Here is a 113016-nt window from a genome sequence, read left to right as displayed (position 1 = left end):
ACCGTGAGGTCCAGATCCTCGAAGAGCGTGCGGTGACCGTGGCCGCCGGCGAGGCCGGAGGCGACAAGGGTGGCGGTCATGCTTCTCCTGGCTCGAGTGCGCTTCCCTGGGGCGGGTCACCGCCACACTGTCACAGATCCCCCGGGGCACCGCCCCCGGGCCCCGACTCCCAGACCTGCGGCGCGCTTCCTTCCTTGCCCTGACAGGGGGAGAGTCATAGCGTCGCCAGGGTCAGGTGCGCGGCTCCGCGCGGCGCACACGGCGCTCCAGAGAGGGAAGGCAGAGCACTGATGACTGAACCGGTGAAGTACACGCCCGACATCGAGCATTCGGTCGACCGCGAGGAGGACCTGACCCGCGAGATCCTGGCCCAGATGGGCGCGGCACAGCGCCGCGCGGCGGGAGAGCACAAGCACGCCCACCGCGACGCCCACGCCAAAAGCCACGCCGTCCTCAAGGCCACGCTGGAGGTGCACGAGGGCCTGGCTCCCGAGCTGGCGAAGGGCATCTTCGCCCGTCCGGGCACCTACGAGGCGGTGGCGCGGCTCTCCTCCGCACCCGGGGACATCCACACCGACCGCACTCCCGCCCCGCGGGGCTGGGCCTTGAAGGTGCTGGGGGTGGAGGGCAAGCGGCTGCTGCCGGATCTGGACAGCCACAATCAGGACTTCCTCATGGTGAACTTCCCGACGCTCGCCTTCGGCACCGTGGCCCGCTACAAGGAGATGCTGAGCCTGCTGGAGAAGAACTCCCAGTCCCCCGAGCTGCTGCAGCGCCTGACGACGGGCGCCGCGCGCGTGGTCCGGGGTGCGGTGGAGACCGTCGGGGGGACCCCCAGCGCCACCCTGGAGGGCCTGGGGCGGGACAACGCCCACGTCCTCGGCGAGACGTACTTCACCCAGGGCGCCCTGCGCTACGGGGACCACGTCGCGAAGATCTCGCTGGCCCCGGCGTCCGAGAACGTGCGCACCCTGACCGGTCAGGACATGAAGGTGGAGGACTTCTCCTCGATCAGCGAGATCGTCGCCGACTTCTTCTCGCGTGAGAGCGCAGAATACGTCCTGCGGGCGCAGCTGGCGACCGACCCGGAGCGCATGCCGGTGGAGGACGCCTCCGTCCTGTGGGACGAGGAGGAGGCCCCGCACCAGCCCGTCGCCACCCTGCGCATCGAGGCGCAGGAGAGCTACAGCCATCCCCGCCGCGTCTACGGCGACGACGCCCTCACCTTCAACCCCTGGAACGGCGTGGTCGAGCACCAGCCGTTGGGCTCCATCATGCGCGTCCGCAAGCGCGCCTATGAGCAGTCCACTCGCTTCCGCCACGAGTTCAACGACCGCCCGGCCCCCGAGCCGTCGTCGCTCGACGACATCCCGGGCTGATCCCGGCCCCACCCCTCACCATTCACCCCAAAGGATTCTCGAAGGAGGACCTCATGACTGACCGCCCCGACCCCCGACTGCAGGACGAGAGCCGCCTCGACGCCGTCAAGCGCGCCGTCGAGGACGTCGCCCAGGACGCCCCCACGCTGGCCAAGATCGCCCTCGAGGCGATGATCCGTGAGCACAACCCGGACCTGTCCGGCACCGCCGACTCCGCCGGCCGCGTGGGGATGCGCTCGGGCAAGGTCTCGGAGCTGACCGCGATCGCCCGCCTCAAGCCGGGCGGCGCCGAACGGCTGCAGCGCATCTTCGACCTGACCCGCGGCAACATGGACGGCGCCCAGCGCGTGTCCACGCTGCACGACATGCGCTTCGTCTTCTTCGACGACAACACCCGCATCCTCTTCGCCACGGCCTACGACGGCGACTGGGACGCGTACATCAACGACTTCGCCACCAAGATCCCCGAGCTGATGGACCTCCTCTTCCAGAACGTGGAGGGGTGGCCGGGCATCGACAGCCCGACCGTGAAGGACTTCATCGCCGACCACCAGATCACCGCCTCCGGGTGGTTCGTGGCGAACCCGCAGGTCACCGTGGTGGACACGCGTCGACTGCAGCGCACCGAGGACGCGGTGAACACCTTCCTGGACCAGATGGCCGGGCGCACCGACCTGGACGAGGACACCGCGGCCGCCCTGAAGCAGCTCACCGACACGATCTCCACCCCCGAGGCGGTGGACTACTGAGATGGGCGTGCTCAAGGACCTGAAGGAACGTTTCGATCGGGAGCGGGTCGAGCTGGACCTGGACGACATCCAGGGCCTGGTGCTGCGGTCGCGGCCTGAGCCCTACGTCGGCGCCCACGCCATGCTGACCGTGGAGGAGGCCGAAGGCGGTCGGGACTTCGTCCGTCGCCTGGCCGAGTACGTGACCTCCGCGCAGGACTGGGCCGACGACCTGCAGTCCTGGACCGGCGTGGCGATCAGCTATGCCGGCCTGCGCGCCCTGGGGCTGCCCGAGGACTCCCTGTCCAGCTTCCCGCTGCCCTACCAGCAGGGGATGGCCGCCCGCGCTCAGCAGCTCATGGACACCGGGCCGAACGCCCCGGAGCACTGGGACGAGGCGTTCACCCAGGACGCCTGCCACATCGCGCTGACGATCTACGCGGCCGACGCCGACGCCCTGGACGCCGCCTTGGACCAGGCGGAGAAGGTGCTGGAGCACTCCACCGGAGTGACCCTGGTGGCCACCCACCGGTTCGGGGTCGACGAGCTGAACAAGAACCCCTTCGGCTTCCGGGACTCCATCTCGCAGCCGACGGTGGCCGGCAGCGGGGTGCGGCCTCAGCCGGGCCAGGAGCGCTCCATCTCCGCCGGCGAGTTCATCCTGGGCGAGAACAGCGAGACCGGCTCCCCGCTGGCCGTGCCGCAGCCGGATGTGCTGGGCCGCAACGGGACCTACGTGGTGCTGCGCAAGTTCGCCAGTCGGGTGGGCGCCTTCAACGAGTACCTGGCCTCGCAGAGCCCGGACCCGGAGGAGCAGCACCGGATCGCCGCGAAGATGTTCGGCCGGTGGCGCAGCGGCGCCCCGCTGGTGCTCTCCCCGGACCACGACGACGAGGAGCTGGGCAACGACCCGGAGCGGCGCAACGACTTCACCTTCGAGGACGACCCGAAGGGCCTGATGTGCCCGCACTCCAGCCACATGCGTCGCCTCAACCCGCGGGACAGCGACCTGTCGATCATGACGGACGTGAACATCAAGCGGATCATCCGGCGCTCCTCGACCTACGGTCCCGGGTGGTCGCCGGAGGTGACCTCGGCCGACGACGCGAAGGAGGACCGCGGGATCTACTTCATCTTCATCAGCGCCCGGGCCTTCGACACGATCGAGTTCATGCAGCAGGAGTGGATCAACGGAGGCAACTTCGTCGACCTCGGCTCCGAGCGGGACCCGATCGTCGGTCTGCACGAGGACGACCCGACGCAGGGACGGTTCACCATCCCCGCCGAGCCGGCCCGCAAGCGCATCGACGGCATCACCACCTTCAACCGGATGGCCGGGGGCGAGTACCTCTTCATGCCCTCGCTCAGCGCCCTGCGGTGGATCGGTGAGGCGGGCTGGACCTCCGAGCAGTCGGACGCCGAGGCGTGATGCAGCCCCCGTCCCCGGGCGGCCCCGCAGGCGCCCAGCCGTAACAGGTGAACCTCGACTGGCTGCGGGGCGGCCCGGGCCGCGGCCACGTGGCTGAGCTCCCTGCCCGGGGACGAGGACGGCGTCCGGGGCAGGGGCGGCTGGCGCGCCGACCCGGGCGAGCAGCCCGGCGCGGACGACCACGCCGTCCTGCTGCTCACCTCGGCCGGTGAAGACGTGGCGGACGGGTTGGAGGACGCCGCCGACGACGTCCACGCGGCGATGGCCGCCGTCGAGGGCCTCACCCTGCGGTGGACTCCCCTGTCCCGTGACCCGTCCCGCTGAGGCGCGTCCGCCCCGTCAGTAGGCTGGAGTGATGGCGACGGTACTTCTCGTGCGGCACGGCCGCACCACGGCCAACGCGACCGGACTGCTGGCGGGCCGCACCCCCGGGGTCAGCCTGGACGACCACGGACGGGAGCAGGCGGCCCGCACCGGGGATCGGGTCGCGGCCGTGCCCGTGGCCGCGGTGGTGGCCAGTCCCCTGGAGCGGTGCGCGCAGACGGCCCGCGCACTCCTCGATCGCCAGTCGGGGGCGGTGCCCTCGCTGGTCGACGACGACCTCACCGAGTGCGACTACGGCCAGTGGCAGGGGCGCGCGCTCAGCGACCTGGCCACCGAGCCCCTGTGGGCGACGGTGCAGACCCAGCCGTCCGCCGTCGTCTTCCCCGGTGGGGAGTCCATGGCGGGCATGCAGGCCCGCGCGGTGGCGGCGATCCGCCGGCACGACGCCGCGGTCGAGGCCGAGCACGGGCCCGGGGCGGTGTGGGTGGCGGTGAGCCACGGGGACGTCATCAAGTCGATCCTGGCCGATGCGCTCGGCACGCACCTGGATCTGTTCCAGCGGATCGAGGTGGGACCCGCCTCCGTGTCCATCGTGAGCTACGGCCCGAACCGCCCGCGGGTCTGGGCGATGAACACCGACGCCGGGGACCTGTCCTGGCTGGCGACCCTCGGCCCGTCCGACGACGCCCCGGTGGGCGGCGGCGCAGGCACGGGCGCCGGTGCAGTGGACGAGCAGACGCCTAGGATCGTGGCATGACTGATGCACCTGCCCCCGCCCATGAGTTCGACTGGCCGGATCGGGTCGTGATCGGGACGCTCGGGCGTCCCGGCGCCCGCACGTTCTACCTGCAGGTGCGCACCGGGCCCCGGCTGGTGAGCCTGGCGCTGGAGAAGCAGCAGTCGGCCCTGATGGCGGAGATGATCGACGAGATCCTCGACGATCTCATGGCGCTGGAGGGCAACCCGCACAGCGTCCCGGCCAGCACGCCCGTGGAACTCGTGGACAACGATCCGCTGGACCCGGTGCAGGAGTGGTTCCGGGTGGGGGCCATCGGCCTGGGCTGGGACCCCACCACCGCGCAGGTGCTCATCGACGCGCACCCGCTCTCTGACGACGACGCCGACCCGGCGCCCGAGGCGGACGCCGAGGCCGTGCGCGTGCGGATGCCCGTCGGCGCCGCCCGGGCGTTCGCGCGGCGCACCCGGGAGGTCGTGGACGCCGGGCGACCGATCTGCTCGGACTGCGGCCAGCCCATCGACCCCGACGGCCACGACTGCACCCTCCCCGACTCCTGATGAGCGCCGCGGACGTGCCCGCCCGTGAGCTGATGGCCGAGGAGCTGACGCTCACCGGCCGCATCACGACGGCGTCCAACGCCACGTTCCTCGGCGCGATCGGTGACACCCCGGTGGTCTACAAGCCGGTGGCCGGCGAGGCCCCGCTCTGGGACTTCCCCGCCGCAACCCTGGCCCGCCGCGAGGTGGCCGCGCACCTGGTGTCCGAGGCACTGGGGTGGGATATCGTGCCGCGCACGTGGCTGCGCGACGGCCCCTTCGGCGAGGGCATGGTGCAGCTCTGGCAGGAGCAGGATCCTGGGCAGGACGCCGTGGACCTGTTCCCGGCGGACGAGGTGCCGGCCTCGGGATGGCTCACGATCCTGGAGGGTGAGGACGAGGACGGGAACCGGCTGGTCCTGGCCCATGAGGACTCGGCGGCGTTGCGCCGCATGGCGGTGTTCGACGTGATCGTCAACAACGCCGACCGCAAGGGCGCCCACATCCTCGCCATGCCCGGCGGGCACCGCCACGGCGTGGACCACGGGCTCACCTTCCATGTGGCGGACAAGCTGCGGACCGTGCTGTGGGGCTGGTTGGGCGAGGTGCTGAGCGAGGAGGAGCGCGACGGCGTCGGCCGGGTTCTCGAGGGACTTGCTGGCGAGCTGGGGCGGGGGCTGGCGGGGTTGCTCAGTGCCGAGGAGATCAGCGCCCTCGCGGAGCGTTGCGCCGCCTTGTTCGACGACGGGCGTTTCCCGGCCCCGAGCGGGCTGACGCCGGCCGTGCCCTGGCCGCTCTTCTGACGGGCCTGAGGCGTCAGCGCGTCCGGCTGATCGTGAAGTCCAGCGAGTTCTCGCCGGCGCCGCCGAGGATCGGCCCGGAGACGGGGAAGGGCAGGTCCTGGAACGCGTTGCCTGACACGGAGATCTCGCAGCTGCGCAGGGTGGTGCCTGTGGAGCACGTCGAGGTCCACGTCCGCGTCTGGCAGCCGACGAGGGCCGCAGCGGTCAGGCCGAGGCCCAGGAGCGAGGTGGTGACTCGTGTGCGCACGACGCCCACCCGATCGGAGATCCCAGCGGGCGTCCAGCGCGGCCGCAGGGACGGCGGGTGCACTCAGTCCACGAGCCCCGCCGCGGCACCGGCCGCGCGGTAATCCGCGGCGAGCGAGTCCAGGGTGGCGTGAGCGTTGAGCCCGCTGGGGTTCGGCGCCACGAACAGCCGCGTGCCCGGCCACGGCGTCTGCTGCTCCCCCAGCGCCGCCTTCGGGCGTCCGAACGCCTGCCGGTAGGCCGTCACACCCAACACGGCGACGACGGCCGGCGCGTGCGCGGCCACAAGCGCGGCCAGGCGGGCGGGGGCGGCGGCGAGCTCCTCCGCGGTGAGCTCGTCGGCGCGGGCGGTGGCCCGCGGGACGAGGTTGGAGATCCCAATGCCGCGGGCGTGCAGCTCGGCGAGGTCCTCGGCCTTGTAGCCGTCGGAGGCGTCGATCAGGTGCCGGGTGAGCCCGGCACGGTGCAGGGCTGGGTAGAAGCGGTTGCCGCGGCGGGCGAAGTGCGCACCGGTGGCGGCGGTCCACAGGCCGGGGTTGATGCCGATGAACAGCAGCCGCAGCGGGTCCGGCAGCAGGTCGGGGACGGTGCGGTCGCGGAACTGCTGAAGCTCAGCCTGAGTGAAGCGCATGTCAGTAGTGATACCTCGACTGGAGGATGATCAGGTTCTCGCCGTCGACGAGGTAGACGAGCCTGTGCTCCTCCGTGATGCGCCGGGACCATGCCCCGGCCGCGCCGTACTTCAGCTGCTCGGGCTTGCCGATCCCCTCGAAGGGATCACGCAGGGCGGCATCGATGAGGGTGTTGATCCGTTGGAGGACCTTGCGGTCCGTGGTCTGCCAGTGCGTGTAGTCCTCCCAGGCGGAGCGGTCCCACACGAGGCGCACTCAGGCGTCCCCGTCCAGGCGGTCCAGTGCGTGCTCCTCCATGCTCCCTGCGCGGGCGCGCTCGTAGGCGTCCAGCAGCCGGCGGGCGTTGGCCGGGGAGCGGAACAGGTAGGCGGTCTCCTGCCAGGCGGCGTACTCGTCCGCGGGCATGAGGACGGCGTTGCCCTTGCGGGAGACGATCTCCACGGCCTCGCGGTCCGCGTTCACTCGCTCGATGAGCGGGAACAGGGTCTTGCGGGCTTCACTGGCACTGATGGACATGGGGGCCTCCTCAGGCGCGTGGTGGTACCTGCTTATGGTACCAGTCGGTGAGGTGGAACTCAGGAGGCACCCTGCGGGATGCAGAGGACCATCGAGAGGGCGTGTCAGATGGTCTGTGTAAGCCGTACCGAGAGGAACGGTAAGAATCATGACCATGATCGACGAGAAGAACCCAGGCGAGCCCTCGGGCCAGGACCTGGTCGAGCAGCTGAAAGCCTCAGGGCAGCTTGATTCCCTATTCGCGCAGATCGACGCGGGCGGCGTCGAGCTCACCGGTGACGGCGGGTTCGTGCCCGCGCTGGTCAAGGCCGCGCTCGAGCGGGGCCTGCAGGCCGAGCTGACCAGCCATCTGGGCTACGAGAAGGGCTCGAGCGAGGCGCTGAAGCACGCCAACTCCCGCAACGGGACCACCCCGAAGACCGTGGAGTCCGAGGTCGGGCCGATCGAGCTGGACGTCCCGCGAGACCGGGGCGGGTCGTTCACCCCGCGCCTGGTGCCCAAGGGCCAGCGGCGCCTCGGGGGCCTGGATGACATGATCATCAGCCTCTATGCCGGCGGAATGACGATCCGGGACATCCAGCACCACCTGGCCTCCACGATCGGCACGGACCTGTCGCACGAGACGATCTCCAACATCACCGACGCCGTGAGCGAAGAGGTCCTGGCGTGGCAGTCGCGGCCGCTGGAGGAGTTCTATCCGGTGATCTATCTCGACGCAATCCGGATCAAGATCCGAGAGAACAGCCAGGTCCTCAACCGTGCCGCCTACATCGCCGTCGGCGTGGACCTCGAGGGCATCAAGCACGTGCTGGGGATCTGGGTCCAGGACACCGAGGGCTCGGCGTTCTGGGCCCACGTCTGCGCCGATCTCGCCAACCGGGGCGTGCAGGACGTGCTGATCGTGTGCTGCGACGGGCTCAAGGGCCTGCCGGAGGCGATCGAGGCGACGTGGCCGGACTCGATGGTCCAGACCTGCGTGGTTCACCTGATCCGGGCCGCGATGCGGTTCGTGGCCTACCAGGACCGCAAGAAGGTCGCCGCCGCGCTGAAGCCGATCTACACCGCCCCCAACGAAGAGACCGCGAGGAAGGCGCTGGCCGAGTTCGAGGCCTCCGAGCTCGGCACGAAGTACCCGTCTGCAGCCGCGACCTGGGCGAACTCCTGGGAGCGGTTCATCCCGTTCCTGCAGTTCCCACCCATGCTCCGCAAGGTCATCTACACAACCAACAGCATCGAGTCGCTGAACTTCCAGCTACGGAAGGTGACCAAGAACCGCGGCCACTTCCCCTCGACCGAGGCGGCGGTGAAGCTGCTCTGGCTGGCGATCTGCAACATCGAAGACAAACGCGCCGCCGAACGCGCTCGGGACCGGGGCAAACCCGCCGGCCAGCGCAAAGCCCAGGGCCGGCTCGTCGAAGGCCAGGCCGTCACGAACTGGAAGCAGGCCCTCGCCCAGCTCGCCGCGGCCTACCCCGACCGGATCAACCCCTACCTGTGACCACCCCGCTTACACAGACAAGTTGACACGCCCCATCGAGACGGCCGAACCCTGTTCGCCAGAACATCGCCGCTGAAGTCCCATCGGTCCTACTCTGGCTGGAATCCCGTGCCGCACAAAGGACTCCCGATGACTGGAATACCGTTCTTGCTCGTCTTCATCCTGGCCATCGCCCTGATGATCGTCATGATCTCCAGATGGAAGATCCACCCCTTCCTCTCGATCATGGTCGTCGACAAGCGCTCCGCAAGGCCCTGGCCCGTCGCACCGGGGCGTCACCCGTGGCGATGACCGTGGCCCTGGCGGCAGGTCTGTACACCTCGCACGTCTTCATTCCGCCGACCCCGGGGCCCATCGCAGCCGCCCAGAACCTCGGCATCGGTGACCACCTCCTGTTGGTGATCGGCCTCGGCGTCCTCGTCTCGATCCCCGCACTCCTCGTCGCGTACCTGTACGCCCTCTACATCGGCAAGCGGGTGAGCTCCCCCGAGGAGACCGGCACGGAGGATGCGGATGAGCTCGAGGCCGCCTACGACGCGCTTCGCCGGTCCTACGGGCGGATGCCTGGGACCGCTGCGTCCTTCGCGCCCATCATCGCCCCCATCCTGCTCATGGCTCTCGGCTCGCTCGCATCCGTCCTGAAGTGGACCGGCCCCGCGGGTGACTTCGCCCGATTCCTCGGCACGCCGATGATCGCGCTCGCCGTCGGAACCCTCTGCGCAGTCGGCGTGCTGTTCAGCGTGCGCCGTGGCGAGACGTTCTACGACCTGACAGAGGAGACCCTCCGGGTTGTCGGCCCCATTCTGTTCATCACGGCGGCCGGCGGTGTGCTGGGGCGCGTCATCGCCGCCACCGACCTCGTCACCTTCATCGAGAGCAACGCTGCGCAGTTGTCGGTCATCGGACTGTTCTTCCCCTTCCTCGTCTCGGCCGTCCTGAAGACCGCGCAGGGCTCCTCCACCGTGGCCCTCACGACCACGTCGGCCATGGTCTTCCCGATGATGCCTGCATTGGGCTTCGAGACCCCGGTGGCCAGCGCGCTCGTGGTCATGGCCATCGCGGCCGGCGCCATGACCGTCTCCCACGCCAACGACTCGTACTTCTGGGTGGTCACCAACTTCAGCGGCATGACGCCCTCGCAGGGTTACCGCACCCAGACGATGGTCACGCTCCTGATGGGACTCACCTCCATCGTGTTCATCTGGATCCTCGGCCTCGTCCTCGTCTGACCCCGTCACCTGACCTAGGAGATCCACGCGTGCAGCGCATCATCGTCATCCCAGACTCGTTCAAGGGGGCCCTGTCGTCGCGGGAGGCGGGCTCCGCGATCGCGACGGGTCTCGCGTCGGTCACCGACGCCGAGGTCCTCGTGGTGCCCATCGCCGACGGCGGGGAGGGCACCGTCGAGGCCTTCGTGGCTGCCGCAGGGGGCACCTTGCGATCCGCGACCGTCTGCGGGGTGTTCTACGGCGAACGCGTGCCTGTCCACTACGGACTGATCGAGCCGGACGTGGCGGTGGTCGATACAGCCTCATGTGCCGGGCTCCCGCTCGCCTCCGGACGCGAGGACACGGGACGGGCCACGACGTTCGGGGTCGGCGAGCAGATCCTCGACGCGGTGTCCGCTGGCGCGCGCAGAGTCATCGTCGGGGCCGGCGGGAGCGCCACGACGGACGGCGGCACGGGCGCTGCCGCGGCCCTCGGCGTCCGGTTCCTCGACGCCGCAGGTGAGGAGTTCGTCCCGACCGGCGACACCCTCACCCGGATTGCGCGGATCGACTCCACCCCGGCACGAGACCGGCTCCGCGACGTCGACGTGGAGGTGATGTGTGACATCAGCAACCCCCTCACGGGATCGCAGGGTGCAGCCCACGTGTTCGGCCCCCAGAAGGGGGCGGATCCTGCATCAGTGGCGAGCCTGGACACCGGGCTGGTCCATCTCGCGGGCATCGTCGAGCGAGACCTCGGGGTCGCGATCGATGCGCTTCCCGGTTCGGGGGCGGCGGGAGGTCTGGCCGGTGGCCTGCACGCCTTCATCGGGGCCACCTTGAAGCCGGGCATCGACGTCGTCCTCGAGACGGCGGGTTTCCACGACCTCGTGAAGACCGCTGACCTCGTCATCACCGGGGAGGGGCGCATAGACGGCCAGTCTTTGGCCGGGAAAGTGCCGGTCGGCGTGGCCCAGGCCGTGCGCGCAGCCGGCCGTGCGATCCCGGTGATCGTCCTCGCCGGCTCCGTGGGACAGGACGCGGACACCCTCTACGACGAGGGCATCACCGCGATCGTGCCCATTGGCCGCGGGCCCCAGGACCTGGCGACAGCGATCCGCCGTACGGCAGAGGACCTGACGGCGACCGCCCGCGACCTCGGGCGGCTGGTGATGGCCTGCTCCCCCACCGGGCTCACACGTTGAGGAGGGTGAGGACGGGCAGGGCCTCGTCCTTGCCCACGAGGACTCGGCGGCGCTGCGCCGGATGGCAGTGTTCGACGTGATCGTGAACAACGCCGACCGCAGGGAACGCGCAGATCCTCGCCATGCCCGGCGGTCATCGGTGCGGCGTGGGCCACGGGCTCACGTTCCATGTGGAGGACAAGCTGCGGACGGTGCTGTGGGGATGGCTGGGCAAGGCGCTGAGCGAGGAGGAGCGCGACGGCGTCGCCCGGTAGTCGCGGGGCTCGACGGTGAGCTGGGGCGGGGCTGGCTGAGTTGCTGGGTGCCGCGGAAGTCGAAAGCCCTTGCCGAACGCTGTGCCCAGTTGCTCGACGACGGACGGTTCCCTGCCCCGAGCGGCCTGACGCCAGCGGAGCCCTGGCCTCTTTTTTGCGACCCGCAATCGTCGAACCTGGCGCCCACCCGCTGGCCTGACGTGCACTGAAAAGCAAATGGGGAACCGCGTAACGAACACAATGCGATTAACGACCAACTCGTGAATCCTCCGACCGAGAGATTAGTTGACCACGCCCCGCCCGGCATTCGTCACACCGTAGGTAGTTGGCGGCGCAAGAATGGGACTCGCAGGTAGGGCGACTGCCCACCACGCACTACGCCGCAACGATGGCCCGCATGCCGCCGCTTATCGTAATGAAAATGCAGATCCCGGGTGCCCCCATCTCAACCCTTCAGATCATCGGGCGCAAATCCTTTGAGCCCCAAGACCCAAGAAGGTGTTTTAACGTCCGGCTCAGAATCAGGACCGAAGGCGCGTTCTGCAAGGCGGTCTCGTACTTGCGGCCACGGGCACTTGGACATCTCTCCACCTTCAACACTGAGCTGCACAATATCGCCCATTCGCCTAATGACTGCATGTTGCACTTCAGGGTCCTCGTCCCGTGCCAGCTCAGTTACGTCCCGCCAACCAGTATCTCCAAAACGTACAACTTCTCCCCTCGGCGACGTGATCGTTGCCAACCAATTCGTTGTCGAAATTTCCGCGGTGAACTCACTTTCATCTGCCTGCTCACCTTCTCGGAGAATTCGACGTGACGCGCCTCGAAGGGCTAGCCGAACTGAGCTCTTCGACTCGACGCCGTCAGCTACAGCGCCGAGCATTTTCCTCTCATGCAAGTGACCAGCGACAATAACTTCATGGACACCCCGAATAATTTCACCCCACTGCGCTCCCGACCCTAGAGACTCCGTATCGGTTCGTTCGAGGTAGTTTACAAATTCTCCCAAATTATCCCCGCACAGCATGAGGCCCTCGGCGAGAGCACTAAGGTCGTCGAGATTAACCTCTTCTACTTTGGGACGCCTACTACGGAACCGTCGAACCTCCGAATCGGCACGCCAATCGTAATATGAATGAACCGCTCGGTCACGGTCACTGTTAAGTTGGCTAGCCTGTTTCAAAACCTGACTCGGGATTGCACCCGACGGAAGAGGATCATCAAGCGGAATCCCGAGATTTGTAGCAAGCTTTTTTACAAGAGTACACTTTGCATCAAGTGAGCGATCACCCACAAGCAACTGCACCCTGCTTTCGGAAATGGGCTTCAGCAAGCAGATCAGCACCTGCACTAGCCACTCATCCAAGCGCGCTTGAGCGATAGCAATAAGGCCAATTCTATTAGCTAGATCGTCTTGATTTTCCACATCGCTCCTTATCGAATACACAAATTAGGCCCCGTCACACGTTGAACCGGAACTCCACCGAGTTCCGGCACATACCAACCTATGGATCGACAGGTGGCGCGTCCGCCGCGGTCGCCCTGCAGCCGCGGGGGCAGGAGTGCAAACCGTTTCAAGCCCTACCCTATGGCTGCCAGCTGATGGGCCCCACTTGAGACACGCGGGTAATGGAGGGCCCTGAAGCATGTATGTCGACCTTAGTACCCTAGAGCTATGTTTCGAATGCCGTCCTGGCGCGGTGGACGACGGGCCACCGGGGGCCATCCGCACGATGCGACCACGTCCTTCAGCTCGCCCGAACCGAACCCGGATCACGCATGGAAGACACTCGCATTGATGAACGAGTGGATTCGCCACTCGGATACGAAGGCTGGCGTAACACTGGCCTTCACTGGGGTGATGGCAACGACGACGTTCAACCTCGCAAGCGACTTTACTCCTTGGACTGCGTTGTGCGACACTCTCGTTGTCATCGCCTGCTTCTTGCTTCTCCTTACCGGCGCTATGTGCGGATGGACGCTGACACCGAGAGTGAAGGACAAGGATGCAGATGGGGACGCGATCAACAGGCTATTCTTCGCCAGCATCGATCGAAATTTCAGGGGCAAGCGACAGGAGTACAGCGAGGTTCTCAATACACTGACCGCTGATCCTGTCGAGCTGACGAAAGATCTCGCTGACCAGATACATGTCAATGCTCGGATTGCCACGACAAAAGCAACCGCCGCAAAGTGGGCCATCCGGTGCGCTCTCGCTGCAGGAGCCGCGATCGCAGTCCTGGCTCTCGTTGTCGGCATCACGAACAGCTAGGACGCAAATGGACGGCAACTACAGACCGTATGACTGGACGGCCAGTTCGGCCCGAATCAAAGCGATCCTGGATCAGCCGGCGGGAGCGTACGAGGAGGTAGACGGGCTCCCTGACCGGGACAAGCTCACGTTCTCCAACGGCTTCTATGGCATGTGCTCGGCGATTTTCATTGACATCCGAGACTCGTCCGGCCTGACATCGAGGCACACGAGGCCCGTTCTTGCGAAGATCTACCGGTTGTTCATCTCGGAAATGGTCGCAGTCCTAAATTCCGACTCCTATGTGCGCGAGGTAAATATCGTCGGCGACTGCGTGTGGGCCTCCTACAAGACGACGCAGGTCAACCACATCGACGACGTGTTCGCCATCGCAGCGCAGGCGAATACGCTCCTGAAGCTCCTCAACCACCACTATGAAAAGGCAGGGATCACCCAGCTCAACATCGGCATTGGCGTCGAGTACGGCCGGGTCCTCATGATCAAGGCGGGGTACAGCGGCAGCACGATCAACGACGTCGTGTATATGGGCGACGTCGTCAACAGGGCAGCCCATCTGGCGCATCTGGCGGGGCGCGGTTGGGGATCGAGCCCGATCGTCGTCGGCGACGTCTTCTACTCGAACCTGAACGAGAACAACCAAGGCCTACTCCGACCGCAGTGGACGTCTGGCAGCGGAACCGTGTACCAGGGAGATCCCATCATCCCGCCGATGGACGAGTGGATCAGCTCTCTACGTTGACATCCGGCATCAGACCGACCACCAGAACGTCGACCCGTAGATCCGATAGCCCATGTCGGAGGTCCCCAGGTCAGTCCACATGTTCCGCTTCGGATCACCCCCGAGCTTCGAGCTCTCATTCAGTCTGCTGTAGACGTCGGCTGTGATGTATGTCGGGTAGCGAGGATCGAGCGCGGCCAGCTTTGCCGCATTGTTTGCCGCGTTCCCAACCCACACCAAGTCATTGCTGCCTCGGATGCCTGTTCGGGCGACGAAAAGCTTCGAGGTATCGATGCCAACCCGCTGCTTGAGCACGAAGGTGCTCTTCGGGTACTTCTCGGCGATCTTCGCTGCCACGATTTTCTTCGATGCCCAGTTGATCTGCAGCCCGCACTTCGCGGCGTCGGTGTTCTTCGAGTCACCGATGAACACACCCATGACACGGTCCCCGTCGTAGGCAGTGATGATGCCGCCCCGTGCTCGAATGATCTTCGCTGCACAATAGAGATAGCTCTTGTAGACCTCCGCAGCGAACCAGTCCCTGTGACCCTTGACCATCTTCGTCGACGACGCAAGATCCGCGTAGAGGACGGTTGCGTCGAGCTCGACCGCAAGGTTCTTCAGCGGCAGGTCATCGGCGTCGGGCACTTTCTGGCCCGCGCGACGCTCCCACTGCTGGTCGACGGTCTTCTGGACGTACGCGTCCAGTTCATCTTTCAGACTCATGTCGAGCCTCCTCCCCCGCGCCCACTCTAACCGTTCGTTTGATCAGCTTGGTCGATGGGCAGCGTGAAAGGGTCGCAACAATAGGCCTGTTCGCGACCTGTCACTTACGCCAGAGGTTATACGTTGAACCGGAACTCCACCACGTCGCCGTCCTTCATCACGTAGTCCTTGCCCTCCATGCGCACCTTGCCGGCAGCCTTGGCATCAGCCATAGAGCCGGCGGCGACCAGATCATCGAAGCTCACGATCTCCGCCTTGATGAAGCCGCGCTGGAAGTCGGTGTGGATCACGCCGGCGGCCTCCGGAGCGGTCGCGCCGACGGGGATGGTCCACGCGCGCGTCTCCTTCGGACCCGCCGTCAGGTACGTCTGCAGGCCGAGGGTGGAGAAGCCCACGCGAGCCAGCTGGTCCAGCCCGGACTCGTCCTGCCCGGCCATCTCCAGCATCTCGGCGGCCTCCTCCGCGGAGAGCTCCACGAGGTCGGACTCGAGCTTGGCGTCCAGGAACACGGCGTCGGCGGGGGCCACCAGATCGCGCAGCTCCTGCTGCTTGGCCTCGTCCCCCAGCACACCCTCGTCGGAGTTGAACACGTAGATGAACGGCTTGGCGGTGAGCAGGCTCAGCTCCCGCAGCCGGTCCATGTCCAGCTTGTCCTTGTCCTTCGCGGCGAAGATCGTCTCGCCCCGCTCCAGCACCGCGAGCGCGGCCTTGAGCGCCTCGAGGTCGGCGGGCTCCTTCTTCTTGCCCTTGACTTCCTTCTCGACGCGCGGGATCGCCTTCTCCACGGTCTGCATGTCCGCGATGATCAGCTCGGTGTTGATGGTCTCCATGTCCGAGGCCGGGTCCACCTTGCCGTCCACGTGGACGACGTCGCCGTCGTCGAACGCGCGCACCACCTGGGCGATCGCGTGGGCCTCGCGGATGTTCGCCAGGAACTGATTGCCCAGGCCCTCCCCCTCGGAGGCGCCCTTCACGATGCCGGCGATGTCCACGAAGGACACCGTGGCCGGCAGGATGCGCTCGGAGCCGAAGATCTCGGCCAGCTGGGGCAGCCGCTCGTCCGGCAGGTTCACCACGCCCACGTTCGGCTCGATCGTCGCGAACGGGTAGTTCGCCGCGAGCACGGTCTGGCGCGTCAGCGCGTTGAACAGGGTCGACTTGCCCACGTTGGGCAGTCCCACGAATCCGATAGTCAAAGCCACAGTCCGGCAGTCTACCGGCGGGCCCACCGCGGCGGAGGCGTCCCGCACCGGCCCCGTTCCGTGGGCAGAACCGGCAGCCCCGCCCGCTCCGTGGGCAGAAAGCGCGCTCTCCCCTGTTCCGGGGGCAGAACCGGCAGGGTTTTCGCTTCCGGGGGCAGAAACCTTCGCTCTCCTGCCCACGGAACCCAGAGGCCCGGCGGCCACGGGGCCCGGCAGCCCCAGCCCCCCGCCCCCACGCGCCCACGGAACCCAGAGACCCGCAGCACCCAGCACGCATCCCCGCCCAGATGACCGATCCGTAGTGTGGACGGGCCGCCCAGACCCCGACGAGAGGAAGCACACCTGTGTCTGCCGACCAGAGGACGACAGCCGAGACCGCAGGGCCACCGGGTCCACCCCACGCCAAGGTCCGCGGCACCGTGCGCCTGCGCTCCAACGACTACTGGGACAAGCCGGCCGTGGACCCGCGCTACTTCACCGACCCGGAGGGCCATGACGTGGCCGTCGCGGTGGCCGGCATCTGACTGGCCCGGGAGATCGTCTCCCAGCCGGCGATGGCAGAGTGGGCCGGCCGGGAGCTCGCCCCGGGCGTGGAGGCGCAGACCGATGAGGAGATCGCCGACTACGTGCGCCGCACCCACAACACCGTGTACCACCCGGTGGGCTCGGTGCGCATGGGCGCCGACGACGACGCCATGAGCCCCCTGGACGCCCGCCTGCGCGTCAAGGGCGTGACGGGTCTGCGCGTGGCCGACGCCTCCGTGATGCCCGAGCACGTGACCGTGAACCCCCAACATCACGTGCTTCACGATCGGCGAGAAGGCGGCACAGCTGATCCTGGCCGACCGCGCCTGACCACCACGCGGAAGCGGCGGGCCCCCGGTGGGGGCCCGCCGCATCTGCGTTCGGGGGAACGGGCCGCGCGCCGGTCACGCCGGCCACGGCTCCGTCAGAGGGCGATCACTCGCCGGAGGCCTCGGCGGCGGAGCCCTCCACGTCCTCACCCTCTACGGCCTCGCCCTCCACCTGGGCGGCGGAGCCGGTGTGCTTGACCTGGATCTTGCGCGGCTTGGCCTGCTCGGCCACCGGGATGGTCAGCAGCAGCACGCCGTCGCTGTAGTCGGCCTCGATCTTGTCCAGGGCCAGGCCCTGGCCGAGGTTGAGCTGGCGGGCGAAGGTGCCGGCCGGACGCTCCTTGGTGAGCCAGCGACGGTCCTCCCCGGCGGGGGCCTCCTTGCGCTCGGCGCGGACGGTGAGCGTGCGCTCCTCGACGTCCACGTCGATCGAGCTCGGGTCCACGCCCGGCAGCTCCACCTCGGCGACGAACACGTCGCCCTCGCGGTAGAGGTTCATGGGCATGGAGGCGGCGCCGGAGGTGCGGGCGAAGCCGGTCATCAGGCGCTCCATCTCGCGGAACGGATCAATGGGACGAGCCATGGTCGATCACTCCTCATGCAGGGCGGGCCGCTCCGGTTGAGCGGCGACTGTCCTGTGCAACGCCGTCCCCCCACGGGGTATTCCACGGAGTTGAGTCAGTCCCGCTCAACCCTGTCCAGGGCGGTCCGGAACGCGGCCTCCGCCGTCTCGCCGTACGGCACGAACAGCACCTCGTCCACGGTGCCGCCCACCTCGTCCGCCATCGCGTGGCAGGTCTCGACGGCGATCCGCGCCGCGTCCTCCATGGGCCAGCCGTAGATCCCCGCGGAGATCGCCGGGAACGCGACCGTCCGGGCGCCGAGCCCGGCCGCCACTCTCAGGGACTCGCGGTAGCACGAGGCGAGGGTGTCGGACTTGTCGATCGTCTTGGCCCACACCGGGCCCACCGTGTGGATGACCCAGCGCGCGGGCAGGCGCCCCGCCGTCGTCGCCACGGCCTGCCCGGCGGGCAGCCCCTCCGGCAGGTCGGTCTCGCGCAGGCGGCGGCATTCGGCCAGGATCTCGGGGCCGCCGCGCCGGTGGATGGCGCCGTCCACGCCTCCACCGCCGAGCAGGGTGGAGTTGGCGGCGTTGACGACGGCGTCCGCGTGCGTGGCCGTGATGTCCCCGGGGGCGATGGTCAGCTGCATGTGCTCACGCTAGGCACGGGTGGGCGCCGTCGGACAGGGCCGGTAGCCTCGGCCCCATGAGCACCCCGACGCCCACCGGACCGACCCCCACGCCTCCCGGCGGCGAGCTGCTGCCGCTGATCAGCCTCGCGGTGGAGCACGTGTTCGACACGCTCGGCCGGCAGTCCGTGTTCGCCCCCACGATCCTCGCCGTCACCGCCGACGGCCAGCGCGGCATGTGGGAGCACCCGGACCTCGAGCCCGAGCAGGCGGCCGCCACGGTCGCGAAGATCAGCCCGCGCCCCACGCGGGCGGTGGCCGTGTTCGACGGCGAGATCGAGACGGCCGACGGGCCCCGCCCGGCCGTCGCGGTGGAGGCCTTCGACGCCGCCGCCCTGGCCTCGACCCGCATGGTCTTCCCGTATCTGCCCGGCGTGGCCGCGGCGGGCATCGCCGCCCGCGTGGACGGCGACCCGCAGGTCGTGGCCAACGGCCCCAACCCGCTCTTCGGCTGAGCCGACCACCACGACGACGGCGCGCCGCGGCCTAACGTGTCCATGCGGCCTGCGAGGGTGGGGGCATGGAGACCCTCAGCCTGCTGCTCGCCCTCATCCTCGGACTCGTGCTGGGCGCCCTGGTGGGCGCGTGGCTCATGTGGCGCCGGGCGGCCGGCGGCGGTGAGGAGGCCCGCCGGGCCCAGGCCGAGCTGGCCGCGCTGCGCACCGAGCACCAGGGGGCGCGAGAGGAGCTCGCGGCCGCCCGGGCGGAGCAACGGGCGCTCACGGCCGCGCGCGCCGAGGACGCCGAACGCCAGCGCGCGGAGTCCCAGGTGATGTCCACGCTCGCCCCGCTGGGCCAGCGGCTGGCGGCGCTCCAGGAGCAGGTGAGCGTGCTGGAACGGGATCGGGCGTCCCAGTTCGGCCGGCTCGGGGAGCAGCTCCGCGCCGCCGCGGCCACGGACCGTGACCTGCTGAACCAGACCACGTCGCTCATGGCCACGCTCAAGTCCACCTCCGCGCGGGGCCACTGGGGCGAGGCGCAGCTGCGGCGGGTTGTCGAGGCGGCGGGCATGCTCCACCACGTGGATTTCACGGAGCAGGCCACGCTGTCCGGCAAGGACGGCGAGCGCCTCCGCCCGGACCTCGTGGTGTCCCTGCCCGGCGGCAAGGCCATGGCCGTGGACGCCAAGGCCCCCATCGGGGACGCGCTGGCCGCCGAGGCCCTCGCGGACGAGCCCGGCGAGGAGGCGTACGAGCGGCGCCAGGCGCTGGCCGCCCAGCACGCCGCGGCCGTGCGCCGCCACGTGGACCAGCTCTCCGCGAAGTCCTACTGGGCCGGCCTCGAGCACTCCCCCGAGCTGGTCCTGTGCTTCCTGCCCGCCGAGTCGCTCCTGGCCGCGGCCCTGGATGCGGACCCCGGGCTGCTGGACCACGCGTTCTCGCGGAACGTCGCGCTCGTCGCCCCCGTCTCCCTCCTGACCGCCCTGAAGTCCGTGGCCTATGCCTGGCGGCAGGACACCCTGGCCGAGAACGCCCACACCGTGGTGGCCAGCGCGAAGGACCTCTACGAGCGCCTCGGCACGCTCGGCACCCACCTGGACCGCATGGGCGGCTCCCTCAAGACCACCGTGGACCGCTACAACCAGCTCGTCGGCAACGTCGAATCGCGCGTGCTCCCCGCCGCCCGGCGCCTCCGCGACGCCGACCCGGGCCTGGCCCCCACACCGGACATCCGCACGCTCGAGTCCGCGCCCCGGCCCCTGGCCGCCCCGGAACTGGTCGCGGGCGTGGAGGAGGACGAGCTGCGCCGTCGTCGGGCGGAGTCGGCGCGGGAGGCGTGAACGGGGCCGCACGGGGGCCGGGCGGGTGGGCCGTCGCCGAGATGGGGTCGCCTTCTGGTGATCCAGATCACTTGATACGGTGAAACTCACAGAGAATTGCCAGGCCGCGCCGAGGGCCTGACTTGATGAGGAGGCCCCGTGGAGTCCCGATCGACCCCCCCGCCGAGCAACGTCAACGAGCACGTCTCCCGCTTCAACCCCCGAGCGGCCGCCCAGGAGTTCGAACACGAGCTCTCCCCGGGCATGCGTGACGAGCCGCTGACCGGCGGCGAGAACGTCAAGCGCATCATCGGCCTCGTGGCCGGCCCCTGCTCGCCGTCGCCCTGTTCCTGCTGATGCCGGGCGACCTCGGCGTCTGGCCCCGCCTCGTCGCCGCCACCGCCGTGCTCATGGCCGTGTGGTGGATGACCGAGGCCCTGCCCATCCCCGCCACCGCCCTGCTGCCGCTCGTCGTCTTCCCGCTCGGCGTGCCCGCCGAGGAGTCCGACGGCGGCATCACCTTCGACGCCGTCGGCGCGAGCTACGGCAACAACATCATCTTCCTGTTCATGGGCGGCTTCATGCTCGCCCTGGCCATGCAGCGCTGGAACCTGCACCGGCGCATCGCGCTCGGCGTCCTGACGTTCATGGGCGCCAGGACCGTGAACCTCGTCCTGGGCTTCATGATCGCCACCGGGTTCATCTCCATGTGGGTGTCCAACACCGCCACCGCCGTGATGATGCTCCCCATCGGCGTGTCCATCCTCGTGCTCGTCCAGCGCTACGGCACGGACGACGCCCTGACCGCGGACGAGACAGCAGACCGGGCCGACCGCCCCGACGCGCCCGCGTCCGGCGAGGCCCCCACGCAGGCCGAGATCCGCTCCCTCACGAAGACGAACTTCGGCACCGCGCTCATGCTCGGCATCGCCTACGCCGCGTCCATCGGCTCGCTCGGCACCATCATCGGCACCCCGCCCAACACCCTGCTCGCGGGCCACATGGCCGCCGAGCACGGCGTGGAGATCGGCTTCGGCCAGTGGATGCTGGTCGGCGTGCCGATCGCCGTCGTGCTGCTCTTCGCGTGCTGGTTCCTGCTCACCCGCGTGCTGTTCCGCCCGGAGATCGACGAGGTCCCCGGCGGCCGCGACCTGATCGCCACCGAGCTGGCCCGCCTCGGCCGCATGAGCGCCCCCGAGGCCAAGGTCCTCGCCGTCTTCGTCCTCGCCGCGCTGGCCTGGATCACCGTGCCGCTGATCTCCGAATACGTCCTGGACCTGGAGTCCCCGCTGCTCTCGGACGCGGCCATCGCCATCGTCGTCGGACTCATCCTGTTCCTCCTGCCGGCCGGTGGCGGGGCCGGGCGCGGCGTGCGCCTGCTCGACTGGGAGGCCGCGAAGGAGCTGCCGTGGGGCGTGCTCCTGCTATTCGGCGGCGGCCTGGCCCTGTCCGGTCAGTTCTCCAAGTCGGGCCTGTCCACGTGGCTCGGTGAGCAGGTCAAGGGCCTCGGCGACATCCCCGTGTGGGTGCTCGTGGTGATCGCCGCCGTCGGCATCCTGCTGCTGACCGAGATGACCTCGAACACGGCCACCGCGGCCACGTTCCTGCCCGTCGCCTCCGGCGTGGCCCTGGGCACCGGCGTCGCCCCGCTCATGCTGGCCGCGCCCGTCGCCCTCGCCGCGACCTGCGCGTTCATGCTGCCCGTGGCCACCCCGCCGAACGCCATCGCGTACGGCTCCGGCTACGTGACCATCGGCCAGATGGTGAAGGGCGGCGTGTGGCTGAACATCATCGCCGTCGTGCTGATCTCCATCGCGTCGATGACCCTGCTCGTCTGGGTCTTCGGGCTCTGAGTCCCTGACCACCCGCCGGCCCGGAACGCCGAGGCCCGGGCACGCCGAGGCCCGCAGACGCGCCGCTACGCCGGCGTCGTGACGGCGAGTCTGCGGGCCTCAGCGAGGAGACGAGGGGCGCGCTCAGGCCTCGGTGTCGCGGCGACGTCCGCCGAGCGAGCGGGACTCGTCGCCCACCCGCTTGAGTTCGGCGCGCAGCTCCTTGGGCAGGGAGAAGATGATGTCCTCCTCGGCGGTCACCACCTCGTCCACCTGCCCGTAGCCGTACTCGGCCAGCAGCGCGAGCACCTCCTGGACCAGCACCTCGGGCACGGACGCGCCCGAGGACAGGCCCACGGTGGCCACGCCCTCGAACCAGGACTCGTCCACCTGGTTGGCGAAGTCCACGCGCTCGGCGCGGGAGGCCCCGTACTCCGCGGCGACCTCCTTGAGGCGCACCGAGTTCGAGGAGTTCGCCGAGCCCACGATGATCACCAGGTCGCACTCCGGCGAGATCGACTTGATGGCCGCCTGCCGGTTGGAGGTGGCGTAGCAGATGTCGTCCGAGGGCGGGTCCTGCAGGTTCGGGAACCGCTCGCGCAGCACGGAGACGATCTCGAGGGTCTCGTCCACGGAGAGCGTGGTCTGGGAGAGCCAGATCAGGTTGTCCGGGTCCTCCACCTGGACGGTGCGGGCCTCGGCGACGTCGTTGATCACCGTGGTGTGCTCGGGCGCCTCGCCGAACGTGCCCTCGACCTCCTCGTGACCGTCGTGGCCGATCAACAGGATCCGCTTGTCCTGCTTGGCGAAGCGCACGGCCTCGCGGTGCACCTTGGTCACCAGCGGGCACGTGGCGTCGATGGTGCGCAGGTTGCGCTGGGCGGCCTCCTCGACGACGGCCGGGGACACGCCGTGCGCGGAGAACACGGTCAGGGCGCCCTCGGGCACCTCGTCCAGCTCGTCGACGAACACCACGCCGCGCTCGGTCAGGGTGTCCACGACGTGCCGGTTGTGGACGATCTCCTTGCGCACGTACACGGGGGCGCCGTGGTGCTCGAGGGCCTTCTCGACGGCGACGACGGCGCGGTCCACACCGGCGCAGTAGCCACGGGGGGCGGCCAGCAGCACGCGCTTCTCACCGGACACGGGCGCGGCCGCCTCCACCTCCTCACGGGAACGACGGACGCGCGGGACCTGCGGCATCCCGAGGCCGACGGCGGACGGACGGGCGGAGACGGAGGGAGCGGACATGCCGTCCATGCTATCGGCCGGGACGCCGACCGGGCCCGGGCTTCGCCGCGGGCTCAGCGCGACGTGACATCGGCGGCGGTGTGGGAGCGGCCCGCCGCGGGGGAACCGCCGGCCCGGCCGGCACGGACCCGGTCACGCCGGGCGACCCACAGCTCCGCCAGGGCCAGCAGCAGGCCCGCGGCCAGCACGATCCAGCCCAGGGTGGTCAGGATCTGGGGGTAGGGGGCGACGGCGGCCGCGAACGCCGGGCCCGCGGCGTCCTCCATCTGCTGGACGAACGCGGCCACCCCCGGGGAGGCCCCCTCGGGCGCCGTGAGGTGGACCGCGTCCGGACCCAGACGGGCGCCGCCGATCAGCCCGCCGGCCAGGGCGACCGCACCCGCCACGGCCACGGCGAGGCCCCGCCGCCGTCGGGGGGCGAGCAGCAGGGCGCCCACGAGCGCCAGCACGGAGGCCGCGGCGGCCCAGCGCCAGTGCGTGGAGGCGTCCACCCAGCGGTGCACGGTGGCCCGATCCGTGCCGGCCAGGGCGTCGATGCGCGCATCCATGCGCAGCGCGGTGCTGTCCCGCAGATCCGCGGCGCGGTCGTACAGGGGCGCCAGCAGGGTGTCCGCGGCCCAGTCGCCGACGTCCGCGCCCACGATCGTCTCCAGCAGCGTCTGCCCGGGCAGGTCGAACCGGTCCTCGCGCAGGTCACGTTCGATGTCGCCCAGGGCGGCGGTGATCCCGGACTGCGCGACGGGACCGAACGGGATGGTCACGTCCGCGCCCGAGCCGGGCTCGTCCGCGCCCTGCGGGTCCTCGAGCTGGGCGAGCCAGGCGCGCCGGGCCTCGTCGGCGGTGTCGGACCAGCCCTGCACCACCTGCGGGTTGTCCGCCACGCGCTGGGCCAGCGGGCGCAGCAGGTCCTCGGCCGTCTGGGCCAGCGGGCCCGGCACCTGCTCGGGGACGGCGTCGTGCACGACGTCGTCGATCACCCCCGGCACGGCGGCGCGGACCTCGGGGTCCACCGCGACCTGCTCCGTCACCCCGCGCAGCAGCTCCGGGCGGTGCGTCGCCTCGTCGACGAGGGCGCCGGCCGTCGCGAGCACCGCCAGCAGGCCCGCCAGGGCTGCGACGAGGAGGCTGAGGGTGGTGCGCATGAGGTCCTTTCCGTTCCGTTCCGACCCCGTCGAGCGTACCGATCCTGGTCGGAGGTTCCCCGGTCTGAGCGCCCGACCGGGGCGGCGGCGGCCCCGGGGGGACACCGGGGCACCGTCTTGCGCGTCCGGCGAGGGCGGTACGGTGGGCCCGTGCCCGGGCGGACCGGGCGCGAACAGGAGGGACCCGGATGGACCAGCCCGTGACCGAGGGCGCCTCGGCGGCGCCGGACGTGCCCGTCTCGGCACCCGCCCGCGCGGGCGAGACCTCCGCTGAGCGGCCGTGGCCCCTGCGCCGGCTCTCCGAGAACCTCAAGGCCCACATCGAGCGCGCCCCCGCCACGTGGATCGAGGGCCAGCTGATCGAGTTCAAGAACAACCGCGGCAACGTCTACATGACCATGCGGGACCTCGAGGAGGAGGTCTCCCTGCCGCTCACCGCCTGGCGGAACGTCGCCATGACCCTGGACGGGAGCGTCCAGCAGGGCTCCCGCGTGGTGGCGCGCGTGAAGCCGAACTTCTGGCTCAAGGCCGGGCGCCTGTCCATGAACGTGCAGGAGATGCGCCCGGTCGGCCTCGGCGACCTGCTGGCCCGCGTGGAGCTGCTGCGCCGGGCCCTCGCCGAGGAGGGGCTGACCTCCCCCGCGCGCAAACGGCCCCTGCCCCTGCTCCCCCACCGGATCGGGCTCATCACCGGCCGCGACTCGGACGCGAAGAAGGACGTGCTGCGCAACACCCTGCTGCGCTGGCCCGCCGCCGAGTTCGAGATCCGTGAGGTCGCCGTGCAGGGCGCCGAGGCCCCGCGGCAGGTGGCCGCCGCGCTCGCCGAGCTCGACGCCGACCCGGCCGTGGACGTCATCGTCATCGCCCGCGGCGGCGGCGCGCTCGAGGAGGTCGTGCTCCCCTTCTCGGACGAGGCACTGGTGCGCGCCGTGGCGGCGGCGCGCACGCCCGTCGTGTCGGCGATCGGCCACGAGGCGGACCGCCCGGTCCTCGACGACGTCGCCGATCTGCGCGCCTCCACGCCCACGGACGCGGCCAAGCGGATCGTCCCGGACGCGGCCCAGGAGGCCGCGGGACTCGCCGACGCGCGCCTGCGGCTGGCCGCGGCCGTCGAGCGTCGCGTGCGCGCCGAGGCCGAGGGGCTCGCGGCCCTGCGCTCCCGGCCCGTGCTGGCCCGCCCGCACGTGATGGTGGACACGCGGCAGGAGGAGACGGACCGGTGGCGCGAGCGCGGCCGGTCCGCCCTCGGCCATCGGCTCGTCCGGGAGGAGGACGCCCTCACGCAGCTGCGCGCCCGCGTGCGCGCCCTGTCCCCGCAGCGCACCCTGGACCGCGGCTACGCGGTGGTCCAGCACGCCGGACAGGTCGTGCGCGAGGCGGACCAGGTCGCCACGGACGACCGACTCGACATCCTCGTGGCGGCCGGGCGGATCGCCGCGGACGTCGTCGCGACGCATCGGACCACCCCGACCCCATCCCACGAGAGGACACGACAGGCATGAGTGAGCAGGGCATGGAGCAGACGCAGGATGCGGGCCGCCCGAGCGGCGTGGAGGGCTTCACCTCCGCGGACGTCTCGGACGTGGCCCGGATGAGCTACGAGCAGGCGCGCGCCGAGCTGGTGGAGACCGTGGGGAGGCTGGAGGCCGGTGGCGCCGGCCTCGAGGAGTCCCTGGCCCTGTGGGAGCGCGGGGAGGCGCTGGCCGACCGCTGCCAGGCCTGGCTCGACGGCGCCCGCGCCCGCCTCGACCAGGTGCGCGGCGAGGCCGCCCCCGACGCCGACTGATCCCGCCCCCCACTTTCGTTCGGGAAACGGCGGCCTCCGCGGCGCTTTCGTTCGAGAAACGGCGGCCTCCGCGGCGCTTTCGTTCGAGAAACGGCGGGGGCGGGGGCCAACGGCCCCCGCCCCACGCGGCTTGCTCCCGACGTCGGTCAGGCGGTCTGATCCTCGTGCTTGCCCTCGCCCAGCTCCTCCACGAGCTTGGCGTTGAAGGCGTCGAGGTCGTCCGGGGTGCGCGAGGTGGTCAGCCCGCTGTCCACGACGACCTCCTCGTCCACCCACTGGGCGCCCGCGTTCTTCAGGTCAGACTCCAGGGACGCGTAGCTGGTCAGACGGCGGCCGTCCACGACGCCGGCCTCGATCAGGGTCCACGGGGCGTGGCAGATGGCCGCCACCGGCTTGTGCTGCTCGAAGAAGGCACGCACGAATGCCTGGGCGTCCGTGTCGATGCGCAGGGCGTCCGCGTTCAGGGTGCCGCCCGGCATCACGAGGCCGTGGAAGTCCTCGGCCTTGGCGTCCTTCACCGTGGTGTTCACCTCGAAGGACTCGCCGTGCTCCCAGTCGGACTTCATCGCGGTGATGGTGCCGGACTTCGGGGAGACGAGCACGGGGGTCGCACCCGCGGCGATCACGGCCTCCCACGGGGAGGTCAGCTCGACCTGCTCGACACCGTCGGTCGCGAGGAACGCGACGGTCTTGCCGGACAGCGGGGCGTTCTGGACAGCGTTCTCAGTCATGAGTGCACCTTTCGGATCGGGTCCGGCGCGCCTCTGCGGCGCCCGGTGTTCCTCCATCCACTCACCGCGGCCCCGGGCTTGGCAAGGTCCGACCACCACTGCCCCGCCCACCGCGACGACGGCGGCGCTCAGCCCGCCAGCAGGCGACGGCGGGCCGCCGCGACGTCGAAGTCGGCCTCCGGCCAGTCCAGCCCCATCCCCTGCAGGGTCTCGATGATCAGCTGCTGCACCGCCAGCCGCGCGAACCACTTGCGGTCCGCCGGCACGATGAACCACGGCGCGTCCTCGGTGTCCGTCCGCTCGATCGCGATCCGGTACGCGTCCATGTATTGGTCCCAGTACGCGCGGTTGTCGAGGTCGCTCTCGCTGAACTTCCAGTGCTTCGTGGGGTTGTCCAGGCGGGCCAGCAGGCGCTCGGCCTGCTCCTCCGGCGAGATCCGCAGCATCACCTTGACGATCCGCGTCCCGGCGGCGCGCACGGCCGCCTCGAACTCGCGGATGGCCCCGTAACGCTCCTCCACCTCGGCCAGCGGGGAGAGCCCGCGCACGCGGTGCACGAGCACGTCCTCGTAGTGCGAGCGGTCGAACGCGGAGACGAGGCCGGGCCGCGGCAGGTGCGGTCGGATGCGCCACAGGAAGTCGTGGGCGCGCTCCTCCGGGGTCGGCGCCTTGAACGCGTGCAGGTGGACGCCCTGCGGGTCCATCGCCCCGATCACGTGGCGCATGATCCCGCCCTTGCCGGCGGTGTCCATGCCCTGCAGGATCACCAGCAGGGACGGCACCTCCCCCACGGGCGCGTCGCGCACCGATTGGGCGAACAGCAGCTCCTGCAGGTCGGCGAGCGCCCCGCCGCGCGCGGCCAGGTCCTTCTTGCCCTTCGCCTTGTCCCCGCCGTAGCCGAGCGTCGCGGCGGCGTCGACGTCGGCCGGGCCCCGGACCTCGTCTCCACGGCGGGCGGCGAACAGCTCCCGCGCGGGGGCGTCGAAGACGCCGTGGGCGTCGGTGGCGCGGGCGGGTTGTCCCGCCTCGGCGGCCGGGGTGTCAGCCATGGCGCTCCCTCCAGTCCTCGAGGAAGTCCTCGAGACGGTCCAGGGCCTCGCTCAGGTCCTTCACGCTGGGCAGCGTGACGAGCCGGAAGTGGTCGCTGTGTGGGTAGTTGAACGCCCCGCCGTGCGAGACGAGGATCTTCTTCGCCCGCAGCAGCTCGATGACGAACGCCTCGTCGTCGTCGATCGCGTAGACCTCCGGGTCCAGCCGCGGGAACAGGTAGAGGGCGCCGTGGGCCGGCTGCACGGACACGCCGGGGATGGCGTTCAGGCGGTCCTGGGCGAGGTTGCGCTGCTCGAGCAGCCGACCGCCGGGCAGGACGAGGTCGTTGATGGACTGGTAGCCGCCCAGTGCCACCTGGATGGCGTGCTGCGCGGGCACGTTGGCGCACATCCGCATGTTGGCCAGCAGGGTCAGGCCCTCGAGGAAGTCGGCGGCCCGGTGCTTCGGCCCGGACACGGCCACCCATCCGGAGCGGTAGCCCGCCACCCGGTACGCCTTGGACAGGCCGGAGAACGTCAGGGTGAGCACGTCGTCGGACAGGCCGGCGGCGTTGATGTGGCGGGCGCCGTCGTAGGTGATCTTCTCGTAGATCTCGTCCGCCATGAGGACGAGGTGGTGGCGGCGGGCCACGTCCACGATGCCCTGCAGCACGGCGCGGGAGTAGACCGCGCCGGTGGGGTTGTTCGGGTTGATCAGGACGATGCCCTTGGTGCGCTCCGTGACGAGGGACTCGATGTGCTCGAGGTCGGGCTCCCAGCCCTCCTCCTCGACGCAGCGGTAGTGCACCGCCCGGCCCCCGGCCAGGGTGGTGGCGCCGGTCCACAGCGGGTAGTCGGGCGAGGGGACGAGGATCTCGTCGCCGTCGTCGACCAGGGCCTGCAGGACCATCGTGATCATCTCGGAGACGCCGTTGCCGATGAACACGTCGTCCACGCCGATGTCCCGGATGCCCCGGGACTCGTAGTACTGCGAGACGGCGGTGCGCGCCGAGTAGATGCCCTTGGAGTCCGAGTAGCCCTGCGCGTGCGGCAGGTGCTGGTGCATCGCCGCCAGGACGGCGTCCGGCGCCTCGAAGCCGAACGGGGCCGGGTTGCCGATGTTCAGCTTCATGATCCGGTGGCCCGCGGCCTCCATCCGCTGCGCCTCCTCCAGGATGGGGCCGCGCACGTCGTAGCGGACGTTCAGCAGCTTGGCGGACTGGCGGAACTGGCGGGGATGCGGGGTCGGCATGCCCCCCATCATGGCACCCCCCGGGCGGTGTGCGTCACAGTCGAGCTCGTGCGACGCGGGCCGGCGCCCCTCCCTCGCGCGGGCTCAGAACCAGGAGCCGCGGGGGACGAACCAGTCCTCGGGCGCGTCCTCCAGGCCCTGGTCCACCAGCCAGTACTGCGCGGCCTCGGCGACCGGAAGCGGGTCGGCGCCCGTGGTGAGCCGTTCGAGCTCCCGCAGGCCGTCGCCGTCGAGGGCGGACATCACCTCGGCGATGCGCCGTTCGGCGTCGTCGTCCAGCGTCGCGGCGGAGCCGACGGCGGTCAGCCGCCCCTCCGGGAGCACGCGGCCGTCGTCCTCGAGCGGGACGAGCGTGTTCGCGTCGATCTCCGGATCCGTGCCGGTCAGCAGCGCGACCTGGGCCTCGTCCGCGACGACGGCGGCGGTCGGGTCCTCGGTGTCGGCCAGCCAGGTCTCGGGGCGGCAGCCGGCGAGCCGGTCCAGGCGGGCGCGCAGGGCCGTGGCCGCGTCCGGGTCCGCCGCGGCGGTCAGGGGCGGGGGTGCGACGGCGGTGAGCGACTCGCACCAGCCGTTGAGGTCCGTGATCGACTCGAGCTCGAGCCGGGCCGCGGTGGTCTGGGTGACGACCGCGGTCAGGCGCAGCACGCCCGCCGACGAGGACAGCACCGCCGGGGCCTCGTCCTGCGGTGTCCCCGCCGCGGCCGTCTGCCCGGCGAGCAGCGTCCCCAGGACGCGCCCGGCCGCCGGGGCGTCGGCCGCGGGGTCGCCGACGGGCAGCGCGGTGGGGCTCGGGGCGGCGGTCGAGGCGGTGGCCGAGGGGGTGGCCGAGGGGGTGGGCACAGCGTCCGTGGACGTGCCGGCCTCCGTCCCGGTCGGCGTCGACGACGGCGACGGCGGGGACGGCAGCGCCGCTGCGGGGTCGGCGGCGACGGCCAGGGCCAGGGTGTCCACGACGGCGACCGTGTCCCCGCCGGCGGCGGACCACGCGGGCTGCTCCACGGCGACGCCGTCCTCGTCCGCCACGGCGTGGCCGTGCAGGCGCAGGTGACGGGACAGGACCGCCGCGACGGCGGCCTCGAGGCCCTCGCCGCCGTGCACGACCGTGATCGGCGCGCCTGACGCGGAGGGCGTCGGCGGGGCGTCCGCCTGCCGCCCACACGCCCCCAGGGCCAGCGACAGCACGAGGGCCGAGGCGGCGAGGGCCGCGGGGCGGCGGTGGGCGGGGCGGCTCACGCCGCCACCCCGGCACGGGCGAGCGCCTCGGTGACCCAGGAGGCGGTGCGCAGCCCGCTGAGCTCCGCGAGGTCGAACCAGCGCGCGTCCGTCGAGGATCCGCCGACCTCAGGGCGCAGGACGCCGCCCGTGATGCGGGCGGTGTAGAGGACCTGCACGGTGAGCAGCGGCAGCGGCTCGCCCCGCAGGCGCTTCTCCACCGGGATCGTCCCGGTCGTGACGCCCAGCAGGCCCGTGAGCTCGGCGGTGTGGCCGGTCTCCTCCCAGACCTCGCGCAGGCACGCCTCCTCCGGGCTCTCGCCGAGCTCGATGCCGCCACCGGGCAGCGTCCACTGCAGGAACTCGGGCCCCTGCCACGAGCTGAGCAGGACGCGGCCGCCGTCCACGATCAGGGCGTAGGCGCCGGCGCGCGTCTGGAACGGGCCGGCGGGGTGTGCTCCGGCGGCGTCCGGGGCGGCGGGGGTGGTGCTCATGGCTGCGGGCTCCTGGCGGCGGTGGGACGGCCCGCGGCGGGCGACGCTGCGGGCCCGGCCAGTCTACGAGCACCGCCCACCGCGAACAGCGGCACGGTCCACCGACCCGCGCCCTAGGCTGGAGGACCACCCGTCCCACCCCCGGAAGGAGCAGCGCCCGTGGACACCCCGCAGGACCCGCCCCACCGGGACGACCCCTCCGGCGGCCCCGTGGAGCCGGCCGTCGACGCCGCCCTGGACCGGGTGCGCGCCCTGCTCCGGCAGGCCCGCGGCACCGCGGCGCCCGACGCCCCGACCGCCCTGGACGCCCGAGGCTGGTGGGAGCTCTCCCTCGAGGCCGCGCTGCGCGACGAGCCCCGGGAGTCCGCCCGCCTCGCCGACTCCGGTCTCGCCGCGCTCGGGCCCGGCCAGGACGACGTCCGCCTCGCCCTGCTGCGGGCGCTCGCCGTCGCCGCGGGCCAGGTCGGGGACGAGGCCGCCCTGACCCGCTGGGTGGAGGCCCGGGCGGCGCTGCTGCGCCACCTCGGCCGGCCCCGGCAGGCCGGGCTCGAGTCCCAGCTCGGCGGCGCCCTCGTGCGCGACCCGGACACGGTCGAGGCGGCGGTGCTGGCCGGCGTCGTGGAGGACGAGCCGGGCGCTCCCGGCGAGGACCCCGGGGACACCGTCCTGCCCGAGGCCGCCCTGGCCCTGGCCGTGCACCGCGTGCACACCGGGGACCTGGACGCCGCGCTCGAGCTGGCCCGCCGCGTCATCGGCGTCCTGGGCGGGCTGCGCGCGGCCGGTGCCCTGCTGCCCACCGGCTCGTGGTCCAGCGCGCATCTGCTGCTCGCCCGCCTGCACCTGTGGCGGGGCGAGCACGCCGAGGCGGACGCGGCGGCCGCCGTCGTCACCGCGCTGCCCGCCGCCCGCGCCGTCCTGGCCTCCGCCACCACGGTGCGGGCGATCGCCGCCCACGAGCTGGACCGTCCGACGGCCGCCCTCGACCTGGCGCTCGAGGCGGCGGAGCGGATGGCCTCGGTCGGGCTGCGGCGCGGCGCCGCCTCCGCGGCGGCCCTGGCCGGGCGCGTGGCCGGCGACCTCGACGGATACGAGGAGGCCGCCGTGACCGCGTGGGAGCTGGCCTCCGTGCACGCGGAGAAGGCCGAGGCGCCGGAGGCCTCGAGCCTGAGCTACTGGTGGGCGCACCAGCTCGTGCTCGCCGGCCGCGCCGACGAGGCCGAGCCCCTGCTCGCCCGGCTGGTGCGCCGCGAGGCCACCCACGGCCGGGACGTCGAGCAGGCCCGCGCCCTCGTGGACCTCGGCCACGCCCACCACGACCAGGACCGCGCCGAGAACGCGCTGCCCCTGTGGCGGGAGGCGGCCGGCCTGTTCGAGGCCCACGGCCAGTGGGAGGACGCCGCGCGCACGCTCCTGGCCGCCGGCGCCCTCGTGAACCGCGAGCGCGACGAACGCACCCGGCCCTCCGCCCTCGACCTGTTCGAGCGGGCGGTCGCGGCCGCGCGTCAGGCGGTGGACGAGGACCCGGCGGTGCTGCCGGCCGCGCTGCACGCGCACGGGTACCTGCTGTGCGAGTCCGGCCAGGCGGAGGGCCTCGACCTCCTCGAGGAGGCGCTCGCCCTCGTGCGGGACGCCGGCGCCGACTGGCAGGTGGCCGACTACACGGACACCCGCGCCCGGGCCCTGTGGTCGCTCGAGCGGGGGCCGGAGGCGATCGCCACCGCGCTGCAGGCCGCCGACCTGTTCACGGCCGCCGGGGACCGCGAGGGCGCCGCGCAGGCCGAGCTCTTCGCCGCCTACGTGGTGGCCGAGGACGGCAGCCCCGAGCAGGCCGCGACGCTCTTCCGCCTGGTGTGCGACTCCACCGACTCCACGCTCGTGCGCCTCGGCGCGCTCACGGGCCTGCACCAGTGCCTGTCCGCCTTCGGGGACCACGACGGCGCCGCGCGCGTCCGGGACGAGCTCGACGCGCTCCGGGAGGGGCTCGGCGCGGACTGACCGCCGCTCGAGGGAGTGGCCCGGCCCGACGGCCCGGCCAGACGGTGGCGGCAGCCGTCGCGGGTCAGAGGCCGACGCGGGCCAGGGCGGCGTCGGCGGCGGCCCGGCGGGCGGACCGCACGGCGCGGGGCGCGGTCGGCTGCGCCGCGAGGGCGGCGAGCACGGTCGCGACGCGGGCGGCCAGCGCCACCTCGTCGACCTCGCTGCGGGCGTGGCGCCGGAACCGCTCGGCCACGGCGCGCAGCGCGGCGCCGCCGGCGCCGAGGTCCACGGCGCCCGCCTCGAGATGGGCGATCAGGACGGCCCAGTCGTCCACGCGGTGTCCCATGCCCAGGTCGTCGGCGTCCAGCACGCCGGTGATCCGCTCCCCCGCCGCGTCCACGTGCAGGTTCCCCGGGTGCAGGTCGCCGTGCACGGGCACGCGCGGGCCGGGGTCCCCGGCCGCGAGCGCCGCGCGGAGCCGCTCCACCCGGGCGGCGGCCTCGTCCTGGGCTTCGGGGTCCAGCACGACGGCGGCCCACGTGGCGTGCTCGAGCAGGACGGCGGGTCCGCCGTCGTCCGCGTCGTCGCCCCCGGCCGCCCCGGCCGTGGGGCCCGCCGGGCCGGGGGGCTCCTCGGGCACCGGCGGCAGCCGGTCCAGCAGCGCGGCGACCCGCGCGGGGTCGAGGGCGGCGGCCTCGGGTCCGGCCAGCAGCGCCCGCCAGGGCAGGCCCGGCACGCTCGCGAGTGGGAGCACCCCGCGCTCCGGCGCCGCGCGGACGGCGGGCACCGGCACCCCGGCCGCCCCCGCGGCGGCCATGCGCCGGGCGACCCGTGCGGCCCGCGCGGGCGGGAGCACCTTCAGGAACGTGCGGGCCACGACGCCGTCGTCGCCGGTCGCCTCGACGGCCAGGACCGCCCGGTCCCGCGGCCGGTAGCCGCGCCACGTGAGGCGGGCCCGGCCCGGCGCCGTACCGAGCAGGGCCGCGAGCGCGTCCGGGTCGGCGGTCAGCGTGAGGCCCGGCAGGACGGGGTCGGCGGGGGCCCACCACCACAGGGTGCCGTCCTCCAGGATCCCGCGCTCGCCCGGGACGGGCGGGCACGCCGTGGCGGGGGCGGCGGGGTGCCGGGGGTCGCGGGCGAGGACGAGGGTGCGGGAGCGGACGCGGGCGTCGCCCGCGCGTCCGGTCATCACGTCCAGGTCCAGGACGCGCGCAAGCCGACGTCCCCGCTGCAGGTGCAGGGCGTCAGCTCGGGTGCGCAGCCAGCGCTCGCCCGACGCGCGGACGGCCTGGCGCGCGGCGGCTCGGTCGATGCTCACGGGCGCGGCCGCCCGGCGGGGCTCAGCAGGCCCGGCGCCGCGCCAGGACGTTGTCCAGGTCCAGGGCGGCGATGTCCTGCTCGGCGGCGGCGCTGATCTGATCGTCCGCCGTGCGCGCGGCGTCCTGGGGCCGGGTGTCGGCGCCGGTGGGGGCGGGGGTCTCGAGCGGCGCCGGCAGGGGGCGGGCCATCTCCGGGGCGTCCAGGTAGGTGGGGCGCGGCACCGCGGGGATGGTGACGGCGCGGTCCGCTGCGGGGGCGGCGGCGGAGGCGGTCACCACCACGGGCTCGGCCCGGGGTGCGGCGGGCGCGGCGGCCGGACGCGGCGCCTCGGTCTCGAAGGCCAGCACGGTCTCCAGCACGCGGCGGTCCCGCTCGGGGTCCGCCGCCGGGGCCTGCCGCTCCTCGGCCGCAGGGGCGGCGGGGCGCGCCGGGACGACGACGGCGGCGGGCCGGGCGCGACGGGTGCGGTCGCGGACCGCGAGGGCCCGCAGTCCGGCCAGCCCGGCCACGGCGAACAGGAGCGACCAGCCGGCCAGGGACAGCGTGCCCGCGCCGAACGCCGCGGCGAGCCCGGCCACGAGGAACACGAGCAGGGCCACGAGGGCGGCGAGGAACAGCGCCGTGCGCCCCCACCGGATGTGCAGGCCGGTCCGGCCGCGGGCGGTGCGCGCCGCGTCGGCGGCGGCGCTCAGGCGGCCCGAGAACCGGGCGGTCAAGGCACGGACGGCGGGCGAGCTCTGCAGGCGGTGCATGAAGGACCTCGGCATCGACGGGCGGGCGGGGGCGGACGCGAGACGATGGCGGCGCAGCACGAGCCGCCAGGCCAGGAAGGCCACGAGGGCCACGATGACCAGCGACGCGCTCACCCGGGCGTCGGCCAGCGCGTCGAGCGCGGCCTGCACGGCCCTCGTCGGCGCGGTGGTCTCGTCCATGCGGTCAGCCTAGCTGTAGGAGGGCATGACGTTGTTGACTCGGGTCGGTGCCAGTGAGGCCGGAGGAGCGTCTCCGCAGGAGGTATGAGGCCGATGGTAGTTGTAGTGGTTCACCCACACCTGCAGGGCCTCACGCCGAGCTTGCTCTGAGGAGTACGGGCGGGCGTAGAGGACCTCATCGACCATCAGCCGGTTGTACCGTTCGACCTTCCCGTTATGGCGCGGGGTGTAGGGGCGGATCCGGTGGTGCCGGCCCCCGAGCGAGACCACCTTCCCGGTGAAGTCCACGGCCCGGTAGTTGTTCCCGTTGTCCGTGATCACCCGGTCCACGGTGATGCCGTGGGCGGCGAAGAACGCCCTCGCCCGGCAGAAGAACCCGATCGTGGTCACCGCCTTCTCGTCCTCCAACGCCTCGGTGTAGGCCAGGCGGGTGAACCCGTCGATCGCCGAGTGCAGGTAGGTGTAGCCGACCCGTCGGCCAGGCCCGCGCTTGGCTGCTCGCGCGTTCTCGGAGTCCCGGCCGTGAGCACGCCAGCCGCCCCCGTCAGGGATGCGCCCGATCTTCTTCACGTCCAGGTGCACCATGTGCCCCGGGCCGCGGGCGGTGATCTTCTGTGGTCGTTGGCGCAGGTCCTCACCCGTGGGCGCGAGGTCTGGCAACCGGGAGATGCCCAGCCGGTGCAGCCACCTGCCCACCGTTCGGAGGCACACCCGGTGGCCTTCAGAGACGAGGTGGTGATGGATCCGGCGGGCCGACCACTTCTCCCTGCGACGCAGGGTCTGGATCTGGGCCACCACCTCGGGGTCGAGCTGGGCAGGTGAACGGCGCGGACGGCTGGGCAGGTCCTGAAGGCCGGCTTCTCCCTGGGCGCGGTAGCGGGCCACCCAGGTGGCCACCGTGGGCAGGCTCACCCGGAACTCGGCGGCCACGTGCGCTTGTGGGATCCCGTCGTGCAGGTGGCGTTGGACCATGCGCAGCCGGCCGGTCGGGGTCAGGGGTGCGTTAGCGTGAGTCATGAGTGGGTCTCTTCTGGCAGGTGGGTGGTGTAGGAACTTCCATCCTGCGGGGCGGGGCCCACTCGTCTCATCTCAGCCGGCGCCTCGTGGCAAGAACCTCATGACCCACAACACCTAGCGCCGGGGGCGGACCGGTCCGGCCATCGCGGCGTGTCCGCACTCGGCGTGTCCCGTCGACCGCTCAGGGGCGCGGCCGGGAGGCCAGCCACCGGGCCAGCAGGCCGTCGGGGACCTCCTCGGCGGTCACCGCGAACGTCCGGTGGTCCCGCCAGGCGCCGTCCACGTGCAGGTACGCGCGCCGCAGGCCCTCGTCGCGCAGGCCGAGCTTCGCCACGACCCGCAGGCTGGCCGCGTTCTCCGGGCGGATGTTGACCTCGACCCGGTGCAGACCGGCGCTGCGGAACGCCCAGTCCGTCGCCATGGCCACGGCCGTCGGGGTCAGCCCCCGGCCGGCCTCGCGACGGTCGATCCAGTAGCCGATCGAGCCGGAGAGCACCGAGCCGTACTGGATCCCGCCCAGGGACAGCAGCCCCACCAGGCGGTCCCGGTCCGGGCGGTCGTCGTCGAGGGCCATGCCCCACGTGTAGGCGCTGCCGTCCCGGCCCTGGCGGCCGTGCCAGCGGACCATCTGCCCGAACGACGCCGGACCCGCGCCCGGCACGGGGCTCGTCGCGTCCCACGGCGTCAGCCACTCCCGGTTGTGCGCCCGCTGCTCCTCCCACGCCTCCCGGTCCCGCCGCCGCAGCGGCCGCAGGGCGAGGGTGCCGTGCCGCAGGGTCACGGGCCAGGGGGAACGCTGCCAGGACATGGCGTCGATCCTATGCGCGGCCGGGCGCGGCACCGGTGCGGCGGGCATCATGGGGACATGCGCACTCCCCCTCCCGTGCCCGAGCCCGCCGCCACGGGCCCCGTCGCCGGCGTCGACGACGTCGTGGACGCCAAGGCCGCCCTGCGTGCGCGCCTGCGCACCGCCCGCCGCGACCGCTCCCCTGCGCGCCGCGCCGCCGAGTCCGCGGCCGCCGTCGAGCACCTGTGGGCGTGGCTGGGCCCGCGCGTGGCCGCGGCGACCGCGGACGGGACCGCCCCGGTGGTGGCCACCGTGCTGCCGATGGCCACCGAGCCGGACACCGGTGGGCTGCGCGCCCGCCTGCTGGCCGCGGGGGCGCGGGTGCTCGTCCCCGTGATCGAGCCGGAACGACGCCTGAGCTGGGCCTCCTGGCACCCGGGCGTCGCGACGGCGCGCGCCGCGAACGCCCCCGTGGACGAGCCCGTGGGCGAACGGCTCGGGACCGACGCGCTGGCGGCGGCGACCGCGGTGGTCATGCCGGCGCTCGCGGTGGCCGAGGACGGGATGCGCCTGGGCCAGGGCGGGGGCTACTACGACCGCTTCCTCGCCGAGCTGCCGCGGAGCGTGCCGACCGTGGCCCTCGTGTTCGAGGACGAGCTGCTGCCGGCAGGCGCCATCCCTGCCGAGCCCACGGACCGGCCCGTGGACGGCGTCGTCACCGCGGCCGGGATGCGCTGGGTCTGAGCCCGGCCCGCGGCGCGGAGTAGCATCGGGGGTCGGATCCCCCCAGAACCGCGCGCCCCGGCGCGCCCCGAGCGAGCTGGAGCTGAGCATGCCCACCTACGCCTACCGCTGCAAGGACTGCGGCCACGCCTTCGACGTCGTCCAGGCCTTCACCGACGACGCCCTCACCGAGTGCCCCGCGTGCGGCGGCGTCCTGCGCAAGCAGTACGGCTCGGTCGGCGTGAGCTTCAAGGGCTCCGGGTTCTACCGGACCGACTCGCGCTCCGGCACCGGGGGCACCGGCTCGGCCGGCGGATCGACCTCGGACTCGGCCGCCGGGTCCTCGACGTCCTCGACGTCGTCCTCGTCCTCCGCCGCCGCGGACTGACCCGGCCGCATCGGGCCGGCTCAGCCCCAGTGGGGCGGGCGCTGCTCGCGCAGCCAGCGGTCGCGCTCGGCCTCGGCCGCACCGGTCTCGACCCCGGCCCTGTCCCCGGTCGGTGCGGTCGCCGGCGACGTCTCGGCCTGCCCGGTCAGCCGGGGCATCCCGGGCAGGCGCGGCTCGCGGCCGTCGGCGGCTGCCGGGCCGGTGCCCGGGGCGTCCGCCCGGCGCGGGCCGCGGCGGCGCGCCGCGCCGTCAGCGGGCATCGTCGTCGGCCTCGTCCGTCTCGTCCGCCGGCTCCACGCCCAGCCGGTCGGCCAGCCCGCGGGCCACGGACTCCGGGTCCGCGAACACGTCGATCGCCCACAGGGTCCGGGGCTCCCAGCCGCGGGCCTCGAGCCCCTCGGGCAGGGTCCGCGAGCGCTGCCGCACCGTGAGGGCGCGGTACACCTCGCCGCCGTCGCCGGCCAGGGCCAGCGGACGGGGGGCCTCGTCCCGGTCCGCGCGCGGATCGAGCACGGCCAGGTCCATGACGCCGCCGTGGCGGGGCAGGACGCGGGCGCCGTGCTCCTCAAGCCGGTCGCGCAGATCGGCCAGCAGCGGGTCGCCCACCATGCCCACCGGATCCGCGGCGTCCTCGCCGAGGTAGGCCTCGAGCAGCCGCAGGAACCAGAGGGCGCCGCCGTCGAGCCGGTCCTCGTCCAGGTCCGCGGCGCGCAGCGCGGAGATGAGGTGCAGGCGGCGGCGTGCCCGGGTGAGCGCGACCGTGACCATGCGCTCGCCGTCCGGGTCGGAGAAGGCGCCGAAGTGGTGCACCACGCGGCCGTGCGGGGTGCGGCCGTAGCCGGGGGTGAGGATCACGGCGTCACGCACCACGGAGGCGGCGCGCACGACCGGCACGATCACGAACGGCTCGGCGTCGGCGGCGTCCTCGCCGCGGCCGCGGGCGAGGAACTCGTGGGCCCACGGCGCCTGCGCGGCCGTGGCCTGCACGGCGGCGGCCACCCTGCGGGCGTGCTGCTCGGACACCGTGACCACGGCCAGGGACTGCTCGGGCCGGTCGCGGATGTGCTCGAACACGCGCTCCACGGTGCGGGCGACCTCGGCGTTCGTGGACTCGACCACGTCGCCGCCGGTCATCGGGATACCGGTGCCCTCGGGCAGGTACTCGGCCGTGACGGCACGATCCCGGCCGGTGGCCTCGCCCGCGGTGGGCAGCGCGTCCAGGGCGCCGTCATAGGCGAGCGCGGAGAGCAGGCGCACGAGGCGCCGCTCGAGGGGGCGGTGCACGGTGCGCAGCGGCAGGGTGGGCAGCACCTCGTCCAGCGCGTCGTGGGCCGAGCGCAGCGGGCGCAGGGGCCCGGCGGTCGCCGTCGGGTCCACGGACACCTGGAACGACTGCGGGCGCCCGATGACCGGGTCGCCGAGGGCCACCACCTGGGGGGCGCGGGTGAGCGCGCCCATCGCGGTGGCCAGGGCGGTCGCGTCGGCCTCCAGCAGCACGACGACGTCGGCGCGCCACTCCGGGGGGAACTCGGACAGGGCCATGGGCGAGGTGGTGACCACCGGCACGAGCGGCTGCAGGAGCTCGGGGGTGATCGTGGCCAGGGACTCGACCGTGGGGCTGCCCTGCTTGAGCAGGGTGCGCAGCACGGCCGCGTCCGCGCGATAGGTGCGCAGCGCCTCCCGCCAGCGCGCGGCCAGCGCGGCGGAGAGCCGGGCGCCGCCGCGCTCGAGATGGGCGCGGTCCAGGTCGCGGAACCCGCGCTCGACCTCCGCCAGGTCCGTGCCGCTCATCATGGCCAGGAAGTCGTCCCCGGAGATCATCGCCTCGAGCGCGGACTGCCACCACGCCAACTCGAGCTCGGCGGTCAGGGCCTCGGTGGGCACCTCGCGGTCGCGCAGGTCCTCGAGCAGCTCCGCCAGGCCGTGGTCGCGCAGGCTGTCCAGCACGAGGGTGCGCTCGGGCAGCGTGGCCAGGGTGTCGCGGTCCGCCACGAGCCCGTCGACGGCGGCCACGAGGTTGTCCACGTCCCGCTCCTCCAAGGGCGCCTCGGCCACGGCCTCCGGGGCGAGGACGCCCTCGAGCCGGCGCAGGCGCTCGCGCACCTGGCCGACCTGGCCCATCACGTGCTCGCCCTGGTCCGGCACCTGCGGGGGCGTGCCCGGCTCGGCGGCGTGGCGGTTCCAGTCCTCCAGGACGGCGGCGGCGTCCACGAGGGCGCCGTGCAGGTCCGTGGGCTGCACGCCCGGGCGGACCGCGTCCTTCGCCGCGCGGCGCAGGCGGGACCGGGTCACCGAGGACATCTCGACCAGGTGGAGGCGCCGCCACGAGCTGGTGGCGGTCGCCGCGACCAGCTGGGGCACGTCGAGGGAGAACACCTCGGGGGTGAACTCGGTGAGGGTGCGGGCCACACGGCGGTAGAGGTCCGCCTGCTCCGCCCAGCCGGCCACCGTGCGCTCGGGGCGCAGGCCGGCCTGGGCGGCGGCGGTGTCCACGGCGCGCCGGGTGGTGTGCAGGGCGGCCGCCAGCTCGTCGGCCAGCTCCGAGGCGGCCTCGGTCTCCTGCACGTTGCGCACGCGGGCGCCGAACCAGCGGCTCTCGGTGGCGGCGGCCGAGAACGCGCCGAGCTCCCCGGCGCGCACGAGCTGCTCGCCCACGGCCTGCCGGTTCACGGTGGAGTCCAGCACGGAGCGCTTGAGGCGCACGGTGGTGGCCGGCGGCGTCTCGAGCCCGGTCAGGGCGGCCAGGGCCTGCATCGCCTGGAACGGCGAGCAGCCCCAGCGGGGGCGGACGTGGTGCAGTGAGCCGACGTGCTCCTGCAGCCGGCGCCGTCGTTCGGTCAGGGCGGCCTCGTCCCGGGCGGTGTCGGGGTCCACGGCCCGCTCGGAGCGCAGGACGGCCTGCACGAGCTGGCGGCGGAGCAGCTCGGGGTCCGCGTTGGCGGGCACATCCAGCGCGATCGAGCGCAGGTCCGCCTCCTCGAGGCGGTCGAGCACGTCGGCCAGGGCGGCGGAGCGCTCGGCCACGACCAGCACGCGCCGACCCTCCCAGGCCAGGCGCGCGGCCAGGGCGGCGGCGGTCTGGGTCTGCCCGGTGCCGGGGGCGGCCGCCACCACGAGGGACTCCCCCGCCGCGGCGTGCTCGAGCACGCGTGCCTGGGCGGCGTCGACGTCGACGACGAGGCGCTCGTCCGCCGGGGCGACGTCATCCTCCGCGGGCGCGCCCGTGGGCTGCAGCGCCGCCGGGCGGGGCACCATGCCGGTCCCGGCGTCGTACAGGGCCTGCACGACCGGCAGATCCTCGAGGGAGGCGGGCAGGGAGGCGGTCTCGCCGAGGTCCGCGAACGTGGAGACGAGCAGGCAATCCTGGATGTGCAGGTCCGCGATCGCGGCGGCCTCCTCGCGCAGGCGGGCGAACGCGGGGGCGGGCTCGAGGCGCGCCGTGGCGTAGGCGGCCTGCTGGTACGCCTCGGGGTCCAGGGCGATGCCGTGGTGCCGGCGCAGGTTCCGCACGAGCGCCGGGTTCAGGCGGGCCGGCTCGGTGATCTGGACCTCCAGCTCGTCCCGGCCCCGGGCGCCGCGACGCACCGTCAGGGCCACGCGGGCCAGCAGCACGGGGGCCGAGCGGCGCTCCCGCCGGCCGTCCTCCTCGGCCGTCCACGTGGCCACGCCCACGGCGAGCGCGCCGACGTCGATGCCGCGTTCCTCCGCCAGCTCGCGGACCTTGGCGCGCAGGCCGAGGGAGACCTCGTGCGCCGCGTCCAGCACCGGGCCGGCCGGCAGCAGGGTGGACAGGCGGGTGCGCCGCCCCAGCAGCAGCTGCGAGACGCCGGAGGAGTTCGCCTCCGTGAGGTCGATGCTGTTGGCCGCCGAGGGCGCGAACCGCAGCATCGTGTCGTTCTCGGCGCCCGAGCCCAGGGAGGACACCCAGGCGGCCGGATCGGGGCGGGTCTGCCCCTCGTCGGGGCGTGCGGCGGCGCGGGCGCGGGCCAGGCGCGGGAACTCCTGCTCGGTCACGTGCGTGCGGTCCTTCCTCCGTCGCCTGGGTCCAGGCGGTCTTCGTGCGGACGGCCGCCCCGGTCAGGGGCGGCCGGATGCGGCGCCGGACGCGCCGCTCACTCCCACTCGATGGTGCCCGGCGGCTTGCTGGTCACGTCGAGCACGACGCGGTTGACGCCGTCGACCTCGTTGGTGATGCGGTTCGAGATGCGGGACAGGACGTCGTCCGGGATCCGCGCCCAGTCCGCCGTCATGGCGTCCTCGCTGGTGACGGGGCGCAGGACGACCGGGTGGCCGTAGGTGCGGCCGTCACCCTGCACGCCCACGGAGCGCACGTCCGCGAGCAGCACCACCGGGCACTGCCAGATCTGGCGGTCCAGCCCGGCCGCGGTGAGCTCGGCGCGCACGATCGCGTCCGCGCGGCGCAGCAGGTCCAGGCGCTCCTGGGTGACCTCGCCGATGATGCGGATGCCCAGACCCGGGCCCGGGAACGGCTGGCGGTGCACGATGCCCTCGGGCAGGCCGAGCTCGGCGCCCACGGCGCGGACCTCGTCCTTGAACAGCTCGCGCAGCGGCTCGCACAGCTCGAACTCGATGTCGTCCGGCAGGCCGCCCACGTTGTGGTGGGACTTGATGTTGGCCGCCCCGTCCCCGCCGCCGGACTCGACGACGTCCGGGTAGAGCGTGCCCTGCACGAGGAAGCGGACCTCGGTGGCGTCCGGGTCGTGCTCGGACTCGAGGACGATGTCCGCCTGCGCCTTCTCGAAGGTGCGGATGAACCGCTCGCCGATGATCTTGCGCTTGGCCTCGGGGTCGGTGACGCCGGCCAGCGCGGACAGGAAGTCCTCGCGCGCGTCCACCAACACGAGGCGGGCGCCGCCGTGGGCCTCGCCGAAGGCCTGCTCGATCTCGGCGGACTCGCCCTCGCGCATGAGGCCGTGGTCCACGTAGACGCAGGTGAGGCGGTCGCCGATGGCGCGCTGCACGAGGGCCGCGGCCACGGCGGAGTCCACGCCGCCGGACAGGCCGCAGATGGCCCGCTTGTCCCCGATCTGCTCGCGGATGCGCTCGACCTGCTCCTCGATCACGCCGCTGGCCGTCCAGTCCGAGCCCAGGCCCGCACCCACGTGCAGGAACTGCTCGAGCACCCGCTGGCCGCGGGAGGAGTGGCCCACCTCGGGATGCCACTGCACGCCGTAGATGCGGCGCTCGCGGTCCTCGAACGCGGCGACGGGGGCGCCCGCGGTGGAGGCCGTCACGGCGAAGCCCTCGGGCGCCTGCGTCACGGCGTCCCCGTGGGACATCCACACGACCTGATCGAGGTCCTGGTCCGCGAACAGCACGGAGTCGGCGTCCACCGAGTCCAGGCGGGTGGAGCCGTACTCCCGGGTGCCGGTCTGGGCCACGGTGCCGCCGAGGGCGTGCGCGATCGACTGGAAGCCATAGCACAGGCCCAGCACGGGCACCCCTGCCTCGAGCAGCGCCGGATCCAGCTGCGGGGCGCCGGGCTCGTACACCGACGACGGCCCGCCCGAGAGGATCAGCGCCGCGGGCTTGCGCTCCAGGATCTGCGCCGCCGGGGTGGAGGCGGGCACGACCTCGGAGTAGACGTTGGCCTCGCGCACACGACGCGCGATGAGCTGCGCGTACTGGGCGCCGAAGTCCAGCACCAGCACCGTGGGCATCACGTCGCTGAGCGGGGCGGGGGTGTCGGGGTGGGGGGCGTTCTGCGTCACCCGTCCAGGATAGTCGAGGCGCTCAGTAGCGCCGCGCGGCGTCCGGGAAGCGGTGCAGCTCGTCCCGGACCACGCGGGTCATGCGCTTCTCCACCACGAAGGACAGGAACGGCACGACGCCGCCGCCGGCCATCGCCAGCAGGCGCAGCGGCTCCCAGCGCATCAGGGACCACAGGCGGAACGAGGCGAGCAGGTACACCACGTACATCCAGCCGTGGGCGATGAGGATGAACAGGGACAGGTTCACTCCCCCGGTCACGCTGTCCTCGGGATGCAGCCCCAGGCCGTTGGCGTCTCCGTCCAGGGTGGTGCCGCCCGCGTAGAGCTCCACGTGCATGCCGTACTTCAGCACCATCTCCGCCACGAGCAGCAGGAGCATGATGCCGGTGATCCACGCGCACACCACGTAGAGGCGGGTGGCGGAGCGGATCTGCTGCTGGGTGCCGGCGAAACGGCGCTGCTCCCGGCCTGGCCGCGGGGGCGGCTCGGGCAGGTCGGCCTCCGTGATGTCCTCGGGATCCGGCAGGCTCGCCGGGTCCACCGGCTGGGGGCCGGGGTGCTGGGTGCTCATCGGCTCTGCTCCTCTCGGGGCCCACGGGGGCCCGGGTCGCGGGGGTCGGGGCGCACGGCCCCGTCGTCGTCGTGGTCCTGGCGTGGGTGCGCCGCGGCCTGCGCGGCGACGGCCCGTTCCTTGGCCTCGCGCGCGGCCGCCCGGCGCCGCTCGAGCTCCTCGGCGCGCCACCGCGCGGCCCACTCCTCGTCGAGCCGGCGCTCGTGCTCGTCCCGGACGTGGTCGTCGCGGACGAACCGCCACCACAGGAACAGGGCGAAGCCGGCGAACAGTATCCACTCCACGGCGTAGAAGACGTTGAGCCAGATGATCTGGGTCTCCTCCGGCTGCGGGGCCACCCACACCGGCTCGAGCCCGCCGGGGCCGGCCGCGCCCGTCTCGGCGCCCGCGGCGTCGACCATCTCGAACGCCGCGACGTACGCCGCGTAGGACGGCTCGTCCCACACGTTCACCAGCTGGGCCGGGGCCAGGCTGCGGTACAGGAGCCGGTCGGCGGTGTCCTCGGCCGTGGCCTCGCGCGGCAGGGGCCCGTCCGGGGGCAGCAGGCGTCCCGTGACGGTGACCTGCCCGGCGGGCGCGGGGTCCACGACGTCGGCGTCGGCCGACCAGCCGCGGACCACTGGGACAACCTCGCCGTCCGGGGCGCCGGCCACCCGCAGGGCCGTGACCGTCCAGTAGCCGTCGCGGCCGTTCAGCAGGCGCGGGCCGACCAGGACGTCCGTGCCGGGCACGAACTCCCCCTCGACCGTGACCACCTGGTCGGCCTGCGAGCCGAGCAGGGCCTCGTAGGGGCGCACGTGCTCCAGGAACGGCACGGCGTGCTCGGTCTGGGTGCGCGGCGGCGGCGCGTTCGTCTCCGCGGACTCGAACTGCCACTTGGACAGCGCCACGAAGACCGCGGCCGCCACGAGGGCCAGCACCAGGGTGGCCAGCCAGACGGGCTTGAGGACGGTGCGCAGCACGCCGTATCAACTCTTCCGGTCGGGGTGCCGCCACGCGGCGGCGGGGATCAGACGGTCTGGGTGGGGGTCACGAGGACCTCCACCTTCTGGAAGTCCTTGAGCTCGGTGTAGCCGCAGGTGGCCATGGCGCGCTTCAGGCCGCCCATCAGGTTGGACGTGCCGTCCGCGTGGCGGCCGGGCCCCCACAGGACCTCCTCCAGCGGAGCCACCTGGCCCACGTGCGTGCGGTGCCCGCGCGGCAGCTCCGGGTGGGCGGCCTCGAGGCCCCAGTGCCAGCCGCCGCCGGGGGCGTCGGTGGCGCGGGCCAGGGCGGCGCCCAGGACGACCGCGTCCGCGCCCATGGCGATCGCCTTGACGATCTCCCCCGAGGTGGAGACGCCGCCGTCGGCGATCACGTGCACGTAGCGGCCGCCGGACTCGTCCATGTAGTCGCGGCGCGCCTCGGCGATGTCCGAGATGGCCGTGGCCATCGGCACGCGGATGCCCATGGCGCGGCGCGTGGTGGTGGACGCGCCGCCGCCGAAGCCGACGAGCACGCCGGCCGCGCCGGTGCGCATCAGGTGCAGGGCCGGCGTGTAGCCGGCCGCCCCGCCCACGATCACGGGCACGTCCAGCTCGTAGATGAACTGCTTGAGGTCCAGCGGCTCCTGGGTGGAGGAGACGTGCTCGGCCGAGACGGTGGTACCGCGGATGACGAACAGGTCCACGCCCGCCGCCACGACGGTGCGGTAGAACTCCTGCGTGTTCTGCGGGGTCAGCGAGCCCGCGACGACGACGCCGGCCTCGCGGATCTGCGCGAGGCGCTCGGTGATCAGATCGGGGCGGATGGGGGCCGCGTAGGCCTCCTGCAGCTTGCGGGTGGCCTCGGTCCCGGCCGGGCCGGCCTGGAGGGCGGCGATCTCCTCGAGCAGCGGGCGCGGGTCCTCGTGGCGGGTCCACAGGCCCTCGAGGTTGAGGACGCCGAGACCGCCCAGCCGCCCCATCGCGATGGCGGCCTCCGGGCTCATCACGGAGTCCATGGGCGCACCGATCACGGGCATGTCGAACGTGTAGGCGTCGATGCGCCACGTGAGGCTGACGTCCTGGGGATCCCGGGTGCGCCGCGCGGGCACCACGGACACGTCGTCGAGGGAGAAGGCCCGGCGGCCGCGCTTGCCGCGGCCGATCTCAATCTGGTTCGTCACCGGGCCAGCCTAGCCCAGGCGCCACGGGGCGGCGCCGACCGTGTCGTCGGCGCCGCCCCGTCCGGGGGCTCCCCCGGACCCGACGTGCAGGTCATCGCGAACGGTAGTTCGGGGCCTCGACAGTCATCATGATGTCGTGCGGATGGGACTCCTTCAGGCCCGCCGCGGTGATGCGCACGAAGCGGCCGTTCTCCTTGAGATCGGCCACCGTGGACGCGCCCGTGTAGAACATCGTCTGGCGCAGGCCGCCCACGAGCTGGTGGACCACCGAGGCGACCGGGCCCCGGAAGGGCACCTGGCCCTCGATGCCCTCGGGGATCAGCTTGTCCTCGTCCGGCACGTCCGCCTGGAAGTAGCGGTCCTTTGAGAAGGAGCGCGTGCCGTTGCGGGTCTGCATGGCGCCCAGGGAGCCCATGCCGCGGTAGGTCTTGAACTGCTTGCCCTGGTAGAACACGAGGTCGCCCGGGGACTCGGCGGTGCCCGCCAGCAGGGAGCCGAGCATCACCGAGTCGGCGCCGGCCACGAGGGCCTTGCCGATGTCACCGGAGTGCTGCAGGCCGCCGTCGGCGATCAGCGGGACGCCCGCGGGGCGCGTGGCCTTGGCCGCCTCGTAGATGGCGGTGATCTGCGGGACGCCGACGCCGGCCACCACACGGGTCGTGCAGATCGAGCCCGGGCCCACGCCCACCTTCACGGCGTCCGCGCCGGCGTCGACGATCGCCTTGGCGCCCGCGTAGGTCGCAGCCTGACCGCCGATGACGTCGACGTGCGCGGCCGCCTTCTCCTTCTTCAGGCGCGCGATCATGTCCAGCACGCCGTGCGTGTGGCCGTTCGCGGTGTCCACCACGAGGGCGTCCACACCCGCCTCGACGAGCGCCATGGCGCGCTCCCAGCCGTCGCCGAAGAAGCCGACGGCGCCGCCGACGCGCAGCCGACCCTCGTCGTCCTTCGCGGCGTCCGGGTACTGCTCCGCCTTGTCGAAGTCCTTGATGGTGATCAGGCCGGTCAGGCGGCCCGCATCGTCCACGAGCGGCAGCTTCTCCACGCGATTCTGGGAGAACAGGCGGATCGTCTCGGCGCGCGAGACGCCCTCCTGCGCGGTGACCAGCGGCATGCGGGTCATGGCGGTGTCCACCGTGCGGGTGGCCCACTCCTCGCGCGGGATGAAGCGGGTGTCGCGGTTGGTGATGATGCCCAGCAGCGTCATGTCCTCGGCCACCACCGGCAGGCCCGAGACGCGGTACTGGGCGCACAGCTCGTCCAGGTCGGCGAGCGTGGCGTCGGGGCCGATGGTCACGGGGTCCTTGATCATCCCCGACTCGGAGCGCTTCACGGTGTCCACGTGGCGGGCCTGGTCCTCGATGGACAGGTTGCGGTGGATGATGCCCATGCCGCCCTGGCGGGCCATGGCGATGGCCAGGGGAGCCTCGGTCACGGTGTCCATCGCCGCGGAGACGATGGGGATGTTCAAGCGGATGTTGCGGGTCAGCCGGGTGCCCGGGTCCGCGTCCGCGGGGATCACGTCGGTGGCGTTGGGCAGCAGCAGGACGTCGTCATAGGTGAGGCCGAAGAAGCCGAAGGGATCCGAGGAGGAGTGGACGGGCTCGGGGCTGGGACCGGTGCTGGTGGTGGTCACGAAGGCGCCTTTCGGGACGGGTGTTTCCGCGATTCTATGCCCGGGGGTCAAACCGGCGACCCGGGTGCGGGCCACGTCACAGGGCCTTCGCACTGGGCCACGCGGGGACGAGACGGACGTCACCACGACGTCACATGGCGCAATCCGTTTCGGCGTCATGGTATTGGACTGCCTAACCTCCCCGGATGAGCACCGCACAATCCTCCCCCGCACCGGCGCCCCGACGCCGGCTCCCCGCCTGGACGTCGAACTTCGGCTGGCAGATCGCCGCCGCCCTCGTCCTCGGCCTCGTCCTGGGCCTGATCGCCCGCGCGACGGGGCACACCGCCGAGCACCCGACCTGGCTCGGTGAGACGCTGGCCACCGTCGGCAGCATCTACATCAGCCTGCTGAAGGCCGCGGTCGTCCCGCTGGTCTTCTTCGCCGTCGTCGCCTCCATCGCCAACCTGGCCCAGGTGACCAACGCGGCCCGCCTGGCCGCCAAGACCCTGCTCTGGTTCGCCATCACGAGCCTGATCGCGGTGCTCATCGGCCTCGCCGTCGGCGTCGTGCTGCAACCGGGCGTGGGCACCGGCCAGACCGCGCCGGCGTCGTACCAGGCCAAGGACGTCGGCTGGCTCGACTTCCTGACCTCCCTGGTGCCGGCGAACTTCCTCGGCCTGACCGTCAAGACCACGGCGGGCGAGGACGGCGCGCTGGCCTCCTCCCCCACGTTCAACGTGCTGCAGATCCTCGTGATCGCGATCGTCGTGGGCGTGGCCGCGCTCAAGGTCGGCGAGAAGGCCGCCCCGTTCCTCACGTTCTCCCGCTCGGTGCTCGCGATCATCCAGAAGCTGCTGTGGTGGATCATCCGCCTGGCACCGATCGGCACCATCGGCCTGCTGGGCAACGCCGTGGCCTCCTACGGCTGGTCCACGATGGGCACGCTGGCGAAGTTCGTGGTGGCGATCTACGTGGGCCTGGCGATCGTCATGTTCGTGGTCTACCCCGTGCTCGCCCGCCTGCACGGCCTCTCCGTGAAGCAGTTCTTCACCGGCGTGTGGCCGGCCGTCCAGCTCGGCTTCGTCTCCCGCTCCTCGCTCGGCACCCTGCCGGTGACCCAGCGGGTGGCCGAGCGCAACTTCGGCGTGCCCACCGGCTACGCCTCCTTCGCCGTTCCGCTGGGCGCCACCACCAAGATGGACGGCTGCGCCGCGATCTACCCGGCCGTGGCCGCCGTGTTCATCGCCCAGTTCTACGGGATCGAGATGAGCCTGAGCCAGTACGCCCTCGTGGCGCTCGTGTCCGTGCTGGGCTCGGCCGCGACCGCCGGCACCACCGGCGCCACCGTGATGCTCACGCTCACGCTGTCCACCGCCGGGTTGCCCCTCGAGGGCATGGCCCTGCTCCTGGCTGTCGACCCGATCGTGGACATGGGCCGCACCGCCCTCAACGTGTCCGGCCAGGCCCTCATCCCCGCGCTCGTGGCCTCCCAGGAGGGCATCCTCGACCGGGACCGCTACGACGCCCCGCGCGGTGACATCTTCGGCGAGGACGAGGAGGAGATCGTCGAGGCCCGCGCCCACGCGACCGCCGACTCCCGCGCCGAGCTCGTCGGCACCCCGGAGCCGCGCGCCTGAGTCACCGAGCGGACGGGCCCGCTCCGGCGGGCCCGTCCGCGCCGTCCCCCTCGTCCAGATACTCGCCCAGCACGTAGTCGTAGTCCACGGGGTTCCCGTCCTCGTCCGTACGGCGGTACCAGTCGGTGATCTCCGCGGCGGTGGAGTCGAACCCCTCGCCGGCCGCGTACCAGCTGCCCGGCGGGGTGCGCTCCACCGTGAACGCGAAGTCGTCCCCGTACTCCACCAGGCCCCGCACCGTCGCCTTCTCGACGGCGGCCCGCTGGTACCGGTCACGGATCGCGAAGGGGTCGTTGGCCAGTTCGCGCTGGAGCGCGACCGCCATGAGGACGAGCACCACGGTGAACGGCAGCGCCGTGATGGTGATGAGGTTCTGCAGGCCGGTGAGCGCGGTGTCGCCGCCGGTCAGCAGCATCACGACGGCGATGCCCGCCATGCACAGTGCCCAGAACACCGTGATCATGCGGCGTGGGGCCGGGTCGCCGCGCTGCGAGAGCTGCGAGTTCACGATCGAGGCGGAGTCCGCCGTCGTGATGAAGAAGACCGCCAGCATGATGATCACGACCGGGGCCACCAGCCCGCCGCCGGGCAGCTGGTCCAGGACCACCCAGAAGATCTCCGCCGGCGCAGGCAGCGAGGCGGCCGTGCCGTCCGGCGCCACGGAGCCCCGGGTCCGCTGCAGCCAGATGGTGGTGCCGCCGATGATCGTGAACGCGCCCACGATCACCGCGGCCGGGATGAACAGGGCGCCGAGGACGTACTGGCGGATGGTCCGGCCCTTCGAGATCTTCGCCATGAACACGCCCACGAACGGGGCCCAGCTGACCCACCACGCCCAGTAGAAGATCGTCCAGTTGGAGAGGAACTCCTGCATGTCCTCCCCCTCGGCCATCGAGGCGCCGAGGGCGTCCGGGGCGGAGGAGACGTAGTCCATCAGGACGCCGGGCACGATGTTCAGCAGGAACGCCGTCGGGCCGACGACGAAGAAGAACAGCGCCAGGCCGAGGGCGAGCAGCATGTTGATGTTGGACAGCCACCGGATGCCGCGGGCCACACCGGACACCGCCGAGACGATGGTGCCGATCGTGAGCACCACGATGATCCCCAGCGCCACCGTGTTCCCCGGCGCCGACCACCCCGAGACGATCTCCACGCCGCGGCCGATCTGCAGGGCGCCGATGCCCAGCGAGGCCGCCGTGCCGAACAATGTGGCGATGATCGCGAGCCCGTCGATCAGGCGCGCGCCGACCGAGTCGCTGCGCGGGGAGTCGCCGAACAGCGGCGCGATGATCGAGCTCATCAGCGGCACCCGGCCCCGGCGGTAGGACACGTAGCCGACCGACAGGCCGACGATCGCGTAGATCGCCCACGCGTTCACGCCCCAGTGCAGCGCGGCCTGGGCCAGCGCGCCCGTCACCGCCTCCTCGCTCCCCGCCTCGTACGCCCCCGGGCGCGGGGCCAGGTAGTAGGTCAGCGGCTCGTACGGGCCGAAGAAGATGATGCCGATGCCGATGCCGGCCGCGAAGAGCATGGCCGACCAGCTCGCCGTGGAGTACTCGGGCTTCTCCCCGTCCAGGCCCAGCGGGATCTCGCCGTACCGGGAGAACGCCAGGACCAGCAGGAACACCACCATCCCGATGGCCAGCAGGACGAACAGCCAGCCGGCGTGGACCATCACCCAGTCGAGGGCCGCGCTCGAGACGGCCAGCACGGCGTCCGGCTGCAGCACACCCCACACCACGAAGCCGACCACCAGCAGGCCGACGACGGCGAGGATCACCCGGTCCACGCCGTAGCGCACCCGGCGGTCCTCCACGGACACGCCCGGCACGAGGGCCGGGTGGATGCCGTGCGGATAGGAGAACTCGCGGACGAAGCGGCGCAGCCGTGGCCGGGCCGGGGTCCGGGTCGTGTGGGACCCGGTGGGATGGGGCGGCGTGGGTGTGTCCATGGGCACACCCTAGAGGGCACCCCGGACGGCCGGCGTCTCCCGCCCGGACGACGACGGCCCCTCACCCGGGCGGGTGAGGGGCCGTCGTCGACAGCCGGCCGCGTCAGGGCCGACTCAGGGGTCAGTGCTGGTGGTCGGCCTCGTCCTCCTCGGCGGGCTTGTCCGCCACGAGGGTCTCGGTGGTCAGCACGAGGGCCGCGATGGAGGCGGCGTTGGCCAGCGCGGAGCGGGTCACCTTGACCGGGTCGATCACGCCGTCGGCGATCAGGTCGCCGTAGACGCCGGTCTTCGCGTTGAAGCCGTGGTTCGGCTCCAGCTCGGCGACCTTGGAGACCACCACGTAGCCGTCCTCGCCCGCGTTCTGGGCGATCCAGCGCAGCGGCTGCTTCAGGGCCTTGCGGACGATGTCCACGCCCACGGCGGCGTCGCCGGTCAGGGCCTGGACGTCGGCGTCGGTGTCGAGCGCGGTCAGCGCGTTGATGAGCGCGGTGCCGCCGCCGGCCACGATGCCCTCCTCGAGGGCGGCGCGGGTCGAGGACACGGCGTCCTCGATGCGGTGCTTGCGCTCCTTGAGCTCCACCTCGGTGGCGGCGCCCACGCGGATCACGCCGATGCCGCCGGAGAGCTTGGCGAGGCGCTCCTGGAGCTTCTCGCGGTCCCAGTCGGAGTCGGTCGCGGCGGACTCGGCCTTGATCTGGGCGACCCGGGCCTCGACGTCCTCGGCCGCACCGCCGCCGTCGACGATGGTGGTCTCGTCCTTGGTGACGGTGATGCGGCGGGCGGAGCCGAGCACGTCCAGGTCGGCCTGCTCGAGCTTCATGCCGAGGTCCGGGGAGACGACCTGGGCGCCGGTGAGGATCGCGATGTCCTGCATCATGGCCTTGCGGCGGTCACCGAAGCCCGGGGCCTTGACGGCCACGACGTTCAGGGTGCCGCGGATCTTGTTCACCACGAGGGTGGACAGGGCCTCGCCCTCGACGTCCTCGGCGATCACGAACAGCGGCTTGTTGGCCTGCAGGACCTTCTCCAGCAGGGGCAGCAGCTCCTGCACGTTGGAGATCTTGCCCGAGTTGATCAGGACGTAGGCGTCCTCGAGCACGGCCTCCTGACGCTCGGCGTCGGTGACCATGTACGGGGACAGGAAGCCCTTGTCGAACTGCATGCCCTCGGTGACGTCCAGCTCGGTGGAGGTTGTGGAGGACTCCTCGATGGTGATGACGCCGTCGGTGCCGACCGTGTCGAACGCGCGGGCCAGCAGCTCGCCGACCTCGTCGTTCTGGGCCGAGATGGCGGCCACGTGGGCCACCTCCTGGCCCTCGACCGGGCGGGCGTTCTCCTGCAGGCGCCGCTCGACGGCGGCCACGGCCACCTCGATGCCCTTCTTGACCTCGCCCGGCGCGGCGCCGGCGGCGACCTGGCGCATACCCTCGTTCACGAGGGCCTGGGCCAGCACGGTGGCGGTGGTGGTGCCGTCGCCCGCGATGTCGTTGGTCTTGGTGGCGACCTCCTTGGCGAGCTGGGCGCCCATGTTCTCGTACGGGTCCTCCAGCTCCACCTCACGGGCGATCGTGACGCCGTCGTTGGTGATGGTGGGGGCGCCCCACGCCTTGTCGAGCACCACGTTGCGGCCCTTGGGGCCGAGGGTGACCTTGACGGTGTCGGCGAGCTTGTCGATGCCGGCCTGGAGGGCGCGGCGTGCGTCGTCGTTGAAAGCCAGCTGCTTGGCCATGACGGACACTCCTTTCGTTCAGGGAGTCAGGGGGTGCGGGGACGCGAGGGGCCCGGGGCGCGCGCACCGGTGCGGTGCGCGCCGCTCACCGGGCCCGTCGCGGCGGGGTCACTTGGCGACGACGGCCAGCACGTCGCGGGCGGAGAGCACCAGGTACTCCTCGCCGCCGACCTTGACCTCGGTGCCGCCGTACTTGGAGTACAGCACCACGTCACCCTCGGCGACGTCGACCGGCACGCGGTTGCCGTTCTCGGCGACCCGGCCCGGGCCCACGGCCACGACCTGGCCCTCCTGCGGCTTCTCCTTGGCGGTGTCCGGGATCACGAGGCCCGACGCGGTGGTCTGCTCGGCCTCCAGGGGGCGGACAACGATGCGATCCTCGAGGGGCTTGATGGAGACAGACATGCTGCACACTCCTTCTTCGTCGACGTGCGGCTCCGGCGGGCTCGCCGGTCCGCTGATGCTGTGGTCTGCGGGTGCGCCACGGGCGTCAGACCCTCCGTCGTCGCGGTGCCGGACGGTCCACCTCGGGCATTGGCACCCGGTACCCCCGAGTGCCAGCCCCGATTCTACTCCGGGTTTTGGCACTCCTTCAACATGAGTGCCAGCCGTGTCCCCGCCGTCCGCCGTGGGCGGAAGCGTGGGGCGCGGTGCGGCGGGGCACCGTGGGGCAGCGGGGGGGGGCGGGTTCCGGGCCCGGGAGCACGCGGAGTGGTCACGACTGCGGCCCGCAACCTGTCCCTCCCCCACTCCCCACCCTCCCCCCTCGCCCCTCCGTGGGCAGAAACCGCACCCCCGCCCATCGCGTGGGCAGCAACCGCAGGTTTTCGGTCTCCGTGGGCAGAAGCACCCTCTCTTCTGCCCACGGATGTTGCGTGGGCGGAACTCCTCGCAGTTCTGCCCACCGAGCCATGACGACGTCGTCCCGGCGGGACAACCGGCCGCCGCCGAGTCCTGCACAGCCGGCCCACCCCGCGCCGGTGTGCACAGACACGCGGCCCGCCCGGCCGCCGTCGGGCCGACCGCGTCAAGGTCGACCCATGTCCTTCGCCCCCGATCTCCCCCTCGTCCCCGTCTTCACCACCCGCGACGTGCTCGAACGCGGTCTGCCGCCCAGCCGGGTGCGGCGGTCCGACGTCCTCCGCCTCGCCCGCGGCATCCACCGTCGCCGTGACATGCCGCTGCGCACCTGGGAGTCGGCCGGGCTCCCGCCGCCGCACCACGGGGTCGGCCTCGACCTGCTGACCGCCCTCCTGCGGTCCCGTCCCGACGCCGTTCTCTCCCACGAGACGGCGGCGCACCTCCACGGCCTCCCGCTTCCCCCGGGCGGGGCCACGCGACGCGCCGCCGTCGAGATCACGTTGCACCGCGGCACCGCACGGGCGCGGATCCCCGGCGTCATGGAGCACCGCAGACCCCTGCCCGCCGGCCACGTCACCTCCGTGCTCGGGCTACGGGTGACGACGCCGGAACGGACCTGGCTCGATCTGTGCTCGATCGGCCACCCCTGGGACGAGGCATCCCTCGTGTCGGCGGGTGACCACCTGGTCCGTCACCCCTGGTCCCCGCGCGGCCGGCGGCCTCCCATCACCACGGTCACCGCGCTGCACGAGGCGATGCGGCCGCTCGGGCGGTTCGTCGGAAGACCGCGGGCGACGGCGGCGCTCGAGCGCGTACGGGTGGGTGCCGACTCGCCGCAGGAGACCCGGCTGAGGCTGGCGCTCGTCGAGGCGGGGCTGGGCGAGCCGACGCTGCAGCACGTGTTCGACCCCGGGCGGCGGGACGCCCCCGAGGCCGATCTGTGGTTCGAGGACTGCCGGCTCGTCCTCCAGTACGACGGCGAGGTGCACCGGAGTGCCGAGCAACACGCCCGGGACGCCCGGCGAGACCAGTACTACGCGGAGCGTGGGCAGATGACCCTGCACGTCACGGGCCGGGACGTCGGCGAGGGATATGCGCGGGTGATCGAGGCCGTCCTCAGACGACGGGCACAGGTCTCGAACGGCTGGGATGCCTGACGTCGTCGTCGCGTATGGCCCTGCCGTCCATGCGCAGGGGTTCCGTGGGCAGAAGCGAGGGTGCTTCTGCCCACGGAACCTGGAAACACGCGGGTCCTGCCCCCGGAAGGCGAGACCCGGCGGGTTCTGCCCACGGAACGCTCGCGTCGGCCGGGCACCCGACCCCCGCCCGGACCGAGCTGGCCCCCGCCCGGACCGACCCGGGCCGGCCTCACCGTCGCCCCGCTCAGTAGTACACGGCCAGGGGCCCGTGCGGGCCGTCCACCACGTTGCACGGGGTGCGGAAGATCCGCTCCAGCACCTCGGGGCGCAGGATCTCGGCCGGGGTGCCGGTCTCCACCACCTGACCGTCGCCCATGGCCACGATCCGGTCGGCGTAGTGGGCGGCGAAGTTGATGTCGTGCAGCACGATCACCACGGTCCGGCCCAGCTCGTCGGCGGCCCGGCGCAGCTGCTGCATCATCTGCACCGAGTGCTGCATGTCCAGGTTGTTCAGCGGCTCGTCCAGCAGCACGTACTCGGTGTTCTGCGCCAGCACCATCGCCACGTACGCGCGCTGCCGCTGGCCGCCCGAGAGCTGGTCGAGGTAGCGGTTCTCGAACGGGCCGAGGTTGAGGAAGTCGATCGCGTCGGACACGTGCCGCTCGTCCTCCAGGGTCAGCCGGCCGCGCGTGTACGGGTAACGCCCGAACCCCACGAGCTGCCGCACGGTCAGCCGCGTCACGAAGTGGTTCTCCTGCCGCAGGATGGACAGGGTCTGCGCGATCTTCCGGGACGGCGTCGTGGTGATGTCGTGCCCGCCCACGGCGATCGTCCCGGCGTCGGCGTCCTGCAACCGGCCGATCATCGTCAGCAGCGTGGACTTGCCCGCCCCGTTGGGCCCCACGAGCGCGGTCACTCCCCCGGCCTGGATGTCCAGGTCCACGGGTCCGATGCACACCTCGTCGCTGTGGCGCTTCACCACGCCGCGCAGCTCGATCACAGACGTCCCTTTCTCATCACGACAACCAGGAAGGTGATGCCGCCGATCAGCTCGATGACCACCGTGACCGCACCCCCCGCGTAGAACACGTGCCGCAGCACGAAGTAGGCGCTCGTGAGCACCGCGTACCCGGCCAACGCCGCCACCGGGAGGATGAACCGGTGGTCGTGGGTGTCGACCAGGCTGTACGCCAGCGTGGCCACGAGGAAGCCGAGGAACGTCATCGGACCCACGAGCGCGGTGGTCATGGCCATCAGCACGGAGACCAGCAGCAGCGTCACCATGAGCTCGCGCCGGTGGTGCAGGCCCAGGTTGGTCGCGGCGTCGGCGCCGAGCGCCACCGTGTTCAGGCGGCGGGAGCGCAGCCACAGCAGCGCGCACACGACGACGGCGATGGGCGCGGCGATCGCCACGTACTCGGTCCGGGCGTTGGAGATGTTGCCGAAGAGCCGCGCGCTCAGCAGGTCGAACGAGTTCGGGTCCAGCAGTCGCTGCATGAACGTGCTCAGCGCGGCCAGCCCGCCGCCCAGCACCACGCCCACGAGCAGCATCAGATGGACGCTGCCGTAGGGCCGGGAGAGCAGCCACGAGTACAGGGCCGTCGCCAGCGCCACCATGAGCGCGGCCTGGGCGAGGAACGGCCCCACCCCGGTCAGCACCGCGACGCCGGCGGCCCCCAGCACGTACACGGCGACGGTCGACACGGCGGTGTAGAGCGCCTCGAACCCCATGATCGAGGGCGTGATGATGCGGTTGCCCGTCACCGTGTGGAAGGTGACGGTCGCGAAGGAGTGGCACAGCGCCACGATCCCGATCACGCCCAGGGACTCCACGCGCATCCGCGCGATCATCCAGAACGCGCGCGAACCGGGTTCGGCCTCGTTGCCCCACAGCAGGATCCCGGCGGTGGAGAGCACGGCGACGGCGACCAGCACGGCGACGACGACCGCATACCTCCGGCGGTCGGCGGCGGTGACGAACGCGCCGGACCGGCGCGGGGCGTCGGCCTCGACGGGCCCGGCCGCGGTGGCGCCACCGGGAGGGGCAGGGATGCGACCCGGGGCGGTCGCGAGCGGCTCAGCCATGCTTGGCCTGCCTCAGCAGCAGGGCGAGGAACACGATCGCGCCCACGAGGCCCAGGATCAGCGAGATGGGCACCTCGAACGGGGCGATCACGGTGCGCCCGATCAGGTCGCAGACGATCACGATCCACACGCCGACCATGACCACCCAGGGCAGGTTCGTCCGCAGATTGTCGCCGCGCACCATGGACACGAGGTTGGGGACCACGAGCCCCAGGAACGGGAGGGCCCCGATCACCACGGTGACCACGCCGGTGGCCACGGCCACCATGGCCACGCCGGTGAGGATCACGGCGTCGTAGTTGAGGCCGACGTTCGTGGCGACGTCCTTGCCGAGGCCGGCCACGGTGAAGCGGTCCGCGATGAGGAAGACCGCCACGCACACGATCAGCACGAGGAAGAGCAGCTCATACCGGCCGCGGACCACGGAGGTGAACGAGCCCGCGAACCACGCGCCCACCTGCTGCAGCATGTCCGTCTGGAGGGCGAGGAACGTCGACGCGGCGCCCACGACGGCGCCGAGCATGATGCCCACGATCGGCACGATGAGGGAGGACTGCAGGCGCACACGCCGCAGGAAGAGGAAGAAGACGAGGGTGCCGACGAAGGCGAAGAGGATGGCCCCGACCATCCGGGTCACCAGGCCCGCCCCCGGCACGAGCACCATGGTCACCAGCAGGCCGAGGCCGGCCCACTCGGTGGTGCCCGTGGTGCTGGGCTCCACGAAGCGGTTCTGCGTCATGAGCTGCATGATCAGCCCGCACATCGCCATCGAGGCGCCGGCCAGCACGAGGGCGACCGTGCGGGGCACGCGCGTGATGGCGAACATCTCGCGTCCGCCCTCCGCGCCGACGTCGTACACGCCCACGAACAGCGAGACCACGACGAGGGCCGCGGTCACCACGACGCCGACCAACAGCGGCCAGGTGCGCTGCCAGCGGGTGCGCTCGGGCCGCAGGACGGCGGGCGGGACCCAGCACACGCGGTCGCCCCGCCCCGGCTCCTCGAGCCGGGGCGGGGCGTCGGCGACGTGGTGACGCACGTCGAGAGTCACTGCGCGCCTTCGAAGGCCTTCGCGAGGTCCTCCATGACGGTGGTGTGGTTCTGGATGTCCTCGGCGACGTAGAAGTCGGCGGGCAGGTAGACGATGTTGCCCTCCTTCACCGCGGTCACGTCCTGGAGGGCCTCGGAGCGCTCGATCAGCTCGGCGGCGGTGGCGTTCTCCTCGCCGATGGCGGCGTCGCGGTCCATGACGATCAGCCAGTCCGGGTTCGACTTCGCGATGGCCTCGACGGAGATGTCGTCGCCCTGGTGGTTGTCGGTGCCCGACTGCTCGAGGGCCGGGGTCAGCTCCAGCATGTCGAAGAACGGGCCGATGGCGCGACCGGTGCTGGGCGCGACGTACGACAGCTCGCCGCCCGAGGCGATGAGGCCCATGACGGTCTGCTCGGGGTCGTAGGCGTCCTTGGCGCGCTGGGTGGCGGCGTCGAAGTCGGCGATGAGCTTCTCGGCATCGGCCTCGTGGCCGGTGGCCTCGCCCAGCAGGGTGGTCAGCTCCTTCAGGCCCTCGTCCATGGGGGTCTGCGTGACGTCGAAGTCCGTGTCCACGACGGCGGCGTCGCCGGTCAGCTCGTCGATCTCGGCCTTGCGCTCGTTGAACCGCTGGCCGTTGAACACGACGTCCGGCTCGGCCGTGACGAACAGCTCCATGTCCGGCTCCCGGTGGTTGCCGATGTCGGCGACCGAGTCGTCCTGGAGGTAGGAGGGCCCGCCCTCGCCCTTGTACATGATCTGCTTCGGTGCGGCCGACAGCTCGACTCCCCAGTCGTCCAGGGTGCGGAAGGTGCGGTTGTCCGTGGCGATGACGGAGTCGACCTCCTCCGGCAGGGTGACCTCGGCGCCGGACATGTCGGTGACGGTGACCCCGGTCGCGATGCCGCCCGAGGCGGCCGAGGAGCCGCCGGCGGCGCTCGCGGAGGCCGAGGACTCGCCGGAGGCGCTCGCGGAGGACGAGCCCGTGGCCGCGCCGCCGGCGGAGCAGCCGACGAGGGCGAGGGCCGCCACCGAGGTCAGGGCGAGACGGGCGAGGCGGGGGGCGCTGACGGAACGCGGCATGGTTCTCCTTCTGGGCGGCGGGGCTGCCCCGGGATGAGCAGTCGGGGTGGTGGGCGCGCTCCCGTGGAGGTGAGCCTTGCCTCAGTCGAATACCGTACACGAGGGTGCCGTAATCCCCCAACGGGGATTCGACGGCTCCCGCCGCCCGGGGCCCGCGGCCTCGAGCCCCGTCAGTCCAACGGCGTCACCTCGAGGGCGAACCGCGACCGACCCACGCGCGCCAGCACGAGGGTGGCGTGCCGTCCGGCCCCGCCACGCCGGCCCGGCTTCGCCCCGCCGAGGACGGCGCGACGCACCTCCTCGGGCGTCTCGCGGATGCCCCGCTTCTTCACGTCCAGCCAGGCCCACCCCGGTCTCCTTCGCCCAGCGCCGCAGGGAGGCCAGGTGGAAGCCGTGCACCGCCTCGATCCGATGGGCGCGGGCCAGGCCGTCGTGCACGGGCTCGGGCGCGACGAGGTAGGCCAGGTGGGGGTCCAGCTGCCGCGTCGGCACGGGCCAGGACACGGCCAGGTCCGTCACGAGTCCGGCCCGGATGACCGCGCCGTCCGGCTCGTGCAGGACCGCGCCGACGAGCCCTGCCATGCCCTCCTCCCCCACGGCCTCGACCTCGGGCGAGTCGCCGAAGTCCGCGCCGGAGACGAGCTGCGCCGTCGTCGTCTCCCCACCCCGGACGGTCATGACGCGCGCCGCCCGCCGCACCCCGGGGCGGGCCGCCGCGTTGAACCACAGGGCGGCCTCCACAACGTCGCCGTCGACGCTCACCCACTCGGCCTCGGCGCCCTCCGGCACGGCCTCGTGCGGAAGCCCCGGGCCGAGCTTGACCCCGACCGGCACGCCCGTCGCGGCGATGTCCGTCACGACGCTCAGGGGCGGGGAGAACGCCTCGGGGTCGAACACGCGCGCGGACCCGCCCCCGCCGACCTGACGGCGGGCGGGGTCCAGCCACACCGCGTCCGCCTCGGCGGGCACGTGGGCGCGGGCCCAGGCCACGGCGTCGCCGTGCACCACACGCGCGCCGCGGTGGCCGGCGAGGTTCACCTCGGCGGCCGCGGCGACGACGGCGTCCCGCTCCACCGCCACGACGTCCAGGCCCCGGTCGGCGAAGGCGCGCGCGTCCAGGCCGAGACCGCAGCCGAGGTCGGCGACGCACCGGGCCCCCGCGGCCGCCAGCCGGTCCGCGTGCAGGCCCGCGACCAGCGGGCGGGTGGCCTGCTCCAGGCCGTCGCGGGTGAACAGCATCCGGCGCGCCTCCGGCCCGAGGCGGGCCTCCGCCCGGGACCGCAGCGCGGCCTGGGTCAGCGCGGCGGCCACGCGCTCCGGCGGATGCCCGGCCGCACGCAGGCGGGAGGAGACCGCGAGCGCGTCGGCCTCGCGGTACCCGGCGAGGGAGTCGAGGAGGGCCCGGCCCTCCGCCTCGAGGACGGGGGCCAGGGCGGTGGCGTCCGCCTCCGAGGCGGCGGCCGTGGGGCGCGGCGAGCGGGAGGCGGGGCGGGGACGGGCCATGCGCCCCACCCTAGGTCCGAAGCGTGGACACCGGGCGCAGACCCGGCAGGGGCTTCTAGGATGGGCGGCATGACTCTGCCCTTCGCCGACTCCGCGCAGTCCACTCTCGGAATCGAGTGGGAGCTCGCGCTCGTGGACGCCGTGTCCGGCGAGCTGCGCTCCGAGGCCCCAGACCTGCTGCGCGCCCTGCATGTGACCGAGGGCCTCGCCGAGGACGACGTGAACCCGCACATGACCAGCGAGCTCCTGCAGAACACGGTGGAGCTCGTCACGGGTGTGCACGAGCGCGTCGACGCCGCGACGGCGGACCTCGGCCGGATCGCCGCGCGTGTGGCGGACGCCGCGGCCGAGCGGGGCATCTCCCTGTTCTGCCAGGGCACGCACCCGTTCGCGGACGCGATCGCGCAGCCCTCGACGCCCAGCGAGCGCTACGACCGCATGCTGGATCTCACCCAGTACTGGGGTCGGCAGCTGCTGATCTTCGGCGTGCACGTGCACGTGGGCCTGGACGACGTCTCCAAGGCCATGCCGGTGGTGAACGGCCTGGTCAACCGCGTGCCGCACCTGCTCGCACTCTCGGCCTCCTCCCCCTTCTGGGCGGGCACGGACACGGGCTACCAGTCCCAGCGCACCCTCCTGTTCCAGCAGCTGCCCACGGCCGGCCTGCCGTTCCAGTTCCAGGAGTGGGAGGGCTTCGAGCGCTGCGTGGCCCAGATGGAGCAGGTGGGCATGATCGCGGACGTCACCGAGTGCCGCTGGGACGTGCGGGCCGTGCCCCGCCTGGGCACGGTGGAGATGCGCGCGTGCGACGGCCTGGCCACGCTCGAGGAGATCGCCGCCGTGACCGCCTACACGCAGTGCCTCGTGGACGACCTGTCCGCGAGCCTGGAGCGCGGTGAGACGGTCGAGGTCCTGCCGCCGTGGCACGTGCAGGAGAACAAGTGGCGCGCCGCCCGGTACGGCATGGACGCCACCGTGATCGTGGACGCCCGGGGCACCCAGGTCCCGCTGGCGGAGCACCTGCCGGCGGAGATCGAGCGACTGACCCCGGTCGCCGAGCGGCTGGGCTGCGCGGCGGAGCTCGCCGGCGTCCAGGCGATGATCGACGACGGCGGCGCCGCGGCCCGGCAGCGCCGCGTGGAGGCGCAGGCCCTGGCCAGCCCGCCGGCCGCGGGTGAGGACACGGATGACGCGGTGGCCCCGCTGCGCGCGGTCGTGCTGGACGCCGCCGCCCGCACCCGCGCGTCGCTGGACGGCCGCACCGGCTGAGCGGCCGCTCCCCCGGCGAGGCTGCGGCCCCGCCGCGCCTGCACGCTTCCGCCGGCCCGCCCGGCGCGGCTACGGTCCCACCATGCGAGCACTCACATGGCAGGGAAAGCGCAACGTCGCCGTCGAGGACGTCCCGGATCCTCGGATCCAGGAGCCGACGGACGCGATCATCGAGGTCACCTCGACCGGCATCTGCGGGTCGGACCTGCATCTGTACGAGGTCCTGGGGCCGTTCATGGACGCGGGGGACGTGATCGGTCACGAGCCAATGGGCATCGTCCGCGAAGTCGGGTCCGAGGTCACCCACATCCGGCCCGGTGACCGGGTGGTCGTGCCCTTCACCATCTCCTGCGGCCGGTGCTGGATGTGTCAGCGCGGGCTGCAGTCCCAGTGCGAGACCACCCAGGTGCGGGAGCAGGGCTCCGGCGCCGCACTCTTCGGCTACTCCCGGCTCTACGGCTCCGTCCCCGGCGGACAGGCCGAGCTGCTACGCGTGCCCCACGCGAACTACGGCCCCGTGAAGGTGCCGCACACCGGTCCGGATGAGCAGTGGCTGTTCCTCTCGGACGTCGTCCCCACCGCCTGGCAGGGGGTCCAGTACGCGAACGTCCCCGACGGCGGCACGCTCGCGGTGCTCGGCCTCGGCCCCATCGGCCAGCTGGCGGCGCGCATCGGCGTGCACCTGGGGTACCGGGTGATCGGTGTCGACCCGGTCCCCGAGCGCCGCGCGATGGCGGCCCGGCACGGCATCGAGGTCCTGGACGCCGACGGCGGCGAGGCCGAGGTGCTCCGCGAGCGCACCGGCGGCCGCGGCCCCGACGGGGTCGTGGACGCGGTCGGCATGGAGGCGCACGCCTCCCCGGCGGGGCATGCGGCCCACACCGCCGTGGGCCTGCTGCCCGACGCGCTCGGCCGGGCGGCCATGAAGACCGCCAGCGTCGACCGCCTGAGCGCCCTCTACACCGCGATCGACGCGGTCCGGCGCGGCGGCACGGTGTCGCTCTCCGGGGTCTACGGCGGCATGAAGGACCCGATGCCGATGCTCACCCTGTTCGACAAGCAGGTCACCCTGACGATGGGCCAGTGCAACGTCCGTCGCTGGGTGGACGACCTGCTGCCCCTGCTCGACAACCCGTCCGACCCCCTCGGCGTGCTCGACCTGACCACGCACACCGCCCCGCTCGAGGACGCGCCCGCCCTCTATGAGACGTTCCAGAAGAAGGAGGACGGCTGCATCAAGGTGGTCCTGAAGCCGTGAGGATCGTCGTCCTGGGCGCGACGGGCAACGTCGGCACCGCTGTCCTGCACCGCCTCCAGGCCGCGGACGAGGTGAGCTCGATCGTGGGCGTGAGCCGGCGCGGCCCGGACCGGGCCGGAGCGCCCTACGACGGCGTCGAGTGGCACCGCCTGGACGTCGCGGAGCCCACGGCGGCGGGGCGGCTGCGCGAGATCGTCGCCGGCGCCGACGCCGTCGTCGACCTGGTGTGGGTGATCCGCCCCAACCGCGACCGTGACCACCTGCGCGCCGTCAACGTGGTCGGCAACGAGCGGGTGTTCCGGGCCGTGGCCGAGGCGGGTGTGCCCCACCTGGTCTACGCGTCCTCGGTGGGCGCGTACGGGCCCGGGCCGAAGGGCCGCGCCGTGGCCGAGTCCCATCCCACCACCGGGGTCCCCACCTCGCACTACGCCGCGCAGAAGGCCGAGGTCGAGTCGATCCTCGACCGCGTGCAGGCCGAGCACCCGGAGCTGCTGGTGACCCGGCTGCGCCCCGGGCTGATCTTCCAGTCCGCGGCCGGGCCCGAGATCAAGGACTACTTCCTGGGCGACCTCGTCCCCGCCCGGCTGGTCGCCCGCCTGCGCACTCCGGTGCTCCCCTTCCCGCGGGGCCTGTGATTCCAGGCGCTCACGGCCCAGGACGTGGCGGACGCGTACTGGCGCGTGATCGCCCACCGGGCGGGCGGGGCCTTCAATGTGGCCGCCGACCCCGTGCTGGACGCGCACACCATGGGCACCGTCCTCGGGGCGCGCCGCATCCTGGAGCTGCCCGTGGGCCTGTTCCGAGCGGCCGCGGCGCTGACCTACCGGGCACGGCTGCAGCCCACCGACCCGGGGTGGGTGGACATGGCCGCGGCAGCGCCCATCATGGACACCACGGCCCTGCGCGCCGCGACCGGCTGGTCCGAGACCACCGACGCCCGGGAGGCGGTCCGCCTCGTGCTCGACCATCTCGACGGCGCCGAAGGCCTCGGCAACGCCGGGCACCGCTCGCACTCGCCCACGGAATGAGGACGATGACCATCACCCGTCGGGCCGCCCTGACGGGCCTGCTCGGGGGCGTCGCCCTCGGGTTCACCGCCTGCACCTCCTCCGGCTACCCCGCCGACCCGGACGGCACCCTGGACCGCGTCACGGGCGGGGTGCTGCGCGCCGGCGTCGTGCACCACCCGCCCCACGTGGACGCCTCGGGCGCCGAGCCCGTCGGCCCCGAGCCCGACCTGATCCGCGGCTTCGCGGCGGCGCACGACGCACGCGTCGAGTGGACCGTGGCCGGGGAGGAGGCGCTCATGACCGCGCTGGAGAAGGGCGACATGGACCTGGTGGCCGGCGGCCTGACCTCGGCGTCCCCGTGGACGTCGCACGCGAGCATCACCCGCGACTACGCCGAGGCGGAGGGCCCGGACGGCGAGCCGGTGAAGCTCGTGATGGCCGTGCCCCTGGGTGAGAATCAGATGCTCACGGCCCTCGAGGCGTACTTCGACCAGCGCGCAGCGGAGGAGGCCCGATGACGCGGCGGGACACCCGGGAGACGGGGCCGAGCGGGCGCCGGTTCGGCGCCACGGAGCTGCCCCCGGAGATCGAGCGCGTGGTCCAGCAGGCCAAGCGGCTCGAATGGGCGACGCTGGGGGTGATCGTGGTCACGATCGTCCTCGTGGCGATCGTGATGGGCTCCTCGCAGGCCATGCGGGCCGCGTGGATCGAGGACCTGCTCTCCCTGATCCCGCCGATCGCGTTCCTCGTCGCCCTGCGCGTGGCCCGCATGGCCCCGACGCGGGCCCGGCCCTACGGCTCTCACCGGTCCGTCGGGGTGGGGCACCTCGTGGCCGCCGTCGCCCTGTCCGTGATGGGCGTGGTCCTCGTCGGCGACTCCATCCTGGGCCTGGTGACGGCGGAGCACCCGCCCATCGGCACGTTCGACCTGTTCGGGCACACCGTGTGGCAGGGCTGGTTCATGATGGCCGTGATGGCCCTGTCCGTGCCCGGGCCCATGATCCTCGGCCACAAGAAGCTCAAGCTGGCCGAGCAGCTCCACGACCGCGTGCTGTACGCGGACGCGGACATGAACAAGGCGGACTGGCAGACGGGCGTGGCCACCATCGTCGGCGTGGCCGGCATCGGCCTGGGCTGGTGGTGGGCGGACGCCGCGGCGGCGATCTTCGTGGGCGTGAGCATCGTGCTGGACGGCTGGAAGAACCTGAAGGAGGCCGTCACGAACCTGGCGGACCGCCGCGCCGCCACGATCGACGGCGCCCGGCCGCACCCGCTCATCGACCGTGCCGAGCGGGTCGCCTGGGCGGAGCCGTGGGTGCGCCACGCGGGCGCCCGCGTCCGGGACGAGGGCCACGTGTTCCACGTCGAGATGTTCGTGGTGCCGCACGAGGGGGCGGACGTGACGGTGGGCCGCTGCTGCGCGCTGCGGGACGCGATCGCCGCCCTGGACTGGAAGCTGCAGGACGTCGTCGTCGCCCCGGTGGACGAGCTGCCCGCCGAGGTGCATGGCGGACGGTCCGGGGAGCATCAGACGGGCGAGGAGTAGCCCGGGCCTCAGCCGTTGAGGAACCGGCCCTCGAGGGTGGCGGAGGTGATGCGCTGGACCTCGCGCTGCTGGTCGCCGCTCCTCTGGCGCAGGGCGTGCATCTCGGCGGCGTCGACCGCCGGCAGGTGCGGCGCGAGCTGTTCGAGGACGTGCCACATCGCGGACTTGGCCTGGAGCATGCCCTGCAGCAGGTCCAGTTCGATCTGCGTCCAGCCGGAGCCGCGCGTGCGCAGCGCGTTCACGGGGTTGAGGCGTCCGCCGACCTCGGCCGCCGCGCCGGCGGCCCGGTCCACCAGCGGGGTGCGGAGACCCAGTTCGCCGATGAGCGCCTCGAGGCGGTCCTGGTCGTCCTGGACGGCGTCGCCGAGGCGGCGCAGCGCGGCCTCCTGCGAGGTGCCGGCCCAGGTCTGCTCGGCGGCGCGGAACGCCTTCACACCGGAGCGGGAGCCGAGCAGGTGCTGATTGAGGAAGTCCTCCAGCATCTGCTCGTCCACGGCGGCGGAGATGGACTCGGGGCGGGGGTGCTCATGGCCGGTCACGGGCCCTGTCTACGGAGCCCCTGGTCCGAGGGCAAGGGCTGACCTGCCGGGCGGCACCTGCGTGCCTGCCGCGGACGAGATCTATCTGATCCGGTGCATCCGAAGGGCGCCGCAGTCCAGGTTCGGCCAGGCGGCCAGGGGAAGGCCGGCGTCCGCTCGCGGGGCGGGGGCGGGCGGGGGCCCGCAGTGGCTCCCAGCGGGTGGACCCGCCTCCAGGAGGCACGACGGGCTTGGCTCCTGCCTCGATCTTCGGCTGGGCCTCCCAGCAGTGATGGGGAGTCCGCAGCTTCGTGGCCGCCCGGTCGAGGAAGGGATGGTGTGACCGGCCCGCCACCGCCCGAAGACCGACTCCTGCTGATGTACTCGAGTCACTGCTCCTGCCAACAGGCCTTACTATGTGCATGCTCCACGCCCCACGACGAAAGCATGTGCATGATGAATGTGAGTGCCGAGGCACCAGCACGCCCACAGCTTCCACCTCTGGCGCGACACGCGCTGCTGATCATCTGGGACAGCGTGTCGTGGATCCTGGCGCTGCTGGCCTTCTTGGTGGTCCGCTATGACTTCGGGCTGTCACCCGAGCAGTGGGATCGAGTGATCGCTTTCACCGTCATCGCGGTGGTGCTCCAATGCGCCGCGGGCCTGGTCACTCAGGTCTATCTCGGACGCCACCGAGTGGGCAGCTTCTCCGACGCCGGGTGGACGGCTGTGATCGTCTGCGTCATCGCACTGAGCATCGGACTCGCCATGAGCATGGCGACCCCCGCCTTCCCCCGCGGCGTGGCGCTGACCATGCCGCCGTTGGCCCTGGTGATCATGCTGGCCGGCCGCTTCCTTGCGCGCAATATGTCGTCGAGCCGGCCTCGAGCTGCCACGGAGGCTTCCGTGCCTGCGATCGTCTACGGCGCCGGCAACGCCGGTCACCAGGTCTCACAGCTGATGCGCCAAGCCGAAGAACCTCCCTATCGCATCGTGGGGTTCCTAGACGACGACAAGGGCAAGTCCCGGCTGCGGATCCACGGCCTCGGGGTGCGCGGCAAGGGCAAGGATCTGGCTCAAGTCGCCGGTGAACTGGGCGCTGAGGCTGTGATCTACGCCATCTCCAACGCCGATGCCGACCACGTCGAGTGGGTCAGCCGCATGTGCACCGAGGAAGGGCTGGACCTCGTCGTCGTGCCACCGCTGCGCGAGATGGTTGGCGGGAAGGTAACGCTCGGGTCCCTGCGCCATCTGAGCGTGACTGACCTGCTGGGCCGACGGCCCATCTCCACGGACATCTCCGCTATCTCGGATTACGTCTCCGGCAAGGTCGTGCTGGTCACCGGCGCCGGCGGTTCCATCGGCTCGGAGCTGGCAGTCCAGCTGCATCGTCTCGGTCCAGCCAAACTCCTCCTGCTGGATCGAGACGAGTCCGCCCTGCACGGCGTGCAGCTGGACATCTACGGCAACGGCCTCCTGGACACGGATGACATCATCCTCTGCGACATCCGTGACGAGCAGGCGTTGCAGGCCGTCTTTGAACACCACCGGCCACAGGTTGTCTTCCACGCTGCCGCGCTGAAGCACCTGCCCATGCTCGAGCGGTTCCCCTTGGAAGGGTGGCGCACCAATGTCTTGGGCACGCGCAACGTCCTGCAGGCCGCCCACTCGGTCGGTGTGCAGCGCTTCGTGAACATCTCCACGGACAAGGCCGCCGCGCCGACCAGTGTGCTCGGCGCCACCAAGCGCCTGGCTGAGCGCCTGACCGCCTGGCACGCGACCACGTATGACCTGCCATACCTCTCAGTGCGCTTCGGCAACGTCCTCGGCTCCCGAGGATCGGTGCTGATCTCCTTCCGGAATCAGATAGAAAAGGGCGGCCCGGTCACCGTCACCCACCCGGACGTGACCCGCTATTTCATGACCATTCCAGAGGCCTGCGAGCTCGTGCTCCAGGCCGGCGCGATCGGCAATCCCGGTGAGGTGCTGGTGCTGGACATGGGCCAGCCCGTGAAGATCCTGGACGTGGCCGAGCGGATGATTGCGGAGTCCGGGCAGAACATCGACATCCACTTCACCGGCCTGCGTCCTGGCGAGAAGATGCATGAGGTGCTGTTCAGCAATGCCGAGGCGAAGGCAACCAGCCAGCATCCGATGATCAGCGAGGTGCAGGTCCCCGACCTGGATCCAGTCGTGGTGGCAGAGCTGCCCTCAGATCGAGAGTCGATCCTGGCCATGATCGACGATGAGCCATCCGTCGGACGCGCTGACGACGCCCAGACACCAGGACTCGACCAGTCAGGAGCACGCCCGTGACCGACCGCATCTTCCTCTCGTCCCCAGATGTCACGCAGGCCGAGGAGGACGCCCTCGTCCGAGCCTTCCGGTCGAATTGGATCGCGCCCCTGGGCCCCGAAGTGGACGCCCTCGAATCCGAGCTGGCGGAATACACCGGACGCGCCCACGCAGTCGCTCTGTCCTCGGGGACGGCGGCTCTTCACCTGGGACTGCTCAACCTCGGGGTTGGTCCCGGCGATCTGGTGCCGACGTCATCGCTGACGTTTGCTGCGACGGCCAACGCCATCACCTATACCGGTGCCGAGCCGGTGTTCGTCGACGCTGACGAGTCCGGCAACATGAACCCCGCCCTGCTCGAGCAGGCCCTGACCACCCTCCGCGGAGAAGGCCATGAGATCAAGGCGGTGGTCCCCGTCGACCTGCTCGGCAAGACCGCCGATCACGCCACCATTGGTCGGATCGCCGCTGATCACGGCGCCGTCGTGCTGTCCGACGCCGCTGAGTCCCTCGGCGCGACCCGAGACGGGAAGCAGTCGGCTGCCTACGGGGTGGCCGCCGCGGTGTCATTCAACGGGAACAAGATCATGACCACCTCGGGCGGTGGCGCCCTGCTCACCGACGACGAGGAAATGGCTGCACGCACCCGCTACCTCGCGACCCAGGCCCGCCAGCCGGTCGTCCACTACGAGCACACCGACATCGGTTACAACTACCGCCTCTCCAACATCCTCGCCGCGTTGGGCCGGGCGCAATTGAACCGGCTCGAGGAGATGATCGAGCGCCGTCGAGCGTTGCGGATCCGGTACCGCGAGCTGTTCGCCGCGGTGCCCGGTGTCGAGATGTTCGGCGAGCCGTCCGGCGTCGACGGCGGTCCCACGCGCGACAACTTCTGGCTCTCCTCCATCCTGGTGGACCCGGGCACGGCAGGGTTCACCGCCGAGGATCTCCGAGTCCACCTCGCCGGCCAGGACATCGAAGCCCGGCCGCTGTGGAAGCCCATGCACCTCCAGCCGGTCTTCGCTGGGCGTCGCGCGTTCACGGACGGCACCGGCGAGCGGTTGTTCACCACCGGGCTGTCGCTTCCCAGCGGTTCGGTGCTCGACGAATCCAGCATCAGTCGTGTCGTGGAGTCGATCACCTCGTTCCTGGAGAACCGAGCATGAGGATCCTTCTCTCCTCAGTGGGCAGAAGGCCCTACCTGGTGCGCTGGTTCCGCGACGCCCTGAAGGCGAACGGCGTGGATGGCGCAGTCCTCGCGGCGGACGTCGACGCCCACGCCCCGTCACGGCCGTTTGCCGACGGCTTCGTCTCGGCGCCGAGGGTGGTGGACCCCGGCTATGCGTCGTGGCTCCGCCAGACCCTGGTCGAGCACGACATCGACCTGGCCGTCTCGATCAACGACTTCGAGCTCTCGACCTGGGCGACCCTTCCCGAGGACCGCGCCTGGGCACCTCTCGTACGCCTTGACGCCGACGCCCAACGCCTGGTCGAGGACAAGTTCGCCACCAGCCAGGCCCTCGTCAAGGCCGGCGTCCCCTCTCCGGTGACGTGGCTGGGCACAGCTCCCCCCGCAGTCGAGGAGGCGGCCGGGCCGTTCGTGACCAAGGGCCGCTACGGCAGCGCGTCGCGTGGGCTGCGGTTCGTCGACCGGGCCGGACTTCCCGGGGCGCTCGAGGAGGCGTCCGGCGAGGTCACAACTCGTCAGGGGGTGCCCGCACTGCAGCAAGGCGAGGTCCCGCCTGCTGAACTGATCGTGATCCAGGAGCGGATCGACGGCGTCGAGTACGGCCTTGATGTGGTCTGTGACTTGGAGGGCCGCTATGCCGGCGTCCTGGCGCGACGCAAAATCGCCATGCGCAGCGGTGAGACAGACCGCGCCGTTTCCGTCGACGCGGCCCCCTTCGAGTCCATCGCTCGCGGCATCGCAGAGGCGATCCCCCACCCGGGGACGATCGACGTGGACGTGTTCGTGGACGCCTCCGGTGACATCTATGTGATCGACATCAACCCCCGGTTCGGTGGCGGCTACCCGTTCTCACACATGGCCGGTGCTCGCGTGCCGGAATGTTATGTGGCCTGGACGCTCGGCAGAGAGCCTGACCCCGCATGGCTGCGCTGCCGACCTGACGTCGTCGCCGGCAAGTTCGTTGAGATCGCGGCCACGAGCGAAGGAGGCACCGGTGCTGTCGCCTGATTCCCCTTACCAGGAGCGTTTCGCCGCGCTCAACCAGAAGTTGCGCTGGGAGGTCGCGGACGAACTGCGGCGGGCGAACCTCGCGCGGGTCGACGAGCTGCACCCGCCGGTCACGCCGCGGGACTCGTTCTACACTCGGCACGGCAAGCGAGCACTCGACGTCGCCGTCTCCGGGGCCGCCCTGCTGTTGAGTTCGCCCGTGGTCGGCGCGCTGTGCCTGGTGACACTGAAGGAGCTGGGCCTGCCGGTGCTGTTCACTCAGGAGCGCCCTGGCCAGCACGGCAAGATGTTCCGGATGGTCAAGCTGCGCACCATGCGAGAGGCCTACGACGACCAGGGCAAGCCGTTGCTCGGCGAGTTGCGCGTGACGAAGACCGGGCGGCTGATCCGGCGGGCTTCCCTGGACGAGCTTCTGAATTTCTGGAACATCTTCAAAGGTGACATGTCGTTGATCGGCCCCCGCCCGCTGGTGCCCGAGTACGTGGCGCGCTTCAGTCGACGCCACCGCCAGCGCTTGGCGGTCAAGCCAGGACTGGAGTGCCCTCCCCCACGTCCGCCGAAGGGCCCGATCACCTACAACGACCAGTTCGAGAACGACTGCTGGTACGTGGAGAACGTCTCGCTCAAGACCGACGCCTGGCTGATCTGGCGCGTCCTGCAGACCGCTCTGGACCGGCGCCAGAACAAGGCACGCGGGTCCTCCACGCGCGGCTCCTTCATGGGATACGACGCCGATGGCACGGTGATCACCACTGTCGCCCTGCCGGACTGGGCCCTCAACACGGTGCTCGAGCGTCACGGCCTGTTGACGTCGAACTCCGCGGACGCTCGGCGGGAGGGGTGACCATGGATCTGGACGCCAGGCCATTGGCCGGCAAGAAGCTGCTGCTGCTGGATGGCTCCCGCAAGTCCATCGAGATCGTGGACGAGGCGCATCGCCTCGGCGTCCACGTGATCGTGACCGACTACAACACCCCGGAGCAGTCTCCCGCCAAGCTCGCCGCAGACCAGCACTTCGACGTGAGCACCAGCGACGTCGACGCAGTCGTCGAGCTCATCCGCCGAGAGGGTGTCGACGGCGTGCTCGCGGGGTTCTCCGACCGTTGGCTGGCCACCTACGCGGAGATCTGCGCAGCGGCGCAGGTGCCGTGCTACGCCAACGTGGACCAGATCCGGCTGTTCACGGACAAGAGGCGCTACAAGGCCATGCTCGAGCAGTTCGGGGTGCCCACCATCACCGGGTACTCCGTCCAGGACGCCACCTCGGGAACGATTCCGAAGGAGGCGTTCCCGCTGATCGTCAAGCCTGCCGACGGCAGCGGCTCCCGCGGCATCAGCGTGGTGGCATCGCAGTCCGAACTCCAGAGCGGCCTCGACGTGGCCCTGGATTACTCCTGGACACAGGATCTCGTCATCGAACGGTTCCTGCCCGGCCCGGAGGCGACCGTCTACTGGGTGTTCCAGGACGGTGACTGCCGGGTCTCGCTGATGTGGCACCGGCATATGCACGACTTCGGCCCGCAGGACCGGTACCGCTTACCGGTGGCGTACTCTTCGCCGAGTTCGCTGTTGCCGACGTACCTGGCGGACGTGGCGCCGTCCGTCCAGGCGATGATGCGCTCTGCCGGGGTGCGAAACGGCATCATGTTCATGCAGGGGCTGATCCACGAGGGTGTGTTCCACACCTATGACATCGGCTATCGGGTGACGCCGACCCAGGAGTACCGCGTCGTGGAGGAGCTGTGCGGGTACAACCCGCTGTCCATGCTGATCCATTTCGCCCTCACCGGCACGATGGGCGAGCCCGATCTGGCGGCTCTAGCCGAGCCGCGACATCACGGGTACGGGTTCAACGTGTCCACGTTGATCCGTCCGGGGACGGTCGGCTCTGTGATGGGCCTTGACGACGTCGCCGCCCTGCCAGGCATCCTGTCCACCGTGGCGGCTATCGACGCCGGTGAGACGTTGCCGGAGGAGGGCTGGGGCCAGTTGCGGCAGGTGGCGGTGCGGACCGTCGGCGTCGCGGACTCCCTGGACTCTCTGCGTCAGACGATGCGCCGGGTCGACGAGCTGATCGACGTCCGGGACGCGGACGGCGCATCCATGGTGATCCACCCGGACATGCCGCCGCGGGACCTGGACGCATGTGTCCTGTGAGCGGGCCGCAGACGACGAAGGACGGAGAGACATGCGCTTTGTGGTGACCGGGGCCGGTGGGTTCCTCGGCAGCAGCGTGGTGCGCGAGCTGCTCGCGGAGACGGATCACGACGTCGTCGCGGTCAGCTCGCAGACGGACGGAGAACTGGCAGCGCAACTGGAGCGCGCCCCCTACCCCCCCTTGCGGCGCTTCCCGCAGGTCCACCCGCGGACGCGGCTCCTCGAGGCAGGCTTCCTGCGCGACGGCGACGTCGTCATCAACTGCGCGTTCCCCTGGAACCGCGGTGGCCGGGCGATGGCCGACGGGCTGGAGTACCTGACCCGGCTGTTCCGATCGGCCCACGACGTCGACCTGCACAGCTTCGTGAACGTCTCCTCCCAGAGCGTCTACTCCCAGGCCCGCACCGAGCCGGCCGACGAGGGCAGTCCGATCGAGTGCGACACGCCCTATTCCACCGGCAAGTACGCGATGGAGCTCGCCGCCGAGCTGGTCCTGGCACCGCAGGTGTTGGTGAATGCGCGGATGTCCAGCCTGATCGGACCCGGGTACGACGTGCGCATCGTCAATCGTTTCATCGCCCGGTTTCTGGCCGGTGAGCCCGTTTCGATCCAGGGCGGGGATCAGGTGTTCGACTTCATGGACGTCCGTGACGCCGCTCGGGCGTTGATCGTCGTGGCCCTGGCCGGCCCCCCGGAGGGCTCTACGGCCCTCAACATCGGTGGCGGCGCCCCCCGGACACTCCGGGACATCGCGCAGACCGTCGCGGACGTCGTCCGGACGCACACGGAGCACGAGCCGCGCATCGACTGGGAACCCTCCGCCGGAGACGACCGCACCCTCAGGCTGGACTCCGGACTGCTGCGTCGGGAGTACGACTTCGCCCCCCGTCACACCCTCGAGGACTCGGCCCTGAACATTCTTCAGGCGATGACCACTCCTCAGGTCCCGTCGGTGTGCGAGACGCCCACCGGCCCCATCGAGGGAGGCCGCCGATGACCCGCCGCCTGTTGCTCTTCGCCAACTCCTTCCCCTACGGGAAGCAGGAACCGTACCTGATGCGGGAATGCCACTACCTAAACGCCTTCGACGAGGTCTACATCTTCTCGCTGTCGATCCGCAAACATCAGAGGGATCTTCGGCGGGACCTCCCGCTCGAGCAGGTGACGGTCGTCCCCGTCCCGTTCAAGTCCCCCCTGTTCTACGCCGCTGTCTCGCCCAGGGCTCTGGTGTCCCGTGCCTTCATGACTGAGCTTCGCCAGCTCCTCAGAGACCGTCGCTTCACCGTGGCGCGAGCCGTTCAGGCACTGTCCCAGTTCAGCCGCGCCGAGCACGAGGCGTCCGTGATCGGGCGCTTCATCCGTGACAACATCACACCGAGCGCCTCAGACGAAACCGTCTTCTACGCCTACCGCTTCCTCTACCAGCCGTACCTGATGAGCAGACTGGCAGCGAAATTCCCGTCGAGCCGACGGATCGGGCGTGCCCACGGCATCGATCTCTTCGAAGAGCGCCAGCCCACGGATTACCTGCCGGGCCGCGAGATCAACCTGCGAGCTCTCGACGAACTGCACAGCGTGTCACAGGCCGGGGCCGAGTACCTCCGCGCGCGGCATCCGGATTTCGTGTCGAAGATCAAGGTGTCCTACCTCGGGACCGAGGACCATGGGGTCCGCCCGCCGCGTTCCTCGTCTCAGGTGCTCCGGCTCGTCTCCTGTTCCGAAGTGGCACCCGTCAAGCGACTCGAACTCCTCGTGGAGGCACTGAGGGAGGTCTCGGACACCGTCCAGGTCGAATGGAGTCACTACGGGGATGGCCCGGACATGGACCGGGTGCGCGCCATGGCCTCGACCCTGCCGGGCCACGTCTCCGCCACCTTCCACGGCTGGACCCGCAACGACGCGATCCTGGAGGCCTACCGCTCCGGACGGCACGACGTGTTCATCAATGTCAGCAGCTCTGAGGGACTGCCAGTGTCCATCATGGAGAGCAGTTCCTGCGGGCTCCCCACCATCGCCACGGATGTCGGCGGCACCGGGGAGATCGTCTCCGACGGCGTGAACGGCCGACTCATCTCAGCCAATCCGATGCCGCGGGAGATCGCGGACGCAGTCGAGGACTTCGCCCGGATGACTCCCGATGCCTTCGCCCGTCGGTCGGCGGCTGCCCGGGAGACGTGGAGCACGCACTTCGACTCCGACCGGAACTATCGGCAGTTCGTCGAGAAGATGCTGTCGTGACTCGTCGACCCCGGCCACTGCGAACGCCTCGACCAGACCAGGAAGGAACTCCGCGTCCCGCGGCGTCCTTACTCCAGCGTGCCCGGCGGAAGGCCGTCGGCGACGGCAGGCTCTTGCGCCAGGTCCTCACCGTGCTGTCCGGGACGACGATGGCCCAGCTGATCACGATCGTCGGCATGATCCCGTTGGCGCGCCTCTATTCGCCCACAGACTTCGGGCTCTTCGCGATCGCCCAGTCGATCGTGCTCGCCGGGACGATGGTCGCGGCGCTGCGCTATGACATCGCCATCGTCCTTCCCGAGAGCCAGTCGGCCGCGCGCACCGTCCACCGGCTGGCCTCCCGGATCATCCTGGTGACCTGCGTCGTCCTCGCCGTCATCCTGCTGCTGGCCCATCGGCTGGTCAGCGAGCACTATGAGAACCCGTCCTTCGGCATCTGGCTCACCGTGACCGCGCTCATCGTCTACGCGATGGCGCAGATCATGAACACGCAGGGCTGGCTGATCCGGATGAAACAGTTCGGCCTCATCGCACAGAACCGGATGCTTGCGGCAGCGCTCATGCTGACGGCTCAGCTGGTCTGCGCACCCCTGGTGGGGGGATTCGAGGGGCTGCTGATCGGCATGCTCGTCGGGCAGGTCGTGACCCTCATCATCCTGAACCGGCGGGTTCCGGAGCTGCGCACCTCGCTCCCGGTGGACGCCCCCGCGATCCGGGAGATGGCGGTGCGCTACAAGAAGATGCCGTTGCTCAATGCACCCAACGTCCTGGTGGACGCCGTCCGGGACGCCGGGATCAACATCCTCATCGGCAACATCGCCCTGGGCGGCCTCGGGCAGTACTCCTTGGCGAACAAGGCGACGAATGCGCCGGTCTACCTGATCCGCGGCGCCATCGCCCAGGTGTTCCTGCCGCTCATGGCCCGCGCCCGTCCCGGTGAGCTGACGCCGCTGGTGAAGCGACTGCTCATCCGCCTGGGCTTCGTCGCCACCCCGGTGTTCCTGGTCTTCTACTGGCTGGCGCCCTGGCTGTTCCCCGTGCTCCTGGGAGACCAGTGGGGCCAGGCGGGCCTGATCGCCCAGGCATTGATGCCGTGGCTCTTCATGAACACCTTCACCTCGCCGCTGGCCAACGTGTACGTCACCACGGAGCGTCAGGGGTGGCTGTTCGGTTTCGCCGTGGTGTACGCGGCCGCGCCGTTGATCTTCCTGACGACCAGCACGCTCCCGCTGCTCCCCCGGGTGCAGGTCATGGCGTGGATCATGGCCGCGGCCCTGATGTGCATGCTCGTCATGACCCTGGCCATCACCCGTCAGTTCGACCGCCGCGTTCAGCCAGCCGAGGTCGCCTCGGACGTGGCACGGCCGACGAAGGAGCACCCGTGAAGAGCGTCCGGAACTCTGTACCTCCCGCCACCCCCGGCGGTGCCGGACTCTTGATCGTCCCGCTCGCGGTGGCGGTCTTGGTGCTCGCTGCGGTCGTGCTCATCGATCCGCAGATGCGGGCGTGGTCCATACCGGTGAGCCTCTGGATCGTGGCGGTCGGCTTCGCATCCGCTCGGATCCGCGACCGCATCATGCTGCTGGCCCTGCTGGCGACGTACGCCTTCTTCCTGCTGGGCAAGCCCATCATGATGGGCTATTTCGGCTATGACGGCCTCGGCTGGTCTGCGGAGGTCGAGGACCACCTGATTCTCACGCTGTCCCTGGGTCTGCTCGGCATCGTCGCCGGGTATCTCCTGTACCCCCGGGCGATCGTCGCCCTCCTCGCCCGCCGTCGCCGACGGGCACGATCGGCCGCGCGCCAGGAGGCCCGGCGGCAGTTCGGAGAACGCTTCGCCTCCGCAGCGGAGCTCGCGTACTGGGCGACCCTGCCCTTCGCGCTCGCCCATCTGGTCACCAACGTCCGCACGGCCAGCCAGGCCGGCTACACGGGCCTCTACGTCAGCGGGCAGAGTGGCTTCGCCTCCGTCACCGCCTATGGCAACTTCGCCAACACCGTCGCCTTCTGTGTCTTCTTGTCCGCCCTCGCGTCGAGACGGCGAACCTGGGTCGTGCTGACCACCGCTTTCACCGTGCAGGCCCTGATCATGGTCACCGGCGACCGCGGCGACTTCGGCACCTTCCTGTTGATGGTCTTCGCCTACCTGGTGTATCGCGCCCGTCATCAGGACACGACGCTGATCCCGCTGCGCCGGCTGATGCTGATCGGAGGCGCGGCGGTGATCGTTCTGGTCCCCGTCTTCCTCCTGGTCGGGGCGAACCGAGACGGCGCCGAGGGAAGCGACACCCTGTCCGGATTCCTCTACGGACAGGGCTCCAGTCTCAACGTCATCGAGTACGGTCTCCTCTACGAGTCACGGCTGCCGGAGGGCCACTACCTCATGACATTCGCCAGCCAGGGAATCCTCCGGCTGATCTCCGGGGGAGACGGCGGACTCGCCGGCAACACCGTGGAGTACGCGCAGTCCGGCACCTCCCTGAGTCACTCGCTGTCCTACATCACCCTGGGGGACCTCTACCTCACCGGACGCGGGGTGGGCTCGTCTTTCCTCGCCGAGGGGTTCGCGGACTACGGTTACGCTGGCGTCCTTCTGGTCGCGGTGTCCTACGGACTGCTGGTGGCCTGGATCGACGCCTTCGTCCCCGGTTCGGTGCTGGCCAACACCATGCGCCTGCTCAGCATCCCCGCCATCGTGTTCGCACCTCGTGGCAGCGCCTCCGGTTTCCTCGCCGACGTGCTGTCCCCGGTCACCTTGGCCGTCCTGCTGGGCACCTGGCTCGTCGCGCTCCTGCTCAAAGACCGCCGGCGTGGAGGGGCTCAACGCGTCACGCCGCGGGTCGTCGCGCCGGCGCGCGTCGGGCGACTACCCCATCTGACTCCGGAGAGATAGGGCCACATCACCATGTCCAAGCTCCGCATGCTCTCCCGAATGCTCAGGAAGGGCCGGTTCATGTTCATCATCAGCGGCGGTGACCGAGCCCGGTACATGAGCAGGAAGGGCCTCGTCCGCGGGATGGGCGAGAACGTGTGGTTCCAGCCGCGCGCCCTGCCCTACGATCCCAACCTGATCCGCTTTCACAACAACATCGTCGTCGCCTCCGGCGTGACCTTCGTGGCGCACGACGTCATCAATCTCATGATCGGCAGGAAGAACGGCGTCCGACTTCCCGTCAATGAAGACTGCATCGAGGTGCTGGACGACGTGTTCATCGGCTCCGGGTCTGTGCTCCTGCCCGGCGTGCGCATCGGCCCGCGTGCGATCATCGCCGCCGGGTCTGTGGTGACCAAGGACGTGCCGCCGGACTCCATCGTCGGCGGCGTTCCGGCCAAGCGGCTGGGCGAGTTCTCTGAGCTGGAGGCACAGCGCCTGGCCGACGCGGGACGCTTCGACGGCATGACACGCGCCCAGATCGACGACGCGCTCTGGGAGCGCTTCGACGCCGCACGCGACTCTACGTTCGCCCGCTGACCCGCTCCCCCGCCTCAGAGCCGACCAGACGAGGAACCTCATGACCGCCCATCGCTGACCGGCGCCGACCGGGACATCTCCACGCACACTCCGCCGCGGGCCCACTCCCGCCTGGGTGTTCGCCCTGGCGATCGGCTCCGAGGTGGGGTGGGGGGCCTTCGTCCTGCCCTTCGATTGGTTGCAGGGCGCCGGGCTCGCCGGGGTGGTCCTGGGCTTCGGCGTCGCCACCGTGCTCATCCCCGTGGTCGGTCTGGTGTACGCGACCGCCATCCGAGCCCTTCCCCGCACCGGCGGCGGGGTGCTCTTCGCACTCTTCTCGGCCGGACGGATCCCCGGATTCATCGCCAGCTTTGGCCCTGGGGTACACCGGGATCGTCGCCATGAACGCCTCAGCGGTCACCCTGATCTTCCGTGTAACCTTCCCGGGGCTCCTCTCCCACGGCAAGCTCTTCGACGTCGCAGGTTGGGAGGTCTACCTTGCGGAGGTCCTGGTCTCGATCCTGTTCATCTGGGTCTTCGCCCTGTTGAACATGAAGGGGGTGGAATTCTCCGGCCGGTTCCAATTCTAGGCGGTCGTGACCATGCTCACCTGCATCGCCGTCCTCGGAGCGTCAGCCGTGCACGCCTTCCTGACCCAGGACATCGAGCTGCCGGCAGCCGTTCCCCCGGGCCAGTCGCTGCTGACCAGCGTCTTCGTCATCCTCGCGATCGCGCCGTGGGCTTTCATCGGGTTCGACACCGTCCCGCAGATGGCCGGGGAATTCGGCTTCGCCCCGCGCAAGGTCGTCGGGCTGATGGTGACGGGCATCGTCACCGCAGCGGTGGTGTACGTCCTCATGTCCCTGGTGACGGCGATCGCGGTGTCCTCTCGGGCCGCAGACTACAGTGACAGCGCCTGGCCGCCGGCGGAGGCGCTCACGGACCTGTTGGGCCCCATGGCCATGGTTCTGGTGGTGGTGGCGGTCTCCGCAGGCGTGCTGACCGGGCTGAACGGATTCATCGCGGCATCCTCGCGGGTGCTGTACACCATGGGCGAAGCGAAGATGATCCCACCGGCCTTCCGCTCGCTGTCCCGGACCTCCGGCACCCCGGTGTTCTCCATCCTGGTCATCGCCACACTGTGCTCGGCGACCCCGTGGTTCGGCAGGGCCGCCCTGAGCTGGCTCGTGGACATGACCTCGGCCGGCATCACCGTCGCATACTTCTTCGCCTCGATCTTCGTCATCTCCCTCGCCTCCGGCAGGATCCGGTCGGCGGAAGCGATGGTTCCCTCCGCCGGACTGAAGATCCTGGGCATGACCGGCGCCCTGATCGCTGTCCTGTTCCTCTTGTTGTTGCTCGTCCCGTCATCCCCCGGGGCATTGGGCACCGAGTCGCTCTTCGCGCTCATCGTCTGGGCCGTCCCGGGCGGTGCGCTGCTGGGCTTGAGTTGGTCGCGCTTCAGGACGACGGACATCGAGGCGCTCCACCGGGAGTACACGGACGCCGAACCGCAGTGACAGGCCCCATGTGAGCTGTGCGCACGGCTTCCATGGCCACCTGTGGAGAGGGCCGGCACGGGGAGGGCATCCCCGTGCCGGCCATGTTCTTGGGCCCCGAGAGGGCGACGACGGCGCGCTCCCGTCGTCAGCGGCCCCCCTCCACAAGGGCCGACGGGTCGTCGATGTCACTGACGAAGAACTTGCGCTTGCCCGACGCCAGCACCGGCATCTCGTCGACGTACTCGAAGCGGCACTCGACAACGTCACCGACCCGCTCGTCCAGGGCACGGCGCAGGGTGCCCTCGATCTCTGCCGACGGCTCTGCGTTCAGGAGCCATGTGAACCGCCCGATGTCGTGCTGGCGCAGCTGGAACTGGCGGAGCTCCGAGATCTGCGCGGCAGGGCCCCAGATCGCCAGAGCGTGGAGCTTTCTCGGCGCCGCAGCGGTGCCTCCCACCAGCACATCCAGTCGACGACCGTGCAGGTCGACGATCGTGTTCCGGACGGCCCGACCCTGGTCGTCGACCTTGAATCGCGCCATGTCACCGGTGTCGTAGCGCAGCAGAGGCATGGCCAGGTTATGCAGATCGCTCACGACAAGGCGACCCAGCTCCCCCGCTGCGGCAGGCTCGTCGGTGTCCTCCTGGAGGATCTCCACGTGATACGAACTGGTGTCGAACTTGTAGGCGCTCCAGTCGTCTCGGTCTGAGATGCTCATGGCTCCCATCTCCATGCTGGAGTACCGGGCATAGGCCTGGACGCCGAAGAGGCGACGTGCCGCCGCGAAGAAGTACGGAGTCGGTGCCTCCGCTGCGGAGATCAGGGTGCGGACATTGCCCGGGGCGAACCGCGCGCCTTCGGCTTCGAGGGTGCGCATGACCATTTCCAGGTACGACGGGTAGCCCAGGAACATGACGTCTTTGCGCTTCTGCACCCAAGCCTTCAGCGGCGCGATGTCCGCGGGGTCGAAACGGTCCGCATGCGCTGGGTAGTGTTCACGCAGGATCTGCACCGCACGGCTCCTGGCCGAGATGCGGCCCCACTGGCGCGCCCGCACGATGGGGGCGAACGGGTCGGCGCCGGCGTACGTGAGCGATGCCGCCACCCCGGCCTGGTTGCGCCGGGCACGGGAACGGTCCAGGTAGACCGTCAACGGAATGCCAGTCGACCCGGACGTCGTCCGCGACACGAGCTGGCTGCGGTCCACTCCTGCGCGGAGGAAATCCTCGATTCCGCTCTTGACCATCAGTTTGTCCACCACGGGCAGATCCTCGAGGGACGAGGCCTGAGCGGAGTGGCGGTTGTAGAACGGCACGTTCCGCACGGCGTGTTCGACGATCCGGTCGATGCGTTGCGGCTCCGCGGCGCCCGCCGGCTGTTCGAGAGCGGCGAGGATCTCGGACTCGATGTCGTCGAACGAGCCCTTGGTCAGGGCTCGGGCCGCCATTCTACGCAGTGCAGACTTCATGGATGATCCTCCACTTCAAAGGGCTGGGACGGGGCCTCCGGCAGGCTGCAGAGAGCGCCGCTCCCGCGTGGGAGGAGGCCTGCGCCTCAGCGATAGTACTGGGAGTATCCGTCGATCTGCGACACCGGAACGTCGTTGAGCACGACGCCGTAGACGGACGCGTCGGCCGCCTCGAGGATCGACAGCGCCTCAGTGAGCTGGTTTTGGCGCGCGACCCCCGCGCGTGCCACCACGACAGCGCCGCCGGCCTGGTGGCTGAGGACTGCCGCGTCGGTCACGGGCAACAGCGGTGGGGCATCGAGGATGACGTACTCGAAGTGCGCCTCGACGAGGGCGAGCAGTTCCGCCAGGGCCTCGGACCCCAGCAGCTCGGACGGATTCGGAGGAACCGTTCCGGCGGGGAGGACCGACAGGTTGTCCACGGACAGCAGCACGTCGTTGAGATCGGCTCGGCCGGTCAGCACATCGGACAGGCCCAGCTCGTCATCCAGGCCCAGCCTGGCCCCCACCTGCGGACGGCGCAGATCCGCATCAACCAGCAGGACCCGGGCGCCGGCCTCGGCCAGGACCTTGGCCAGGTTCGTCGAGGTCTCGGTCTTGCCCTCACCCTGCACCGATGAGGTGACGACGATGGAGGAACGTCGTTCACCGCCGAGAGCGACGAAGCCCACGGCGGTGCGCAGCTTCCGATACGACTCGTCGCTGGCCCACGCCGTGACGCGGGTGGGAGCGGCTTCGTCCTTGGGCCGGTCCGAACCCTTGTGGTGGACCACGGAGGCCAGGACCGGCGCGTCGGTGACCTCCTCGAGGTCATCCCTTGTACGGATACGGGAGTCCAGCACGCGCCGCACCAGCGCCTGGCCCAGGCCGATGACGACGCCGGCGATCAATCCCAGGGCGATGTTCAGCACGGGGCGCGGTGACACCGGACGGGACGACGCTGCCGCCGGCTCCACCACCGTGACGGTGACGATCTCGTCCCCGTCAGGACCGGTGGGCACGACGTCGCTGGTGACGTTCTTGAGGCTAGCCGTGATCGCGTTGGCGATCTCGGCGGCACGTCCGGCGTTCGTGTCCGTGACCGTGACATCCACGATGGAGGTGCCGGCGGGAGCCGACACCGACACGCGACTCCGCAAGGCCTGTGGTGTCACGTTCAGACCCAGTTCATCGATGACGGGGTCGAGGACGAGGGCGCTGTCGGCGAGGGCGACGAAGGAGGAGACCTGCCGCTCGGCGTAAAGGGCGCCAGAGGACAACTCGCCGGGTGTAGCCGCCGTGTCCACCGCGATGAGCGCCGACGATGTGGAGCTGTACTTCGGCGTCTGCAAGAACGTGAACACGAGAGCCGCGCCCACGCATACCGACAGCACGGTCAGAATGCTGCGCCAGTACTTGCGCAAGGTCTGTAGGTATTGCTGAAGATCCATCACATTCCCTCGATCGAGACTCCAATGAGGTTCACCACGACATGGACCCACCTATGACAGCGTGACATTCGCGGTGCCTGCCGCCCAGCGAGAACCTCACCGGTCAGCCGCGAGGCCTCCATCCCGTATGCGAGCTCGGCTCACCTTATCCCAGTTCCGGGGCGGCGAAAGTGATCCGTGGGGCGCCGTGCGGCGCGATCATCCGATGAGGCGGAGACCACGCGGGTATCTTGTGTCCCGGGCCCTCCGGTGAGGAGCGTGCCCCGGCGCGTCCACGACGATGAGGAGCCAATCCAATGACACGATTCCAGTGGCAACCCGGCGGTGAAAACCGTCATGCGCTCGGGCACGAAGGCCCCTTCAAGGTCCTTTTCGTCTGCACGGCCAACATCTGTCGTTCCGCCTACGCCGACGTGACCAGCCGCGCGCGCGGCATCCGGGGCGTCGAGTTCGGATCGGCAGGAACACGCGCGCTCGTCGAACATCCCATCGATCCGCCCATGGCCGCAGAGGTCCACGCCGCCGGAGACCCGTCCCAACACGTCGCACGCCAGCTCACCCGCGGCCTCCTGGAGGAGGCGGATCTCGTGCTGACCATGGGCCCAGACCACCGGCGATGGATCCTCGACGCCTGGCCCCAGCACGGGCGCAAGGTGCTGCTGCTGGGCCAGGCAGCGCGCATCATGTCAGACCTGCCAGCAGACCTGGAGTTGGACCGCCTTGTCCCACTCCTCTGGGCGCGTCGCTCCACCGATCCGAGCGACGAGGTGCAGGATCCCTACAAGCGAGGTCCCGAGGCCATGGCCACCGCTGCACGGCAGATCGATGCGGCCATGGACGTCATCGCACCCGCGATAGAGCGCATCGCCCAGCGCTGACGCGTCCCTCAGCGAATGGCCGCGCGGCTCCGTGGGGCAGCTTCCCCGTCAGGGCGCGTCCCCCGCATAGCCCGAGGGATTGGCCTGCTGCCACGCCCAGAGATCCCGCACCATGGCATCGGTATCACGGCTCGCCCGCCACCCCACGGTCGCGGCGATGGCGTCCACCGACGCGCATGACGCAGCGATATCACCGGGTCGGCGCCCGACGACCTGGAACGGCACCGGGCGACCGGTGACGCGTTCGAAAGCCTGGATCATCTCGAAGACCGTGACCCCTTCCCCACGGCCGATGTTCCAGACCCGCACCCCGACCTCCTCCCCGGGCTGGGCGACCATCCATTCGAGGGTGGCCACATGGGCCTCCGCCAGGTCCATCACGTGGATGAAGTCCCGCACGGCACTGCCATCACGCGTGGCGAAGTCAGCGCCGAAGACGTTCAGCTGTTCGTACCACCCACCGGCGACTCGCGCCACGAACGGCATCAGGTTGGCGGGAACGCCCTGCGGGTCCTCCCCGAGACGACCCGAGGGGTGCGCGCCGACGGGGTTGAAGTAGCGAAGCACGGCCACACCCATGTGACGCCCCGCCTCGTGCATGTGCCGGAGCACCTGCTCCGCCATGAGCTTGGAGTGCCCGTAGGGGGTGACCGGCGCAACAGCGGCGTCCTCCCCCACGGGGACCGGTGCTTCGTCCCCGTACACCGTGGCGGAGGACGAGAAGAGGAAGGCGCGGGCACCGGCGGCGCCCGCGACCTCGGCGACGGCGGCGGTACCGGCGACGTTCACGGTGTAATAAGACGCCGGGTCGGCGAGCGACTCCGTGGGCGACTTCAGTCCGGCGAAGTGGACGACGGCATCGGGGCCGAATGCCACCACGGCCTCCCGATAGGACGTGGGCTCACGCACGTCCGCACGGTGGAACCTCAAGCGCGATCCTCCGAACGTCGCACCAGCTAGCTCCGCGATTCGCTCCAGGGGTACGGTGGTGCTGGAGACCAGGCTGTCGAGCACCAGGACGTCGTGACCGGCGTCGAGCAGGACACTGACGGTGTGAGAACCGAGGAATCCGGCGCCGCCGGTGACAAGTACGCGCATGCGGCCGATTCTATCGGGCAGCCCGAGTGCCCTCGTCGTGCCGCCCCCGCGTCAGACGCTGACGACCTCGACCGGCTGCCCCGGGTCCGCGCCGAACCACGCGTCGGAGGGGGCGACGCCGTCGCGCACCAGGCGTGCGCCGAGCGCGGCGACCATCGCCCCGTTGTCGGTGCACAGGTTCACGGGCGGGACGGTCAGCTCGATGCCGGCGGAGCGGCACCGGTCGGCGAGCAGGGCGCGCAGGCGCGAGTTCGCCGCGACGCCGCCGCCGAGCATCAGGTGGGTGAGCCCGTGCTCGCGGCAGGCGCGGACGGCCTTGGCGGTGATCACGTCCGCGACGGCCTCCTGGAAGGAGGCGGCGATGTCCGCGCGCGGCACCTCGAGGCCGCGGGCCTCGAACTGCTCCACGGCGCGGGAGACGGCGGTCTTCAGCCCGGAGAAGGACCAGTCGTGTCGGTGAGGGCCGGGCTCCTCGGCGCTGCCGACGAACTTGCCCGCGGTGAGCCCGCGAGGGAAGCGGAAGGCCGTCGGGTCGCCCTGGGCGGCGAGCCGGTCGATCACGGGGCCCCCGGGGTAGCCCGCCCCGATGAGCCGGGCGACCTTGTCGTACGCCTCGCCGGCCGCGTCGTCGATGGTCGAGCCCAGCAGCTCGACCTCGGAGCTGATCCGGCCCACGCGCAGGATCTCGGTGTGCCCGCCGGAGACGAGCAGCGCGCCCAGGTCCGCGGGCAGGTTGTCCCACTGCGCGGGCCGCACGCCGTCCAGCATGCCGACGCCCACGTGCGCCACGAGGTGGTTGATGCCGTAGAGGGGCGTGCCGAGGGCCGTGGCCAGCGCCTTCGCCCCCGCGACCCCCACCATGAGCGCGCCCGCCAGACCCGGGCCGGAGGTGACGGCGATCGCGTCGAGGTCCGCGAGGGTGACGTCGGCGGTGTCCAGGGCGCGGCGGATCGTGGGCACGAGGGCCTCGAGGTGGGCGCGGGCGGCGATCTCCGGGATCACGCCGCCGAAGCGCACGTGCTCCTCGACGGAGGAAGCGACCTCGTGGGCCAGCAGGGCGGTGCCGCGGACGACGCCGACGCCGGTCTCGTCGCAGGAGGACTCGATGCCGAGCACGAGGGGGGCTGCGGTGGCGGTGGGCATGGGCTCCAGTCTAGTGAGCGGCCCGGTCACAGGGCCTTGCGCATGATCACGGCGTCCTCGCCGCCCGGGTAGTAGCGGCGGCGCACATGCAGCTCCTGGAATCCGTGGCGCGCGTAGAGCCGCCGGGCGGCGGCGTTGGAGGCCCGGACCTCGAGCATGAGGGCGCTCGCACCGCGCGCCGCGGCCTCCGCGGCCATCCAGCGCAGCTGGGCCGCCCCGATCCCCCGCCTCTGCGCCCCCGCGACGGTGCCCACGGTCTGCACGTCGGCGACGTCGCCGACCACCATGATCCCGCCGTAGCCGACGATCTCGCCGGGGGCGGGGCCGTCGTCGTCCGCGGAGCCGGGCGCGGCCACGTCGCGGACGACCACGCGGTAGTCCCGGGTGGGTGGGCGGCCGTGCGCGTCCCGCCCGCCGGCGGGGCCGGTCTGGGCGAGCTCCTCCTCGTAGAAGTGCGCGGGCCAGGCGTCGAGCGGGAAGAGCGTGGCCTCGTGGGCGAGCACCTCGGGGACGTCCCACACGGTCATGGGGCGCAGCAGGTACCCGGGCGGCAGCCCGTGCTCATCCTCGGCGGGGCGCCCGTCGTCGGTCGGGGCCGGCTCGGCCGGGCTCACGCGCCCGCCCGCTTGCGGGGGCCGGGGACCTTGGCGTCGGACTCGCGCAGGTAGAGCGGCTCGGCGGGCACGAGGCCGCGGCCGCGCCGCAGGGCGAGCTCGGCCACCTGCCCCACCCCGACGGCGGACGGCGTGGCCGTCTCCCAGTCCGGCACCGCGCGCAGCGCCTCGGGGTAGAGCCCGGCCCCCGCGCCGTAGACGGGCAGTGGGGTGACCTCGTCCGCCGGCGAGACGAAAGGGCCGTGCAGCAGGGTCGGCTGCCCGCCGACCTGCGCGTAGTGGGCCCAGTAGACCTCGCGGCGGCGGGCGTCCGTGGCGACCACGAACTCCTCGATCCCGTGGCGGAAGGCGTCGACGCCGGCCGTGTGGGCGAGCGCGTCGAGGCTGCGGACCCCGTGCACGGGCACGTCCCACGCCAGGCCGAGGGCGGCCGCCGTCGCCAGGCCCGCGCGCAGTCCCGTGAAGGGTCCGGGGCCGACGCCGACCGCGAGCGCGTCCAGCGCGGTGCCGGTGACGCCGGCCTGGCCGAGCACGGTCTGCACCGCGGGGGCGAGCACCTCGGCGTGGGCGTGGGTGTCGTCCGTGGCCCAGCGCGCGAGCTCCTCACCGTCCCGCAGGACGGCGACGGAGGCGGCGGCGGAGGAGTCGATCGCGAGGAGCAGGGCCATGGCCGCCAGTCTACGGAAGCACGACGCCGGCCCAGCGCGGGCCGCGGCCGGTCACGACGGCCGAGCGCAGCTCCTCGGCCTGGCCTCCGTCCTCGTCGGAGAAGTCGGTGACGATCCCGTCCTCCTCCCCCGCCGGGGCCGCGGGAGCGTCCTCACCCCCGCGGGCCCGGACGATCTCGATGTCCAGCCACGAGGCGTCCGGGTCCTCGGGGAACCCGGCGAGGGACTCGGCCATGCCCCGGCCCCACTCGACGACGGTCACGGAGCGGTCCACGCTCGCGTCCAGGTCGAGGTCCGTGAGCTCCCCCGCCGAGCGCAGCCGGTACGCGTCCACGTGCACGAGGTCCGGGGTGCCCGCCGGGGCGTCGGCCGGGGCGGGGTGGACGCGGGAGAGGACGAACGTCGGCGAGACCACGCCGGAGGCCACGCCGAATCCGCTGGCCAGCCCCTGGGTGAAGGTCGTCTTGCCCGCGCCGAGGTCGCCCGTGAGGATCAGCACGTCGCCGGCGCGGAGCACCCCGGCGAGGGCGCGGCCGAACGCCCGGGTGCCGTCGGCGCCCTCGAGCGGGACCGTCGCCGTCAGCACGGGCTCGGGCAGGGTCGGGCCGGGGGCGGGGAACTCGTGGTCGCTCATGGGCGGGCCTCCTGGGTCGGCGTGGGGTCCACGTGCTGCCGGTCCACGCGGCCTCCGATGCGGGTCACCAGCTCGTAGTTGATCGTCCCGGCGGCCGCGGCCCACTCCTCCACCGGAATGCCGGAGGCCGGTCCGAACAGCTCGACGGCGTCGCCGGGCGCGTCCGCGGCGTCCGGGCCGAGGTCCACCACGAACTGGTCCATCGCGATGCGGCCCACCACGGGGACGGTCCGGCCGCCGACGTGGACGCGCGTATCCTCGACGACGCGCGGGACGCCGTCGGCGTAGCCGAGGGGCACGAGCCCGAGGGTGGTGGGCTCCGCCGTGACGTGGCGGAACCCGTAGGACACGCCCTGCCCGGCGGGGACGGCCTTGACGTTGGCCAGGACGGTGACGAGGGACATGGCCGGGCGCAGTCCGAACTCGGCGGCGGTGACGTCCGCGAACGGGGAGAGCCCGTACAGGCCCAGGCCGACGCGCACCATGTCCAGGTGCGTGTCCGGCCGGGCGAGGGCGGCGGGCGTGTTGGCCAGGTGCCGCAGCAGCGGGTGGCCGAGCGCCTCGGCGGCCTCGGCGGCCATCCGTTCGAACCGCAGCAGCTGCGCCGTGGTCTCGGCGGCCCGGTCCGGCTCGTCCGCCACGCCGAGGTGGGAGAACACGCCCTCCACCCGCACGAGGCCCGCGGCCTCGAGCTCGGCGGCACGCGCGACGAACGCGGGCCACCGCTCGGGCGTGCAGCCGTGGCGGCCCAGGCCGGTGTCCGCCTTCAGGTGCAGGACGGCGCGGGCCTCGGGTCCGGCCCCGCCGCGGGCCCGCAGCCCGCGGACGGCGTCGGCGACGGCGTCGAGGTCCCAGCCCGAGACGCCGAGGGTCACCTCCGCCTCCACCGCGGCGGCGAAGTCCGTGGCCCCGGTGTGCAGCCACGCGAGCACGGGCAGGGGCACCCCCGCCGCGCGCAGGGCCAGGGCCTCGCGCACGTGGGCCACGCCGAGCCGGTCCGCGCCGGCGGCCGCGGCGGCGCGGGCGACGGCCACCGCGCCGTGGCCGTAGGCGTCGGCCTTGACGACGGCGGTCAGCAGCGGCCGGCTGCCGTCGGGGCGGCGGATCCGCTCCCGCAGCACGCCCACGTTGTGCCGGACGGCCGCCAGGTCGATGCGTGCGGCGCGCTCGGTGTCCGCCGGGTTGACGTCGGCGAGGCTCATCGGACGGACTCCGGCTCGGCGTCGTCCGGCCACCACAGGCGCGCGACGCGCGCGCCCAGCGCGGTCGGCAGCGTGGCCGTGGTGATCCGCCCGGCGCGGGCCTGCTCGGCCCCGGCCTGGGCGTGCAGCCAGGCGGCGGCGGCCGCGAGCCGGGCCGTGGGCGCCGGGCCGGGATCCTCCCCGGCCCGGCGCGCCCGCGAGCGCCGCGCCACGTCCGCGGCCAGGACGGCACCGATCGCCCCGGAGAGCACGTCGCCGGTGCCGCCCATCGCGAGGTCGGGCCCGCCGCCGGTCACGACCCACGCCTCGCCGTCCGGGGCGACCACGAGGGTGCGCGGGCCCTTGAGCAGGACGGTGGCCCCGTGCGCAGCGGTCCACGCCCGCAGCGCCGCGAGCGGGTCGGCGGCGTCGGCGCCGTCCGCGGGGACGCGCTCGCGCAGCCGGGACCACTCCCCGGCGTGCGGCGTCAGGACCACGGGCGTGCCGGCCGCGCGCAGCGACCGCAGCTCGGCGGCGGTGACCAGGTCCAGGGCCGAGGCGTCGGCGACCAGGGCCGCCTCCGGCCGTTCCTCAAGCGCGGCGAGGACGCCGGCCCAGCGCCGCCGCGCGTCGTGCTCGGTGTCCAGGCCGGGGCCGGCCACCCAGGCGTCCGCGCGCGACGGCTCGGGCCCCTCCGCCGAGACCAGCGCCTCGGGGTGGGCGGCGAGCACCAGGTCCCGGGTGGTCTGCGGGCCGGCGTGGTGCACCATGCCCGCGCCCGTGTGCAGCGCGCCCGCGCTCGCGAGCACGGCGGCCCCCGGGTAGCGCTCCGATCCGGCGACGACGGCCACCACGCCGCGCGTGTACTTGTGGGCCTCGGCCGCGGGGGCCGGGTGGGCGGCCCGTGCGGCGGCCTCGTCCATCACGCCCAGTCGCGCGGCCGGCGACGTCGGCAGGTGCGGTCCCAGCCCGATGTCCGCCACGTGCACGGTGCCCGCGCGCGCCGCCCCGTCCCCGAGGACGAGGCCGGACTTGAGGGCGCCGAACGTCACGGTCGCGTCCGCGCGGAGGGCCTCCCCCCGCACCTCGCCGGTGTCCGCGTCCACGCCGGAGGGCACGTCGCACGCCAGCACGAGCGCCTCCGCCGGCAGCGCGCGCGCCGCGGCGGGCAGCTCATACTCGCCGGTGAAGCCCGTGCCGAGCACGCCGTCCACCACGAGCGCGGCCTCGGGCGGCACCGCGTCGGCGCGGCGTCCCCCGGCCGCTCGCAGCGCAGCCCAGCCCTCGGCGTGCCAGCGCGGGGCGCCGTCGTCGTCCCGGCGGACGGGCACGGCGACCGCGGCCACGCCCCGGCGGCGCAGGAACGCGAGGGCGAACAGCGCGTCCCCGCCGTTGTTGCCGGGGCCGACGAGGGCGGCCACGGTCGTCCCGGCCACGGGGCCGCGCTCACGCAGCAGGGCGGCGGCGTGCTCGGCCAGGGCCCAGGCGGCGGCGTGCATCAGCTCCGGGCCGCGCCCGGCCGCGAGCAGGGGCTCCTCGGCCGTGCGCACGGCCGAGCCGGTCACGGCGATGCGGGTCAGGTCATCGGCGGTCATGCGGACTCCTCCTCGGCCGCGCGGCGTTCGGCGACCACGTAGGCGGTGGCGACGTCCCCGTCATGACTGAGGGAGAGGTGCCAGTGGGTGATGCCCAGGGCCTCGGCCTGGGCCTGGACGGTGCCGGTCAGGTGCACGGTGGGGCGGCCGTCGCCGTGGTCCGGGCGCGGGATCCAGCAGTGGTGCCACATCATCCCGGGCGGGGCGCCCATGGCCTTGGCGATCGCCTCCTTGGCGGCGAAGCGCGCGGCCAGCGAGCGCAACGGCAGGTCCCGCTCGTCCTCGGTGAACAGGCGTGCGCGCAGCGCCGGCGTGCGCTCGAGCTGCGCCCGGAACCGCGGGACGTCCACCACGTCCACCCCCACGCCGACGATCACGCCGCCCCCGCCCGCCGGGCGCCCACGACGACGACGGCGCCGGCCTCGTCCCCGACGGGCTGCCCGCGCAGTCGCTTGGCCAGATCGAGCGGCCACTGCAGCACGCCGGGCAGCTGCTGGTCACAGCCCGGCGTGAGCATCGCCTTCCCGTAGGCCAGCACGCCGTAGACGCCGTGCTGCAGGCGGCCGAGCCGGTCGAAGCCGGCGTCGAACGCGTACAGGGACACACGGCCCTCCTCGGGTGTGAGGCACCGCTCCGCCAGCAGCCGCGCACGCTCCACGTGCTGGTGGAAGGTGAGCACGCCCAGGTGGTGCAGGCCCAGCTCGCGCATGCGGTCGGCCGCGTGGACGACCTCGCCCTGGGTGGTCACCGGATCGGGCGCGAAGCACTCGACGGTGACGCCTTCCAGCCGCGGGTCGCGCTCCTCCGGGCCGCCGCACAGCTTCTCGTGCCCGTCCGGCCCCAGGTACGCGGAGACGAAGAGCCGGTCGGTGACACCGGACGCGGCGAGCTCGATCGCGGCGTCGTAGACGCGGGGCTGGCTGTAGAGGACGAGGAGGGCGTCCACGCGCGGTGCGTCGTCCGGGTGCGGGTCCGTCACGGCGTGCGTGGCCCATCCCGCGCCGAAGGCCAGTCCCAGCGCCGCCAGGGTCGCCACGGTGGCGCAGAGGGCCCGCGCCCACCGCGGCAGGCCACGGCGGACGCGCCCCCGGTCGACCCGCTCGTTCATGCGCCCTCGGGGACCTGCCGCAGCACGACGGTGGAGCGGGCCGGGAGCTCAAGCACGTCCCCGGCACGCACGCGGGGGTGCGAGCCGCTCGGGGCGACGTGGGACGAGGTGTCCACGACGACCTCCCACTCGGCCGGGAACGTGGGCCCGGGCAGGGTGTACGGCACGGGCTCCCACCACGCGTTCATGAGGACGTAGAAGTCCCGGTAGGGCTCCTCCCCTTCCTCGTCCCCGCGGGGGAGCGTGTGCCCGTTGAGGTAGAAGCCGATCGACCGGGCCTCGGCGCCCCAGTCGTCCTCCGTCTTGGCGGTCGCGTCCGGCTCGAGCCACACGATGTCCGGCAGGGGCGCCTCGATGTCGCGGGCCGCGGGGCGACCGTCGAAGTGGTGGCGACGGCGGAACACCGCGTGGTCACGGCGCAGCGCGATCAGGTCGCGGGTGAACGCCACGAGCGAGTCGTCCATGGCGGACCAGTCGATCCACGAGATCTCGTTGTCCTGGCAGTAGACGTTGTTGTTGCCGCCCTGGGTGCGGCCCAGCTCGTCGCCGTGGCTGATCATGGGCACGCCCTGGCTGATCAGCAGGGTGGCCAGGAAGTTGCGGCGCTGGCGGGCGCGGAGCGTCACGACCTCGGGGTCGTCGGTCTCCCCCTCCACGCCGCAGTTCCACGAGCGGTTGTGCGCCTCGCCGTCGTTATTGTCCTCGCCGTTGGCCTCGTTGTGCTTCTCGTTGTAGGAGACGAGGTCACGCAGCGTGAAGCCGTCGTGGGCCGTGACGAAGTTCACGGACGCGCCGGGGCTGCGCCCGTCCCCCTCGTAGAGGTCCGCCGAGCCGGTCAGGCGCGTGGCGAACTCGCCGAGCGTGCCGGGCTCGCCTCGCCAGAAGTCGCGCACCGTGTCCCGGTACATGCCGTTCCACTCGGACCAGAGGCCGGGGAAGTTGCCCACCTGGTAGCCGCCCCAGCCCACGTCCCACGGCTCGGCGATGAGCTTGACGGTGCGCAGCACCGGGTCCTGGCGGACCACGTCGAAGAACCCGGAGAACATGTCGGGGCCCTGCTCCCCCTCCACCCGGGTGAGGGTGGTGGCCAGGTCGAACCGGAAGCCGTCCACGTGCATCTCGGTGACCCAGTAGCGCAGGGAGTCCATGACCAGCTGGAGGGCCTTGGGGCTGGAGAGGTCCACCGAGTTCCCCGTGCCGGTGTAGTCCATGTAGTGCCGCTCGTCACCCTCGACGAGGTGGTAGTAGCCGGCGTTGTCCAGCCCGCGCAGGCTGAGCATGGGGCCCTTGTCGTTGCCCTCGGCCGTGTGGTTGTAGACCACGTCGAGGATCACCTCGAGACCGGCGGCATGCAGGTCCTTCACCATCTGCTTGAACTCGCGGACCTGGCCGCCCACCTCCGAGGAGGAGGCGTAGGCGGCGTGCGGGGCGAAGAAGCCGAGCGTGTTGTAGCCCCAGTAGTTGCTCAGCCCCTTCTCCTGCAAGGTGGCGTCGTTGACGAACTGGTGCACGGGCATCAGCTCGACGGCGGTCACCCCGAGCTCGGTCAGGTGGCGGACCACCTCCGGGTGGGCCATGCCCGCGTAGGTGCCGCGCAGCTCCTCCGGGACGGCGGGGTGCAGCTTGGTCATGCCCTTGACGTGGGTCTCGTAGATCACCGTGTCCGTGAGCTCGACGGCGGGTGGGGCGTCATCGCCCCAGTCGAAGTCCTCGGCGACGACGACGCCGAGCATGCTCGTGCCCAGGTTGTCCGAGGTGTCGATGCGGTCCGGCTCGTCGAAGTCGTACGAGTGGTGCTGCTGGCCCCACTCGTAGTCGCCGGTGAACGCCCGCGCGTACGGGTCCACGAGGATCTTGGCCGGGTTGTGCCACAGGCCGCGGGCGGGGTCCCAGGGGCCGTGCACGCGGTAGCCGTAGCGCTGCCCGTGCCCGATGCCCGCCACGTGGGCGTGCCACGTGGTGCCGTGCCGCTCCTCGAGAGGGATGCGCGTCTCCGTGCCGTCGTCGGCGACGAGGCACAGCTCGACCGCCTCCACCTCGCGGGAGACCGCGAGGGCGAAGTTGGTGCCGGTCTCGTCCACGGTGGCCCCGAGGGGGTACGGCTGGCCGATCTCCACTGTGTGCATGACTCTCCGGGGTCTCGTCGTGCGGCCCGCCGGGTGCGGCGGGCCTCCTCGGGGAGTCTACTGGCGCGGGAGGACGACCGTCCCGGACGCGTCGCGGGCCCGGCCGCTCTGTGGCGGCCGGGCCCGGCAGGAGAGGTCTCGGTGGCCTCAGCGGCGGATCACTCCACCGTGACGGACTTGGCGAGGTTGCGCGGCTGGTCCACGTCGTAGCCCTTCGCCGTGGCGAGCTCGAGGGCGAAGATCTGCAGCGGGACCGTGGTCAGCAGCGGCATGAGCATCGGCTGGGTCTCGGGGACCTCGAAGACAACCTCGGCCTGGCCGCGCACGGTCGCGTCGCCGCGCTCGGCGACGGCGAAGGTGCGGGCGCCGCGGGCGCGGACCTCCTGGATGTTCGAGACCACCTTGGCGTGCAGCGAGTGTCGGTCCATGGGCGAGGGCATGACCACGAAGACCGGCTGGCCGTCGTCGATCAGGGCGATCGGGCCGTGCTTGAGCTCGCCCGCGGCGAAGCCCTCGGCGTGGATGTACGCGAGCTCCTTGAGCTTGAGCGCGCCCTCCATGGCCACCGGGTAGCCGACGTTGCGGCCGAGGAACAGGACGGAGTGGGCGTCGGCCATGGAGCGGGCGAGCTCCTTGACCTGGTCCTTGGCGGCGAGGATCTCCTCGATCTTGCCGGGGATCGCCCCGAGGTCCGCCAGGATGTCCTTGATCTGGCCGCTGAACAGCTTCTTGTTCAGCTGGGCCAGGTACAGGCCCAGCAGGTAGGCGGCGGTGATCTGCGCCAGGAACGCCTTGGTGGAGGCGACGGCGATCTCGGGGCCGGCGTGCGTGTAGAGCACGGCGTCCGACTCGCGCGGGATCGTGGAGCCGTTGGTGTTGCAGATGGACACGGTGCGGGCGCCCTGCTCCTTGGCGTAGCGGACCGCCATGAGGGTGTCCATGGTCTCGCCGAACTGGGAGATGGACACCACGAGGGTGTGCGGGTCGATGATCGGGTCGCGGTAGCGGAACTCGTGGGAGAGTTCCACCTCCACGGGGATCCGGCACCAGTGCTCGATGGCGTACTTGGCCACCGTGCCCGCGTAGGCGGACGTGCCGCACGCCAGGACGATGATCTTGTCGACGGCCTTGAGCTCCTCGGGGTCGATCCGCAGCTCGTCCAGCATCAGGGCGCCGGCGGCGTCCGTGCGGCCCAGCAGGGTGTCCTGCACGGCCTGGGGCTGGTCGTGGATCTCCTTCTCCATGAAGGTCTCGAAGCCGCCCTTCTCCGCGGCCGAGGCGTCCCAGTCCACGGTGAAGCGCTTGCCGTCGGCGGGGCCGCCCCGGAAGTCCGAGATCTCGACGGCGTCGGCCGTGATCGTCACGACCTGGTCCTGCTCGAGCTCGATGGCCTCGCGGGTGAAGTCGATGAAGCCGGAGACGTCCGAGCCGAGGAAGTTCTCCCCCTCGCCCAGGCCGACGACGAGCGGCGAGTTGCGGCGCGAGGCCACCACGCGGTCCGGGTGGTCCACGTGCACGGCCAGCAGGGTGAAGGCACCCTCGAGGCGCTGGGAGGCCAGCTGCATGGCGCGGGTCAGGTCCTGGCCGGCCGCGTTCCGGTAGACGTCGGCGAGGAGGTGGGCGGCCACCTCGGTGTCCGTCTCGGAGAGGAACTCGACGCCCTTGGCGAGCAGCTCCTCGCGCAGCTCGGCGTAGTTCTCGATGATGCCGTTGTGGATCAGCGCCAAGCGGCCCTCGTCCGCCACATGCGGGTGGGCGTTGCGGTCGGTGGGGCCGCCGTGGGTGGCCCACCGGGTGTGGCCGATGCCGACGAGGCCGGTGGGGATGGGGTGCTCGGCGAGCTCCTCGGCGAGGTTGGCGAGCTTGCCCGCCTTCTTCCGGTGGTACAGCTGACCGCCGTCCACCACGGCCACACCGGCGGAGTCGTATCCGCGGTATTCGAGACGACGCAGGCCCTCCATCAGGACGTCGAGAGCGCCGTGCTCACGATCCGACTGGGGCTGGCCGATGTATCCGACGATTCCGCACATGCGCACGAGAATACCGGGCCGGACCCGACTTCGGCGCACGGCGGGCCGGGTCACTCCGTCCGGGACGAGAACCCCGCGGGGTTGGCCTCCTGCCAGGCCCAGAGGTCCCGCACCATCGCGGTCACATCGCGCCGGGCGTGCCAGCCCACCTCGGCGCCGATCGCGTCCACGGCCGCGCACGACTCGGCGATGTCCCCGGGCCGGCGCTCGACCACGCGGTACGGGATGCGGCCGCCCGTGACCGCCTCGAAGGCGCGCACCATCTCGAACACGGTGACGCCCTCGCCCCGGCCGATGTTCCAGACCCGGGTCGTCGTACCGCCCCCGGTCGCCACCCGGGCCGCGAGCCATTCGAGCCCGGCCACGTGCGCCTCCGCGAGGTCCATCACGTGGATGAAGTCGCGCACGGCGCTGCCGTCGCGCGTGTCGAAGTCCGCGCCGAACACCCGCAGCTCGGGGTACGCGCCGGAGGCCACCCGCGCCACGAAGGGCATGAGGTTCGCCGGCACCCCGCCCGGGTCCTCGCCCAGCCGCCCGGAGGGGTGCGCGCCGACCGGGTTGAAGTAGCGCAGCATCGCCAGCCCGCCGCCGTCGACCGTCGCGCAGACGTCGCGCAGCACCTGCTCCGCCATGAGCTTGGAGTGCCCGTAGGGCGAGACCGGGTCCGTGGCGGCGTCCTCGGCGACCGGCATCGGCGCGCGGTCGCCGTACACGGTCGCGGAGGAGGAGAACAGGACCGTGCGGGCGCCGGCCGCGAGCGCGGCCTCGGCGACGGCGGCCGTGCCGCCCACGTTCACGTCGTAGTAGGCGGCGGGGCGGGTCATCGACTCGGTGGGCGACTTCAGCCCGGCGAAGTGCACGAGTGCGGCCGGGCCGAAGTCCGCGAGCGCCCCGCGGTAGTCCTCGGGGCGGCGGATGTCGGCCACGTGCAGGCGCAGCCGCGACCCGCCCAGGCGCGTCCCGGCGAGCTCGGCGACCCGCTCGAGTGACGTCGTCGTCGCCGTGACCAGGCTGTCCAGGACGAGGACGTCGTGGCCCGCCTCGAGCAGCGTGAGCACGGTATGGGATCCCAGGTATCCGGCGCCGCCGGTCACAAGAACGCGCATGGGCCGATCCTATCCGGGCCCTGTGACGTCACGTGGGGGCCCGCTCCGGGCGGGCCGCGGCCATAATGGATCGGGTGACCTACACCCCCCCGACCTCCGAGCTGCCCCTCGTGGGCCCCGAGGAGCCCGCGGACGCCGTGCCCGACGGCCACCAGCGCTCGCCCTTCGTGGAGCTGGACCGCCAGACCTGGGCCCGTCTCGCCTCGGAGATGGCGCAGCCCTTCGACCAGGCGGACGTGGAACGTCTGCGCGGCCTCGGCGAGCATCTGTCCCTGCGCGAAGTCGCCGAGGTCTACCTTCCGCTCTCGCGCCTCCTGAGCATCAACGTGGAGGCCTCCGCGGCCCTGCGCAGCGCGACCAACGCGTTCCTCGGCGAGCGGACGGGGCGCACCCCGTACGTGATCGGGGTGGCCGGGTCGGTCGCCGTCGGCAAGTCGACGACGGCGCGCGTGCTCCAGGAGATGCTGCGCCGCTGGCCGACCACGCCGCGCGTCGAGCTGGTCACCACGGACGGCTTCCTGCACCCCAACGCGGTGCTGCACGAGCGCGGCATCCTGTCCCGCAAGGGCTTCCCCGAGTCCTACGACCGCCGCGCGCTGCTGCGCTTCATGGCGGACGTCAAGTCCGGGGCACAGGAGGTGCGCGCGCCCGTGTACTCGCACATCACCTACGACATCGTGCCGGGCGAGGAGCAGGTGGTGCACCGTCCCGACGTGCTGATCGTGGAGGGGCTCAACGTGCTGGCCCCGCCGCGCACGCGGGCCGACGGCACCGCCGGGCTCTCCGTCTCCGACTTCTTCGACTTCTCGGTGTACGTGGACGCTCGCGCGTCCTGGATCCGGTCCTGGTACATCGACCGGTTCATGGGTCTGCGCTCGGGGGCCTTCGCCGACCCGCGCAGCTACTTCCACCGATACTCCTCCCTGTCGGACGCCGAGGCTCAGGCGACGGCCGAGTCCATCTGGGATTCCATCAACGGCCCGAACCTCGAGCAGAACGTGCGCCCGACCCGCGGGCGCGCCCGGCTGGTGCTCACGAAGAACGCGCAGCACGAGGTGACCCGCGTGCTGCTGAGGAAGGTCTGATCCATGCGTCGCACCCTCCCCCTCGCCGCGTTGGCCGCGCTCGCGCTGCTCGCGGCCGGCTGCGGCACGCCCGCCGCGGGCCCGTCCCCGGCGACGCCGGCTTCCGGCTCCTCGAGCGCGGCCGCGTCGTCCGGCGCCGCCTCGAGCACGGCGCCGTCGTCGGGCACGCACGCCGACCCGGCCGCCCTCGACGTCGTCGTGAACAAGACCCGCCCCGTGGCTCCGCCCGACTGGGCGCCCTCGGATCTGGTGGCCGTGACCGGCAGCGAGCTGCCCCTGCGGGCGGAGGCCGCGACGGCGGCCGGTGACCTGCTGGATGCGGCCGCGGCGGCGGACCACGACCTCACCACCCTGAGCGCCTACCGCTCGTACGACTACCAGGTCCGGACGTACGGCCACTGGGTCGACGAGCTGGGCCGTGCCGAGGCCGACCGCGTCTCGGCGCGTCCGGGGTACTCCGAGCACCAGACCGGCCTGGCGTGGGACGTGGGCGACGCCGCGACCCCCGCGTGTGACCTGGAGGCGTGCTTCGGCGACACCGCCGCGGGCCGCTGGGTGGCCGCGCACGCCGCCGAGTACGGGTTCGTCATCCGCTATCCCGCCGGGGCCGAGGACGTGACGGGCTTCGGCCACGAGCCCTGGCACCTGCGCTACGTCGGGTCCGCGGAGGCGGCCCGGGTCGAGGCGGCCGGCGGCGTCCTCGAGACCGCGTGGGGTCTGCCTCCGGCGCCCGACTACGCGGCCTGAGACGCACGATTCGCTCGACCCTGTACCGCGCCGCCTCCATCACACGTAGGATTCTCCCCATGCTTCAGGGATTCAAAGACTTCATCATGAAGGGCAACGTCCTCGACCTTGCCGTCGCCGTCATCATCGGCGCCGCCTTCAGCAAGATCGTGAACGCGCTCGTCGAGGCGGTCCTCATGCCGCTCATCGCCGCCGCCGTGGGCTCGCCGAACTTCGACTCGTTCGCCGTGCTGACGGTCAACGGCAACGACGTGAAGTTCGGCGTGCTGCTCACCGCCATCGTCAACTTCCTGCTCATCGCCGCGGCCGTGTACTTCGCCATCGTGATGCCGATGAACAAGATGATCGAGGCCCGCAACCGCCGCCTCGGCATCGACCCCGCCGAGGAGGAGGTGCCGGCCGACGTCGCCGTGCTCACCGAGATCCGCGACCTGCTCGCCGAGCGCCGCGGCGGCCCCACCTCCGGGACCACCGCCCTCTGATCTCCCCCTGTCCGACGCCGAAGGGCCCGGGACAACTCACGCGAGTCGCCCCGGGCCCTTCCTCCATGCCCTTGGCCGCGCGGGGGCCGTGCCCTCATGGACGCGACATCGTCCGGTCCACGCTGGACCCGGCGTCCGGGGCGACCTCCGAGTCCTGCCGGTCCGGATCCAGGCACGGCAACCACTCCACGGGGGCGCTCTGCCGCGCGCACACGGGCGCGTCCACGGCGAGGAACGCGGCCGACCACAGGACCGCCAGCCCCGCGAGCAGCCCCGCGAACAGGGTCCAGCGGCGGGACCGGGGGGCCGCGTCCGACGTCATCGGTCCGGTCAGTCGTGCAGGCGCAGCTCGCGCTGCACGACGTCGGCCAGCACCTGGGCCTCCCGGCCGGCGGTCTCCTCGTCCGGGGCCTCGACCATGACGCGCACGACCGGCTCCGTGCCCGACGGGCGCAGCAGCACGCGGCCGGTCTCGCCGAGGCGGGCCTCCGCCTCGGCCACCGCCGCCTGGACGGCCACGTCCTCGGCGGCGCGGGACTTGTCCACGCCACGCACGTTCACGAGGACCTGGGGCAGCCGGTCCATCACCGCGGCCAGCTCGGAGAGCGGGGTGCCGGTCTCGGCGACGCGGGAGGCGAGCTGCAGGCCGGTGAGGACCCCATCGCCGGTGGTGGCGTAGTCCGAGAAGATCACATGGCCGGACTGCTCGCCGCCGAGCGAGTAGTCGCCGAGCTTCATGCCGGCCAGGACGTAGCGGTCGCCCACCTGGGTCTCGACGAGCTGGACGCCCTCCCGGCCCATGGCCAGCTTCAGGCCCAGGTTGGACATGACGGTCACGACCAGGGTGTCGTCGCGCAGGACGCCGCGGTCCTTGAGGGCCACGGCCATGACGCCCATGATCTGGTCGCCGTCGACGACCTCGCCGCGCTCGTCCACGGCGAGGCACCGGTCGGCGTCGCCGTCGTGCGCGATGCCGAGGTCCGCGCCGTGCTCGCGCACGGCCGCCTGGAGCTTCTCGAGGTGGGTGGAGCCGTAGCCGTCGTTGATGTTGAGCCCGTCCGGGGACGCGCCGATCACGACGACCTCCGCGCCGGCGGCGCGGAACGCCTCGGGCGAGCAGCCGGCGGCCGCACCGTGGGCGCAGTCCAGGACGACCTTGAGCCCGTCCAGCCGGTGCGGGAGGGTCTGCAGGAGGTGGAGGACGTAGCGGTCCTCGGCGTCCGCGAAGACGCGCACGCGGCCCACGTCCGCGCCCTGGGGCCGCCGCGGCGTCACGCCCTCGAGGTGACGGATGATCTCGTCCTCCTGCGCGTCGGTCAGCTTCTCGCCGCCGCGCGCGAGGAACTTGATGCCGTTGTCCGGGGCCGGGTTGTGGGAGGCGGAGATCATCACGCCGAAGTCGGCGTCCAGGTCCCCCACGAGATAGGCGGCGGCGGGGGTCGGCAGCACGCCTGCATCCCACACGTCCACGCCGGAGGACGCCAGGCCCGCCTGCACGGCGGCCGCGATGAACTCGCCGCTGATGCGCGGGTCCCGGGCCACGACGGCGACCGGGCGTCGGCCGGCGTCGAAGGCCTCCGCGCCGAGGACGGGCGAGGCGGCCTGGGCCAGCTGGACGGACAACTCCACGGTGAGGGTCTCGTTGGCCAGGCCACGGACGCCATCGGTTCCGAACAATCTCGACATGATCAGTCAGTGTAGGGGCCGCCCCTGCGGCCTGCATCACGGGAGGGTCACGAAACGGGCCCGGGGGCGGTAGCATCGGACCGGTCGAGCCCCCGCGGCCGCGCGCCCGTCCGCTCACATCCGCCCGGGAGGCCCCGCCCCGAACCCGAAGGACCTCGATCCATGCCCGACGTGACCCCGCCCCCGCCCTCCCGTCCCTGGACGCGCCGCAGCGTGCTGGGCGGCACGGGCCTGGCGATCGCCGCCGGCGTGGCCGGCTGCGGGCGTGATGAGCAGGCCGAGCAGAGCTCGGAGGGCGACGAGCAGGCCACCCGCCTGCCCGCCCCGGACATCATCACCACCGCGCAGTGGGGCGCCATGCAGCCCAACTACTACCTGCAGACCCTGAACGAGCGCCCCTCCTACCTGGTGATCCACCACACCACCACGCCGAACGTCACGGACGGCTCCCGGGAGGCGGCGGAGAGCATCGCGCAGGTGGTCCAGAACGCACACATGGGCTCCGCGAACGACTGGGGCGACACCGGGCAGCACTTCACCGTCTCCCGCGGCGGCTTCGCGATGGAGGGCCGCCACGGCTCCCGGCACGCGCTCGAGGGCGGACAGACGTTCATGCTCGGCGTCCACGCGCTCGGGTTCAACGCGTATGCGCTCGGCATCGAGTGCGAGGGGCTGTACATGCTGAACCCGCCGCCGCAGAGCCTCTACGCCGGCCTGGTGCCGCTCGTCGCCTACATCTGCCAGCAGTACGAGCTGCCGCCGTCCCGCATCATCGGCCACCGCGACGTCACCGCCACCAGCTGCTGCGGCGACGCGTTCTACGCCAAGCTGCCGATCCTGCGCGAGGACGTCCGCCTCTCCCTGGCCTCGGGCGAGTACCACGTCTCGGAGGGCTTCGGGGCGGACAACCTCTTCGACGACGCACACGTCACCCCGGAGTACGTGGAGGAGGAGCGCGGCTGAACCCGCCCCCGCACACGACGGCGCCCCTCACCGGACGGTGAGGGGCGCCGTCGTGTGCGGCCCGGTCAGCGCACGCGCGGGAACGAGCCGCGGGAGACCTCGCCGTACTCGGCCAGCTCGTTGGCCGGGCCGCAGATCTGCGGGTCGGGGCGATGGACGATGCGCTCGTCCTTGTCCGGGTAGGGCAGCGTGTGCAACACGTGGCGGATGGCCTCGAGGCGGGCGCGCTTCTTGTCGTTCGACTTCACGACGGTCCACGGGGCGTCGGCCGTGTGCGTGTAGAAGAACATGGCCTCCTTCGCGTTCGTGTAGTCGTCCCACTTGTCCAGGGAGGCCAGGTCGGTGGGCGAGAGCTTCCAGCGACGCACCGGGTCGGTCTCCCGCGCCGCGAAGCGGTTGAGCTGCTCACGCTGGGACACGGAGAACCAGAACTTGATGATGTGCACGCCGGAGTTGACGAGCATGCGCTCCAGCTCAGGGGTCTCGCGCATGAACTCGAGGTACTGCTGCGCCGTGCAGTAGCCCATGACGCGCTCGACGCCGGCCCGGTTGTACCAGGAGCGGTCGAACATCACGATCTCACCGCCGGAGGGCAGGTGCCGGATGTAGCGCTGGAAGTACCACTGCGAGGCCTCCTCCTCCGTGGGCTTCTCCAGGGCCACGGTCCGGGCGCCACGGGGGTTGAGATGCTCGTTGAAGCGCTTGATGGCGCCGCCCTTGCCGGCGGCGTCCCGGCCCTCGAAGATGATCAGGACCTTCTGGCCGGTCTCCTTGACCCAGAGCTGCATCTTCAGCAGCTCGATCTGCAGCTCGCGCTTGCGTCGCTCGTAGCTCTTGCGGCTGAGCTTGGTCTTGTACGGGTAGCCCTCACGCCAGGCCTGCGGGTCCGGGGTGGGGGTCTTCTTCTCCCCGCCGAGCTTGCGGCCGAGCTCCCGGATCTCGTCCACCTCGGCGGCGTAGTCGCGGGTCACGGCGAAGGGGGCCTGCGCGGCGTGCTCCGTGCCGTGCTCGCCATGGGTGCGGGGGTCGGGCGTAGGACTCGTGTTCTCGGCCACGGCGGCTCCTGAGGATGTCATCGACCGGACCGCACACCGGACGGGCGAGCGGCCCGTCATGGCGTCGTCGCCATGCGTCTTCATATTACCTCTGGGTCAGGTGCCGCCGGCCCACGGAGACGGCGGACGCCCCGCCCCGCTCGTGAGGAGCGGGACGGGGCGTCGGCGGGGGCACGGTGGGGACACCGTGCGGCGCAGGATCAGCGCTTCGAGAACTGCGAGGCCTTGCGGGCCTTCTTGAGGCCGGCCTTCTTGCGCTCGATGACGCGGGCGTCGCGGGTCAGGAAGCCGGCCTTCTTGAGCGCCGGGCGGTTGTGCTCGCGGTCGATCTCGTTGAGGGCGCGGGAGATGCCCAGGCGCAGCGCACCGGCCTGGCCGGAGGGGCCGCCGCCGTGGATGCGGGCGATCACGTCGTAGGCGCCGGTCAGCTCCAGCAGCGTGAAGGGGTCGGAGACCTCCTGCTGGTGCAGCTTGTTCGGAAAGTAGTTCTCCAGGGCGCGACCGTTGATGGTCCACTGGCCGGAGCCGGGGACGAGGCGCACGCGGGCCACGGCCTCCTTGCGGCGGCCGACGGCGGAGCCGGGCACGGTCAGGGCCGGGCGCTCGGAGGCGACGGGGGCCTCGGCGGCGGCGGTGGACTCAGAGGTGTAGCTCGTCAGCTCCACGTCGTCGTTCTCGTTGATGCTCATGGTTCTCCTCAGGGAAGGTCTGCGTCAGTGGCCCGCCGGGGTCACTGGGCGACCTGGCCGATCTCGAAGGTCTGGGGCTGCTGGGCGGTGTGCGGGTGCTCGGCGCCCTTGTACACCTTCAGCTTGGAGAGCTGCTGGGCGGCCAGCGAGTTCTTCGGGAGCATGCCCTTGACGGCCTTCTCCACGGCGCGGACCGGGTTGGTCTCGAGCAGCTCGGCGTAGGACTGCGACTTCAGGCCGCCCGGGTAGCCCGAGTGGCGGTAGGCGCGCTTCTTCTCGAGCTTGGCGCCGGTGAGGGCGACCTTCTCGGCGTTCACGATGATGACGTAGTCGCCCATGTCCATGTGGGGGGCGAACGTCGGCTTGTGCTTGCCGCGCAGGAGGGTGGCGGTGTGGGAGGCCAGGCGGCCGAGGACGACGTCGGTGGCATCGATGATGTGCCACTGACGGTCGGCGTCGCCAGGCTTGGGAGAGTACGTACGCACGTTGTCTGCCTTCAGGGTCGGTGGTGGTCCACAGCACCTGCCCGCCGGGTCGTGATTCCGGCGCGCTCGCGCTGTCAGTTCTCCGTGCGCGCCGGTCCCCCAGGTGAGGGCTGGAAGGCGTCCGGGCCCGATGCCCCGGGGGTGCGGCGCGAGCTGAAGGCCATGCAACTGAGCCACTCGCGGCACGACGCATCCGGGTGCGGGCATGCGCAACGTCCACCCATCCTACCGAACGCGGGCCCCGGAGCCAAAAGCCGCCACCGCGGGCCACCCCGGCTCACAGGGTCCGCTTCGCCCGGGTGCCCTCGGCGCGCCGGCGCAGCTCCTCCGCCTCGTCGGGATAGCCGACGGCGAGCAGTGTCAGCCCCCCGGGCGGGGCGAGGCGCACCTCGGAGTCGCGGGCCGGCCTCGCCACCCGGTGAGCGAGCCAGCCGGGCTCGCGTGCCCCCTCCCCCACCTGGAGCAGCGCCCCGACGATCGCCCGGACCATGTTGTGGCAGAACGCGTCGGCCCGGATCCGGACGCGCACGATGCCGTCCTCATCGCGTCGCACCTCCAGGTGCTGGACCTCGCGGATGGTTGTGGCGCCCGCGCGGGGCCGGCAGAAGGACAGGAAGTCGTGCAGTCCGAGGACGACGTCGGCCTCCAGCGCCATGAGGCGATCGTCCAGGGCGGCGCCGTGCCAGTGGGTGAAGCCCCGCGTGCGCGGATCACGCGCGGCGGGTGCGTCGTCGATCCGGTACTCGTACTCGCGCCACAGCGCGCTGAACCGCGCGTCGAAGCCCGCGGGGGCCCGCCGCGCCCCGTGCACGACGACGGCCCCGCCCCACCCGGAGAGCACCCCGCCGAGGCGTCGGGTGAGGGAGGTGGCCGGCTCCAGGCCGGGCCGGCCGCGGGTCAGGCCCGCCCACTCCGCCTCGGCCAGGTCGAGGTGGACGACCTGGCCGCGCGCGTGCACCCCCGCGTCGGTGCGGCCGGCGACCACCGTGCGCACGGGCCGGCGCAGGATCCGCTCGAGCCCGTCCTCCAGCGCACCCTGGACCGAGTCGAGACCGGGCTGGCGGGCCCAGCCGTGGAAGGCGCCGCCGTCGTACGCCAGGTCCAGTCGGACGCGCACGGACGCGGGTTCCCCGGGCGCCGGCGGGGCGTCCGGGCGGTGCTGCTCGCTCATACTGCTCCTCTAGGCGGGGCGGGGCGGGAGACGGCGAAGGGCCGCCCACCGAGTGGTGGACGGCCCTCGCCGATGCGTCGTCACGGGGACGGACGCGGACTCACGCGATGGCGTCAGGCCATCTTCTGGGCGGCCTCGCCACCGGCGGGCTCGAAGCCCGCGGCCTTGGCCTCCTCGACGGTGGAGAACCAGACCTCGGCGGTGGTCTGGTCGTACCAGCGCGAGCCGGGGACGTGGTACTTCTTCGAGCTGGCGTTGCCCTTGATGGTGGCCTCGGCCGGAGCCGAGCCGTCCTCGTTGGTGGGCACGGCGCCGTCGATCTCGGCGGCGGTCTCCTGCGACTCGGCCACGGTGACCTCCTCGGTGGCGGCCGGGTCGACGGCCTCCACCGGGGTGGACTCCGCCGGGGCGGCCGGCGCGGACGCGGCGGCCTGCTCGGCCTCACGCACCACGGCCTGCTTGCCGGAGATCGGGTCCATGATCAGCTCGATCACGGCCATGGGAGCGTTGTCGCCATGGCGGTTGCCGATCTTGGTGATGCGGGTGTAGCCGCCGTTGCGCTCGGCCATCGCCGGGCCGATCACGGTGAACAGCTCGTGCACGACCGCCTTGTTGGTGCGGTTCTTGGCGGCGATGAGACCCTGCACCTTGCGGCGGGCCGGCAGATCGCCCTTCTTGGCGAAGGTGATCAGGCGCTCGGCGTACGGGCGCAGGCGCTTGGCGCGGGTGAGCGTCGTGGTGATCGACTTGTGCTCGAACAGCTGGGCGGACATGTTCGCCAGCATGATGCGCTCGTGGGCCGGGCTGCCGCCCAGACGCGGACCCTTGGTGGGGGTAGGCATGGTGTTTCTCCTCGGGTGGGACCCTTCAGCCGGCTGCGGCGTCGGGTCGAAGATGTCAGGTGGTGCGGGATCGGCTCAGAAGTCCGAGAACGGGTCGTCGTCCATCTGGCGCGCGTGCGCCTGCGGGTCATAGCCGGCCGGCGAGTCCTTGAGGGACAGGCCCAGCTCCTGGAGCTTCTCCTTGACCTCGTCGATGGACTTCGCGCCGAAGTTGCGGATGTCCATCAGGTCGGCCTCGGAACGGCCCACGAGCTCGCCCACGGTGTGGATGCCCTCGCGCTTGAGGCAGTTGTACGAGCGCACGGTGAGCTCGAGCTCCTCGATCGGCTGGGCCAGGTCGGCGGAGCCCTCGACGACCTCGGGCTCGTCGCCCAGGTCGATGCCCTCGGCCTCGACGTTGAGCGAGCGGGCCAGGCCGAACAGCTCGACCAGGGTGGAGCCGGCAGAGGCCACCGCGTCACGCGGCAGCATGTTCTCCTTGGTCTCCACGTCCAGGAGCAGACGGTCGAAGTCGGTGCGCTGCTCCACACGGGTGGCCTCGACCTTGAAGGTCACCTTGAGGACCGGGGAGTAGATGGAGTCGACCGGGATGCGGCCGATCTCCGCATCCGCGGACTTGTTCTGGGCGGCGGTCACGTAGCCGCGACCGCGCTCGATGGTCAGCTCCATGTCGAACTTGCCCTTCGCGTTCAGGGTCGCGATGTGCAGGTCCGGGTTGTGGATCTCGACGCCGGCCGGCGCGGTGATGTCCGCGGCGGTGACGACGCCGGCCCCCTGCTTGCGCAGGTAGGCCACCACGGGCTCGTCGTTCTCCGAGGAGACGGAGAGCTTCTTGATGTTGAGGATGATCTCGGTGACATCCTCCTTGACTCCGTTGACGGTGCTGAACTCGTGCAGCACGCCGTCCACGCGGATGCTGGTCACGGCAGCACCGGGGATCGACGAGAGCAGAGTGCGGCGCAGGGAGTTGCCGAGGGTGTAGCCGAAGCCGGGCTCCAGGGGCTCGATGACGAACCGGGAACGACGGTCGGAGACGACCTCTTCGGTCAGCGTGGGGCGCTGTGCAATGAGCACGGACATTTCCTTTCGGCGAGCGTCCGCCATATGACGCACGCGGTGGGTGGAAACGAGGACGGGGTGGGGGCAGGTCCGCAGACCTGTCCGCGTCCGCCCCGGGCGGGGGCGGACGCGGACACAGCGCTCAGGTCAGACGCGGCGGCGCTTCGCCGGGCGAGCGCCGTTGTGGGCCATGGGGGTGACGTCCTGGATGGACCCCACCTCGAGGCCGGCGGCCTGCAGGGAGCGGATGGCGGTCTCGCGGCCCGAGCCCGGACCCTTCACGAAGACGTCCACCTTCTTCATGCCGTGCTCCTGCGCACGCTTGGCGGCCTGCTCGGCGGCCATCTGCGCGGCGTACGGGGTCGACTTGCGCGACCCCTTGAAGCCGACCTCGCCGGACGAGGCCCAGGAGATGACGGCACCCGTGGTGTCCGTGATGGACACGATGGTGTTGTTGAACGTGCTCTTGATGTGGGCCTGGCCCACGGTGATGTTCTTGTTGGCCTTGCGACGCGGCTTGCGGGCAGCCGATGCGCGAGTCTTGGGGGGCATGTGATTCTCCTCCGGGAAAGCTGCTGGTGCTGATGCTGCGGGCGGGGCGTCCGGACGTGGACGCGGTCACCGCCGGTGCAGGATCACTTCTTCTTGCCGGCGACCGTCTTCTTGGGGCCCTTGCGGGTACGGGCGTTGGTCTTCGTGCGCTGGCCGCGCACCGGCAGGCCGCGGCGGTGGCGCAGGCCCTCGTAGGAGCCGATCTCCACCTTGCGACGGATGTCGGCGGCCACCTCGCGGCGGAGGTCGCCCTCCACCTTGTAGCTGCCCTCGATGTGGTCGCGCAGCTGCACCAGCTGCTCGTCGGAGAGGTCCTTCACGCGGATGTTCGGGTCGATGCCCGTGGCCGCGAGGGTCTCCTCAGCGCGGGTCTTGCCCACACCGTAGATGTACGTGAGTGCGATGATCACGCGCTTCTCGCGCGGAATGTCAACGCCTGCAAGACGAGCCATGTGGCCGTCCTCCTGTTCTTCTGCAGCAGGGGTCTGCACCAGGGACGTCCCGCACGACGCGGCACTGGGCCTCGCGGACCCGTCGTCGCGGCGCCGGGGAAGATCCGGCGTGCTCCGCGGCGGGCGTCCGCCGTCGTCGGTCTCCGGCCCCTGCGGCCGGAGGTGGGGGCCCTCCCCTCACGGGGTGGACCGCTGTCCCTGCTGTTCGGCCCGATGGCCGGTGGGTGGTGTGGTCAACGCGACGGCGTCGCTCCCCGGGCTCCCGGGGAGGCGATCAGCCCTGGCGCTGCTTGTGGCGCGGGTTCGAGCAGATCACCAGCACGCGGCCCTTACGGCGCACGACCTGGCACTTGTCACAAATCCGCTTCACGCTCGGCTGAACCTTCACGGCTCTTCCTCCTGCGCTCGCTTGGACGGGGGTTCTTACTTGTATCGGTACACGATCCGACCCCGGTTGAGGTCGTACGGGCTAAGCTCCACCACGACGCGATCCTCGGGGAGGATGCGGATGTAGTGCTGACGCATCTTTCCGGAGATCGTGGCGAGCACGACGTGCTCGTTCTGCAGACGGACCCGGAACATCGCGTTCGGCAATGCCTCCGACACCGTGCCCTCGACCTCGATGACACCTTCCTTCTTAGCCATGTCCTCCACAATCGTCATGCCCCGGGCACGGCCGCGGAGGGCCGGGTGACGGGGCGGGAACGGGTCTGCCCGCGGGCGCACACGAGTGCGCGCACACGAACAACGTTCGATGATACCGCATTTTCGAGCTGCGAACCAGCACAGACGAGGACGGCCGCCCGGTCCGCCGGACGGGCGGGACGGACGGCCGACAGCTCGGGCCGCTCACTCCCCCGGCGGGACCGGGACCACGCCGAACCGGGCGAGCTCGGAGGCGCCGCCGTCGGGCGCGGTGAGCACCCACACACCGCCGTCGTGCCGGCAGACCGAGTGCTCCCACTGGCTGGCGCGGGCGCCGTCGAGGGTCACCACGGTCCAGTCGTCCGCGAGCACCTTCGTGTCGATGGAGCCACGCACCAGCATCGGCTCGATGGCGAGCGCCAGACCGGGGCGGATCTTGGGGCCCCGGTGGCCGGTGCGGTAGTTGAACACGTCCGGGGGCAGGTGCATGGCCGAGCCGATGCCGTGCCCCACGTACTCCTCGAGGATGCCGAGCTCCTCGCCCGGCTGCGCGGAGACGAAGTCGTCGATGGCGTCCCCGATGTCCCCGACGTGGGTGGCGGAGGCGAAGGCCGCGATGCCGACCCAGAGTGCCTCCCGCGTGATCGCCGAGAGGCGCTCGTCGGCCGGGTCCGCGGTGCCGGCCGCGGAGGAGCCCAGGATCACCGTGCGGGCCGAGTCGGCGTGCCAGCCGTCCACGATCGCGCCCCCGTCGACCTTCAGCACGTCGCCGGTCTGCAGGACCCGGTCCCCGGGGATGCCGTGCACGACCTCGTCGTTGACCGAGGTGCAGATCGAGGCCGGGAAGTCGTAGTAGCCCAGGAAGTTGGACGTGGCACCGCGCTCGGCCAGCACGCCCGCGAACACGGCGTCCAGCTCCGCGGTGGTGACGCCCGGCGCGGCCGCGGCCAGCGTGGCGTCCAACGCCTCGGACAGGACCACCCCCGCGCGCTGCATGGCCTGCAGCTGGGGGGCGGTCTTGAGCTCGAGCGAGCGGCGGCCGATCACGGGGTCAGGACTCCGCGCCCGGCTGGATCACGGGCAGGGAGCCCGTGGCTGCGCGCACGGAGTACACGGCCTGCAGCAGGCGCTCGGTGACGTCGTCGATCTGCCCGGTGCCGTCCACGCGGGCGACGATGCCGCGCTCCACGTACTCCTGGATGACGGACTCGGTCTCGCGGTGGTACAGGTCCAGGCGGTGCTCGATGACCTCCTGGGTGTCGTCCGCGCGGCCCTCGATCTCGGCACGCTTGAGCAGACGCTCCACGAGCTCCTCGTCGGGCACCTCCAGCTCGACGACGGCGGACAGCGACTGGCCGGACTCGGCGAGCATGGCGTCCAGCGCCTCGACCTGGCCCTTCGTGCGCGGGTAGCCGTCCAGCAGGAAGCCGTGCTCCGCGTCGGCCTGGGCGATGCGGTCCGCGACCATGCGGTTCGTGACCTCATCGGGGACGAAGTCGCCGTTGTCGATGTACTTCTTGGCCTCGACGCCGAGCGGCGTCATCGACTTCACGTTGTGGCGGAAGATGTCACCGGTGGAGATCGGGACGATCCCCATCTTGTCGGCGATCCGGGTGGCCTGGGTGCCCTTGCCGGAACCGGGAGGGCCCATGAGCAGCATGCGGGTCATCGTGTGTTCCTCACTGTCGATACGGACGGCGTTGCGGGATCGGGTCGGGGCTCAGCGCAGCAGGCCCTCGTAGTGGCGCTGCTCCATCTGTGCGCTGACCTGCTTCACGGTCTGGAGGCCGACGCCCACCATGATGAGGATGGACGTGCCGCCGAGCGGGAAGTTCTGGCTGGTGCCGATCACCGCGAAGGCGATCAGCGGGATCATGGCCACGATACCGAGGTAGAGGGCGCCCACGAGCGTGATGCGGCTGATGACGTACTGCAGGTAACGCTCGGTGGGCCGGCCGGCGCGGACGCCGGGGATGAAGCCGCCGTAGCGCTTCATGTTGTCCGAGATCTCCACCGGGTTGAACGTGATGGACACGTAGAAGTACGTGAAGCCGATGATGAGCAGGAAGTACAGGGCCATGTACACCGGGTGGTCGCCGGGGCCGAAGTACCGGCTCAGCCACGTGATCCACGGGGCCGGCGCACTGCCGTCCTGCGGCGTGTTGAACTGGATGAGGATGCTCGGGAGCATCAGCACGGAGGAGGCGAAGATGACCGGGATGACGTTGGCCATGTTCACCTTGACCGGGATGTAGGTGCTCGACCCGCCCACGGTCCGCGAGCCGATCTGCCGCTTGGCGTACTGGACCGGGATCCGGCGCTGCGACTCCTCCACGAAGACGATGGCCAGCATGGTGAGCAGGCCGATCCCCATGACGATCGCGAACACGCGCCAGCCCTGCGTCTGGACCACCTGGCCGAGGCCGGCCGGGAAGCCCGCCGCGATGGAGGTGAAGATCAGCAGGGACATGCCGTTGCCCACGCCGTTCTCGGTGATCCGCTCGCCGAACCACATGACGATGAGACAGCCGGTGGTCAGGGCGATGACCACGAGCAGCACCGTGAGGATGGAGCCGTCGCGCAGCAGCGGCAGGCTGCATCCGAGCAGGGCCCCGGTGCGGGCCAGCGAGGCCATCGTGGTCGCCTGCAGCAGGGCGAGGGCGAGGGTCAGGTAGCGGGTGTACTGCGTCAGCGTCGCCTGGCCCTGCGGGCCCTCCTGGTGGAGCTGCTCGAAGCGCGGGATCACCACGCGCAGCAGCTGCACGATGATCGACGCCGTGATGTAGGGCATGATGCCGAGCGCGAAGACGGACACCTGCAGGAGCGCCCCGCCCGAGAACATGTTCACGAAGGAGTACAGGCCGCCCTGGGCGTTGCCCGCCGCGAGACACTGCTGCACCGCCGGGTAGTCCACCCCGGGGGCCGGTACGAAGGCGCCCATCCGGTAGACGGCGATGAGCGCGAGCGTGAAGGCGATCTTCCGCAACAGGTCAGGCGTCCGGACGATCCGGGCGATGGCCTTGAGCACGAGTCCTCCTGCGGTGGTCCTGTGGGGCGCGCGCCGGCCGCGGGGCGGGGCACGAGACGGCGGCCACACCGGGGCGGCCGCTGTGCGAGTCTACACGGACGGACCGAGGGCCCTGGTCCGGAGCGGCTTCTCCGGGCCAGGGCCCTCGGTGGATGGGTCGGCGTGTCAGAGGGTCTCGGTGGACCCGCCGGCGGCCTGGATCTTCTCCACGGCGGACGAGGAGAAGGCGTTCGCCTTCACCTGCACGGCCGAGGTGATCTCCCCCGTGCCCAGCACCTTCACGGGCTGACCGCGACGGACGAGGCCCTTGGACACGAGCG

The 113016-nt window shown here is 71.7% G+C and carries 108 protein-coding genes and 5 pseudogenes (2 of these 113 cut by a window edge); 46 read left to right on the top strand and 67 right to left on the bottom strand.

Translation table 11 applies throughout. The features are described from left to right. On the bottom strand, positions 1-80 hold the 5' portion of the coding sequence (abc-f, locus tag SOY78_RS04540) for a ribosomal protection-like ABC-F family protein (RefSeq protein ID WP_036316399.1). The gene continues 1573 nt to the left of window position 1, outside the view; 80 of the gene's 1653 nt are visible here — the first part of the coding sequence; it begins with the start codon at positions 78-80; its stop codon lies beyond the left edge, outside the window. A gap of 210 nt (positions 81-290) precedes the next feature. Between abc-f and SOY78_RS04535 the strand changes: the two genes are divergently transcribed. From SOY78_RS04535 to SOY78_RS04510, 6 genes are all read left to right on the top strand, one after another. Beyond that, entirely contained in the window at positions 291-1379 is a 1089-nt protein-coding gene (locus SOY78_RS04535; protein WP_324701856.1) for a catalase family protein, read from the top strand. Between the two features lie 53 nt (positions 1380-1432). Continuing rightward, positions 1433-2128 carry a hypothetical protein gene (locus SOY78_RS04530; protein WP_063190264.1) on the top strand — a complete coding sequence of 232 codons (696 nt, stop codon included), beginning with the start codon at positions 1433-1435 and terminating at the stop codon, positions 2126-2128. 1 nt (position 2129) lies between these two features. Further along, on the top strand, positions 2130-3536 hold the full coding sequence (locus tag SOY78_RS04525; RefSeq protein WP_063190265.1) for a Dyp-type peroxidase: 1407 nt from the start codon (positions 2130-2132) through the stop codon (positions 3534-3536). A gap of 355 nt (positions 3537-3891) precedes the next feature. Beyond that, a complete protein-coding gene (locus SOY78_RS04520; protein ID WP_197458599.1) occupies positions 3892-4617 on the top strand; it encodes a histidine phosphatase family protein in 726 nt (241 codons plus the stop codon). Continuing rightward, on the top strand, positions 4614-5156 hold the full coding sequence (locus SOY78_RS04515; RefSeq protein ID WP_159833359.1) for a DUF3090 domain-containing protein: 543 nt from the start codon (positions 4614-4616) through the stop codon (positions 5154-5156). Before SOY78_RS04520 ends, SOY78_RS04515 begins: the two co-directional genes overlap by 4 nt. Beyond that, complete coding sequence (locus SOY78_RS04510; RefSeq protein WP_324701855.1) at positions 5156-5938, top strand: SCO1664 family protein; 783 nt, start codon at positions 5156-5158, stop codon at positions 5936-5938. The genes SOY78_RS04515 and SOY78_RS04510 overlap by 1 nt, the downstream gene beginning before the upstream one ends. Positions 5939-5951: 13 nt before the next feature. Here the strand turns inward: SOY78_RS04510 and SOY78_RS04505 are convergent, their stop codons facing one another. From SOY78_RS04505 to SOY78_RS04490, 4 genes are all read right to left on the bottom strand, one after another. Further along, the gene (locus tag SOY78_RS04505; protein ID WP_324701854.1) at positions 5952-6185 is read right to left on the bottom strand and encodes a hypothetical protein; all 234 of its coding nucleotides are present in this window, start codon (positions 6183-6185) and stop codon (positions 5952-5954) included. Between the two features lie 63 nt (positions 6186-6248). After that, positions 6249-6815: a mismatch-specific DNA-glycosylase gene (locus tag SOY78_RS04500; protein WP_145951335.1), complete on the bottom strand. Its 567-nt coding sequence runs from the start codon at positions 6813-6815 to the stop codon at positions 6249-6251. A gap of 1 nt (position 6816) precedes the next feature. Then, entirely contained in the window at positions 6817-7071 is a 255-nt protein-coding gene (locus SOY78_RS04495) for a Txe/YoeB family addiction module toxin (RefSeq protein WP_145951334.1), read from the bottom strand. Then, positions 7072-7332, bottom strand: a complete 261-nt coding sequence (locus SOY78_RS04490) for a type II toxin-antitoxin system Phd/YefM family antitoxin (RefSeq protein ID WP_145951333.1) — start codon at positions 7330-7332, stop codon at positions 7072-7074. Between the two features lie 154 nt (positions 7333-7486). Between SOY78_RS04490 and SOY78_RS04485 the strand changes: the two genes are divergently transcribed. The 5 genes and pseudogenes from SOY78_RS04485 to SOY78_RS04465 all read left to right on the top strand — a co-directional run. Further along, entirely contained in the window at positions 7487-8830 is a 1344-nt protein-coding gene (locus tag SOY78_RS04485) for an IS256-like element ISMlu11 family transposase (protein ID WP_324701926.1), read from the top strand. Positions 8831-8977: 147 nt separating this feature from the next. Continuing rightward, positions 8978-9121, top strand: a complete 144-nt coding sequence (locus SOY78_RS04480; RefSeq protein WP_260844579.1) for a hypothetical protein — start codon at positions 8978-8980, stop codon at positions 9119-9121. Then, complete coding sequence (locus SOY78_RS04475; RefSeq protein ID WP_260844580.1) at positions 9118-10059, top strand: GntP family permease; 942 nt, start codon at positions 9118-9120, stop codon at positions 10057-10059. The genes SOY78_RS04480 and SOY78_RS04475 overlap by 4 nt, the downstream gene beginning before the upstream one ends. Before the next feature lie 29 nt (positions 10060-10088). Further along, positions 10089-11243: a glycerate kinase gene (locus tag SOY78_RS04470; RefSeq protein WP_063190207.1), complete on the top strand. Its 1155-nt coding sequence runs from the start codon at positions 10089-10091 to the stop codon at positions 11241-11243. A 1-nt stretch (position 11244) separates the two neighbouring features. Further along, positions 11245-11706: pseudogene (locus tag SOY78_RS04465) on the top strand (hypothetical protein); the annotation flags it as partial. A gap of 236 nt (positions 11707-11942) precedes the next feature. Here SOY78_RS04465 and SOY78_RS04460 read toward each other — a convergent pair. Continuing rightward, positions 11943-12923, bottom strand: coding sequence for a hypothetical protein (locus SOY78_RS04460; protein ID WP_127446100.1), 981 nt, complete (start codon positions 12921-12923; stop codon positions 11943-11945). Positions 12924-13295: 372 nt separating this feature from the next. Here SOY78_RS04460 and SOY78_RS04455 point away from each other — a divergent pair, with 372 nt between their 5' ends. Next, positions 13296-13769 (top strand): Pycsar system effector family protein, encoded by a 474-nt coding sequence (locus tag SOY78_RS04455; RefSeq protein WP_324701853.1) that lies wholly within the window; start codon positions 13296-13298, stop codon positions 13767-13769. A 7-nt stretch (positions 13770-13776) separates the two neighbouring features. Beyond that, the gene (locus tag SOY78_RS04450) at positions 13777-14508 is read left to right on the top strand and encodes an adenylate/guanylate cyclase domain-containing protein (protein WP_324701852.1); all 732 of its coding nucleotides are present in this window, start codon (positions 13777-13779) and stop codon (positions 14506-14508) included. Positions 14509-14517: 9 nt separating this feature from the next. Here the strand turns inward: SOY78_RS04450 and SOY78_RS04445 are convergent, their stop codons facing one another. Continuing rightward, positions 14518-15213 carry an adenylate/guanylate cyclase domain-containing protein gene (locus SOY78_RS04445; protein WP_063190224.1) on the bottom strand — a complete coding sequence of 232 codons (696 nt, stop codon included), beginning with the start codon at positions 15211-15213 and terminating at the stop codon, positions 14518-14520. 116 nt (positions 15214-15329) lie between these two features. Then, complete coding sequence (gene ychF / locus SOY78_RS04440; RefSeq protein WP_063190225.1) at positions 15330-16415, bottom strand: redox-regulated ATPase YchF; 1086 nt, start codon at positions 16413-16415, stop codon at positions 15330-15332. 398 nt (positions 16416-16813) lie between these two features. Between ychF and SOY78_RS04435 the strand changes: the two are divergent. Next, a pseudogene (locus SOY78_RS04435) lies at positions 16814-17270 on the top strand (GMC oxidoreductase); the annotation flags it as partial. Positions 17271-17375: 105 nt separating this feature from the next. On the opposite strand, the gene SOY78_RS04430 reads toward SOY78_RS04435, so the two are convergent. Further along, a complete protein-coding gene (locus SOY78_RS04430) occupies positions 17376-17852 on the bottom strand; it encodes an Hsp20/alpha crystallin family protein (protein WP_063190133.1) in 477 nt (158 codons plus the stop codon). A 95-nt stretch (positions 17853-17947) separates the two neighbouring features. Further along, positions 17948-18481 carry an O-acetyl-ADP-ribose deacetylase gene (locus SOY78_RS04425; RefSeq protein WP_063190132.1) on the bottom strand — a complete coding sequence of 178 codons (534 nt, stop codon included), beginning with the start codon at positions 18479-18481 and terminating at the stop codon, positions 17948-17950. Between the two features lie 56 nt (positions 18482-18537). On the opposite strand from SOY78_RS04425, the gene SOY78_RS04420 reads away from it, so the two are divergent. From SOY78_RS04420 to SOY78_RS04410, 3 genes and pseudogenes are all read left to right on the top strand, one after another. Continuing rightward, positions 18538-18975 (top strand): hypothetical protein, encoded by a 438-nt coding sequence (locus SOY78_RS04420; RefSeq protein ID WP_063190131.1) that lies wholly within the window; start codon positions 18538-18540, stop codon positions 18973-18975. A gap of 65 nt (positions 18976-19040) precedes the next feature. Next, complete coding sequence (rmuC, locus tag SOY78_RS04415) at positions 19041-20300, top strand: DNA recombination protein RmuC (RefSeq protein WP_063190130.1); 1260 nt, start codon at positions 19041-19043, stop codon at positions 20298-20300. A gap of 138 nt (positions 20301-20438) precedes the next feature. After that, positions 20439-22132: pseudogene (locus SOY78_RS04410) on the top strand (SLC13 family permease). Positions 22133-22255: 123 nt separating this feature from the next. On the opposite strand, the gene SOY78_RS04405 reads toward SOY78_RS04410, so the two are convergent. Together SOY78_RS04405 and SOY78_RS04400 are read right to left on the bottom strand one after the other, a co-directional pair. Next, entirely contained in the window at positions 22256-23362 is a 1107-nt protein-coding gene (locus SOY78_RS04405) for a 4-hydroxy-3-methylbut-2-enyl diphosphate reductase (RefSeq protein ID WP_324701851.1), read from the bottom strand. 53 nt (positions 23363-23415) lie between these two features. Continuing rightward, entirely contained in the window at positions 23416-24504 is a 1089-nt protein-coding gene (locus SOY78_RS04400; protein WP_324701850.1) for a hypothetical protein, read from the bottom strand. A 188-nt stretch (positions 24505-24692) separates the two neighbouring features. Here SOY78_RS04400 and xseA point away from each other — a divergent pair, with 188 nt between their 5' ends. Further along, complete coding sequence (gene xseA, locus SOY78_RS04395) at positions 24693-26006, top strand: exodeoxyribonuclease VII large subunit (protein WP_144786648.1); 1314 nt, start codon at positions 24693-24695, stop codon at positions 26004-26006. After that, on the top strand, positions 26003-26290 hold the full coding sequence (locus SOY78_RS04390; RefSeq protein WP_036316619.1) for an exodeoxyribonuclease VII small subunit: 288 nt from the start codon (positions 26003-26005) through the stop codon (positions 26288-26290). Before xseA ends, SOY78_RS04390 begins: the two co-directional genes overlap by 4 nt. A 146-nt stretch (positions 26291-26436) precedes the next feature. Here SOY78_RS04390 and SOY78_RS04385 read toward each other — a convergent pair whose 3' ends face one another. The 5 genes from SOY78_RS04385 to SOY78_RS04365 all read right to left on the bottom strand — a co-directional run bounded on the left by SOY78_RS04385 (position 26437) and on the right by SOY78_RS04365 (position 31007). Further along, positions 26437-27021: a type 1 glutamine amidotransferase domain-containing protein gene (locus SOY78_RS04385; protein WP_036383850.1), complete on the bottom strand. Its 585-nt coding sequence runs from the start codon at positions 27019-27021 to the stop codon at positions 26437-26439. Positions 27022-27149: 128 nt separating this feature from the next. Continuing rightward, positions 27150-28070, bottom strand: coding sequence for a PPK2 family polyphosphate kinase (locus SOY78_RS04380; RefSeq protein WP_324701849.1), 921 nt, complete (start codon positions 28068-28070; stop codon positions 27150-27152). Further along, positions 28063-29301, bottom strand: a complete 1239-nt coding sequence (locus SOY78_RS04375) for a pyridoxal phosphate-dependent aminotransferase (RefSeq protein ID WP_036383844.1) — start codon at positions 29299-29301, stop codon at positions 28063-28065. Before SOY78_RS04375 ends, SOY78_RS04380 begins: the two co-directional genes overlap by 8 nt. An 84-nt stretch (positions 29302-29385) precedes the next feature. Continuing rightward, positions 29386-30534, bottom strand: a complete 1149-nt coding sequence (locus SOY78_RS04370) for a glycine betaine ABC transporter substrate-binding protein (protein WP_317677087.1) — start codon at positions 30532-30534, stop codon at positions 29386-29388. Then, positions 30531-31007 carry an NUDIX hydrolase gene (locus SOY78_RS04365; protein ID WP_036381048.1) on the bottom strand — a complete coding sequence of 159 codons (477 nt, stop codon included), beginning with the start codon at positions 31005-31007 and terminating at the stop codon, positions 30531-30533. The genes SOY78_RS04370 and SOY78_RS04365 overlap by 4 nt, the downstream gene beginning before the upstream one ends. Before the next feature lie 159 nt (positions 31008-31166). Between SOY78_RS04365 and SOY78_RS04360 the strand changes: the two genes are divergently transcribed. Next, positions 31167-33002 carry a hypothetical protein gene (locus tag SOY78_RS04360; RefSeq protein ID WP_323662493.1) on the top strand — a complete coding sequence of 612 codons (1836 nt, stop codon included), beginning with the start codon at positions 31167-31169 and terminating at the stop codon, positions 33000-33002. A gap of 64 nt (positions 33003-33066) precedes the next feature. On the opposite strand, the gene SOY78_RS04355 is transcribed toward SOY78_RS04360, so the two are convergent. The 4 genes from SOY78_RS04355 to SOY78_RS04340 all read right to left on the bottom strand — a co-directional run bounded on the left by SOY78_RS04355 (position 33067) and on the right by SOY78_RS04340 (position 37061). Continuing rightward, complete coding sequence (locus tag SOY78_RS04355) at positions 33067-34302, bottom strand: phosphotransferase (RefSeq protein ID WP_216882118.1); 1236 nt, start codon at positions 34300-34302, stop codon at positions 33067-33069. A 22-nt stretch (positions 34303-34324) separates the two neighbouring features. Beyond that, positions 34325-35236, bottom strand: a complete 912-nt coding sequence (locus SOY78_RS04350) for a hypothetical protein (RefSeq protein WP_216882121.1) — start codon at positions 35234-35236, stop codon at positions 34325-34327. 9 nt (positions 35237-35245) lie between these two features. Beyond that, positions 35246-36253, bottom strand: coding sequence for an IS481 family transposase (locus tag SOY78_RS04345; protein WP_324701848.1), 1008 nt, complete (start codon positions 36251-36253; stop codon positions 35246-35248). 181 nt (positions 36254-36434) lie between these two features. Next, positions 36435-37061 (bottom strand): GNAT family N-acetyltransferase, encoded by a 627-nt coding sequence (locus tag SOY78_RS04340; RefSeq protein ID WP_141843780.1) that lies wholly within the window; start codon positions 37059-37061, stop codon positions 36435-36437. 57 nt (positions 37062-37118) lie between these two features. Between SOY78_RS04340 and SOY78_RS04335 the strand changes: the two genes are divergently transcribed. Together SOY78_RS04335 and SOY78_RS04330 are read left to right on the top strand one after the other, a co-directional pair. Then, positions 37119-37784, top strand: coding sequence for a 5-formyltetrahydrofolate cyclo-ligase (locus SOY78_RS04335; RefSeq protein WP_233569955.1), 666 nt, complete (start codon positions 37119-37121; stop codon positions 37782-37784). Positions 37785-37872: 88 nt separating this feature from the next. Further along, complete coding sequence (locus tag SOY78_RS04330) at positions 37873-38151, top strand: FmdB family zinc ribbon protein (RefSeq protein WP_049147734.1); 279 nt, start codon at positions 37873-37875, stop codon at positions 38149-38151. Positions 38152-38171: 20 nt separating this feature from the next. On the opposite strand, the gene SOY78_RS04325 is transcribed toward SOY78_RS04330, so the two are convergent. From SOY78_RS04325 to guaB, 7 genes are all read right to left on the bottom strand, one after another. Continuing rightward, positions 38172-38411, bottom strand: coding sequence for a hypothetical protein (locus SOY78_RS04325; protein ID WP_036336929.1), 240 nt, complete (start codon positions 38409-38411; stop codon positions 38172-38174). After that, positions 38401-42165 carry a DUF4011 domain-containing protein gene (locus SOY78_RS04320; RefSeq protein WP_324701847.1) on the bottom strand — a complete coding sequence of 1255 codons (3765 nt, stop codon included), beginning with the start codon at positions 42163-42165 and terminating at the stop codon, positions 38401-38403. The genes SOY78_RS04325 and SOY78_RS04320 overlap by 11 nt, the downstream gene beginning before the upstream one ends. A 98-nt stretch (positions 42166-42263) precedes the next feature. Further along, positions 42264-43883 (bottom strand): glutamine-hydrolyzing GMP synthase, encoded by a 1620-nt coding sequence (guaA, locus tag SOY78_RS04315; protein ID WP_324701846.1) that lies wholly within the window; start codon positions 43881-43883, stop codon positions 42264-42266. A gap of 22 nt (positions 43884-43905) precedes the next feature. Next, positions 43906-44454 carry a DUF3817 domain-containing protein gene (locus SOY78_RS04310; protein WP_115260769.1) on the bottom strand — a complete coding sequence of 183 codons (549 nt, stop codon included), beginning with the start codon at positions 44452-44454 and terminating at the stop codon, positions 43906-43908. Then, complete coding sequence (locus tag SOY78_RS04305; RefSeq protein ID WP_115260768.1) at positions 44451-45416, bottom strand: SURF1 family protein; 966 nt, start codon at positions 45414-45416, stop codon at positions 44451-44453. The genes SOY78_RS04310 and SOY78_RS04305 overlap by 4 nt, the downstream gene beginning before the upstream one ends. 47 nt (positions 45417-45463) lie before the next feature. Beyond that, on the bottom strand, positions 45464-46600 hold the full coding sequence (locus SOY78_RS04300; RefSeq protein ID WP_115260767.1) for a GuaB3 family IMP dehydrogenase-related protein: 1137 nt from the start codon (positions 46598-46600) through the stop codon (positions 45464-45466). Between the two features lie 91 nt (positions 46601-46691). Continuing rightward, positions 46692-48236 carry an IMP dehydrogenase gene (gene guaB, locus SOY78_RS04295; RefSeq protein ID WP_036384655.1) on the bottom strand — a complete coding sequence of 515 codons (1545 nt, stop codon included), beginning with the start codon at positions 48234-48236 and terminating at the stop codon, positions 46692-46694. Positions 48237-48421: 185 nt separating this feature from the next. On the opposite strand from guaB, the gene SOY78_RS04290 reads away from it, so the two are divergent. Beyond that, positions 48422-49855: a dicarboxylate/amino acid:cation symporter gene (locus SOY78_RS04290; RefSeq protein WP_036384652.1), complete on the top strand. Its 1434-nt coding sequence runs from the start codon at positions 48422-48424 to the stop codon at positions 49853-49855. A 1-nt stretch (position 49856) separates the two neighbouring features. On the opposite strand, the gene SOY78_RS04285 is transcribed toward SOY78_RS04290, so the two are convergent. The 3 genes from SOY78_RS04285 to groES all read right to left on the bottom strand — a co-directional run bounded on the left by SOY78_RS04285 (position 49857) and on the right by groES (position 53940). After that, complete coding sequence (locus SOY78_RS04285) at positions 49857-51806, bottom strand: BCCT family transporter (RefSeq protein ID WP_080696035.1); 1950 nt, start codon at positions 51804-51806, stop codon at positions 49857-49859. 121 nt (positions 51807-51927) lie between these two features. Next, on the bottom strand, positions 51928-53535 hold the full coding sequence (gene groL, locus SOY78_RS04280; protein ID WP_144825883.1) for a chaperonin GroEL: 1608 nt from the start codon (positions 53533-53535) through the stop codon (positions 51928-51930). Positions 53536-53643: 108 nt separating this feature from the next. Beyond that, positions 53644-53940 carry a co-chaperone GroES gene (gene groES, locus SOY78_RS04275; RefSeq protein ID WP_044659448.1) on the bottom strand — a complete coding sequence of 99 codons (297 nt, stop codon included), beginning with the start codon at positions 53938-53940 and terminating at the stop codon, positions 53644-53646. Positions 53941-54575: 635 nt separating this feature from the next. Between groES and SOY78_RS04270 the strand changes: the two genes are divergently transcribed. Further along, positions 54576-55553, top strand: coding sequence for a hypothetical protein (locus tag SOY78_RS04270; RefSeq protein WP_070708754.1), 978 nt, complete (start codon positions 54576-54578; stop codon positions 55551-55553). A 226-nt stretch (positions 55554-55779) separates the two neighbouring features. On the opposite strand, the gene SOY78_RS04265 is transcribed toward SOY78_RS04270, so the two are convergent. The 5 genes and pseudogenes from SOY78_RS04265 to SOY78_RS04245 form a co-directional block, all read right to left on the bottom strand. Next, positions 55780-56535, bottom strand: coding sequence for an ABC transporter ATP-binding protein (locus tag SOY78_RS04265; protein WP_141844211.1), 756 nt, complete (start codon positions 56533-56535; stop codon positions 55780-55782). Beyond that, complete coding sequence (locus SOY78_RS04260; RefSeq protein ID WP_036384982.1) at positions 56532-57620, bottom strand: iron chelate uptake ABC transporter family permease subunit; 1089 nt, start codon at positions 57618-57620, stop codon at positions 56532-56534. The genes SOY78_RS04265 and SOY78_RS04260 overlap by 4 nt, the downstream gene beginning before the upstream one ends. Continuing rightward, positions 57613-58671, bottom strand: coding sequence for an ABC transporter permease (locus tag SOY78_RS04255; protein ID WP_080696050.1), 1059 nt, complete (start codon positions 58669-58671; stop codon positions 57613-57615). The genes SOY78_RS04260 and SOY78_RS04255 overlap by 8 nt, the downstream gene beginning before the upstream one ends. Then, on the bottom strand, positions 58668-59732 hold the full coding sequence (locus SOY78_RS04250; protein ID WP_127435090.1) for a siderophore ABC transporter substrate-binding protein: 1065 nt from the start codon (positions 59730-59732) through the stop codon (positions 58668-58670). The genes SOY78_RS04255 and SOY78_RS04250 overlap by 4 nt, the downstream gene beginning before the upstream one ends. 170 nt (positions 59733-59902) lie before the next feature. Further along, positions 59903-61235: pseudogene (locus tag SOY78_RS04245) on the bottom strand (THUMP-like domain-containing protein). Between the two features lie 69 nt (positions 61236-61304). On the opposite strand from SOY78_RS04245, the gene SOY78_RS04240 reads away from it, so the two are divergent. The 5 genes and pseudogenes from SOY78_RS04240 (at position 61305) to SOY78_RS04220 (ending at position 66318) form a co-directional block, all read left to right on the top strand. Next, the gene (locus SOY78_RS04240) at positions 61305-62504 is read left to right on the top strand and encodes a glutamate--cysteine ligase (protein WP_324701845.1); all 1200 of its coding nucleotides are present in this window, start codon (positions 61305-61307) and stop codon (positions 62502-62504) included. Between the two features lie 82 nt (positions 62505-62586). Beyond that, entirely contained in the window at positions 62587-63762 is a 1176-nt protein-coding gene (locus SOY78_RS04235) for a zinc-dependent alcohol dehydrogenase (protein WP_324701844.1), read from the top strand. Further along, positions 63759-64790: pseudogene (locus SOY78_RS04230) on the top strand (NAD-dependent epimerase/dehydratase family protein). The gene SOY78_RS04235 and the pseudogene SOY78_RS04230 overlap by 4 nt, the downstream one beginning before the upstream one ends. A 5-nt stretch (positions 64791-64795) precedes the next feature. Then, a complete protein-coding gene (locus SOY78_RS04225; RefSeq protein ID WP_145951026.1) occupies positions 64796-65290 on the top strand; it encodes an ABC transporter substrate-binding protein in 495 nt (164 codons plus the stop codon). Then, a complete protein-coding gene (locus SOY78_RS04220; protein WP_324701843.1) occupies positions 65287-66318 on the top strand; it encodes a cation transporter in 1032 nt (343 codons plus the stop codon). The genes SOY78_RS04225 and SOY78_RS04220 overlap by 4 nt, the downstream gene beginning before the upstream one ends. Before the next feature lie 8 nt (positions 66319-66326). Here the strand turns inward: SOY78_RS04220 and SOY78_RS04215 are convergent, their stop codons facing one another. Next, complete coding sequence (locus SOY78_RS04215) at positions 66327-66857, bottom strand: hypothetical protein (RefSeq protein WP_144825587.1); 531 nt, start codon at positions 66855-66857, stop codon at positions 66327-66329. Between the two features lie 426 nt (positions 66858-67283). Between SOY78_RS04215 and SOY78_RS04210 the strand changes: the two genes are divergently transcribed. The 12 genes from SOY78_RS04210 to SOY78_RS04155 all read left to right on the top strand — a co-directional run bounded on the left by SOY78_RS04210 (position 67284) and on the right by SOY78_RS04155 (position 80694). Next, the gene (locus tag SOY78_RS04210; RefSeq protein WP_324701842.1) at positions 67284-69152 is read left to right on the top strand and encodes a polysaccharide biosynthesis protein; all 1869 of its coding nucleotides are present in this window, start codon (positions 67284-67286) and stop codon (positions 69150-69152) included. Further along, positions 69149-70297 (top strand): DegT/DnrJ/EryC1/StrS family aminotransferase, encoded by a 1149-nt coding sequence (locus tag SOY78_RS04205; RefSeq protein ID WP_324701841.1) that lies wholly within the window; start codon positions 69149-69151, stop codon positions 70295-70297. The genes SOY78_RS04210 and SOY78_RS04205 overlap by 4 nt, the downstream gene beginning before the upstream one ends. Positions 70298-70335: 38 nt before the next feature. Continuing rightward, positions 70336-71328 carry an ATP-grasp domain-containing protein gene (locus SOY78_RS04200; protein ID WP_324701840.1) on the top strand — a complete coding sequence of 331 codons (993 nt, stop codon included), beginning with the start codon at positions 70336-70338 and terminating at the stop codon, positions 71326-71328. Next, a complete protein-coding gene (locus SOY78_RS04195; protein WP_324701839.1) occupies positions 71315-72172 on the top strand; it encodes a sugar transferase in 858 nt (285 codons plus the stop codon). Before SOY78_RS04200 ends, SOY78_RS04195 begins: the two co-directional genes overlap by 14 nt. Before the next feature lie 2 nt (positions 72173-72174). Next, positions 72175-73485 carry an ATP-grasp domain-containing protein gene (locus SOY78_RS04190; RefSeq protein WP_144825591.1) on the top strand — a complete coding sequence of 437 codons (1311 nt, stop codon included), beginning with the start codon at positions 72175-72177 and terminating at the stop codon, positions 73483-73485. A 31-nt stretch (positions 73486-73516) separates the two neighbouring features. Next, positions 73517-74482: an NAD-dependent epimerase/dehydratase family protein gene (locus SOY78_RS04185; RefSeq protein WP_324701838.1), complete on the top strand. Its 966-nt coding sequence runs from the start codon at positions 73517-73519 to the stop codon at positions 74480-74482. Beyond that, positions 74479-75723 carry a glycosyltransferase gene (locus SOY78_RS04180; protein WP_324701837.1) on the top strand — a complete coding sequence of 415 codons (1245 nt, stop codon included), beginning with the start codon at positions 74479-74481 and terminating at the stop codon, positions 75721-75723. Before SOY78_RS04185 ends, SOY78_RS04180 begins: the two co-directional genes overlap by 4 nt. A 113-nt stretch (positions 75724-75836) precedes the next feature. Further along, on the top strand, positions 75837-77108 hold the full coding sequence (locus tag SOY78_RS04175; protein WP_041103305.1) for an oligosaccharide flippase family protein: 1272 nt from the start codon (positions 75837-75839) through the stop codon (positions 77106-77108). Continuing rightward, complete coding sequence (locus SOY78_RS04170; protein ID WP_324701836.1) at positions 77105-78616, top strand: O-antigen polysaccharide polymerase Wzy family protein; 1512 nt, start codon at positions 77105-77107, stop codon at positions 78614-78616. The genes SOY78_RS04175 and SOY78_RS04170 overlap by 4 nt, the downstream gene beginning before the upstream one ends. Before the next feature lie 123 nt (positions 78617-78739). Continuing rightward, complete coding sequence (locus SOY78_RS04165; RefSeq protein ID WP_324701835.1) at positions 78740-79195, top strand: acyltransferase; 456 nt, start codon at positions 78740-78742, stop codon at positions 79193-79195. Between the two features lie 380 nt (positions 79196-79575). Beyond that, on the top strand, positions 79576-79764 hold the full coding sequence (locus SOY78_RS04160; RefSeq protein ID WP_144825596.1) for a hypothetical protein: 189 nt from the start codon (positions 79576-79578) through the stop codon (positions 79762-79764). Positions 79765-79776: 12 nt separating this feature from the next. Then, positions 79777-80694: an APC family permease gene (locus tag SOY78_RS04155; protein WP_260843502.1), complete on the top strand. Its 918-nt coding sequence runs from the start codon at positions 79777-79779 to the stop codon at positions 80692-80694. Positions 80695-80821: 127 nt separating this feature from the next. Here SOY78_RS04155 and SOY78_RS04150 read toward each other — a convergent pair whose 3' ends face one another. After that, a complete protein-coding gene (locus SOY78_RS04150) occupies positions 80822-82144 on the bottom strand; it encodes a phenylacetate--CoA ligase family protein (RefSeq protein ID WP_144825598.1) in 1323 nt (440 codons plus the stop codon). An 86-nt stretch (positions 82145-82230) separates the two neighbouring features. Further along, the gene (locus SOY78_RS04145; RefSeq protein WP_324701834.1) at positions 82231-83574 is read right to left on the bottom strand and encodes a polysaccharide biosynthesis tyrosine autokinase; all 1344 of its coding nucleotides are present in this window, start codon (positions 83572-83574) and stop codon (positions 82231-82233) included. Positions 83575-83870: 296 nt separating this feature from the next. Here SOY78_RS04145 and SOY78_RS04140 point away from each other — a divergent pair, with 296 nt between their 5' ends. Further along, positions 83871-84452, top strand: a complete 582-nt coding sequence (locus tag SOY78_RS04140; protein WP_144825600.1) for a hypothetical protein — start codon at positions 83871-83873, stop codon at positions 84450-84452. A 48-nt stretch (positions 84453-84500) separates the two neighbouring features. On the opposite strand, the gene galE (SOY78_RS04135) is transcribed toward SOY78_RS04140, so the two are convergent. The 12 genes from galE (SOY78_RS04135) to galE (SOY78_RS04080) all read right to left on the bottom strand — a co-directional run bounded on the left by galE (SOY78_RS04135) (position 84501) and on the right by galE (SOY78_RS04080) (position 97755). Further along, positions 84501-85550, bottom strand: coding sequence for a UDP-glucose 4-epimerase GalE (gene galE, locus SOY78_RS04135; protein ID WP_041103299.1), 1050 nt, complete (start codon positions 85548-85550; stop codon positions 84501-84503). Positions 85551-85601: 51 nt separating this feature from the next. Beyond that, entirely contained in the window at positions 85602-86693 is a 1092-nt protein-coding gene (tsaD, locus tag SOY78_RS04130; protein WP_324701833.1) for a tRNA (adenosine(37)-N6)-threonylcarbamoyltransferase complex transferase subunit TsaD, read from the bottom strand. 26 nt (positions 86694-86719) lie between these two features. Further along, positions 86720-87307: a GNAT family N-acetyltransferase gene (locus tag SOY78_RS04125; RefSeq protein WP_324701832.1), complete on the bottom strand. Its 588-nt coding sequence runs from the start codon at positions 87305-87307 to the stop codon at positions 86720-86722. Continuing rightward, complete coding sequence (tsaB, locus tag SOY78_RS04120; RefSeq protein ID WP_285139739.1) at positions 87304-87975, bottom strand: tRNA (adenosine(37)-N6)-threonylcarbamoyltransferase complex dimerization subunit type 1 TsaB; 672 nt, start codon at positions 87973-87975, stop codon at positions 87304-87306. Before tsaB ends, SOY78_RS04125 begins: the two co-directional genes overlap by 4 nt. Before the next feature lie 10 nt (positions 87976-87985). Next, positions 87986-88609: a tRNA (adenosine(37)-N6)-threonylcarbamoyltransferase complex ATPase subunit type 1 TsaE gene (tsaE, locus tag SOY78_RS04115; RefSeq protein WP_285139740.1), complete on the bottom strand. Its 624-nt coding sequence runs from the start codon at positions 88607-88609 to the stop codon at positions 87986-87988. Continuing rightward, positions 88606-89811, bottom strand: coding sequence for an alanine racemase (alr, locus tag SOY78_RS04110; RefSeq protein WP_324701831.1), 1206 nt, complete (start codon positions 89809-89811; stop codon positions 88606-88608). The genes tsaE and alr overlap by 4 nt, the downstream gene beginning before the upstream one ends. Continuing rightward, the gene (locus SOY78_RS04105) at positions 89808-91385 is read right to left on the bottom strand and encodes an NAD(P)H-hydrate dehydratase (protein WP_324701830.1); all 1578 of its coding nucleotides are present in this window, start codon (positions 91383-91385) and stop codon (positions 89808-89810) included. The genes alr and SOY78_RS04105 overlap by 4 nt, the downstream gene beginning before the upstream one ends. Further along, positions 91382-91762, bottom strand: a complete 381-nt coding sequence (locus SOY78_RS04100; protein WP_010080417.1) for a holo-ACP synthase — start codon at positions 91760-91762, stop codon at positions 91382-91384. The genes SOY78_RS04105 and SOY78_RS04100 overlap by 4 nt, the downstream gene beginning before the upstream one ends. Then, positions 91759-92493, bottom strand: a complete 735-nt coding sequence (locus tag SOY78_RS04095) for a hypothetical protein (RefSeq protein WP_324701829.1) — start codon at positions 92491-92493, stop codon at positions 91759-91761. Before SOY78_RS04095 ends, SOY78_RS04100 begins: the two co-directional genes overlap by 4 nt. Then, positions 92490-94619 (bottom strand): glycogen debranching protein GlgX, encoded by a 2130-nt coding sequence (gene glgX, locus SOY78_RS04090; protein WP_324701828.1) that lies wholly within the window; start codon positions 94617-94619, stop codon positions 92490-92492. Before glgX ends, SOY78_RS04095 begins: the two co-directional genes overlap by 4 nt. 158 nt (positions 94620-94777) lie before the next feature. Further along, on the bottom strand, positions 94778-96649 hold the full coding sequence (glmS, locus tag SOY78_RS04085) for a glutamine--fructose-6-phosphate transaminase (isomerizing) (protein WP_324701827.1): 1872 nt from the start codon (positions 96647-96649) through the stop codon (positions 94778-94780). 50 nt (positions 96650-96699) lie between these two features. Beyond that, a complete protein-coding gene (gene galE / locus SOY78_RS04080) occupies positions 96700-97755 on the bottom strand; it encodes a UDP-glucose 4-epimerase GalE (RefSeq protein ID WP_036383007.1) in 1056 nt (351 codons plus the stop codon). 74 nt (positions 97756-97829) lie between these two features. On the opposite strand from galE (SOY78_RS04080), the gene coaA reads away from it, so the two are divergent. The 3 genes from coaA to mscL are packed head-to-tail and all read left to right on the top strand — an operon-like array spanning position 97830 to position 100069. Continuing rightward, positions 97830-98840, top strand: a complete 1011-nt coding sequence (coaA, locus tag SOY78_RS04075) for a type I pantothenate kinase (protein WP_036383009.1) — start codon at positions 97830-97832, stop codon at positions 98838-98840. Positions 98841-98843: 3 nt separating this feature from the next. Beyond that, entirely contained in the window at positions 98844-99587 is a 744-nt protein-coding gene (locus tag SOY78_RS04070) for a M15 family metallopeptidase (RefSeq protein WP_036383012.1), read from the top strand. A 59-nt stretch (positions 99588-99646) separates the two neighbouring features. Then, positions 99647-100069, top strand: coding sequence for a large conductance mechanosensitive channel protein MscL (gene mscL, locus SOY78_RS04065; protein WP_036383015.1), 423 nt, complete (start codon positions 99647-99649; stop codon positions 100067-100069). 94 nt (positions 100070-100163) lie between these two features. Here mscL and SOY78_RS04060 read toward each other — a convergent pair whose 3' ends face one another. Both SOY78_RS04060 and glmM read right to left on the bottom strand, forming a co-directional pair. Next, positions 100164-100391, bottom strand: a complete 228-nt coding sequence (locus tag SOY78_RS04060; RefSeq protein WP_036383017.1) for a hypothetical protein — start codon at positions 100389-100391, stop codon at positions 100164-100166. A gap of 8 nt (positions 100392-100399) precedes the next feature. Further along, positions 100400-101755 (bottom strand): phosphoglucosamine mutase, encoded by a 1356-nt coding sequence (gene glmM, locus SOY78_RS04055; protein ID WP_200867929.1) that lies wholly within the window; start codon positions 101753-101755, stop codon positions 100400-100402. Positions 101756-101917: 162 nt separating this feature from the next. Between glmM and SOY78_RS04050 the strand changes: the two genes are divergently transcribed. Beyond that, positions 101918-102718 (top strand): peptidoglycan recognition family protein, encoded by an 801-nt coding sequence (locus SOY78_RS04050; protein WP_087113897.1) that lies wholly within the window; start codon positions 101918-101920, stop codon positions 102716-102718. A gap of 65 nt (positions 102719-102783) precedes the next feature. On the opposite strand, the gene ppk2 is transcribed toward SOY78_RS04050, so the two are convergent. The 14 genes from ppk2 to rplO all read right to left on the bottom strand — a co-directional run. Further along, positions 102784-103773, bottom strand: a complete 990-nt coding sequence (gene ppk2, locus SOY78_RS04045; RefSeq protein WP_270618396.1) for a polyphosphate kinase 2 — start codon at positions 103771-103773, stop codon at positions 102784-102786. 200 nt (positions 103774-103973) lie between these two features. Next, complete coding sequence (gene rpsI / locus SOY78_RS04040) at positions 103974-104462, bottom strand: 30S ribosomal protein S9 (RefSeq protein ID WP_036317791.1); 489 nt, start codon at positions 104460-104462, stop codon at positions 103974-103976. Positions 104463-104503: 41 nt separating this feature from the next. Then, positions 104504-104947, bottom strand: coding sequence for a 50S ribosomal protein L13 (gene rplM / locus SOY78_RS04035; protein ID WP_002857519.1), 444 nt, complete (start codon positions 104945-104947; stop codon positions 104504-104506). A 277-nt stretch (positions 104948-105224) separates the two neighbouring features. Next, positions 105225-106118 (bottom strand): tRNA pseudouridine synthase A, encoded by an 894-nt coding sequence (locus tag SOY78_RS04030; RefSeq protein WP_036381558.1) that lies wholly within the window; start codon positions 106116-106118, stop codon positions 105225-105227. A gap of 113 nt (positions 106119-106231) precedes the next feature. Continuing rightward, entirely contained in the window at positions 106232-106960 is a 729-nt protein-coding gene (rplQ, locus tag SOY78_RS04025) for a 50S ribosomal protein L17 (protein WP_036381555.1), read from the bottom strand. A gap of 75 nt (positions 106961-107035) precedes the next feature. Beyond that, a complete protein-coding gene (locus tag SOY78_RS04020; protein ID WP_036381568.1) occupies positions 107036-108034 on the bottom strand; it encodes a DNA-directed RNA polymerase subunit alpha in 999 nt (332 codons plus the stop codon). 132 nt (positions 108035-108166) lie between these two features. Beyond that, positions 108167-108571: a 30S ribosomal protein S11 gene (gene rpsK / locus SOY78_RS04015; protein ID WP_002857513.1), complete on the bottom strand. Its 405-nt coding sequence runs from the start codon at positions 108569-108571 to the stop codon at positions 108167-108169. 83 nt (positions 108572-108654) lie between these two features. Next, the gene (gene rpsM / locus SOY78_RS04010; RefSeq protein WP_017487821.1) at positions 108655-109023 is read right to left on the bottom strand and encodes a 30S ribosomal protein S13; all 369 of its coding nucleotides are present in this window, start codon (positions 109021-109023) and stop codon (positions 108655-108657) included. A 274-nt stretch (positions 109024-109297) separates the two neighbouring features. Next, entirely contained in the window at positions 109298-109411 is a 114-nt protein-coding gene (gene rpmJ / locus SOY78_RS04005; protein WP_002857509.1) for a 50S ribosomal protein L36, read from the bottom strand. Between the two features lie 35 nt (positions 109412-109446). After that, a complete protein-coding gene (gene infA / locus SOY78_RS04000; RefSeq protein ID WP_010080397.1) occupies positions 109447-109668 on the bottom strand; it encodes a translation initiation factor IF-1 in 222 nt (73 codons plus the stop codon). 204 nt (positions 109669-109872) lie between these two features. Further along, positions 109873-110715 (bottom strand): type I methionyl aminopeptidase, encoded by an 843-nt coding sequence (map, locus tag SOY78_RS03995; RefSeq protein WP_036381552.1) that lies wholly within the window; start codon positions 110713-110715, stop codon positions 109873-109875. 4 nt (positions 110716-110719) lie between these two features. After that, complete coding sequence (locus SOY78_RS03990; RefSeq protein ID WP_036381548.1) at positions 110720-111337, bottom strand: adenylate kinase; 618 nt, start codon at positions 111335-111337, stop codon at positions 110720-110722. A 51-nt stretch (positions 111338-111388) separates the two neighbouring features. After that, positions 111389-112696: a preprotein translocase subunit SecY gene (gene secY / locus SOY78_RS03985; protein WP_036317778.1), complete on the bottom strand. Its 1308-nt coding sequence runs from the start codon at positions 112694-112696 to the stop codon at positions 111389-111391. A gap of 165 nt (positions 112697-112861) precedes the next feature. After that, positions 112862-113016, bottom strand: partial view of a 50S ribosomal protein L15 gene (gene rplO / locus SOY78_RS03980; protein ID WP_036317776.1) — the 3' end only. 298 nt of this gene lie beyond the right edge of the window; the window shows 155 of its 453 coding nt (coding positions 299-453); its start codon lies off the right edge, out of view; its stop codon occupies positions 112862-112864.

The organism is Micrococcus sp. HOU01 (genome assembly GCF_035609305.1).
GTDB lineage: Bacteria > Actinomycetota > Actinomycetes > Actinomycetales > Micrococcaceae > Micrococcus > Micrococcus luteus.
The sequence above is the reverse complement of the archived record's forward strand: the minus strand, read 5'-3'. Positions and strand labels throughout refer to the sequence as shown.

Coding starts and splice junctions, on each gene's coding strand:
- tsaD (WP_324701833.1), bottom strand. CDS start 86,693: ATGCCCACCGCCACCGCAGCCCCCCTCGTGCTCGGCATCGAGTCCTCC.
- SOY78_RS04475 (WP_260844580.1), top strand. CDS start 9,118: ATGACCGTGGCCCTGGCGGCAGGTCTGTACACCTCGCACGTCTTCATT.
- SOY78_RS04445 (WP_063190224.1), bottom strand. CDS start 15,213: ATGAGTCTGAAAGATGAACTGGACGCGTACGTCCAGAAGACCGTCGAC.
- tsaB (WP_285139739.1), bottom strand. CDS start 87,975: ATGGCCCTGCTCCTCGCGATCGACTCCTCCGCCGCCGCCTCCGTCGCC.
- glmM (WP_200867929.1), bottom strand. CDS start 101,755: ATGTCGAGATTGTTCGGAACCGATGGCGTCCGTGGCCTGGCCAACGAG.
- SOY78_RS04050 (WP_087113897.1), top strand. CDS start 101,918: ATGCCCGACGTGACCCCGCCCCCGCCCTCCCGTCCCTGGACGCGCCGC.
- SOY78_RS04270 (WP_070708754.1), top strand. CDS start 54,576: ATGTCCTTCGCCCCCGATCTCCCCCTCGTCCCCGTCTTCACCACCCGC.
- SOY78_RS04150 (WP_144825598.1), bottom strand. CDS start 82,144: ATGAAGTCTGCACTGCGTAGAATGGCGGCCCGAGCCCTGACCAAGGGC.
- SOY78_RS04220 (WP_324701843.1), top strand. CDS start 65,287: ATGACGCGGCGGGACACCCGGGAGACGGGGCCGAGCGGGCGCCGGTTC.
- SOY78_RS04535 (WP_324701856.1), top strand. CDS start 291: ATGACTGAACCGGTGAAGTACACGCCCGACATCGAGCATTCGGTCGAC.
- SOY78_RS04510 (WP_324701855.1), top strand. CDS start 5,156: ATGAGCGCCGCGGACGTGCCCGCCCGTGAGCTGATGGCCGAGGAGCTG.
- SOY78_RS04500 (WP_145951335.1), bottom strand. CDS start 6,815: ATGCGCTTCACTCAGGCTGAGCTTCAGCAGTTCCGCGACCGCACCGTC.
- SOY78_RS04390 (WP_036316619.1), top strand. CDS start 26,003: ATGAGTGAGCAGGGCATGGAGCAGACGCAGGATGCGGGCCGCCCGAGC.
- SOY78_RS04525 (WP_063190265.1), top strand. CDS start 2,130: ATGGGCGTGCTCAAGGACCTGAAGGAACGTTTCGATCGGGAGCGGGTC.
- SOY78_RS04455 (WP_324701853.1), top strand. CDS start 13,296: ATGAACGAGTGGATTCGCCACTCGGATACGAAGGCTGGCGTAACACTG.
- SOY78_RS04185 (WP_324701838.1), top strand. CDS start 73,517: ATGCGCTTTGTGGTGACCGGGGCCGGTGGGTTCCTCGGCAGCAGCGTG.
- SOY78_RS04380 (WP_324701849.1), bottom strand. CDS start 28,070: ATGGCTGACACCCCGGCCGCCGAGGCGGGACAACCCGCCCGCGCCACC.
- glgX (WP_324701828.1), bottom strand. CDS start 94,619: ATGCACACAGTGGAGATCGGCCAGCCGTACCCCCTCGGGGCCACCGTG.
- SOY78_RS04365 (WP_036381048.1), bottom strand. CDS start 31,007: ATGAGCACCACCCCCGCCGCCCCGGACGCCGCCGGAGCACACCCCGCC.
- SOY78_RS04490 (WP_145951333.1), bottom strand. CDS start 7,332: ATGTCCATCAGTGCCAGTGAAGCCCGCAAGACCCTGTTCCCGCTCATC.
- SOY78_RS04520 (WP_197458599.1), top strand. CDS start 3,892: ATGGCGACGGTACTTCTCGTGCGGCACGGCCGCACCACGGCCAACGCG.
- SOY78_RS04420 (WP_063190131.1), top strand. CDS start 18,538: ATGAGCACCCCGACGCCCACCGGACCGACCCCCACGCCTCCCGGCGGC.
- SOY78_RS04030 (WP_036381558.1), bottom strand. CDS start 106,118: ATGAGCGAGCAGCACCGCCCGGACGCCCCGCCGGCGCCCGGGGAACCC.
- infA (WP_010080397.1), bottom strand. CDS start 109,668: ATGGCTAAGAAGGAAGGTGTCATCGAGGTCGAGGGCACGGTGTCGGAG.
- SOY78_RS04070 (WP_036383012.1), top strand. CDS start 98,844: ATGCGTCGCACCCTCCCCCTCGCCGCGTTGGCCGCGCTCGCGCTGCTC.
- SOY78_RS04330 (WP_049147734.1), top strand. CDS start 37,873: ATGCCCACCTACGCCTACCGCTGCAAGGACTGCGGCCACGCCTTCGAC.
- SOY78_RS04385 (WP_036383850.1), bottom strand. CDS start 27,021: ATGACTGAGAACGCTGTCCAGAACGCCCCGCTGTCCGGCAAGACCGTC.
- rpsI (WP_036317791.1), bottom strand. CDS start 104,462: ATGAGCATCAACGAGAACGACGACGTGGAGCTGACGAGCTACACCTCT.
- xseA (WP_144786648.1), top strand. CDS start 24,693: ATGGACCAGCCCGTGACCGAGGGCGCCTCGGCGGCGCCGGACGTGCCC.
- SOY78_RS04375 (WP_036383844.1), bottom strand. CDS start 29,301: ATGCCGACCCCGCATCCCCGCCAGTTCCGCCAGTCCGCCAAGCTGCTG.
- SOY78_RS04530 (WP_063190264.1), top strand. CDS start 1,433: ATGACTGACCGCCCCGACCCCCGACTGCAGGACGAGAGCCGCCTCGAC.
- SOY78_RS04240 (WP_324701845.1), top strand. CDS start 61,305: ATGACTCTGCCCTTCGCCGACTCCGCGCAGTCCACTCTCGGAATCGAG.
- SOY78_RS04155 (WP_260843502.1), top strand. CDS start 79,777: ATGCTCACCTGCATCGCCGTCCTCGGAGCGTCAGCCGTGCACGCCTTC.
- mscL (WP_036383015.1), top strand. CDS start 99,647: ATGCTTCAGGGATTCAAAGACTTCATCATGAAGGGCAACGTCCTCGAC.
- SOY78_RS04425 (WP_063190132.1), bottom strand. CDS start 18,481: ATGCAGCTGACCATCGCCCCCGGGGACATCACGGCCACGCACGCGGAC.
- SOY78_RS04250 (WP_127435090.1), bottom strand. CDS start 59,732: ATGCCGCGTTCCGTCAGCGCCCCCCGCCTCGCCCGTCTCGCCCTGACC.
- glmS (WP_324701827.1), bottom strand. CDS start 96,649: ATGTGCGGAATCGTCGGATACATCGGCCAGCCCCAGTCGGATCGTGAG.
- SOY78_RS04290 (WP_036384652.1), top strand. CDS start 48,422: ATGAGCACCGCACAATCCTCCCCCGCACCGGCGCCCCGACGCCGGCTC.
- rplQ (WP_036381555.1), bottom strand. CDS start 106,960: ATGCCTACCCCCACCAAGGGTCCGCGTCTGGGCGGCAGCCCGGCCCAC.
- SOY78_RS04180 (WP_324701837.1), top strand. CDS start 74,479: ATGACCCGCCGCCTGTTGCTCTTCGCCAACTCCTTCCCCTACGGGAAG.
- SOY78_RS04145 (WP_324701834.1), bottom strand. CDS start 83,574: ATGGATCTTCAGCAATACCTACAGACCTTGCGCAAGTACTGGCGCAGC.
- SOY78_RS04515 (WP_159833359.1), top strand. CDS start 4,614: ATGACTGATGCACCTGCCCCCGCCCATGAGTTCGACTGGCCGGATCGG.
- rpsK (WP_002857513.1), bottom strand. CDS start 108,571: ATGCCCCCCAAGACTCGCGCATCGGCTGCCCGCAAGCCGCGTCGCAAG.
- SOY78_RS04345 (WP_324701848.1), bottom strand. CDS start 36,253: ATGACTCACGCTAACGCACCCCTGACCCCGACCGGCCGGCTGCGCATG.
- SOY78_RS04340 (WP_141843780.1), bottom strand. CDS start 37,061: ATGTCCTGGCAGCGTTCCCCCTGGCCCGTGACCCTGCGGCACGGCACC.
- SOY78_RS04310 (WP_115260769.1), bottom strand. CDS start 44,454: ATGAGCACCCAGCACCCCGGCCCCCAGCCGGTGGACCCGGCGAGCCTG.
- SOY78_RS04095 (WP_324701829.1), bottom strand. CDS start 92,493: ATGAACGAGCGGGTCGACCGGGGGCGCGTCCGCCGTGGCCTGCCGCGG.
- SOY78_RS04210 (WP_324701842.1), top strand. CDS start 67,284: ATGTGCATGATGAATGTGAGTGCCGAGGCACCAGCACGCCCACAGCTT.
- SOY78_RS04160 (WP_144825596.1), top strand. CDS start 79,576: ATGAACGCCTCAGCGGTCACCCTGATCTTCCGTGTAACCTTCCCGGGG.
- alr (WP_324701831.1), bottom strand. CDS start 89,811: ATGAGCCTCGCCGACGTCAACCCGGCGGACACCGAGCGCGCCGCACGC.
- galE (WP_036383007.1), bottom strand. CDS start 97,755: ATGCGCGTTCTTGTGACCGGCGGCGCCGGATACCTGGGATCCCATACC.
- SOY78_RS04325 (WP_036336929.1), bottom strand. CDS start 38,411: ATGCCCGCTGACGGCGCGGCGCGCCGCCGCGGCCCGCGCCGGGCGGAC.
- SOY78_RS04400 (WP_324701850.1), bottom strand. CDS start 24,504: ATGCGCACCACCCTCAGCCTCCTCGTCGCAGCCCTGGCGGGCCTGCTG.
- rmuC (WP_063190130.1), top strand. CDS start 19,041: ATGGAGACCCTCAGCCTGCTGCTCGCCCTCATCCTCGGACTCGTGCTG.
- groL (WP_144825883.1), bottom strand. CDS start 53,535: ATGGCCAAGCAGCTGGCTTTCAACGACGACGCACGCCGCGCCCTCCAG.
- SOY78_RS04350 (WP_216882121.1), bottom strand. CDS start 35,236: ATGGACGAGACCACCGCGCCGACGAGGGCCGTGCAGGCCGCGCTCGAC.
- SOY78_RS04405 (WP_324701851.1), bottom strand. CDS start 23,362: ATGTCCGCTCCCTCCGTCTCCGCCCGTCCGTCCGCCGTCGGCCTCGGG.
- SOY78_RS04285 (WP_080696035.1), bottom strand. CDS start 51,806: ATGGACACACCCACGCCGCCCCATCCCACCGGGTCCCACACGACCCGG.
- SOY78_RS04235 (WP_324701844.1), top strand. CDS start 62,587: ATGCGAGCACTCACATGGCAGGGAAAGCGCAACGTCGCCGTCGAGGAC.
- SOY78_RS04140 (WP_144825600.1), top strand. CDS start 83,871: ATGACACGATTCCAGTGGCAACCCGGCGGTGAAAACCGTCATGCGCTC.
- SOY78_RS04335 (WP_233569955.1), top strand. CDS start 37,119: ATGCGCACTCCCCCTCCCGTGCCCGAGCCCGCCGCCACGGGCCCCGTC.
- SOY78_RS04225 (WP_145951026.1), top strand. CDS start 64,796: ATGACCATCACCCGTCGGGCCGCCCTGACGGGCCTGCTCGGGGGCGTC.
- SOY78_RS04485 (WP_324701926.1), top strand. CDS start 7,487: ATGATCGACGAGAAGAACCCAGGCGAGCCCTCGGGCCAGGACCTGGTC.
- SOY78_RS04260 (WP_036384982.1), bottom strand. CDS start 57,620: ATGGCTGAGCCGCTCGCGACCGCCCCGGGTCGCATCCCTGCCCCTCCC.
- SOY78_RS04450 (WP_324701852.1), top strand. CDS start 13,777: ATGGACGGCAACTACAGACCGTATGACTGGACGGCCAGTTCGGCCCGA.
- SOY78_RS04105 (WP_324701830.1), bottom strand. CDS start 91,385: ATGACCGCCGATGACCTGACCCGCATCGCCGTGACCGGCTCGGCCGTG.
- SOY78_RS04190 (WP_144825591.1), top strand. CDS start 72,175: ATGGATCTGGACGCCAGGCCATTGGCCGGCAAGAAGCTGCTGCTGCTG.
- groES (WP_044659448.1), bottom strand. CDS start 53,940: ATGTCTGTCTCCATCAAGCCCCTCGAGGATCGCATCGTTGTCCGCCCC.
- rpsM (WP_017487821.1), bottom strand. CDS start 109,023: ATGGCTCGTCTTGCAGGCGTTGACATTCCGCGCGAGAAGCGCGTGATC.
- tsaE (WP_285139740.1), bottom strand. CDS start 88,609: ATGAGCGACCACGAGTTCCCCGCCCCCGGCCCGACCCTGCCCGAGCCC.
- galE (WP_041103299.1), bottom strand. CDS start 85,550: ATGCGCGTACTTGTCACCGGCGGCGCCGGATTCCTCGGTTCTCACACC.
- SOY78_RS04060 (WP_036383017.1), bottom strand. CDS start 100,391: ATGACGTCGGACGCGGCCCCCCGGTCCCGCCGCTGGACCCTGTTCGCG.
- SOY78_RS04430 (WP_063190133.1), bottom strand. CDS start 17,852: ATGGCTCGTCCCATTGATCCGTTCCGCGAGATGGAGCGCCTGATGACC.
- SOY78_RS03990 (WP_036381548.1), bottom strand. CDS start 111,337: ATGACCCGCATGCTGCTCATGGGCCCTCCCGGTTCCGGCAAGGGCACC.
- SOY78_RS04165 (WP_324701835.1), top strand. CDS start 78,740: ATGGGCGAGAACGTGTGGTTCCAGCCGCGCGCCCTGCCCTACGATCCC.